The sequence below is a fragment of the Thiobacillus denitrificans DSM 12475 genome (assembly GCF_000376425.1).
In the GTDB taxonomy this organism is placed as follows: domain Bacteria; phylum Pseudomonadota; class Gammaproteobacteria; order Burkholderiales; family Thiobacillaceae; genus Thiobacillus; species Thiobacillus denitrificans.
Genome location: NZ_AQWL01000003.1, coordinates 336950 through 432554, shown reverse-complemented (window position 1 = coordinate 432554; position 95605 = coordinate 336950). Strand labels below are relative to the sequence as shown.

95 protein-coding genes, 4 tRNA genes and 3 rRNA genes (1 of these 102 only partly in view) are annotated in these 95605 nt (G+C 64.1%); 65 read left to right on the top strand and 37 right to left on the bottom strand.

The window, feature by feature from the left end; all coding sequences use genetic code 11:
- Positions 1 to 184 precede the first annotated feature (184 nt).
- The 6 genes from B059_RS0106815 to B059_RS0106790 all read left to right on the top strand — a co-directional run bounded on the left by B059_RS0106815 (position 185) and on the right by B059_RS0106790 (position 5993).
- Positions 185 to 1719: ribosomal RNA gene (locus tag B059_RS0106815) — 16S ribosomal RNA — on the top strand.
- Positions 1720 to 1796: 77 nt separating this feature from the next.
- Positions 1797 to 1873: transfer RNA gene (locus tag B059_RS0106810), tRNA-Ile, on the top strand.
- Between the two features lie 82 nt (positions 1874 to 1955).
- Positions 1956 to 2031 (top strand) — tRNA-Ala (locus B059_RS0106805).
- A 284-nt stretch (positions 2032 to 2315) separates the two neighbouring features.
- Positions 2316 to 5201: ribosomal RNA gene (locus tag B059_RS0106800) — 23S ribosomal RNA — on the top strand.
- Between the two features lie 196 nt (positions 5202 to 5397).
- Positions 5398 to 5510: ribosomal RNA gene (gene rrf, locus B059_RS0106795) — 5S ribosomal RNA — on the top strand.
- The 16S, 23S and 5S rRNA genes sit together here with 2 tRNA genes alongside, the layout of an rRNA operon.
- A gap of 210 nt (positions 5511 to 5720) precedes the next feature.
- On the top strand, positions 5721 to 5993 hold the full coding sequence (locus B059_RS0106790; protein ID WP_018077495.1) for a ComEA family DNA-binding protein: 273 nt from the start codon (positions 5721 to 5723) through the stop codon (positions 5991 to 5993).
- Positions 5994 to 6365: 372 nt separating this feature from the next.
- Here B059_RS0106790 and B059_RS0106785 read toward each other — a convergent pair whose 3' ends face one another.
- From B059_RS0106785 to trxB, 3 genes are read right to left on the bottom strand one after another with little or no spacing between them, the layout of a single operon-like run.
- Positions 6366 to 6821, bottom strand: coding sequence for a peroxiredoxin (locus B059_RS0106785; RefSeq protein WP_018077494.1), 456 nt, complete (start codon positions 6819 to 6821; stop codon positions 6366 to 6368).
- A 20-nt stretch (positions 6822 to 6841) separates the two neighbouring features.
- Positions 6842 to 7504, bottom strand: a complete 663-nt coding sequence (locus B059_RS0106780; RefSeq protein WP_018077493.1) for a Smr/MutS family protein — start codon at positions 7502 to 7504, stop codon at positions 6842 to 6844.
- Positions 7505 to 7512: 8 nt separating this feature from the next.
- Positions 7513 to 8472 (bottom strand): thioredoxin-disulfide reductase, encoded by a 960-nt coding sequence (gene trxB, locus B059_RS0106775; RefSeq protein ID WP_018077492.1) that lies wholly within the window; start codon positions 8470 to 8472, stop codon positions 7513 to 7515.
- A 124-nt stretch (positions 8473 to 8596) separates the two neighbouring features.
- On the opposite strand from trxB, the gene B059_RS0106770 reads away from it, so the two are divergent.
- From B059_RS0106770 to thpR, 4 genes are read left to right on the top strand one after another with little or no spacing between them, the layout of a single operon-like run.
- On the top strand, positions 8597 to 10873 hold the full coding sequence (locus B059_RS0106770) for a DNA translocase FtsK (RefSeq protein WP_018077491.1): 2277 nt from the start codon (positions 8597 to 8599) through the stop codon (positions 10871 to 10873).
- Positions 10870 to 11562 (top strand): 2-C-methyl-D-erythritol 4-phosphate cytidylyltransferase, encoded by a 693-nt coding sequence (gene ispD, locus B059_RS0106765; protein WP_018077490.1) that lies wholly within the window; start codon positions 10870 to 10872, stop codon positions 11560 to 11562. The genes B059_RS0106770 and ispD overlap by 4 nt, the downstream gene beginning before the upstream one ends.
- The gene (gene ispF, locus B059_RS0106760; RefSeq protein ID WP_018077489.1) at positions 11555 to 12037 is read left to right on the top strand and encodes a 2-C-methyl-D-erythritol 2,4-cyclodiphosphate synthase; all 483 of its coding nucleotides are present in this window, start codon (positions 11555 to 11557) and stop codon (positions 12035 to 12037) included. The genes ispD and ispF overlap by 8 nt, the downstream gene beginning before the upstream one ends.
- Positions 12030 to 12584, top strand: coding sequence for an RNA 2',3'-cyclic phosphodiesterase (thpR, locus tag B059_RS0106755; protein WP_018077488.1), 555 nt, complete (start codon positions 12030 to 12032; stop codon positions 12582 to 12584). The genes ispF and thpR overlap by 8 nt, the downstream gene beginning before the upstream one ends.
- Positions 12585 to 12824: 240 nt before the next feature.
- On the opposite strand, the gene B059_RS20770 is transcribed toward thpR, so the two are convergent.
- The 8 genes from B059_RS20770 to B059_RS0106710 form a co-directional block, all read right to left on the bottom strand.
- On the bottom strand, positions 12825 to 13073 hold the full coding sequence (locus B059_RS20770; RefSeq protein ID WP_157273630.1) for a hypothetical protein: 249 nt from the start codon (positions 13071 to 13073) through the stop codon (positions 12825 to 12827).
- Positions 13047 to 13123: transfer RNA gene (locus tag B059_RS0106740), tRNA-Val, on the bottom strand. The genes B059_RS20770 and B059_RS0106740 overlap by 27 nt, the downstream gene beginning before the upstream one ends.
- Positions 13124 to 13321: 198 nt before the next feature.
- Positions 13322 to 13633, bottom strand: a complete 312-nt coding sequence (gene mnhG / locus B059_RS0106735; protein ID WP_026177354.1) for a monovalent cation/H(+) antiporter subunit G — start codon at positions 13631 to 13633, stop codon at positions 13322 to 13324.
- Positions 13630 to 13911: a K+/H+ antiporter subunit F gene (locus B059_RS0106730; RefSeq protein WP_018077485.1), complete on the bottom strand. Its 282-nt coding sequence runs from the start codon at positions 13909 to 13911 to the stop codon at positions 13630 to 13632. Before B059_RS0106730 ends, mnhG begins: the two co-directional genes overlap by 4 nt.
- A complete protein-coding gene (locus tag B059_RS0106725) occupies positions 13908 to 14396 on the bottom strand; it encodes a Na+/H+ antiporter subunit E (RefSeq protein ID WP_018077484.1) in 489 nt (162 codons plus the stop codon). The genes B059_RS0106730 and B059_RS0106725 overlap by 4 nt, the downstream gene beginning before the upstream one ends.
- Positions 14393 to 16012, bottom strand: coding sequence for a monovalent cation/H+ antiporter subunit D (locus B059_RS0106720; RefSeq protein ID WP_018077483.1), 1620 nt, complete (start codon positions 16010 to 16012; stop codon positions 14393 to 14395). The genes B059_RS0106725 and B059_RS0106720 overlap by 4 nt, the downstream gene beginning before the upstream one ends.
- A 42-nt stretch (positions 16013 to 16054) precedes the next feature.
- The gene (locus tag B059_RS0106715) at positions 16055 to 16402 is read right to left on the bottom strand and encodes a Na+/H+ antiporter subunit C (RefSeq protein ID WP_018077482.1); all 348 of its coding nucleotides are present in this window, start codon (positions 16400 to 16402) and stop codon (positions 16055 to 16057) included.
- The gene (locus tag B059_RS0106710) at positions 16402 to 19296 is read right to left on the bottom strand and encodes a monovalent cation/H+ antiporter subunit A (RefSeq protein WP_018077481.1); all 2895 of its coding nucleotides are present in this window, start codon (positions 19294 to 19296) and stop codon (positions 16402 to 16404) included. The genes B059_RS0106715 and B059_RS0106710 overlap by 1 nt, the downstream gene beginning before the upstream one ends.
- Between B059_RS0106710 and B059_RS20765 the strand changes: the two genes are divergently transcribed.
- The 11 genes from B059_RS20765 (at position 19295) to B059_RS0106660 (ending at position 28134) form a co-directional block, all read left to right on the top strand.
- Positions 19295 to 19492, top strand: a complete 198-nt coding sequence (locus B059_RS20765) for a hypothetical protein (RefSeq protein WP_157273629.1) — start codon at positions 19295 to 19297, stop codon at positions 19490 to 19492. The two genes, B059_RS0106710 and B059_RS20765, sit on opposite strands and share 2 nt — an antisense overlap.
- 382 nt (positions 19493 to 19874) lie before the next feature.
- Positions 19875 to 21782: a threonine--tRNA ligase gene (thrS, locus tag B059_RS0106705; protein WP_018077480.1), complete on the top strand. Its 1908-nt coding sequence runs from the start codon at positions 19875 to 19877 to the stop codon at positions 21780 to 21782.
- 64 nt (positions 21783 to 21846) lie between these two features.
- Positions 21847 to 22428 (top strand): translation initiation factor IF-3, encoded by a 582-nt coding sequence (gene infC, locus B059_RS0106700; protein ID WP_473242991.1) that lies wholly within the window; start codon positions 21847 to 21849, stop codon positions 22426 to 22428.
- 136 nt (positions 22429 to 22564) lie between these two features.
- Positions 22565 to 22762, top strand: a complete 198-nt coding sequence (rpmI, locus tag B059_RS0106695) for a 50S ribosomal protein L35 (protein ID WP_011311521.1) — start codon at positions 22565 to 22567, stop codon at positions 22760 to 22762.
- Between the two features lie 12 nt (positions 22763 to 22774).
- Entirely contained in the window at positions 22775 to 23134 is a 360-nt protein-coding gene (rplT, locus tag B059_RS0106690) for a 50S ribosomal protein L20 (RefSeq protein WP_018077478.1), read from the top strand.
- A 92-nt stretch (positions 23135 to 23226) separates the two neighbouring features.
- Positions 23227 to 24246 carry a phenylalanine--tRNA ligase subunit alpha gene (locus tag B059_RS0106685; RefSeq protein WP_018077477.1) on the top strand — a complete coding sequence of 340 codons (1020 nt, stop codon included), beginning with the start codon at positions 23227 to 23229 and terminating at the stop codon, positions 24244 to 24246.
- Positions 24247 to 24262: 16 nt separating this feature from the next.
- The gene (gene pheT, locus B059_RS0106680) at positions 24263 to 26608 is read left to right on the top strand and encodes a phenylalanine--tRNA ligase subunit beta (RefSeq protein WP_018077476.1); all 2346 of its coding nucleotides are present in this window, start codon (positions 24263 to 24265) and stop codon (positions 26606 to 26608) included.
- 36 nt (positions 26609 to 26644) lie between these two features.
- Positions 26645 to 26956 (top strand): integration host factor subunit alpha, encoded by a 312-nt coding sequence (locus B059_RS0106675; protein WP_018077475.1) that lies wholly within the window; start codon positions 26645 to 26647, stop codon positions 26954 to 26956.
- Complete coding sequence (locus B059_RS0106670) at positions 26934 to 27287, top strand: MerR family transcriptional regulator (RefSeq protein WP_018077474.1); 354 nt, start codon at positions 26934 to 26936, stop codon at positions 27285 to 27287. Before B059_RS0106675 ends, B059_RS0106670 begins: the two co-directional genes overlap by 23 nt.
- A 47-nt stretch (positions 27288 to 27334) precedes the next feature.
- Positions 27335 to 27411: transfer RNA gene (locus tag B059_RS0106665), tRNA-Pro, on the top strand.
- A gap of 138 nt (positions 27412 to 27549) precedes the next feature.
- On the top strand, positions 27550 to 28134 hold the full coding sequence (locus B059_RS0106660) for a superoxide dismutase (RefSeq protein ID WP_018077473.1): 585 nt from the start codon (positions 27550 to 27552) through the stop codon (positions 28132 to 28134).
- Positions 28135 to 28184: 50 nt separating this feature from the next.
- Here the strand turns inward: B059_RS0106660 and B059_RS0106655 are convergent, their stop codons facing one another.
- The 5 genes from B059_RS0106655 to selD form a co-directional block, all read right to left on the bottom strand.
- Complete coding sequence (locus B059_RS0106655; RefSeq protein ID WP_018077472.1) at positions 28185 to 28868, bottom strand: transcriptional regulator domain-containing protein; 684 nt, start codon at positions 28866 to 28868, stop codon at positions 28185 to 28187.
- Between the two features lie 3 nt (positions 28869 to 28871).
- Positions 28872 to 29594 (bottom strand): hypothetical protein, encoded by a 723-nt coding sequence (locus tag B059_RS0106650; protein WP_018077471.1) that lies wholly within the window; start codon positions 29592 to 29594, stop codon positions 28872 to 28874.
- The gene (locus B059_RS0106645) at positions 29591 to 31057 is read right to left on the bottom strand and encodes a protein adenylyltransferase SelO (RefSeq protein WP_018077470.1); all 1467 of its coding nucleotides are present in this window, start codon (positions 31055 to 31057) and stop codon (positions 29591 to 29593) included. Before B059_RS0106645 ends, B059_RS0106650 begins: the two co-directional genes overlap by 4 nt.
- Positions 31058 to 31160: 103 nt before the next feature.
- Positions 31161 to 32102: an L-histidine N(alpha)-methyltransferase gene (egtD, locus tag B059_RS0106640; RefSeq protein WP_018077469.1), complete on the bottom strand. Its 942-nt coding sequence runs from the start codon at positions 32100 to 32102 to the stop codon at positions 31161 to 31163.
- Positions 32103 to 33173 carry a selenide, water dikinase SelD gene (gene selD, locus B059_RS0106635; RefSeq protein ID WP_018077468.1) on the bottom strand — a complete coding sequence of 357 codons (1071 nt, stop codon included), beginning with the start codon at positions 33171 to 33173 and terminating at the stop codon, positions 32103 to 32105.
- A 66-nt stretch (positions 33174 to 33239) separates the two neighbouring features.
- Here selD and senA point away from each other — a divergent pair, with 66 nt between their 5' ends.
- Entirely contained in the window at positions 33240 to 34397 is a 1158-nt protein-coding gene (senA, locus tag B059_RS0106630; RefSeq protein WP_018077467.1) for a selenoneine synthase SenA, read from the top strand.
- A 4-nt stretch (positions 34398 to 34401) separates the two neighbouring features.
- Here the strand turns inward: senA and moaA are convergent, their stop codons facing one another.
- The gene (moaA, locus tag B059_RS0106625; RefSeq protein WP_018077466.1) at positions 34402 to 35385 is read right to left on the bottom strand and encodes a GTP 3',8-cyclase MoaA; all 984 of its coding nucleotides are present in this window, start codon (positions 35383 to 35385) and stop codon (positions 34402 to 34404) included.
- A gap of 69 nt (positions 35386 to 35454) precedes the next feature.
- On the opposite strand from moaA, the gene mobB reads away from it, so the two are divergent.
- From mobB to B059_RS0106580, 9 genes are all read left to right on the top strand, one after another.
- On the top strand, positions 35455 to 35955 hold the full coding sequence (gene mobB / locus B059_RS0106620) for a molybdopterin-guanine dinucleotide biosynthesis protein B (protein WP_018077465.1): 501 nt from the start codon (positions 35455 to 35457) through the stop codon (positions 35953 to 35955).
- On the top strand, positions 35930 to 37123 hold the full coding sequence (locus B059_RS0106615) for a molybdopterin molybdotransferase MoeA (RefSeq protein WP_018077464.1): 1194 nt from the start codon (positions 35930 to 35932) through the stop codon (positions 37121 to 37123). The genes mobB and B059_RS0106615 overlap by 26 nt, the downstream gene beginning before the upstream one ends.
- Positions 37120 to 37371, top strand: a complete 252-nt coding sequence (gene moaD, locus B059_RS0106610) for a molybdopterin converting factor subunit 1 (RefSeq protein WP_018077463.1) — start codon at positions 37120 to 37122, stop codon at positions 37369 to 37371. Before B059_RS0106615 ends, moaD begins: the two co-directional genes overlap by 4 nt.
- Before the next feature lie 4 nt (positions 37372 to 37375).
- Positions 37376 to 37831, top strand: coding sequence for a molybdopterin synthase catalytic subunit MoaE (moaE, locus tag B059_RS0106605; protein WP_018077462.1), 456 nt, complete (start codon positions 37376 to 37378; stop codon positions 37829 to 37831).
- Positions 37832 to 38123: 292 nt separating this feature from the next.
- Entirely contained in the window at positions 38124 to 38564 is a 441-nt protein-coding gene (locus B059_RS0106600; RefSeq protein WP_018077461.1) for a MarR family winged helix-turn-helix transcriptional regulator, read from the top strand.
- Positions 38561 to 39109 carry a cytochrome b gene (locus B059_RS0106595; protein ID WP_018077460.1) on the top strand — a complete coding sequence of 183 codons (549 nt, stop codon included), beginning with the start codon at positions 38561 to 38563 and terminating at the stop codon, positions 39107 to 39109. Before B059_RS0106600 ends, B059_RS0106595 begins: the two co-directional genes overlap by 4 nt.
- Positions 39106 to 39675: a YceI family protein gene (locus B059_RS0106590; protein WP_018077459.1), complete on the top strand. Its 570-nt coding sequence runs from the start codon at positions 39106 to 39108 to the stop codon at positions 39673 to 39675. The genes B059_RS0106595 and B059_RS0106590 overlap by 4 nt, the downstream gene beginning before the upstream one ends.
- A gap of 31 nt (positions 39676 to 39706) precedes the next feature.
- Positions 39707 to 40288: a YceI family protein gene (locus B059_RS0106585; protein ID WP_018077458.1), complete on the top strand. Its 582-nt coding sequence runs from the start codon at positions 39707 to 39709 to the stop codon at positions 40286 to 40288.
- A gap of 56 nt (positions 40289 to 40344) precedes the next feature.
- Positions 40345 to 42309 carry a peptidase U32 family protein gene (locus B059_RS0106580; protein ID WP_018077457.1) on the top strand — a complete coding sequence of 655 codons (1965 nt, stop codon included), beginning with the start codon at positions 40345 to 40347 and terminating at the stop codon, positions 42307 to 42309.
- A gap of 34 nt (positions 42310 to 42343) precedes the next feature.
- Here B059_RS0106580 and B059_RS0106575 read toward each other — a convergent pair whose 3' ends face one another.
- Complete coding sequence (locus tag B059_RS0106575) at positions 42344 to 42679, bottom strand: winged helix-turn-helix domain-containing protein (RefSeq protein WP_018077456.1); 336 nt, start codon at positions 42677 to 42679, stop codon at positions 42344 to 42346.
- Positions 42680 to 42774: 95 nt separating this feature from the next.
- Here B059_RS0106575 and B059_RS0106570 point away from each other — a divergent pair, with 95 nt between their 5' ends.
- The 4 genes from B059_RS0106570 (at position 42775) to B059_RS0106555 (ending at position 44749) form a co-directional block, all read left to right on the top strand.
- Entirely contained in the window at positions 42775 to 43233 is a 459-nt protein-coding gene (locus tag B059_RS0106570) for a DUF302 domain-containing protein (protein WP_157273628.1), read from the top strand.
- A 63-nt stretch (positions 43234 to 43296) separates the two neighbouring features.
- Positions 43297 to 43671 (top strand): fluoride efflux transporter CrcB, encoded by a 375-nt coding sequence (gene crcB / locus B059_RS0106565; protein ID WP_018077454.1) that lies wholly within the window; start codon positions 43297 to 43299, stop codon positions 43669 to 43671.
- Positions 43668 to 43979: a DUF190 domain-containing protein gene (locus B059_RS0106560; RefSeq protein ID WP_018077453.1), complete on the top strand. Its 312-nt coding sequence runs from the start codon at positions 43668 to 43670 to the stop codon at positions 43977 to 43979. The genes crcB and B059_RS0106560 overlap by 4 nt, the downstream gene beginning before the upstream one ends.
- Before the next feature lie 20 nt (positions 43980 to 43999).
- Complete coding sequence (locus B059_RS0106555) at positions 44000 to 44749, top strand: sulfite exporter TauE/SafE family protein (RefSeq protein WP_018077452.1); 750 nt, start codon at positions 44000 to 44002, stop codon at positions 44747 to 44749.
- A gap of 9 nt (positions 44750 to 44758) precedes the next feature.
- Here the strand turns inward: B059_RS0106555 and B059_RS18780 are convergent, their stop codons facing one another.
- The 3 genes from B059_RS18780 to B059_RS0106540 all read right to left on the bottom strand — a co-directional run bounded on the left by B059_RS18780 (position 44759) and on the right by B059_RS0106540 (position 50555).
- Positions 44759 to 45511 (bottom strand): diguanylate cyclase response regulator, encoded by a 753-nt coding sequence (locus B059_RS18780; protein WP_018077451.1) that lies wholly within the window; start codon positions 45509 to 45511, stop codon positions 44759 to 44761.
- 178 nt (positions 45512 to 45689) lie between these two features.
- A complete protein-coding gene (locus B059_RS0106545; protein WP_018077450.1) occupies positions 45690 to 46652 on the bottom strand; it encodes an MBL fold metallo-hydrolase in 963 nt (320 codons plus the stop codon).
- 57 nt (positions 46653 to 46709) lie between these two features.
- Positions 46710 to 50555, bottom strand: a complete 3846-nt coding sequence (locus B059_RS0106540; RefSeq protein WP_018077449.1) for an EAL domain-containing protein — start codon at positions 50553 to 50555, stop codon at positions 46710 to 46712.
- Between the two features lie 242 nt (positions 50556 to 50797).
- On the opposite strand from B059_RS0106540, the gene B059_RS0106535 reads away from it, so the two are divergent.
- From B059_RS0106535 to B059_RS0106510, 6 genes are all read left to right on the top strand, one after another.
- On the top strand, positions 50798 to 51325 hold the full coding sequence (locus B059_RS0106535; protein ID WP_018077448.1) for a hypothetical protein: 528 nt from the start codon (positions 50798 to 50800) through the stop codon (positions 51323 to 51325).
- A complete protein-coding gene (locus B059_RS0106530) occupies positions 51325 to 52242 on the top strand; it encodes a CobD/CbiB family protein (RefSeq protein WP_018077447.1) in 918 nt (305 codons plus the stop codon). Before B059_RS0106535 ends, B059_RS0106530 begins: the two co-directional genes overlap by 1 nt.
- A 6-nt stretch (positions 52243 to 52248) precedes the next feature.
- Positions 52249 to 53487: a nucleoside recognition domain-containing protein gene (locus B059_RS0106525; RefSeq protein WP_018077446.1), complete on the top strand. Its 1239-nt coding sequence runs from the start codon at positions 52249 to 52251 to the stop codon at positions 53485 to 53487.
- Positions 53484 to 54959 (top strand): exopolyphosphatase, encoded by a 1476-nt coding sequence (gene ppx / locus B059_RS0106520; protein ID WP_018077445.1) that lies wholly within the window; start codon positions 53484 to 53486, stop codon positions 54957 to 54959. Before B059_RS0106525 ends, ppx begins: the two co-directional genes overlap by 4 nt.
- A 346-nt stretch (positions 54960 to 55305) precedes the next feature.
- Entirely contained in the window at positions 55306 to 56478 is a 1173-nt protein-coding gene (cfa, locus tag B059_RS0106515; RefSeq protein WP_018077444.1) for a cyclopropane fatty acyl phospholipid synthase, read from the top strand.
- A gap of 109 nt (positions 56479 to 56587) precedes the next feature.
- Positions 56588 to 56794, top strand: a complete 207-nt coding sequence (locus tag B059_RS0106510; protein ID WP_018077443.1) for a hypothetical protein — start codon at positions 56588 to 56590, stop codon at positions 56792 to 56794.
- A gap of 135 nt (positions 56795 to 56929) precedes the next feature.
- Here B059_RS0106510 and B059_RS0106505 read toward each other — a convergent pair whose 3' ends face one another.
- Positions 56930 to 57721, bottom strand: a complete 792-nt coding sequence (locus B059_RS0106505; protein ID WP_018077442.1) for a glutathione S-transferase family protein — start codon at positions 57719 to 57721, stop codon at positions 56930 to 56932.
- A gap of 110 nt (positions 57722 to 57831) precedes the next feature.
- Here B059_RS0106505 and B059_RS0106500 point away from each other — a divergent pair, with 110 nt between their 5' ends.
- The 3 genes from B059_RS0106500 to B059_RS0106490 are packed head-to-tail and all read left to right on the top strand — an operon-like array spanning position 57832 to position 58978.
- On the top strand, positions 57832 to 58296 hold the full coding sequence (locus B059_RS0106500; RefSeq protein ID WP_245538742.1) for a DUF2173 family protein: 465 nt from the start codon (positions 57832 to 57834) through the stop codon (positions 58294 to 58296).
- The gene (locus B059_RS0106495) at positions 58280 to 58612 is read left to right on the top strand and encodes a DUF2173 family protein (RefSeq protein ID WP_038058232.1); all 333 of its coding nucleotides are present in this window, start codon (positions 58280 to 58282) and stop codon (positions 58610 to 58612) included. Before B059_RS0106500 ends, B059_RS0106495 begins: the two co-directional genes overlap by 17 nt.
- 30 nt (positions 58613 to 58642) lie before the next feature.
- Positions 58643 to 58978 carry a DUF2173 family protein gene (locus B059_RS0106490; RefSeq protein WP_018077439.1) on the top strand — a complete coding sequence of 112 codons (336 nt, stop codon included), beginning with the start codon at positions 58643 to 58645 and terminating at the stop codon, positions 58976 to 58978.
- 104 nt (positions 58979 to 59082) lie between these two features.
- Here B059_RS0106490 and B059_RS0106485 read toward each other — a convergent pair whose 3' ends face one another.
- The 8 genes from B059_RS0106485 to B059_RS0106450 form a co-directional block, all read right to left on the bottom strand.
- The gene (locus B059_RS0106485) at positions 59083 to 60219 is read right to left on the bottom strand and encodes a GGDEF domain-containing protein (RefSeq protein WP_018077438.1); all 1137 of its coding nucleotides are present in this window, start codon (positions 60217 to 60219) and stop codon (positions 59083 to 59085) included.
- 259 nt (positions 60220 to 60478) lie between these two features.
- Positions 60479 to 61576 carry an FUSC family protein gene (locus tag B059_RS0106480; protein WP_018077437.1) on the bottom strand — a complete coding sequence of 366 codons (1098 nt, stop codon included), beginning with the start codon at positions 61574 to 61576 and terminating at the stop codon, positions 60479 to 60481.
- Between the two features lie 81 nt (positions 61577 to 61657).
- Entirely contained in the window at positions 61658 to 62074 is a 417-nt protein-coding gene (locus B059_RS0106475; protein WP_018077436.1) for a hypothetical protein, read from the bottom strand.
- Positions 62075 to 62167: 93 nt separating this feature from the next.
- Positions 62168 to 62818: a class I SAM-dependent methyltransferase gene (locus B059_RS0106470; RefSeq protein ID WP_018077435.1), complete on the bottom strand. Its 651-nt coding sequence runs from the start codon at positions 62816 to 62818 to the stop codon at positions 62168 to 62170.
- Positions 62819 to 62878: 60 nt separating this feature from the next.
- On the bottom strand, positions 62879 to 63436 hold the full coding sequence (locus tag B059_RS0106465) for a cytochrome b (RefSeq protein WP_026177351.1): 558 nt from the start codon (positions 63434 to 63436) through the stop codon (positions 62879 to 62881).
- 191 nt (positions 63437 to 63627) lie between these two features.
- On the bottom strand, positions 63628 to 64518 hold the full coding sequence (locus B059_RS0106460; RefSeq protein ID WP_018077433.1) for a TauD/TfdA family dioxygenase: 891 nt from the start codon (positions 64516 to 64518) through the stop codon (positions 63628 to 63630).
- An 89-nt stretch (positions 64519 to 64607) separates the two neighbouring features.
- Positions 64608 to 65456 (bottom strand): putative RNA methyltransferase, encoded by an 849-nt coding sequence (locus B059_RS0106455; protein WP_018077432.1) that lies wholly within the window; start codon positions 65454 to 65456, stop codon positions 64608 to 64610.
- Complete coding sequence (locus B059_RS0106450; RefSeq protein WP_018077431.1) at positions 65453 to 65824, bottom strand: hypothetical protein; 372 nt, start codon at positions 65822 to 65824, stop codon at positions 65453 to 65455. Before B059_RS0106450 ends, B059_RS0106455 begins: the two co-directional genes overlap by 4 nt.
- Before the next feature lie 220 nt (positions 65825 to 66044).
- Between B059_RS0106450 and B059_RS18775 the strand changes: the two genes are divergently transcribed.
- Complete coding sequence (locus B059_RS18775; protein ID WP_018077430.1) at positions 66045 to 68438, top strand: hypothetical protein; 2394 nt, start codon at positions 66045 to 66047, stop codon at positions 68436 to 68438.
- Between the two features lie 165 nt (positions 68439 to 68603).
- Here the strand turns inward: B059_RS18775 and B059_RS0106440 are convergent, their stop codons facing one another.
- From B059_RS0106440 to ppk1, 4 genes are all read right to left on the bottom strand, one after another.
- Positions 68604 to 69350: an SAM-dependent methyltransferase gene (locus B059_RS0106440; RefSeq protein WP_018077429.1), complete on the bottom strand. Its 747-nt coding sequence runs from the start codon at positions 69348 to 69350 to the stop codon at positions 68604 to 68606.
- Between the two features lie 177 nt (positions 69351 to 69527).
- On the bottom strand, positions 69528 to 70616 hold the full coding sequence (locus tag B059_RS0106435; protein WP_245538741.1) for an LLM class flavin-dependent oxidoreductase: 1089 nt from the start codon (positions 70614 to 70616) through the stop codon (positions 69528 to 69530).
- A gap of 158 nt (positions 70617 to 70774) precedes the next feature.
- Positions 70775 to 72670, bottom strand: coding sequence for a molecular chaperone HtpG (gene htpG / locus B059_RS0106430; RefSeq protein WP_018077427.1), 1896 nt, complete (start codon positions 72668 to 72670; stop codon positions 70775 to 70777).
- Between the two features lie 83 nt (positions 72671 to 72753).
- A complete protein-coding gene (gene ppk1 / locus B059_RS0106425; RefSeq protein ID WP_018077426.1) occupies positions 72754 to 74820 on the bottom strand; it encodes a polyphosphate kinase 1 in 2067 nt (688 codons plus the stop codon).
- A gap of 63 nt (positions 74821 to 74883) precedes the next feature.
- Here ppk1 and B059_RS0106420 point away from each other — a divergent pair, with 63 nt between their 5' ends.
- The 20 genes from B059_RS0106420 to B059_RS0106325 all read left to right on the top strand — a co-directional run bounded on the left by B059_RS0106420 (position 74884) and on the right by B059_RS0106325 (position 93454).
- Entirely contained in the window at positions 74884 to 76404 is a 1521-nt protein-coding gene (locus B059_RS0106420; protein WP_018077425.1) for a CYTH and CHAD domain-containing protein, read from the top strand.
- Between the two features lie 83 nt (positions 76405 to 76487).
- The gene (locus B059_RS0106415) at positions 76488 to 77180 is read left to right on the top strand and encodes a response regulator transcription factor (RefSeq protein ID WP_018077424.1); all 693 of its coding nucleotides are present in this window, start codon (positions 76488 to 76490) and stop codon (positions 77178 to 77180) included.
- A complete protein-coding gene (locus tag B059_RS18770; protein ID WP_018077423.1) occupies positions 77177 to 78853 on the top strand; it encodes a FecR family protein in 1677 nt (558 codons plus the stop codon). Before B059_RS0106415 ends, B059_RS18770 begins: the two co-directional genes overlap by 4 nt.
- A 6-nt stretch (positions 78854 to 78859) precedes the next feature.
- Positions 78860 to 80803 carry a CHASE2 domain-containing protein gene (locus B059_RS0106405; RefSeq protein ID WP_018077422.1) on the top strand — a complete coding sequence of 648 codons (1944 nt, stop codon included), beginning with the start codon at positions 78860 to 78862 and terminating at the stop codon, positions 80801 to 80803.
- Between the two features lie 171 nt (positions 80804 to 80974).
- Positions 80975 to 81427, top strand: coding sequence for a SixA phosphatase family protein (locus B059_RS0106400; protein ID WP_018077421.1), 453 nt, complete (start codon positions 80975 to 80977; stop codon positions 81425 to 81427).
- A 76-nt stretch (positions 81428 to 81503) separates the two neighbouring features.
- The gene (fliF, locus tag B059_RS0106395; RefSeq protein ID WP_038058310.1) at positions 81504 to 82850 is read left to right on the top strand and encodes a flagellar basal-body MS-ring/collar protein FliF; all 1347 of its coding nucleotides are present in this window, start codon (positions 81504 to 81506) and stop codon (positions 82848 to 82850) included.
- Positions 82847 to 83812: a FliG C-terminal domain-containing protein gene (locus B059_RS0106390; RefSeq protein ID WP_018077419.1), complete on the top strand. Its 966-nt coding sequence runs from the start codon at positions 82847 to 82849 to the stop codon at positions 83810 to 83812. The genes fliF and B059_RS0106390 overlap by 4 nt, the downstream gene beginning before the upstream one ends.
- Positions 83809 to 84408 carry a flagellar assembly protein FliH gene (locus tag B059_RS0106385; protein ID WP_018077418.1) on the top strand — a complete coding sequence of 200 codons (600 nt, stop codon included), beginning with the start codon at positions 83809 to 83811 and terminating at the stop codon, positions 84406 to 84408. The genes B059_RS0106390 and B059_RS0106385 overlap by 4 nt, the downstream gene beginning before the upstream one ends.
- Positions 84408 to 85802 carry a flagellar protein export ATPase FliI gene (fliI, locus tag B059_RS0106380; RefSeq protein ID WP_018077417.1) on the top strand — a complete coding sequence of 465 codons (1395 nt, stop codon included), beginning with the start codon at positions 84408 to 84410 and terminating at the stop codon, positions 85800 to 85802. Before B059_RS0106385 ends, fliI begins: the two co-directional genes overlap by 1 nt.
- Positions 85799 to 86251, top strand: coding sequence for a flagellar export protein FliJ (locus B059_RS0106375; protein WP_018077416.1), 453 nt, complete (start codon positions 85799 to 85801; stop codon positions 86249 to 86251). The genes fliI and B059_RS0106375 overlap by 4 nt, the downstream gene beginning before the upstream one ends.
- Positions 86251 to 86721, top strand: a complete 471-nt coding sequence (locus tag B059_RS0106370; RefSeq protein ID WP_018077415.1) for a hypothetical protein — start codon at positions 86251 to 86253, stop codon at positions 86719 to 86721. The genes B059_RS0106375 and B059_RS0106370 overlap by 1 nt, the downstream gene beginning before the upstream one ends.
- Positions 86714 to 87058, top strand: a complete 345-nt coding sequence (gene fliO / locus B059_RS0106365; protein WP_018077414.1) for a flagellar biosynthetic protein FliO — start codon at positions 86714 to 86716, stop codon at positions 87056 to 87058. Before B059_RS0106370 ends, fliO begins: the two co-directional genes overlap by 8 nt.
- A complete protein-coding gene (gene fliP / locus B059_RS0106360; protein WP_018077413.1) occupies positions 87055 to 87783 on the top strand; it encodes a flagellar type III secretion system pore protein FliP in 729 nt (242 codons plus the stop codon). The genes fliO and fliP overlap by 4 nt, the downstream gene beginning before the upstream one ends.
- Positions 87783 to 88037 carry a flagellar biosynthetic protein FliQ gene (locus B059_RS0106355; RefSeq protein WP_018077412.1) on the top strand — a complete coding sequence of 85 codons (255 nt, stop codon included), beginning with the start codon at positions 87783 to 87785 and terminating at the stop codon, positions 88035 to 88037. The genes fliP and B059_RS0106355 overlap by 1 nt, the downstream gene beginning before the upstream one ends.
- 7 nt (positions 88038 to 88044) lie before the next feature.
- A complete protein-coding gene (locus B059_RS0106350; RefSeq protein WP_018077411.1) occupies positions 88045 to 88794 on the top strand; it encodes a flagellar biosynthetic protein FliR in 750 nt (249 codons plus the stop codon).
- Between the two features lie 94 nt (positions 88795 to 88888).
- Positions 88889 to 89779 carry a 4-hydroxy-tetrahydrodipicolinate synthase gene (gene dapA, locus B059_RS0106345; protein WP_018077410.1) on the top strand — a complete coding sequence of 297 codons (891 nt, stop codon included), beginning with the start codon at positions 88889 to 88891 and terminating at the stop codon, positions 89777 to 89779.
- A 27-nt stretch (positions 89780 to 89806) separates the two neighbouring features.
- On the top strand, positions 89807 to 90907 hold the full coding sequence (gene bamC / locus B059_RS0106340) for an outer membrane protein assembly factor BamC (RefSeq protein ID WP_018077409.1): 1101 nt from the start codon (positions 89807 to 89809) through the stop codon (positions 90905 to 90907).
- Between the two features lie 16 nt (positions 90908 to 90923).
- On the top strand, positions 90924 to 91682 hold the full coding sequence (locus tag B059_RS0106335) for an MBL fold metallo-hydrolase (protein WP_018077408.1): 759 nt from the start codon (positions 90924 to 90926) through the stop codon (positions 91680 to 91682).
- 54 nt (positions 91683 to 91736) lie between these two features.
- Complete coding sequence (locus tag B059_RS0106330) at positions 91737 to 93116, top strand: DEAD/DEAH box helicase (protein WP_018077407.1); 1380 nt, start codon at positions 91737 to 91739, stop codon at positions 93114 to 93116.
- On the top strand, positions 93113 to 93454 hold the full coding sequence (locus tag B059_RS0106325; RefSeq protein ID WP_018077406.1) for a DUF3301 domain-containing protein: 342 nt from the start codon (positions 93113 to 93115) through the stop codon (positions 93452 to 93454). The genes B059_RS0106330 and B059_RS0106325 overlap by 4 nt, the downstream gene beginning before the upstream one ends.
- Positions 93455 to 93499: 45 nt before the next feature.
- On the opposite strand, the gene B059_RS0106320 is transcribed toward B059_RS0106325, so the two are convergent.
- The 3 genes from B059_RS0106320 to msrB form a co-directional block, all read right to left on the bottom strand.
- On the bottom strand, positions 93500 to 94438 hold the full coding sequence (locus B059_RS0106320; RefSeq protein ID WP_018077405.1) for an MBL fold metallo-hydrolase: 939 nt from the start codon (positions 94436 to 94438) through the stop codon (positions 93500 to 93502).
- Positions 94439 to 94522: 84 nt separating this feature from the next.
- On the bottom strand, positions 94523 to 95227 hold the full coding sequence (locus B059_RS0106315) for a ferredoxin--NADP reductase (RefSeq protein ID WP_018077404.1): 705 nt from the start codon (positions 95225 to 95227) through the stop codon (positions 94523 to 94525).
- Positions 95228 to 95230: 3 nt separating this feature from the next.
- Positions 95231 to 95605: the 3' portion of a peptide-methionine (R)-S-oxide reductase MsrB gene (gene msrB / locus B059_RS0106310; RefSeq protein WP_018077403.1), read on the bottom strand. 27 nt of this gene lie beyond the right edge of the window; 375 of the gene's 402 nt are visible here — the last part of the coding sequence; its start codon lies off the right edge, out of view; its stop codon occupies positions 95231 to 95233.

The window sequence follows — 95605 nt, the reverse complement described above, 5'->3', positions numbered from 1 at the left end:
TGCTAATCGATTGATCTTTAACAATTTACAGCCGATAGGTGTGGGTGTTGATGCGGTAGTTGGACTGGTTTTTTATGGTCTGGCAACTAGCATAGATGCTCACACTTGAATCAAGCTCTGTTATTTATTTAGCGGAGCGAGTTTGAGTTGAGCGACAGAAGTATTTGAAGTAATAGCAGGTATTGAACTGAAGAGTTTGATCCTGGCTCAGATTGAACGCTGGCGGAATGCTTTACACATGCAAGTCGAACGGCAGCACGGGTGCTTGCACCTGGTGGCGAGTGGCGAACGGGTGAGTAATGCGTCGGAACGTACCGAGTAATGGGGGATAACGCGGCGAAAGTCGCGCTAATACCGCATACGCCCTGAGGGGGAAAGTGGGGGATCGCAAGACCTCACGTTATTCGAGCGGCCGACGTCTGATTAGCTAGTTGGTGGGGTAATGGCTCACCAAGGCGACGATCAGTAGCGGGTCTGAGAGGATGATCCGTCACACTGGGACTGAGACACGGCCCAGACTCCTACGGGAGGCAGCAGTGGGGAATTTTGGACAATGGGCGAAAGCCTGATCCAGCCATTCCGCGTGAGTGAAGAAGGCCTTCGGGTTGTAAAGCTCTTTCAGCTGGAACGAAACGGTACGCGCTAACATCGTGTGCTAATGACGGTACCAGCAGAAGAAGCACCGGCTAACTACGTGCCAGCAGCCGCGGTAATACGTAGGGTGCGAGCGTTAATCGGAATTACTGGGCGTAAAGCGTGCGCAGGCGGATTATTAAGCAAGACGTGAAATCCCCGGGCTTAACCTGGGAATGGCGTTTTGAACTGGTAGTCTAGAGTGCGTCAGAGGGGGGTGGAATTCCACGTGTAGCAGTGAAATGCGTAGAGATGTGGAGGAACACCAATGGCGAAGGCAGCCCCCTGGGATGACACTGACGCTCATGTACGAAAGCGTGGGTAGCAAACAGGATTAGATACCCTGGTAGTCCACGCCCTAAACGATGTCAACTGGTTGTTGGGGGAGTGAAATCCCTTAGTAACGAAGCTAACGCGTGAAGTTGACCGCCTGGGGAGTACGGTCGCAAGATTAAAACTCAAAGGAATTGACGGGGACCCGCACAAGCGGTGGATGATGTGGATTAATTCGATGCAACGCGAAAAACCTTACCTACCCTTGACATGTCCAGAACCCTGCAGAGATGCGGGGGTGCCCGAAAGGGAATTGGAACACAGGTGCTGCATGGCTGTCGTCAGCTCGTGTCGTGAGATGTTGGGTTAAGTCCCGCAACGAGCGCAACCCTTATCATTAGTTGCTACGCAAGGGCACTCTAATGAGACTGCCGGTGACAAACCGGAGGAAGGTGGGGATGACGTCAAGTCCTCATGGCCCTTATGGGTAGGGCTTCACACGTCATACAATGGTCGGTACAGAGGGTTGCCAAGCCGCGAGGTGGAGCCAATCCCAGAAAGCCGATCGTAGTCCGGATTGTTCTCTGCAACTCGAGAGCATGAAGTCGGAATCGCTAGTAATCGCGGATCAGCATGTCGCGGTGAATACGTTCCCGGGTCTTGTACACACCGCCCGTCACACCATGGGAGTGGAATCTGGCAGAAGTAGGTAGCCTAACCGCAAGGGGGGCGCTTACCACGCTGGGTTTCATGACTGGGGTGAAGTCGTAACAAGGTAGCCGTAGGGGAACCTGCGGCTGGATCACCTCCTTTCTAGAGAAAGCCGCGTCAACACTCACACCTATCGGTTGTTGTTTAGAAATCGTTTCGATTGACGAAACGGTGAAGCCGGGCTTGTAGCTCAGTTGGTTAGAGCACACGCTTGATAAGCGTGGGGTCGGAAGTTCAAGTCTTCCCAGGCCCACCAGTTGAGGGAAGCAAGATGCAGGATACAAGATGCAAGAGAGTAGGTTCTTGATTCTTGGGCCTTGGGTCTTGAATCTGAAAACGGGGGATTAGCTCAGCTGGGAGAGCACCTGCTTTGCAAGCAGGGGGTCGTCGGTTCGATCCCGTCATCCTCCACCAGTCACTAGGAGTTAGGGTCTAGGGGCCAGGGCTGGGATTTGTGTAGTACCTATCAGTGTGAATCGTAAGCAGTGAAGTCGATGACTTTAGTGCTTACGCTTTATGCGTAACGGCTGATCTTTAAAAATTTGGAAGAAGGTGATGCATTTGTGATGAATGCATCAACATGGGTTGAAATTGTATCGACCATTCTGTTGGGCGCCGAGCCTGGTGGAGTGGAAAGCAAACACACCTGTAATGCGAGACTTGATGTGCGCAAGCGTATTGAGTTCTCAAAATTATAGGGTCAAGCGACTAAGTGCATGTGGTGGATGCCTTGGCGACTACAGGCGATGAAGGACGCGTAAGCCTGCGATAAGCTTCGGGGAGCTGGCAATAGAGCTTTGATCCGGAGATTTCCGAATGGGGGAACCCACCCGTAAGGGTACTCCTGGCTGAATACATAGGTCAGGTAGAGCGAACCGAGTGAACTGAAACATCTAAGTAGCTCGAGGAAAAGAAATCAACCGAGATTCCCATAGTAGTGGCGAGCGAATTGGGAAGAGCCTTCATGATTTAGCATTCTTGTTAGTGGAACAGTCTGGAAAGTCTGGCCATAGTGGGTGATAGCCCCGTACGCGAAAACAAGAGTGTGGAACTAGGCATGAGACAAGTAGGGCGGGACACGTGAAATCCTGTCTGAACATGGGGGGACCATCCTCCAAGGCTAAATACTCGTAGTCGACCGATAGTGAACCAGTACCGTGAGGGAAAGGCGAAAAGAACCCCGGGAGGGGAGTGAAATAGATCCTGAAACCGCATGCATACAAACAGTGGGAGCCTCGCAAGGGGTGACTGCGTACCTTTTGTATAATGGGTCAGCGACTTACGTTCCGTTGCGAGCTTAACCGAATAGGGGAGGCGAAGCGAAAGCGAGTCTTAATAGGGCGCATAGTAGCGGGGCGTAGACCCGAAACCGGATGATCTATCCATGGCCAGGATGAAGGTGCGGTAACACGCACTGGAGGTCCGAACCCACTAATGTTGAAAAATTAGGGGATGAGCTGTGGATAGGGGTGAAAGGCTAAACAAATCCGGAGATAGCTGGTTCTCCTCGAAAGCTATTTAGGTAGCGCCTCATGTATCACTCACGGGGGTAGAGCACTGTAATGTTAGTGGGGGCCATTGCGGCTTACTGCGGCATAGCAAACTCCGAATACCGTGAAGTGCGAGCATGGGAGACAGACATCGGGTGCTAACGTCCGGTGTCAAGAGGGAAACAACCCAGACCGACAGCTAAGGTCCCAAATGACGTGCTAAGTGGAAAACGATGTGGGAAGGCATAGACAGCTAGGAAGTTGGCTTAGAAGCAGCCATCCTTTAAAGAAAGCGTAATAGCTCACTAGTCGAGTCGTCCTGCGCGGAAGATGTAACGGGGCTAAGCACGTAACCGAAGCTTCGGATATGCACTTTGTGCATATGGTAGAGGAGCGTTCTGTAAGTCTGCGAAGGTGTCTGGTAATGGATGCTGGAGATATCAGAAGTGCGAATGCTGACATGAGTAGCGATAAAGGGGGTGAAAAGCCCCCTCGCCGAAAACCCAAGGTTTCCTGCGCAACGTTCATCGGCGCAGGGTGAGTCGGCCCCTAAGGTGAGGCAGAGATGCGTAGCTGATGGGAAACGGGTCAAAATTCCCGTACTTTCGTTTACTGCGATGTGGGGACGGAGAAGGTTAGGTGAGCCGGGTGTTGGATGTCCCGGTTTAAGTGAGTAGGCAGATCCCTTAGGCAAATCCGGGGGGTTAATGTCGAGACACGATGACGGTGCTCCATTGGAGCCGAAGTCACTGATACCAAGCTTCCAAGAAAAGCCACTAAGCTTCAGGTAAACGAGAACCGTACCGCAAACCGACACAGGTGGGTAGGATGAGAATTCTAAGGCGCTTGAGAGAACTCGGGTGAAGGAACTCGGCAAATTAGCACCGTAACTTCGGGATAAGGTGCGCCCCGGTAGGTTGTAGTGATTTACTCGCGAAGGCCGATGGGGTTGCAGTGAAATGGTGGCTGCGACTGTTTAATAAAAACACAGCACTCTGCAAACACGAAAGTGGACGTATAGGGTGTGACGCCTGCCCGGTGCCGGAAGGTTAATTGATGGGGTGCAAGCTCTTGATCGAAGCCCCGGTAAACGGCGGCCGTAACTATAACGGTCCTAAGGTAGCGAAATTCCTTGTCGGGTAAGTTCCGACCCGCACGAATGGCGTAACGATGGCCACACTGTCTCCACCCGAGACTCAGCGAAGTTGAAATGTTTGTGAAGATGCAATCTCCCCGCGGCTAGACGGAAAGACCCCATGAACCTTTACTGTAGCTTTGCATTGGACTGTGACGGGACTTGTGTAGGATAGCTGGGAGCCTGTGAAGCGAGGACGCTAGTTCTCGTGGAGGCGACGTTGAAATACCAGCCTGGTGTCGTTGCGGTTCTAACCTAGGTCCCTTATCGGGATCGGGGACCGTGCATGGTGGGCAGTTTGACTGGGGCGGTCTCCTCCCAAAGTGTAACGGAGGAGTACGAAGGTCTTCTAGGTACGGTCGGACATCGTACTGATAGTGCAATGGCATAAGAAGGCTTGACTGCGAGACTGACACGTCGAGCAGGTGCGAAAGCAGGTCATAGTGATCCGGTGGTTCTGTATGGAAGGGCCATCGCTCAACGGATAAAAGGTACTCTGGGGATAACAGGCTGATTCCTCCCAAGAGTTCATATCGACGGGGGAGTTTGGCACCTCGATGTCGGCTCATCACATCCTGGGGCTGTAGCCGGTCCCAAGGGTATGGCTGTTCGCCATTTAAAGTGGTACGTGAGCTGGGTTTAAAACGTCGTGAGACAGTTTGGTCCCTATCTGCCGTGGGCGCTGGATATTTGACGGGGGCTGCTCCTAGTACGAGAGGACCGGAGTGGACGTGCCTCTGGTGTACCGGTTATGACGCCAGTCGTATCGCCGGGTAGCTAAGCACGGAAGAGATAAACGCTGAAAGCATCTAAGCGTGAAACTTGCCTGAAGATAAGATATCCCTTGCACCTTGAGTGCACTGAAGGGTCGTTGAAGACCACAACGTTGATAGGCGGGGTGTGGAAGCGCAGTAATGCGTTAAGCTAACCCGTACTAATTGCCCGTGAGGCTTGATCCTATAATTTTGAGAAGCATGCAGCGTGTGTATGCGATGCGGTCTCAACCCAACAAAACCTTCTTCCAGACGCACCGCGTGATTTGATTCAAGTCAGCGCGGTGTGAACAAGACAGTCGGCTGAGCGGTCGAAAGATCGCAAGGCACCCCGGACAATTCGAATGCGGGATCCAGGAAAACCTCGATCCCCACCCCTTTGTCTGACGACCATAGCAGAGTGGAACCACCCCTTCCCATCCCGAACAGGACGGTGAAACGCTCCCGCGCCAATGATAGTAGGCATTCGCCTGCGAAAGTAGGTCATCGTCAGACTCCTTATCCGTACCAAAAAGGTACAATAAAACCCCCTCATTCAGAGGGGGTTTTTTATTGCCTGTTCGCTTGGGATGAAAATATTTTCATAATTAAATCATGCGGTTGTCGTTTATCTACAACTTTAGTTGTATATCCCATTTCTCCGTCTGGAGGTAAGTTAGCTGCGTGGGCATGCGCTCACGGTTAATAACCTTTAAAGGAGGAAGTATGAACAAGCTGCATAAGAGTCTGCTGGTGTTGCTGGGATTGATGGTGCTTCCGGCTTTCGCGGCAGTGAATATCAATACCGCTACGCTGTCGGAACTCGAAGTGGTCAAAGGTCTGGGACCTGCGAAAGCCAAGGCAATCATCATGTACCGCGAAGCCAATGGCAACTTCAAGCATCTGGATGAGTTGGATAATGTAAAAGGCTTTGGCAAGGCCAGTATCGACAAATTGAAAGAGGAATTGTCGGTTGGTACTGAGAAAGTCAAAAAATAATAACTACCATTTCTGCTAAAAACCGTTGCTAGAGCCTGTTAACACTCATTTCGCCGTACCCCCCCCGGGACGGGACCTGTTCAGGTGCATCCCTTGTCACTCGCCGCTTTCAGTGGCCAGCACTGCGGCGCGGCTCGCTTCGCGGCCTGCATTCGAACAGGCCCCGTCGCAGCTGTGAAATGAGTGTTAACAGGCTCTAGCTTGACCTCTGTTAGCCCTGAGCTTGTCGAAGGGTTGTCAACGGTCAACAGCAGTAAAGGATTTCGCGAACCACTGACCGTTGGCCTGGCTACCCAGGCCAACGCTTAATCGTCCTGTGAACCCCTCCATTACAACGGACAGGCCCTTCGACAAGCGCAAGGCACCGTTCGCTCAAAGCGTTTGCACAAATCCCAACACCTCCGCCGCATGTCCCGGCGCCCTCAGCCCACGCCAGCTTTTCACCAGCTTCCCGTTTACATCGAACACGAAGGTGCTGCGCTCTACTCCGCGCACCTGCTTGCCGTACATGTTCTTCAGCTTCATCACCTTGAATAGTTCGCAGGCTTTTTCTTCGGTGTCTGCCAGTAGTTCGAAAGGAAAGCCATGTGCGGCCTTGAAACCTTCATGCGATTTGAGGCTGTCGCGCGAGACGCCGACGACGATCGTGTTGGCCTTGCCGAAGCTAGTGTACAAGTCGCGGAATTCCTGTCCTTCAAGGGTGCAGCCGGGAGTATTGTCCTTGGGGTAGAAAAAAACGACGACGTTCCTGCCGCGATGCTCGGACAGCTTGAACGTGGTGTTGCCAGTGGACGGTAGCTCGAAGTCGGTGATGACGGGTTCGCTCATGGTGTGCCTTTCTGTTGCTGTTAACGGGACGAGGATTTGAGCAGCACGATGACGGCGCCGGCGCCGCCGTCGACGGTGCGGGCCTGGCAGAACGCGAGCACGTCTTCGCGTTGCATCAGCCAGTGGCGCACCTTGTTTTTCAGCACCGGCAGGCGGTTCTTCGAGCCGTGGCCCTTGCCGTGGATGATGCGCACACAGCGCCGGTCTTCGACCATGCAGCGGTTGAGGAAAGCGGCCAGCGCCGTCCGTGCCTCGTCGCCGGTGTGGCCGTGCAGGTCGAGTTCGCCCTTGATGACCCAGCCGCCGCGCCGCAGTTTTCTCACTGCGGCGGTAGGCACGCCGGGGCGTGAGAAGAACAGTTCCTCGCCGGTGGAGAGGACTGCATCCCAATCCCACGGGTCGGACAGGGCATCGACCAGAACCTGCTGTTCGTCGGCCCGTCGTTGATGGGCGACGGGCTTGGGGCGCGGACGTGGAATTTCAGCGCGATTGGGCGGGGGCAGCGGCACGACGTCGGCGACGGCGCGGCGAAACAGCATGGTGCCGTCTACCGGTGCCCTGGGCTTGTGCGGAGCCTGCTGCAGTGTGCCCGGGGTGGCGGCCTGCTCGCGCAAGGCGCGGCGCATGCGCGCCAGCGCCTCATGCGAGGCAGGTGGCAGCGCCGTGCCGCGACCACGCTTCATGGCTCAGCTCAAGCGGTCTTGCCGAGCGCGTCCAGATAGCGCTCGGCGTCGAGCGCGGCCATGCAGCCGGTGCCGGCGCTGGTGACGGCCTGCTTGTAAATGTGGTCCTGCACGTCGCCGGCGGCGAACACGCCATCGATACTGGTCGCGGTGGCGTTGCCGTTGCGGCCCGAGCGGGTGACGATGTAGCCGCCTTCCAGTTCGAGCTGGCCTTCGAAGATGCCAGTGTTCGGCTTGTGGCCGATGGCGATGAAGATGCCGGTCAGCGCGATGTCCCTGGTCGCGCCGTCCTTGGTGCTCTTGATGCGCATGCCGGTGACGCCGGTCTTGTCGCCCAGCACTTCATCGAGCGTGCTGTCGAGGGCGAGGGTGATCTTGCCTTCCTTGACCTTCTCCATCAGGTGGTCGATGAGAATTTTTTCCGATTTGAAGGTATCGCGGCGGTGCACCACGGTGACGTGGCGCGCGATGTTGGCCAGATACAGCGCTTCCTCGACCGCGGTGTTGCCGCCGCCGACGACGGCGACATCCTGGTTCTTATAGAAGAAGCCGTCGCAGGTGGCGCAGCCCGACACGCCCTTGCCCATGAAGGCCTGTTCGGACGGCAGGCCGAGGTACATGGCCGAGGCGCCGGTGGCGATGATCAGCGCATCGCAGGTATAGGTGCCGGAGTCGCCTACCAGGGTGAACGGTTTTTCGGTCAGCTTCGCGGTGTGGATCTGGTCGAAGATGATCTCGGTCTTGAAGCGCTCGGCGTGGCGCTGGAAGCGGTCCATCAGCTCGGGGCCCTGCACGCCGTCGACGTCGGCCGGCCAGTTGTCGACATCGGTGGTGGTCATCAGCTGGCCGCCCTGCTGCAGGCCGGTGATGACGACGGGGGAGAGGTTGGCGCGCGCGGCATACACGGCGGCGGAATAGCCGGCGGGGCCGGAGCCGAGGATGATGAGTTTGTGATGTGCGGTGCTCATGGGCTGTACTCGGGTGATGGGGAAAGCGAACTATTCTAACCAAATATGGCGACGACATTTCCATGCCGCCCGCCCGGTATAATCGGAAGCCTTTCCGCCCGATAAGTTCCTGCTGACCGTTTCCATGGCGCGTCCCGCTCCTCGTTCGTCTCCGCCCCTGCCGCCCCGAATGCAACGCCTGTTGCGTGAAGCGCGCGCGCTGCTGGTGGGGTTTGCCGCACTGTTGCTGGCTGCGATTCTGCTGACCCACGATGGTGCCGATCCAGGCTTCAGCACCACGGGCGACAGTGCGGCGGTGCATAACCTGGGCGGCAAAAGCGGCGCCTGGCTGTCCGACCTGCTGTTGATGCTGTTCGGTATGTCGGCTTGGTGGTGGGTGTTGCTGGCGCTGGCCTACGTCATTCACACCTTTCGCCATTTGAACGAAATCCCGCTGGCGGGCGGGCGGCAACGCTGGCTGAGACTGGGTGGATTTGTCTTGCTGCTGCTGGCCAGCACCGGCATCGAGTGGCTGCGCACCTGGCATTGGGCCGTGGCGCTGCCCGATACCCATGGCGGCGTGCTGGGTGCGGGCGTGGGCACTGCAGCGGGTGCGCTGCTGGGGTTCACCGGCGGCTCGTTGATTTTACTGCTGCTGATGGCCGTGGGATTCAGCCTCTTCACCGGTGTGTCCTGGCTCGGCATGGCCGAGCGTACCGGTGCGTGGGTGGAGCAGGCATACTGGAAGGCGATCCAGGCCTGGCAGGCGTATCGCGACCGCAAGCTGGGCGAAGTGGCGCAGCAAAAACGCGAAGCCAAGGTGTCGGTGGAAAAGAAGAAACGAGTAGAAGCGCCGCCGATTCGTATCGAGCCGGTGGTGAAGGAAGTGCCGCAATCCGAGCGTGCCGTCACCGAAAAACAGGCGCCGCTGTTCTCCGATCTGCCGGATTCGCCACTGCCGCCGCTGCATCTGCTCGATCCGGCGGAGGAGGCGGTGGAAACCGCGAGCCCCGAGGCGCTGGAATTCACCTCGCTGATGATCGAGCGCAAGCTCGCCGAATTCGGCGTCGAAGTCAAAGTGGTGTCGGCCTCGCCCGGCCCGGTCATCACGCGTTACGAGATCGAACCGGCGGTCGGCGTGAAAGGCAGTCAGATCGTCAACCTGGCGAAGGATCTGGCGCGCACGCTGTCGGTCATCAGCATCCGCGTGGTCGAGGCGATTCCCGGCAAGCACACCATGGGGCTGGAGATTCCCAATCCGAAGCGGCAGATCGTGCGGCTGTCGGAAATTCTCGGCTCCCGGGCCTATCACGACAGCACGAGTCCGCTCACCGTCACGCTGGGCAAGGACATCGCCGGCAACCCGGTGGTGGCGGATCTCGGCAAGATGCCGCACCTGCTGGTGGCGGGCACGACCGGATCAGGCAAGTCGGTCGGCGTCAACGCCATGATCCTGTCGCTGGTGTACAAGGCCGACCCCAGCGCGGTGCGCATGATCATGGTCGACCCGAAAATGCTGGAGCTGTCGATCTACGAAGGTATCCCGCATCTGTTGGCGCCGGTCGTCACCGACATGAAGCAGGCCGCCAGCGCGCTCAACTGGTGCGTGGGTGAAATGGAACGGCGTTACAAGCTGCTGTCGGCGGTCGGCGTGCGCAATCTCGCCGGCTACAACCAGAAGGTGCGCGACGCGAAGAAGGCGGGCACGCCGCTCACCCATCCGTACAGCCTGACGCCGGACAATCCCGAGCCGCTGGAGACCATGCCGATGATCGTGGTGATGATCGACGAACTCGCCGACCTGATGATGGTGGTCGGCAAGAAGGTCGAGGAGCTCATCGCGCGGCTCGCCCAAAAAGCACGTGCGGCCGGCATCCACCTGATCCTGGCAACACAGCGACCGAGCGTCGACGTCATCACCGGTCTCATCAAGGCCAACATCCCGACGCGGATCGCCTTCCAGGTTTCCAGCAAGATTGACTCGCGCACCATCCTCGACCAGATGGGCGCCGAAGCGCTGCTGGGGCAGGGCGACATGCTCTACCTGCCGCCCGGAACCGGCTTGCCGCAGCGCGTGCACGGCGCCTTCGTCTCCGACAACGAGGTACACCGCGTCGTCGATTATCTGAAGTCGCTGGGCGAACCCGAATACATCGAGGGCGTGCTCGAGTCACCGGAAGAGGCAGGCGAGGGCGGCGGCGAATTCGGCGAGGCGGGCGCGGAAGCCGATCCCTTGTACGACCAGGCGGTCGCCTACGTGCTGAAGTCGCGCCGTGCGTCGATCTCGTCGGTGCAGCGCCAGTTGCGCATCGGCTACAACCGCGCCGCGCGCATGATCGAGGACATGGAACGCGCCGGACTGGTGTCGGCGATGCAGTCGAACGGCAACCGCGACGTACTCGCGCCCGGCGGCGAGTCGTGAGCCGGTTTCACGCCCTGATTCCCGCCGCCGGCAGCGGCTCGCGCATGGGCGGCGAACGCCCCAAGCAATACCTCGAACTCAATGGCGTGCCGCTGATTGCCCATGCGCTGAGTGCGCTGGCGCGCGAGCCCCGCGTCGATCGACTGGTGGTAGTGCTGTCGCCCGATGACGCATGGTGGGACAACTATGACTGGTCAGCCTGGCAGGAACGCCTGCAGGTGCTGCGCTGCGGCGGCGCCGCACGCGCCGGGACGGTGTTGAACGGCCTGGAGGCGATGGCCGGATGGTGCGCGGCCGACGACTGGGTGCTGGTGCACGACGCCGCGCGCCCCTGTCTGCCGGCGGGCGCGCTCGGACGCCTGCTCGATATTGCCGCGCACGACCCGGTCGGCGGCCTGCTTGCGGTGCCGGTGGCCGATACCCTGAAGCGCGCCGACCCGGACTGCCGGGTAGAGGTGACCGTGCCGCGCGCCGGTCTGTGGCAGGCGCAGACGCCGCAGATGTTTCGTCATGGCATGCTGCGCGACGCGCTATGCGCGGCCGCCAGCGACATGACCGACGAGGCGTCGGCGATCGAGCAGCTGGGCCTGCGCCCGAAGCTCGTCGAGTCCGACAGCCGCAACCTGAAAGTGACCTATCCGCAGGACCTGCGCCTGGCGAGTCTCATCCTGGAGCATCTGCATGACTGACATCCGCATCGGCCACGGTTTCGACGTGCACGCCTTCGCCGCCAACCGCAAGCTCATCATCGGTGGTGTCGATATCCCCCACGATCAGGGACTGGCTGGCCATTCCGACGCCGACGTGCTGCTGCACGCGATCAGCGATGCGCTGCTGGGCGCGGCCGGGCTGGGTGATATCGGCCGCCATTTCCCGGATACCGACGCCGCGTTTGCAGGCATCGACAGCCGCATCCTGCTGCGCCGCGTGGCCGGGCAGTTACGCGAGCGCGGCTGGCGCGTCGGCAACATCGACGCCACCGTCATCGCGCAGGCGCCGAAAATGGCACCGCACATCGCACGCATGACGGCACACATCGCCGACGACCTCGGCATCGCCATCGAGCGTGTCAACGTCAAGGCCACCACCACCGAGAAGCTCGGCTTCACCGGGCGCGGCGAGGGCATCGCAGCCGAAGCGGTGTGCCTGATCGGGCGTGACTGAATCCGGTCCGGCCGAGACCGCCGGGCCCGCCACGCTGCGGCTGTTTTTCGCGCTGTGGCCGGATGATGCCACCCGCGCCGTACTCAACCGCACCGGAAAATGGCTGCACCAGCACTGGGGCGGCCGGCGCATGCGCGCCGATACCCTGCATCTCACCCTGGCGTTTCTCGGCCGTACGCCGGTCGAACAGCTGGACGACCTGGCCGCCTGCGCCGCGACCGTTCGGGCCGACGCCTTCGAGCTGATCCTCGACCGCCCCGGTTACTGGCGGCACAACCGCATCGGCTGGCTGGGCGCGAGCCGGACGCCGCCGCAATACGTCGAACTGATCGGCGCCCTGAATGCCGCCCTGCAGGCTGCCGGCTATCCCGTCGACACCCGCCCGCATGTGCCGCATGTCACCCTGCTACGCAACACGGCAGGTGGCGAACCGCAGGCGTGTGTGCCGGTAAGCTGGTCTGCCAGCGAGTTCGTACTGGTGGCCTCGCGCACCGAAGCCGAAGGGGCGCAGTACGAGGTGATTCGGCGATGGTTTTTGATGGCGTGAAGCCATTAAAAAAACAAATATAAAGTGCGGCCACCCTACGGAAAGTGCAAAGAACGCACGCCGCTGTCGCGGAGAAAATAAAGTAGCGAACAGCGCGGCTGATTGCAGCAGTACTGGCCCGACGTCGCAGGCCATGCCAACGAGGCATTGGGGTTTTCAGTTTTCGCGGCAGCGCGGGGGGGTATCACGCGCTTTGCCAGCATCATCACCGACAGCTCGCCCTGTCCTTTGTACATGCGCTCAATTGTTGATGATGCTGAGCCTCTTGGCCGCCTCGACGATCAGCCGTCCGGCCATCCGCGCAATATGCCCGATCAACAGCAAGGCTTGTAGACGCTGTTGCCCCCGGCTTCTCGACAGGGAAAGCCCGCCGCCCAGCGAGATATTCCCAGCGGATGCGCCGAAAACGCGCTCCGCAGAAACGACAAAACGGGCCGAAAGCCCGTTTTGTTTTATTACCGTTGGTAGGCGCGATTGGACTCGAACCAACGACCCCCACCATGTCAAGGTGGTGCTCTAACCAGCTGAGCTACGCGCCTAATGCGGGGCGAATCATAACCGAAACGCCACGCGCGTGTCGAGCCGGAGAGGCTTTTTTTGTGCCGTTGAAGACGCTCACTTCAACGCCTCAAGGAAGCGGCGCTTTGGTTTGGCAGCCAACATGCGCAGCAGGGCGGGGGAGATTTTTCGCTTTAATGACAAACCATATAACCAACGCCGGCACGGCGGCTTGCGCGTCAGTCGCGGTTGCGGAAGACGGCTGCGCGCATCAGCAGCATTGCGGTGACCGGCGATGTCAGGAGGATGAATACGGTAATGAGGACTTCGTGGATCACCGGCCGTTGGGCCAGTGCGGAAGACACCAGGATCGAGGCCAGCAATACGCAGCCGGTGCCCAGCGTGTTGCCCATGGTCGGTGCGTGGATCCGGGCGTAGAAGGTGTCGAGGCGGAGCAGGCCGAGGGAGCCGATCAGGGTCAGCAGGCCGCCGCAGATCAGGAGCAGTGCCGCCGGCAGCGCAAACCACGGCGAAATGTCGATGGCCATCATGGCTCGATCACCTCGCCGCGCAGCAGGAATTTGGCCATCGCGGTCGAGGCGACGAAGCCGAACAGGGCGATCAGCAGGGCGATGTCGAAATAGACGGCGGAGCCGATGCCTATTCCCAGCATCAATATCGTGAGCATGCCGTTGATGTACAGGGTATCGAGGGCCAGCACCCGGTCCTGCGCGGAGGGCCCCCGCAGCAGGCGCAGCAGGGCGCACAGCATGGCGACGGCAAAACAGATCAGTGCGAAGTAGATCGATCCGGAGAGAAAGGCGTTCATTCGAATATCTCCATCAGGGGGCGTTCATAGCGTTGCTTGATGGTGCGCACCCAGGCGGCCTCATCCTGCAAGTCGAGGACATGCAGCGTGAGGACGTTGCTGTCCGCATCGTGCCCGGCCCAGACCGTGCCAGGCGTGGCGGTGACGATGATGGTCAGCATCGCCAGTCCGTGGGGGTCGCGCATGTCGAGTGGAATCTTCATGAAGCCGACCCGGGGCTGACGCCGGGATGCCCCGAGAATGATGCTGCCGACCGCCAGGTTGGAACGGATGATGTCGTGCAGGACATGGAAGATCAGGCCGATGGCCAGATGCAGCCGATGGGGCCAGGCCGGGAGGGGACGCAGCGGGGCGATGGCAAAGGTGACGAGGAGGGCAAGCAGGATGCCGAGGACAATCTGCCCCGCCGCCAGGCTGTCGTTGAGCAACAGCCACACCACGATCAGGACGATCGGCAGCAGTGGCAGCAGGAGTTTGCGCTTCACTTGCCGGTTCCTCCGGCGTCGGCTGGCAACACCGCGTTGGGGTAGACGGCGGGATTGTGCAGGGATTCGGCGGTGACCATGAAGTACTCCATGGCGGGCCCAGCACCCAGCGCCAGGGCGGTGCAGAGGATGATCAGGCCGGCCACCGGCCCGGCCTCGACCCAGAGCAGGCGCGGCGTGCTGCGTTCGCCGCTCCAAAATACGCGGACACCCAGCCGCGACAGGCTGATCACCCCCGCCAGGCCCGACAGCAGCAGGGCCGCGACAAGCAGCCAGGAAGGTAGGGGGTTGCCGCCCGGTGCTTCCGCAATGGCTGCGGCGAGCAGGGAGAATTTGGCGACGAAGCCCGACAGAGGGGGAAGTCCGGTCAGCAGCAGCGCGCAGGAAACGAACGTCAATCCGAGAAACGCCATCGCTGCCGGTATCGGCAGACCGACCGTTTCGTCGGGGTGCTCCGTATCGCTGGCAGGATCCTGCAAACCGAACGCCTCGAAGCTGACGGCGAGCAGGTCGGCCGCATAGGCCCGGTTACGCTGCACCATCTCGATCACCATGAAAAATGCGCCGCTGCCCAGTACCGAGCTGACCAGGTAGAACAGGGCCGGGCCGGTCAGGGCGGTGCCGCGAAAACCGATGGCGGCGAGCAGGGTGCCGGACGAGACGATCACCAGAAATCCCGCCAGCCGCTCCAGCCGCTGGGCGGCGAGAATGCCGAGACTGCCGATGGCGATGGTTGCCAGGCCGCCATAGTAAAGCCACTCACCCCCGAAGGGCGCCGCGGATCCGGCCGCATGCAGCAGGGTTTCGGTGCGCAACAAGGCATAGATTCCCACCTTGGTCAGAATCGCGAACACCCCGGCCACCGGCGCCGAGGCCGCCGCATAGGTTGTTGGCAGCCAGAAGTTGAGCGGCCAGGCGCCGGCCTTGACCAGGAACACGATGCCGAGCAGTGCGGCGCCGATGTCGAACAGGGTACGGTCGTCGGGGCTGAGGGCCTGCACGCGCAGGGCCAGCTCGGCCATGTTGAGCGTGCCCGTCACGCCGTAAATGAGCGCCGCCGCCACCAGAAACAGCAGCGAGGCGACCAGGTTGACCGCGACGTAATGCAGTCCGGCCTTGACCCGCGCCACGCCCGAACCATGCAGCGCCAGACCGTAGGAAGCCGCCAGCAGAACCTCGAAGAACACGAACAGGTTGAACAGGTCGCCGGTGAGGAAGGCGCCGTTCAAGCCCATCAGCAGGAACTGGAACAAGGGCAGGTAATGCACCCCCGCCCGCTCCCAGCGCGCCAGCGAGTAGATCAGGGCGGCCGATCCGAGCGTTGCCGTCAGCGTCAGCATGATGGCCGCCAGACGATCCACTACCAGCACGATGCCGAAAGGCGCCGCCCAGTTGCCAAGCGAATAGACCGCGATTTCGCCGTTCCACGGAGCGGGCAGGTGCGCGCCGCTGATGGCCAGCAAGGTCAGCGCCAGCAATAGCTGGGCGAGCGTGGCGAGCAACGCGATCGTGGTGCGCAGACGGTGTCGGGTTTCGCTGATCAGCAGCAGCGCGGCCCCTGTCAGCAGGGGCAGCACGATCGGCAGGACCGGCAGATGCTGCAGCCAGCTACCCATGCGGCGCTCCGGGTGGCGATAAGGGCGATAGGCGGGGCGGCATCATTCTCTATCGGTTTCCTGGCCGTCGACGTGGTCGGTGCCATTCAAGCCGCGCGAAGCGAGCAGGACGACGAGGAACAGCGCAGTGGTGGCGAAGCTGATGACGATGGCGGTCAACACCAGGGCCTGCGGCACCGGATCGGTATACAGATCGGGGTTGCTGCCGGTAAGCGGGTCGATCACCGGAACGGCGCCGACGCGTAGTCGTCCCATGCCGAAGATGAACAGGTTGACGGCATAAGCGAGCAGCGACAGGCCGATGATGACCTGGAAGGTACGCGGACGCAGCACCAGCCATATGCCCGAGCCGGCCATGACGCCAATGGCGATGGCGAAAACGATTTCCATCAGGCGTTTCCTCCGAGGCTGAGCTTGCGGTGATGGCGGCGCAGCGACTGGTGGGCGATGACCACCAGCATTAGCACCGTCGCGCCCACCACCAGCATATAAACGCCCAGATCGAAGAGCAGCACGCTCGACAGGTGCAGTTCGCCGAGCAGCGGCAATTCACCGTGCCAGGCGAGGCTGGTGAGGAACGGATGGCCGTGCAGCCACGCGCTGGCGCCCGCCGTGGCCGCGCTGAGCAGGCCGAGCGCGATCCATACCATGGGATGGATGCGCAGGCGCGACTCCACCCAGACGATGCCGCCGACGAGGTATTGCAGGATGATGGCGGTGGCCAACACGAGTCCGCCGACGAAGCCGCCGCCCGGCGCGTTGTGGCCGCGCAGCAGGAAGAATAGCGAGACCAGCATCGCCAGCGGCAGCAGCAGGCGCACGAGCACTGCCGGCAACATCATGTAACCGCCTGGCAGCTTGGCGTCGGGGTCGGGCACGCGGGTTTCCTCGATGCCGTCCGCCGCATTCTGCTCACGCTGCTGGCGTGGCAGGGGGATGCTCTCCGGTGCGGGGCGGAAGCGCCGCAGCAGGGCGAACACGGTCAGCGCGACCACGGCGAGCACGGTGATTTCACCCAGGGTGTCGAAGCCGCGGAAATCGACCAGGATCACGTTGACCACGTTGAGGCCGCCGCCCCGGGGCAGGGACTGCTCGATGAAGAAAGGCGAAATGCCATCGATGTCGGGGCGGGTCAGGATGGCGTAGGCCAGCGCTGCAAGACCGACGCCGCCCGCGACCGCGATCGACATGTCGCGCAGGCGGCGCAGGCGCACCCGGGCCGTTTCGGGCCGGCCCTGGGCAAAGCGTGCTTCGCGCGGCGGCAGCCAGCGCAGGCCGAGCAGGATCAGCACGGCGGTGACCACTTCGACAGTGAGCTGGGTGAGCGCCAGGTCGGGCGCCGAGAACCAGACAAAGGTCAGGCTGGTCGCCAGTCCCGCGCCACCCGCCAGAATCAGCGCGGCAAAACGGTGATGCTTGGCCTGCCAGGCGGCGGCCAGCGCGCAGGTGCCGCCGACGATCCAGAGCAGCGCGAAGGCCGGGTGGAGGGGCATTGTTTCCCGTGTGCCCCAGGAACTGCCGGTATTGAGCATGGGCAGCAGCGCGCCGCCCAGGGCAACGAGAAAGAGGACCAGGAGCTGCATCTGCAGGCGTGGCGAAAACAGCCAGCGCATGGCCTGTTCGGCACCCGACATCAGCCTCGTCTGCGACCAGTCGAAGATGCGTTTGCCGTCGATACGCTCGAGCAGCGGCACCTCCGTGCCGGCACGCCAGAGAAAGGCGCGGTAGAGCACGACGCCGCCGATGAGCGCGGTGGCACTCATCAACAGCGGCAGATTGAGGCCATGCCAGACGGCCAGGCTGTAGGACGGCGCGTCGCTGCCGAGAATCGAGTCGGTTGCCGTTCGCAGATAGGGCCCGACGGTGATGCCGGGGAACATTCCGACCAGCACGCAGGCTAGCACCAGCAGCGCGCTCGGCAGCAGCATCCAGCGCGTCGGCTCATGCGGCGCGCGGGGCAGATCGTCGGTTGGCGGACCGAAGAAGACCTGATGGATGAAGCGCAGCGAATAGGCGACGCTGAACATGCTCGCCAGCGTCGCCACTAGCGGCAGGCTGATGTGTTGCCAGTCGGGGCGGTCGAGAAAGATGGTCTCGGCAAAGAACATCTCTTTCGACAGAAAGCCGTTGAGCAGCGGCACCCCCGCCATCGCCGCGGCCGCCACGATGGCCAGCGTCGCAGTGATCGGCATCGCCCGATACAGGCCCGAAAGTCGCTGCATGTTGCGCGTGCCGGTTTCATGGTCGACGATGCCCGCCGCCATGAATAGCGAAGCCTTGAAGGTGGCGTGATTCGCGATGTGGAAAACCGCCGCCACCAGCGCCAGCGGACTGTTCATGCCCAGCAGCAGCGTAATGAGGCCGAGATGGCTGATGGTGGAGTAGGCGAGCACGCCCTTCATGTCCTGCTGGAACAGAGCCAGGTAGGCGCCGATCAGCAGCGAGCACAGGCCGGCTCCGCCGACGAGCCAGAACCACAGGTCGGTGCCTGCCAGCACCGGCCAGAACCGGGCCAGCAGGAATACGCCGGCCTTCACCATGGTGGCGGAATGCAGGTAGGCTGAAACCGGCGTCGGTGCCGCCATGGCATGGGGCAGCCAGAAGTGGAAAGGAAACTGCGCGCTCTTGGTCAACGCGCCGAGCACAATCAGGATCAGTGTCACGGGATACCAGGGATGGCTCTGGATCGTGTCTGCAGCCGCCAGAACCGCATCCAGGTCATAGCTGCCGGCCATGTGCCCGAGCAGCAGCATGCCGCCCAGCAGCGCCAGTCCGCCCGTACCGGTGACGATAAGCGCCATGCGCGCACCGCGGCGCGCGTCCACGCGGTGATGCCAGTAGGCGATGAGCATGAACGAAGCGAGGCTGGTCAACTCCCAGAACATGGCAATCTGGAGCAGGTTGCCCGACAGCACCACCCCGAGCATCGCGCCCATGAATGCCAGAAAAAAGGCGAAGAAACGCGGCACCGGATCGTCCGGCGACATGTAGTAGCGTGCATAGACCACCACCAGCGCGCCGATCACCGTGATCAGCATGGCGAACAGCCAGGCGTAGCCATCCATGCGCAGGGAGAAATCCAGCCCCAGGCCGGGCGCCCAGGGAATGCTCATGCGGATGACCCCTTCGGCGACAATTTGCGGATACAGGTTTGCCACCAGGGCCGCCGCCGCAAGCGCGACGATGCCGGCCAGCCATGCCTCGGCATTGCGGGCATTGGCCGGCAGGAAGGCGGCACACAGGCTGCCAACGAACGGAAGAAGAAGAATCAGGAGCAAGGACATGCGCTATTTACATTTGTTCAGCACGTCTCCGGGCCTCTTGTCGAATCTCGATTTTACGGAAAAGTCTTCAACTGTTTCCGCCGCGAAACAAGGCCGTCCCTCAGGAAACTGGCTGGTTGCGGCACTGGAATGTTCGCTTGACGCGGTCGAAACGGTAATCGAAACCCGACGTAGTTTAGCATCAGGGGCTGCCTGACCCGGGCCCGTCGCTATCTCCGGGACGCGGCGATCTGACGGCGTGAACGGCAGCGCTGCGCACAAAGCGGCAGGAGCTGTATCTTGCGCGCAGCGTCCGATGGACGGGCGATCTGAGGGGGTGCTAGAATTATTCGCGTAGCTTATTACGCCTTGGGCCAGCCGCATGCCAGTGAGGCGGGGCGTTGGCGCAAAGTGCTGGCGGTGAGGGTCCAAGCTATTCATGGGGCCGGGATGGTCTCTGAAAGTTGCGATATGTCACCGCGAACCGGCCGCCGACACTAGGATAAACCCGGCGCATGGCACGCAGCGTGTCTGCAATCTTTAATCAGTCATATCCGAAAGCGCGGCCGGGCCGCGTTTTTTGTTTCCGGAGTTTGTATATGGTCAACGTCACGCTTCCCGACGGTTCCGTCAGACAGTTCGATGCGCCGGTCACGGTGGCGCAGGTTGCGTCCAGCATCGGGGCCGGCCTTGCCAAGGCAGCGCTTGCCGGGCGGGTCGATGGCCGGCTGGTCGATACCAGCCACCTTATCGATACGGACGCGCAGCTCTCCATCGTCACCGACAAGGATGCCGACGGCCTCGACATGATCCGCCATTCCACCGCGCATTTACTGGCGTACGCGGTGAAGTCGCTATTCCCCGACGCGCAGGTGACCATCGGCCCGGTGATCGAGGACGGCTTCTACTACGATTTCGCGTACAAGCGCCCGTTCACGCCGGAAGACCTGGCGGCGATCGAGAAGAAGATGGCCGAACTGGCGAAGCGGGACATCCCGGTCGAACGCAGCGTGATGCCGCGCGACGAAGCGGTGACCTTCTTCCGCGACATGGGCGAGCTGTACAAGGCCGAGATCATCGCGTCGATCCCCACCAATGAGGATATTTCGCTCTACCGCGAGGGTGATTTCATCGACCTCTGCCGCGGCCCGCATGTGCCGTCGACCGGTAAGCTCCGGCATTTCAAGCTGATGAAGCTAGCCGGCGCCTACTGGCGCGGCGACTCGAAGAACGAGATGCTGCAGCGCGTGTATGGCACGGCGTGGGCGAAGAAGGAAGATCTCGACGCCTATCTGCACCGCCTGGAAGAAGCCGAGAAGCGTGACCATCGCAGGCTCGCGAAGCAGCTCGACCTGCTGCACATGCAGGACGAGGCGCCGGGCATGGTGTTCTGGCATCCCAAGGGCTGGATCGTGTGGCAGCAGATCGAGCAGTACATGCGGCAGAAGTTCGTCGAATACGGCTACCAGGAAGTGCGCACGCCCGCGATGATGGATCGCGGCATGTGGGAGAAGTCTGGTCACTGGGAAAACTATCACGACAACATGTTCACCACCGCATCGGAAAACCGCGACTATGCGGTGAAACCGATGAACTGCCCCGGCCATGTGCAGATCTTCAACAGCGGCCTGCATTCCTACCGCGACCTGCCGCTGCGCCTGGCCGAGTTCGGCTCGTGTCACCGCAACGAGCCATCGGGCGCGCTGCACGGCATCATGCGGGTGCGCGGCTTTACCCAGGACGATGCCCACATCTTCTGTACCGAAGACCAGATCGAGCAGGAAGTGGCCGACTTCATCGTCATGCTGCAGAAGGTCTACGCCGACTTCGGTTTCAGCGATGTACTGGTGAAGCTGTCGACCCGGCCGGACAAGCGCGTCGGCTCGGACGAGTCGTGGGACAAGGCGGAAGCCGCGCTGGCGGCGGCGCTTGAAAAGAACCGGCTGGCGTTCGATCTGCAGCCCGGTGAGGGCGCGTTCTACGGCCCCAAGATCGAGTTCACGCTGAAGGATTCGCTCGCTCGCCTGTGGCAGTGCGGCACCATCCAGCTCGACTTCAACCTGCCGGTGCGCCTGGGGGCGGAGTTCGTCGACGAGGACAACAGCCGCAAGCCGCCGGTGATGCTGCATCGCGCGATCCTTGGCTCGATGGAGCGCTTCATCGGCATCCTGATCGAGCATCACGCCGGCAACTTCCCGTTATGGCTGGCGCCGGTGCAGGTGATGGTGATGAACATCAGCGAGCGCCAGGCCGACTACGCGCAGCAAGTCACCCAGGCACTGCGGCAATCCGGCATCCGCGCAGTGTCGGACTTGAGTAATAACAAGATTACTTATAAAATCCGCGAACATAGCTTGCAGAAGCTGCCTTATCAGGTGGTCGTTGGCGACAAGGAGATGGAGGCCGGAGTGGTCGCCGTCCGCGCACGCGGCAATCAGGACCTGGGACAGCTCGGTTTGGATGGCTTCATCGCGCGCCTGAAAGCAGAAACGCTGGCGCGCCAGTAGCAGCGGTCAAACAAGGCGTCGGGACTGCCCCGTTGGGGGGATTGGTCCCGCGCCTTCTTTATTTTTGTTTGACCTTTTTGCCTCGGCGCATTGCGTCAGGTTTTTATTTGGAGAACAGCTCATCGCGACAGAAAAGAAACAGACACGCATCAATGGGGAAATTACAACCCCGGAAGTGCGTTTGGTCGGTGTGGAGGGCGAGCAGCTTGGCATCGTAAAAATTTACGAAGCGCAGCGCCTGGCGGAAGAGGCGGACCTGGATCTGGTGGAGATTGCGCCGACGGCACAGCCGCCCGTATGCAAGATCATGGACTATGGCAAGTTCAAGTACCAGGAAAGCAAGAAACAGCACGAAGCCAAGCTGAAGCAGAAGCAGGTCCAGATCAAGGAAATCAAGTTCCGTCCGGGTACCGACGAGGGCGATTACCAGATCAAGCTGCGCAACCTGATCAAGTTTCTGGAAGAAGGCGACAAGACCAAGATTACGCTGCGTTTCCGGGGCCGCGAAATGGCCCATCAGGAAATCGGCATGGCTCAGTTGAGGCGGGTCTCGACCGATCTGGCCGAGTTGGCCGTGGTCGAGCAGTTCCCCAAGATGGAGGGCCGCCAGCTGGTCATGATGCTGGCGCCGAAAAAGAAGATTTGAGCAAGAAGATTCGAGTGTAATGAGACCGGTGTTTCTCGGGCCCTGCGGGTTGAAAACACCACAATACGTGCAGTCGGGTTGGTGAAGCATTCCGCGTCGCGGGATCACCTGACCGCATGAAATAAAAGGAAGCATCATGCCTAAGATGAAAAGCAAGAGCGGCGCCGCCAAGCGGTTCCGCGCGCTGGGCGGCGGCGGGTTCAAGCGCTCGCACGCGTTCATGCGCCACATTCTCACCAAGAAGAGCACCAAGCGTAAGCGCCAGTTGCGCGGCATGGAAACCGTCAATGCCAGCAACCACAAGGCGGTTGCACGCATGTTGCCCTACGCATAAAGGAGAGAAAGCATGCCACGCGTCAAACGGGGTGTAACCGCCCGCGCCAGTCACAAGAAAATCCTCGATGCCGCTAAAGGCTATCGCGGTCGTCGCAAGAACGTATTCCGCGTCGCCAACGAAGCGGTGATGAAGGCCGGTCAGTACCAGTACCGCGACCGTCGTCAGCGCAAGCGCCAGTTCCGCGCCCTGTGGATTGCCCGCATCAACGCCGCGTCGCGTCAGCACGGCCTGACCTACAGCGTGTTCATGAACGGTTTGAGCCGTGCCGAGATCGGTATCGACCGTAAGGTGTTGTCCGATATCGCGATCTTCGACAAGGATGCCTTCGCCAAGATTGTCGAGCAGGTCAAGGCCAAGCTGGCGGCGTAAGCCGTCAAACCGTCACAAAAAAAGGCCGCAAGGCCTTTTTTTGTTTGTGATTGATACGAGTTTTTGTGTGTGATTGAAACGAGACCATTGCCATGCGCAATCCCAACGAAATCGTTGCCGACGCCCTTGCCGCCATTCAGGCCAGCCCTGGTTTGCCGGCACTGGAACAGGTCAAGGCGGACTATCTGGGCAAAAGCGGCCAGCTCACCGAGCTGCTGAAAAGCCTGGGTGCAATGCCTGCCGACGAGCGCAAGACCGCCGGTGCCCGCATCAACGAAGCCAAGCAGGCAGTGGAAGTCGCGCTCAAAACCCGTCGCGACGCATTGCAGCAGGCCGAGCTGGACCGTCAGCTGGCAGCCGAAACGCTGGACGTGAGCCTGCCCGGACGGGGCTTGGCGCACGGCGGGCTGCATCCGGTGTCGCGCACGTTGACACGCATCCAGACGCTGTTCCGCTCGATCGGCTTCGAGGTGGCGACGGGGCCGGAGATCGAGACCGATTTCTACAATTTCACCGCGCTCAACATCCCGGAAGACCATCCGGCACGGGCGATGCACGATACCTTTTATCTGCAGAGCGGCGAGTTGCTGCGCACCCACACTTCGCCGGTGCAGGTGCGCTACATGCAGAGCCACCGGCCGCCGCTGCGCATCATCGCACCGGGGCGGGTGTACCGCTGCGATTCCGACGTCACGCACACGCCGATGTTCCATCAGGTCGAAGGCCTGTGGGTGGACGAATCGGTGTCGTTCGCCGACCTCAAGGGCGTGCTTGCCGATTTCATGCGCAACTTCTTCGAGCGCGACGATCTGCCGGTGCGCTTCCGGCCGTCCTTCTTTCCCTTCACCGAGCCGTCGGCCGAAATGGACATCGGCTGCGTGATATGCGGCGGCGCAGGCTGCCGCGTGTGTTCGCACACCGGCTGGCTGGAAGTGCTGGGCTGCGGCATGGTGCACCCCAACGTGTTCAGGCATGTCGACATCGATGCCGAGCGCTTCGTCGGCTTTGCCTTCGGCCTCGGGGTCGAGCGCCTTGCCATGCTGCGTTACGGCGTTGACGATTTGCGGTTGTTCTTCGAGAACGATTTGCGTTTCCTTAAACAATTCAATTAATTAGGGCGCATATATCATGCAATTTTCAGAAGCCTGGCTGCGTAATCTCGTCAACCCCGCACTCGATACCCCCCAACTGGCCCACGCATTGACCATGGCTGGACTGGAAGTCGAGGCCTTGGCGCCGGCCGCCCCGCCATTCAACGCCGTGGTGGTGGCCGAGATCCTGTCGGCGGAAAAGCACCCCGACGCCGACCGTCTGCGCGTGTGCCAGGTCGATGTCGGCGAGGTGGCGCCGGTCACCATCGTGTGCGGTGCGCCCAACGCGGCGGCCGGGCTCAAGGTGCCGTGCGCCCGCCCGGGCGCCACATTGCCCGGTATCGAAATCAAGGTCGCCAGGGTGCGTGGCGTCGAATCCTTCGGCATGTTGTGCTCGACCCGGGAGCTGGGCCTGGAAGGCGCGGCCGACGGCCTGATGGTGTTGCCTGCGGATGCGCCGGTGGGCGAGGATTTCCGTGCCTGGCTCAATCTGGACGACACCCTCATCACCCTGAAGCTCACGCCCAACCGCGCGGACTGCCTGTCGCTGCAGGGCGTGGCGCGCGAGGTCGGTGCGATCACCGGTGCCGAGGTGCGTCTGCCGCAGATACAGGAAACGCCAGCCCGCATTCACGACACGGTGCCGCTGCATGTGTCGGCTGCGGACGCCTGCCCGCTGTATCTGGGGCGCGTGGTGCGCGGCATCGACGCGCAGGCGCCCACCCCGCGCTGGATGGCGGAGCGGCTGGAGCGCAGCGGCATCCGCCCGCTGCTGGCGCCGGTCGATATCACCAATTACGTGCTGCTCGAACTCGGTCAGCCGATGCATGCCTTCGCCCTGTCGCGCCTCAACGGCGGCATCGAGGTGCGGCTGGCGCGTGCGGGCGAGACGCTCGAACTGCTGAATGGGCAGACTGCCGAACTGGCGCCCGACATGCTGGTCATCGCCGATGCCGGCGGGCCGGTGGCGCTGGCCGGGATCATGGGCGGGCAGCCGAGCAGCGTGGAACGCGCCACCGTCGACGTGTTTCTGGAAGCGGCGTTCTTTGCCCCCGCGGCGATCGCCGGACGCGCCCGACGGCTGGGCTTGTCCACCGATTCGTCGCACCGTTTCGAGCGCGGCGTCGACTACGGCGCGACGCGTCAGGCGATGGAGCGGGCGACGCAGTTGCTGCTCGACATCTGCGGCGGCCAGCCGGGGCCGGTTACCGAGGCGGCGGCCGCGTTGCCGCAGCGTGAATCGATCGTCCTGCGCCTGGCGCGGCTGAAGCGTGTGGCCGGTATCGAACTCGACGCGGATCAGGTGATGCGCGGCTTCGGCGCGCTCGGCATGCAGGTCGAACGCCAGGGCGATAGTCTTGTCGTCACCCCGCCGAGCTTCCGCTTCGACCTGGCGATCGAGGAGGACCTGATCGAAGAGGCGCTGCGCCTGTTCGGTTACGACAACATTCCGGCGCAGCCGCCGGCGGCACCGTCGCGCATGCTGCCGCAGGACGAAACCATGCTGGCCGACGACGTCCTGCGCCAGATGCTGGTGGGGCTGGATTATCAGGAAGTCATCACCTACAGCTTTGTCGATCCGGCGTGGGAAACGGCGTTGAATGCCGACGCCCGTCCGTTGCCGCTGGCCAATCCCATTGCCAGCCAGCTGTCGGCAATGCGCACCACGCTGTGGGGTGGGCTGATCGAGACGCTGCGCCATAATCTCAACCGCCAGCAGGAACGGGTGCGCATTTTCGAACTGGGGCGGGTATATGCGTCGCAGGTCGAGCAGCCGATGAAGCTGGGCGGCCTCGCTTATGGTGACGTGCAACCTGAGCAATGGGGCGCAACTGCGCGTCGTGTCGATTTCTTCGATCTCAAGGGCGACCTGGAGCGCCTGTTCGGCCACGCGCTCGACAGCCGACGTGGCGCCCATCCCGCACTGCATCCGGGACAGTGCGCCGAGCTTTGGGCCGGGGGCCGGGCGATCGGCTGGATCGGCGCGCTGCATCCGCGCCTGGTGCAGGCATTCGATCTGCCGGCCGTGCCGATGCTGTTCGAGCTCGACAGTCAGGCGCTCGCCCGGCGTGCCTTGCCGCGCCATGCAGCCTTGTCACGCTTCCCGCTGGTGCGGCGCGATCTGGCATTCGTGCTGGACATCCATACCCCGGCCGGCGAACTGCTGACCGCGCTACGCGAGGCCGCGTCGTCCCAGGTGCGGTCGATCGAGGTGTTCGACGACTATCGCGGGAAAGGCATGGGGGAAACCCAAAAAAGCCTTGCCATTCGGGTAGTTATGCAAGATACTGAACGCACATTGACGGATCGGGAAGCGGAGGATGCAGTGCAAAAACTGATCGACGCCGCGCTTCGCCAGTGTAATGCCAGTTTGCGTGCGTGACGCTTTTCTTCACGAGCCATCCCTGCCAACACGACCATGACCACCCTGACAAAAGCTGATCTGGCCGAACTGCTGTTCGAAAAAGTGGGTTTGAATAAACGCGAAGCCAAGGATGTCGTCGAGTCGTTTTTCGATGAAATCCGCTTGTCGCTCGAAAAGGGTGACATCGTCAAACTGTCCGGTTTCGGCAATTTCCAGTGCCGGGAAAAGCCGCAGCGTCCGGGCCGCAACCCCAAGACCGGCGAAGAAATGCCGATCTCCGCGCGCCGCGTGGTGACCTTCCACGCCAGCCAGAAACTCAAATCCCAGGTCGAAGGCGCCCAAATTGGAACGCCCAACCCGGAGTGAACTCCCGCCGATTCCGGCCAAACGCTATTTCACCATCGGTGAAGTCTCGGAGCTGTGCGCCGTCAAGGCGCACGTGCTGCGCTACTGGGAGCAGGAGTTCGCCCAGTTGCGCCCGGTCAAGCGGCGTGGTAACCGGCGCTATTACCAACACCACGAGGTGCTGCTGATCCGCCGCATCCGCGAACTGCTGTACGAAGAGGGCTTCACCATCAGCGGCGCGCGCCAGCGTCTGGAACACGATGCCGAAGCGGCACCCGAGCCGGTTGCGGCCGTGCTGGATGTCGGCGTCCTGCGCAACGAAATCACCGCCATCCTGAAAATATTGGGCTGACGGTCTTCCGCCAGGCGCCGCTCCTCTGTTAGAATCTCGGGCTTCGTCGGGGCGTAGCGCAGCCTGGTAGCGCACTTGCATGGGGTGCAAGGGGTCGGAAGTTCGAATCTTCTCGCCCCGACCAATAAATCAAAGAAACAGGGTCGGGTCAAACCGGCCCTTTTTCTATTGCGCGACCGAAACCCTATTGCCGTTGCGGTATCAGCAATTTCCGGTTTAGGTTCTATCATTTAACGTTGTCGTTCAATATCAGGAGAGAGTTATGGAACACACTTTGCCCGCACTGCCTTTCGCCATGGACGCGCTTGCGCCGCACATGTCCCAGGAGACCTTCGAATACCATTACGCCAAGCACCATCAGGCCTACGTGACCAACCTCAACAACCTGATCAAGGGCACCGACTTCGAGAACAAGTCGCTCGAGGACATCGTCAAGAGCGCGCCCGCCGGCGGCGTCTACAACAACGCCGCCCAGGTGTGGAACCACACCTTCTTCTGGAACTGCCTGTCGCCCAACGGCGGCGGCGCCCCTTCCGGCGCACTGGCCGATGCCATCAACAAGAAGTGGGGCTCGCTGGACGAGTTCAAGAAGGCCTTCCAGACCAGCGCCGTGGGCAACTTCGGTTCCGGCTGGACCTGGCTGGTGAAGAAGGCCGACGGTGGCGTTGACATCGTCAACATGGGCGCCGCCGGCACCCCGCTGACGACCGGCGACAAGGCGCTGCTGTGTGTCGACGTGTGGGAACACGCCTACTACATCGACTATCGCAACCTTCGTCCCAAGTTCGTCGAGACCTATCTCAACAACCTGGTGAACTGGAAGTTTGCCGAAGCGAATTTCGCCTGATCCGGCTTGTGAGCTGGGCGAAGTAAAAAACCGGGGCGCGCGTCCCGGTTTTATTTTGTGCCTGTGCCGGCATCCGCCAGCCGCAGGATGTCCAGATAGCCATGATCGGCCATTGCCTGCGCCTCGCGCAGCAGGCCCGAATTCTCCGCATCCGGCGACGCTGTGCCGTCCAGCAGACGCAGCATCCGCGTCCAGCGCGCGCGCTGGTTTGCCACCGTCTTCGGCGCAGCGAGGCCCTGTCGCCGCAGTTCGGCGGCGCGGCCGATCAGGCGGAATTTCGCGGCGTCCAGTTGCGGCGGCAGCGGCAGCGACAGATCGAAGCCGATCTCCAGCCGGTAGGTTTCATCAATGCAGGGCGCAGGCGGGGGCGGTCGCCAGGAGAGTTCATCCGGGCTGGGCAGCGCAATGCGGTCGGGATCGAGCGGAAATTTGTAGAACCCCCATTTCGCGCCCATCCAGCATTCGAGCAGCACATGGTCGTCGTCTCCCGCGCACAGTTCGCCGCTGGCCGCGGTGAGTTCCGTATCGCCGGGCAGCGGGCCGTAGGCGCGCGGGTCGCGCTTCCAGCGCTGGAAATCGCGATGGGGCGGCATGCCATAGTCGGCCTCGAGGGCATGCCAGAGGGCGATGAACTGGCGATAGTCGGCCTGGTAACCTGGGCTGCGGCGCAGGAATGCCCACGCCCACTGGTCGCGCGTCAGCGTCTCGCAGCAGGCATAGGCATCGGCTGTCATCGGTCAGATCGGCAGAAAGGCCATGGTGGCAACGTTGACGACGCCGAAGCGAATGGCCCGGTTGCTCTTGTCCTCGATGATTCTGGCCAGCGTGTCCTGGATGCCGATGAGCTTGCCGAATTCGCGCTCGAAGCTGAGGTTGGCTACGCCGTTCTCGTCGGCACCGTTGGATAGCAGCAGGAGATCGCCGCGCAGGTTTCTGGCGGTGGCGAGCTTCCAGACTACCGCTTCGGTATTGCGTGCGGCGTTGTAGAGCTTCTGGGCGTCCATTTCGGTCAACAGGTAAAACTCGGTCTGATGATTGAACGCCGCCATGTGCATGATCAGCAAGCCGCTCATCAGCGCCTTCACTCGGTCGGCCGTGTAATCTTCGCGCCAGGCCGCGCGCAGGGCAGTTTCCCAGCCAAGATCTTTTTGCGGCGACAAATGCCAGTGCGAGAGCGGCCTGAACAGGACCGCCGTCGCCTCGTCGGCACCGGTGAAGCCGGATTTGCGCCATTCGCCGGGGTTGCGGCGATAGAGCTTGAGCGTCAGCGTTTTGAGGGTGGCGATGACTTCCTGCTGGTGGATCTCGATCACATTGTCGACATCGCCTTTGGCCAGATCCTTGACGCTGAAACTGCGTACGCTGCGGCTGCCGTCCTTGCGCTGGATGGGCTGGCTGGCGCAGGCGGCGAGCAGCGCACAGGTCAGCAGGCAGGCGAACAGGACAGGGATGCGGTTCACGAAGAGCAGCTTACCTCGATCCGCTTCGCCCAGTCCGGCGGCTCGGCGGCGTAGGCCTCGCATTCCGGCTGCTCGTCATAAGGCCGCGACAGCAGCGCATGCAGGCGATGGATTTCGCTGTAATCGCGATGGTCCGCGGCGCGACGGATGGCTGCTTCGGCCAGGTGATTGCGCAGGATGTATTTCGGATTGAGCGCGCGCATCGCCTCGCGGCGTGTGGCGTCGGCCGAATCCTGCTGGCGCAGTGCGGCGGCATAGCGCGCCGCCCAGGCGTCGAAGGCGGGGCGGTCGGGGAATAGGTCGCGCAACGGTGCGTTGAGCGCCCCGGGCGTGGAATCGAAATCGCACAGGCGGCGCAGGAAAATCGTGTAATCGACGCGGTTCTGCGCCAGCAGTTGCAGCGTATCCATCAGCAGTGGGACTGTCTCGCCGCCCGGTGGCAGGCCGAATTTGGCGGCCATGCGCTCGATATAGGCGCGACCGAACTGCTGCGGGTAGTCGCCGATCGCGGCGGAGGCGGTTTCCACCGACAGCAGCGGCACCAGCGCCTGCGCCAGCTTGGTGACGTTCCACGCCGCCACGTCGGGCTGCTGGTCGAAGGCGTAGCGACCGCCGCTGTCGGAATGATTGCAGACGAAGCCGGGGTCGAACGCGTCGAGGAAGCCGAACGGGCCGTAATCCAGCGTCAGGCCGAGGATCGACATGTTGTCGGTGTTCATCACCCCGTGCGAGAAGCCGACCGCCTGCCACTGTGCCATCAGTTCGGCCGTGCGACGGGCGACTTCGCGCAGCAGCTCGGCATAGGGTTCGGCACGTGCCGCCAGTTCCGGGTAGTAGCGTGCGATGACGTAGTCGGCCAGCTGCCGGATCGGCTCGATCTGGTTGCGGTAGTAGAACACCTCGAAGGAACCGAAGCGCACGAAGCTCGGCGCCAGCCGTGTCACCAGCGCGGCGGTTTCGACGTCCTCGCGATAGACCGGATGATCGCTGCCGACGATGGCGAGCGCGCGCGTGGTGGGAATCCCGAGCGCGTGCATGGCTTCGGAGCAGAGGAATTCGCGGATGCTGGAACGCAATACCGCGCGGCCGTCGCCGCCGCGCGAATAGGGGGTGCGTCCTGCGCCCTTCAGCTGCACTTCCCAGCCTTCGCCGGCCGCATTTTTCACTTCGCCCAGCAGGATCGCGCGGCCGTCGCCCAGCTGCGGCACGTAGTGGCCGAACTGGTGCCCGGCATACAGCGCGGCGAGCGCGTCCATCCCGGGTAGCAGGCGGTTGCCCGCGAGCGTCTCGACGAGCTCGGGGCGCGCCATCTCGGCCGGATCGAGATCGATCAGCACGGCCGCTTGCGGGCTGTAGCAGACCAGGTAGGGATCGGGGACGGGCGTCGGGCAGACGCGCGAATAGTAGGCTTCGGGTAGGCGGGCGAAGCCGTTGTCGAAGACGAGCGATTCAAGTTTGAGCATGGAGAAATTCTAAAGCCTGGCCGGGTTTGTGCGACCCGCCCGACGACAGGGTTACCCGCCTGCCTGCAGTGCCATGAAGCGCATCGGGCGTGCACGCGCCTGCTTATCCATACAGCTGGACAGCGAATCCTTGCTGTTCCCATTCGTTCGCCAGTTCCCAGCCGGCGTTCCCCGCAATCGTGCTGAATTCGTCGCGCCGGAACTTGTAGGAATACTCGGTATGCAGCGTCTCGCCGAGGGCGAAATGGAAACGTTGGCCCGCTACGCTCACCGTCTGCGCGGCGAGGCTGAGCAGATGCATCTCGATGCGGCCGGCAACCGGATTGTAGAAGGCGTAGTGGCGGAATCGGGCGGGATCGAAATCGGCACCCAGCTCGCGGTTCAGGCGCTCGAGGAGATTAAGGTTGAAGGCGGCGGTGATGCCGGCAGCGTCGTTATAGGCGGCGTGCAGCAGCAGCGGATCTTTCTTGAGGTCGAAGCCGATGAGCAGGCGCCCATCGGCGCCGGCCAGCCGGCGGAAGCGCGTGAGCAGAGCGGTTGCCGTATCGGGCGGGAAGTTGCCGATGCTGGAGCCGGGATAATAGATCAGCCGCCGGCCGGGCGGCAGGCAGGGGGCCGCGGCTTCCAGGTCACGGATGAAATCCATGCCCAGCGCGGTGACGACAAGGCCCGGATAAGCCTGGGCGAGGGCTTGCGCGGCGGCGGCCAGCGGGGCGCCGGCGATGTCCAGGACGACGAGATGGGCGGGGTGCAGGGCGTCGAGCAGCAGACGCACCTTGCTGCACTCGCCGGCGCCCGGCTCGATGATGCAGTCGAGCGGGCCGGCGGCGGCCGCAATGTCGGGCAGGCGGGAGGCCATGAGCATCCGTTCGGTGCGGCAGAGGGCATATTCGGGTTGCGCACAAATGGCTTCGAACAGACGGCAGCCCGCCTCGTCATAGAAATATTTCGGCGGAATGGATTTGGGGCAGGCGGCGAGGCCGGCCAGCACGTCGCTGCGCAAATCGTCGGCGGCGACGGGAAAGTCCTGAAAGGTGAACGACACTCAGACGCTGATCGCAACATCGCGGCCGGCCTGCAGCCGGCCGATTTCCGCCGCCTGCGCGAAGCCGTGCCGCCGGAAGGTTTCCAGCACCGTGTCGCGCGCCGCGGTGGCGCAACTCACCAGCAGGCCGCCGCTGGTCTGCGGGTCGGTGAGCAGGGCCTGCTGCCAGTCGGCGATGCCGCCGGCCAGGCTCACTTCGCTGCCGTAGCTCGCCCAGTTGCGGCCGCTGGCGCCAGTGACATGGCCGCCCTGCGCCAGTTCGGCGACGCCGGGCAGCAGGGGCAGGCGGCCCAGCCCAACCTGGGCCGACAGGTTCGATGCACGGGTGATTTCGAGCAGGTGCCCGAGCAGGCCGAAGCCGGTGATGTCGGTCATCGCGTGCACGCCCGCGGTTGCGGCCAGATCGGCGCCCGCGGTGTTGAGCTGGGTGGTGGCGGCGATCATCGCCGCATATTGCTCGGCGCTGAGCAGGCCTTTCTTCAGCGCCGCGCTGTAGATGCCCACGCCCAGCGGTTTGCCGAGGATCAGGTGGTCGCCGGCCTGGCCGCCGTTGTTTTGCTTGACCTTGCGCGGATCCACCACGCCGATGCCGACCAGGCCGTAGATCGGTTCCGGGGCGTCGATCGAATGGCCGCCGGCGATGGGAATACCGGCCGCCTTGCAGACCGCTTCGCCACCGGCGAGGATCTGCCGGATGACCTCGTTGGGCAGCTTGCCGATCGGCATGCCGACAATGGCTAGGGCGAACAGCGGCCGCCCGCCCATGGCATAGACGTCGGACAGCGCATTGGTGGCGGCGATGCGGCCGAACTCGAAGGGATCGTCGACGATGGGCATGAAGAAATCGGTGGTCGCCACGATCGCCTGCTCGTCGTTGAGGCGGTAGACCGCGGCGTCGTCGCCGTGCTCGATGCCGACCAGCAGATCGGGATAGGCCGTCGCCATCTGCGTAGCGAAGGCCGTATCGGCCAGGATGTCGCGCAATACGGCGGGCGCGATCTTGCAGCCGCATCCCCCGCCATGGGAAAGCTGGGTCAATCGGATGGGCTGCTCGGGAATGGGGTTGCTCATTTTCAGAATTCGCCCATCGCGGGAGGGGCGCCTAGAATTCGGTTGGACATAGTGCATCTATATAGCATGAACCGAACCCGACCCGTCAGCGGCCATACTGCGAACCAGCTCATCGATCGGCTGGCGCAGGCGCGCGGCCGGCTGCGGGCATTGATCGACTGCCTGCCCGCGGGCGCCTGGCTGGGGCCGCGCGCCGGGCATCTGAATCCGCCGCTGTGGGAATACGGGCACATCGTCTGGTTTCAGGAGCGCTGGTGCCTGCGGGCACGGCCCGATGGCGGGTTTGCGGCCAGCCTGCTGGCGGCGGCCGACGCGCTGTACGATTCCTCCAGCGTTCCGCACGATCGCCGCTGGGATCTGGCCTTGCCCGAACCTGCCGCGGTCGACGAATACGCAGAACGGGTTGCCGCCGCCGTGGCCGTTCGCCTGCGCAGCGGACTCGACCCCGAGCTCGCGTATTTCGCCGAGTTGTGCCTGTATCACGAACTGATGCACGTCGAGGCCTGGTGGATGGCGTTCCAGAATCTGGGCTATGCGCCGCCCGCGCGGCCCGATGTTGCCGGCGCGTTGCCGGCGTCGCGGCTGGCGTTCGCCGCGGGCGAGGTGGAACTGGGCAGCGGAAGCGGCGAGGGCTTCATTTTCGACAACGAGAAGTGGCGTCATCCGGTGCCGGTCCCGGCATTCGATATCGATGCGAGCCCGCTGTCGGAGGTGGCTTTCGCCGAGTTTGTAGACGCTGGCGGTTACCGGCGCAGCGCGGGGTGGTCGGATGCAGGTCGGGCCTGGCGGGCCGCCAGCGGCGCCTGCCAGCCCGTTTACTGGCGACGGCAAAACGCGGCCTGGCAGGTTCGTCACTTCGACCGCTGGCGGCCGCTCAGCGCAGACCGGCCCATGCTGCACGTGAACCGTCACGAAGCCGAGGCCTGTGCTGCCTGGATGGGGCGGCGGCTGCCCGCCGCAGAGCAGTGGCTGCGGGCAACGCGGCAGCCGGAATTTCGCCGCGGCATGGCGTGGGAATGGCTGCGCGATGCGTTTGCGCCTTATCCGGGATTTTCCCCCGATCCCTACCAGGATTACGCCCAGCCCTGGTTTCATACGCATGGCGAATTGCGCGGCGGCGGACCCGTCACCGACCCGTCGCTCAAGCGCCCCGGCTTCCGCAATTTCTATTTGCCCGAGCGGCGCGATCCATTCGCGGGCTTTCGCACCGCCAGCCCCGGCTAGCGGCTCAGCCGCCAGTCATCGACATGAAGCGCAGAATCTTGTGCGGTGCTTCGCGGAACTCGTGGCGTTCCGGCTTGAGGTTGATCGCTTCGAGAATGGCGGCGTCGAGTGCAGCGTCGCTGCAGCCGCCGCGCAGCAAGGGACGGAATTCGAATTTCTCTTCCTGGCCTAGGCACATGTAGGCGGTGCCGTCGACGGCGACGCGGATGCGATTACAGGTCTGGCAGAAATGCTGTGAGATGGGCGTGATGAAACCGACGTTGAAACGGCCGTCCGGGGTGCCGAGGTAGCGCGCGGGCCCGGCGCCGGGCAGGGTGGTTTCGACCAGCCCGAACTGCGCGCGCAGGCGCTCCTTCACCGGCTGCAGGTCCAGGTATTCGGCATTGCGCCCGGTTTCGCCCATCGGCATCGCCTCGATCAGCCGCAACACGAAGCCGCGCTGCATGCAGAAGGCGACCATTTTGTCGATCTCGTCGTCGTTGGTGCCGCGCAAGGCCACCATGTTGAGCTTGATCGGCGTGAAGCCTGCGTCCTGCGCCGCCGCCAGCCCGTCCATCACCTTGGCGAGCACGTCGCGGCCATTGATTTTTTCCACCCGCGCCTGCTGCAGCGAGTCGAGGCTGACGTTGAGCCGCGTCACGCCGGCGGCCTTCAGCGCCTGCGCATGGCGGTCGAGCTGGGTGGCGTTGGTCGACAGCGACAGGTCATGAATGCCGGGCAGGGCAGCGATGCGTCCGGCCAGTTCGGTGATGTTGCGCCGCAGCAGCGGCTCGCCGCCGGTGAGGCGGATGCGGCTCACCCCCAGCCGGGCGAATGCGCCGATCAGGCGTTCGATCTCGTCGAAGCCGAGCCAGTGTTCGGGTTCTTCAAACCCCTTGAAGCCTTCCGGCATGCAGTAGCTGCAGCGCAGATCGCAGCGATCCGTCACCGACAACCGCACGTAGTCGATGTGGCGGCCAAACTGGTCGATGAGAACGGGTGCGTTCATGATGTTGGCTATGACTGGCAGGAATGGGTTATATATGAAAAAATATAACAAGCTTGGGGGGATCGTGCAATGAAAGTATTTGGCATCGCAGGTTACAGCGGCAGCGGCAAGACCACACTGATCGAGCGCGTGCTGCCGCAGTTGGCTGCGCGCGGCGTGCGTACGGCGGTGATCAAGCACACCCATCACGATTTCGACATCGATCATCCCGGCAAGGACAGCTGGCGCGCGCGCGAGGCGGGTGCGGCAGCGGTGCTGCTGGCCTCCGATCACCGCACGGCGGTACTGACCGAGCATCGCAACACGCCGCTCGTGCTGGACGATTTGCTGGCGGCACTGCCGCGGTGCGACCTGGTGCTGGTCGAAGGCTACAAGCGTGAGCCCATCCCGAAGCTGGAAGTGCATCGCGTCGAGACCGGGAAGCCCTGGCTGTTTCCCGAAGACCCGCATATTCTGGCGGTGGCGTCCGACGTCGAGCCGCCCGACGACTTTCCCCGCATCGACATCGATGCCATTCCATCCCTTACGGACTTTATTCTGAACCATGCTCTCAGCCGACCAACTGCTTGATGCCCTGCTCGAACGCGCGCACGGCCCGACCGCAATCGAGACCGTTGCCATCGCTGCGGCGCTCGGGCGCGTGCTCGCCACCCGCCAGACCTCCTCGATTACCGTGCCGCCTGCGGACAACAGCGCGATGGATGGCTACGCCGTACGCCTTGCCGACGTGACGCATCCGGGCGTCAGGCTACCCTTGTCGCAGCGCATCCTGGCCGGCACCGTCGGCCAGCCGCTGCAGCCTGGCACGGCGGCGCGCATCTTCACCGGCGCACCGGTGCCGCCGGGCGCCGACGCCGTGCTGATGCAGGAAGACTGCATCGCAGACGGCGCGGATATCATCATCAACACGCTGCCACAACCCGCTGAAAACATCCGCCGCGCGGGCGAGGATATCGCCGCCGGCGCGCAGATCCTCGCCGCCGGCAGCCGCATCGGCGCGGCCGAAATGGGGCTTGCCGCGTCGGTGGGGCTGGCCGAACTGCCTGTGTTCAGGCGGCTGAAAGTGGCATGTTTCTTCACCGGGGACGAACTGGTGACGCCGGGCCTCGCGCTGCAGCCGGGCCAGATATACAACTCCAACCGCTATACGCTGACCGGGCTGGTGAACGGCCTCGGCTGCGAACTGATTGATCTCGGCATCGTGCCGGATACGCTCGAAGCGACCGAGGTTGCGCTGGCCGGCGCCGCCAGCGTTGCCGACGTCGTCATCACCAGCGGCGGGGTATCGGTGGGCGAAGCCGATTTCGTGAAAGCCGCAGTCGAAAAACTCGGCCGGGTCGAGATGTGGAAAGTGGCGATGAAGCCCGGCAAGCCGATCGTCTACGGACGGGTGAACGACGCCGACTTCATCGGCCTGCCCGGCAATCCGGTATCGGTCTTCGCCACCTTCTGTCTGTTCGTGCGGCCGTTTCTGCTCAAGCGCATGGGCGCGACCGACGTGCTGTACCGCGCGTTCCCCGTGCCGGCGGATTTCACCTGGAGCAAGCCGGGCGCGCGACGCGAATTCCTGCGCGCGCAGATTCAGCCGAACGGCACGCTGGCGCTGTTCCCGAACCAGGGCTCGGGGGTGCTGACCTCGTGCTCCTGGGCCGATGGCCTGGTCGACCTTGCCATCGGCCAGACCGTGCAGCCGGGCGACTGGGTGCGCTTCATTCCCTTTTCGGAGCTGCTGACATGAAACTGCGCGTACTGTACTTCGCCCGCCTGCGCGAGCGCTTCGGCGTGGCCGAGGAAACCCTGGATTTCAGTGGTGCCACCGCGGCCGATCTGGTGGTGCACCTGCAGTCGCGCGGCGATGTGTGGGCAGAGGAACTGGCGGCGGGCAAGGCGTTCCGGGTGGCGATCAACCAGGATCTGGTCGCGCTCGATGCGCGCTTGCCGGAACACGCCGAAGTCGCGATTTTTCCGCCGGTGACCGGAGGCTAGTGGTGTGAAGATTGTTATCCAGTGCGAGGCCTTCGATCTCGGCGCCGAAGTCGACGCGATGCGCCGCGGCCGTACCGGCATCGGCGCCATCGCCAGTTTCATCGGCCTGGCGCGCGACTGCAACGAGGGTAGCGGCGTGCATGCGATGACGCTGGAGCACTACCCGGGCATGACTGAAAAGGCGCTGGCTGCTCTGGTCGACGAGGCGAATTCGCGCTGGACGCTGCTCGACGTGACCGTGATCCACCGCATCGGCCGCCTGCTTCCAGGCGATCCCATCGTGCTGGTGGCGGTGGCCAGCCAGCACCGTGGAGAAGCCTTCGCCGCCTGCGAATTCATCATGGATTATCTGAAAACGCAGGCGCCGTTCTGGAAGAAGGAAGCAACTCCCGAAGGCGAGCGCTGGGTGGATGCCCGCGCTAGCGACGATGCGGCTGCGGCGCGCTGGAACACGCCCTGATTCATTTTCTGCGCCGGGCCAGCCAGCGAGCAGGCCGGCGCATCTCCTCTGCGCCATGGACGGCGCCCTTTCAAGCCCCCGGTATCCATTCCTGCACGCGCTCGCAGTAGGCCGTGCGCCATTCGTCCGTCGCACATGCAGGCCGGGTCGCCACTGCAATACAGCATGAGCGGCGGGGCGGCCGCATTCATGGCGTCGATCCGGCAGCGTGGGATCGGATTCCATAAAAAAGCTTGACATTAGTTCTAACTAGAACTAAATTTGGTTCTAGTTAGAACTAAATGGGTGTCAGGTGAAGCCGCAAGCCGAATACATGCCGACCGTGCAAGCCCTGGTGCAGTGCTATCAGGCATTCGAAGCGTATTCCGCCGCGGACATCCGCGCGCAGGGCCTGACGCCACCGCAGTTCGACATCGTCGCCACGCTCGGCAATACCGCCGGGATGACCGCCACCGAGCTCGGCGAAAAAACCCTCATCACCAAGGGCACGCTTACCGGTGTGGTCGACCGCCTGGTCGATCATGGCTGGGTGGAGCGCGTTGCGCACGACAGCGACCGCCGCTGCCAGATCATCCGCCTGACCCCGGCGGGGGAAGCCTTGTTCGCCAGGATATTTCCAGCGCACATGGCGCATCTGGGGGCGTGTTTTGCCGGAATGAGCACGGCCGAACACAAGCGTGTACAAACCGCCTTGCGCGTACTGAAACAGGTTTTCAGCAAGGAGACGACATGACCGTCGGAATGCGTTATTCGACCCCGGCCATCGTGCTGCACTGGCTGGTGGCACTGCTGATTTTCGTGGCGTTTCCCCTTGGCGTGTACATGCACGAACTGCCGCTGTCGCCCGGCAAGCTCAAGCTCTACAGCTATCACAAATGGATCGGCATCACGCTGTTGATGCTGGTGGCGTTGCGCGTGACGTGGCGGCTGACGCATACGCCGCCGTCCTTGCCGAGCGACATGGCCGTCTGGCAGCGCCGTGCAAGTCAGGCCGTGCATGGCCTGCTGTACGTGCTGATGATCGCGATTCCGCTGTCGGGCTGGTTGATGAGTTCGGCCAAAGGTTTTCAGACCGTGTGGTTCGGCGTGCTGCCGCTACCCGATCTGGTCGAAAAGAATCGCGAGCTGGGCGACCTGCTCGCCGGGGTGCACCAAGCCCTGAACTTCACGTTGCTGGCCCTGGTCATCATGCACGTGGGCGCGACCCTGCAGCACCATTTCATCGAACGCCGGCCTTTCCTGCAGCGCATGGGCTGGAATAAACAGGAGTGCACATGAAACGCATCTGGACGAATCCAGCCTTGTTCACGCTGCTTGCAGCGCTCGTCGTGCCGGCGGCGCATGCGGTGGAATACCATACGATCTTGCCGAAGCAGAGCAGCATCGGCTTCGAATTCCGCCAGATGGGCGTGCCGGTGCAGGGCGGCTTCAAGCGCTTCGCGGTGCAAATGGCTTTCGATCCGGCCAGGCCCGAAGCCGCCAGCGCGAAGATCGAGATCGACCTGGCCAGTATCGATGCCGGTTCGTCCGAGGCCGACGACGAATCCGCCGGCAAGCTGTGGTTCAACCGCAGCGCGTATCCGAAGGCACAGTTCGTCTCCAGCCAGATCCGTCCGCTGGGCAACAACCGCTACGAGATGCGCGGCACCCTCACGCTCAAGGGCAGAAGCCGCGAGCTGGCCGTGCCAGTGACGTTCGTGCCAGGCAAGGCGGCCGCCACGTTCGACGGTACGTTCGTTCTCAAACGTCTGGACTTTGGCATCGGCGAAGGTATGTGGGCAGACGTCGCCACCGTCGCCAACGAAGTCAAGGTGAAATTCCGCATTGCCGCCACCGGCAACTAACCCGTTGTTCATTCTTCTCAAGGAGTCTTGCATGAAACGTCTTGCCACCCTCGCTGCACTTGTCGCCTTCGCTACGGCCGCCCAGGCCGCGCCCGAAACCTTCGTCATCGACAATAGCCACACCTACCCGCATTTCAGCTACAACCACCTTGGCTTCTCCAACCAGACCCACAAATTCGACAAGACCAGCGGCAAGGTGGTGCTCGATCGCGCCGCGAAAGCCGGCTCGGCCATCGTGACCATCGACGCCACCTCGGTCAACACCGGCTATAAGCTGTTCGACGAACACCTCCAGGACGCCGACTTTTTCGACACCGCCAAGTATCCGACGATCACGTTCAAGTCGGACAAGATGGCGTTCAGGGGTGACCAGCCGGTGAGCCTGGTGGGCGACCTGACGATCAAGGGGGTGACGAAACAGGTGACGCTCGACATCACCCACTTCAAGTGCCAGCCGCATCCGATGTTGAAAGTGGAAGCCTGCGGCGCCAACGCGACCACCCAGATCAAGCGCACCGACTTCAACATGGGCAAGAATGCGCCTTACGTGAGCGACGAAGTGACGCTGACCCTGGCGATCGAAGCGGTCAAAGAGCAACCGGCCGCGCAATAAGACGGGCGGGGCGGCCTCCGGTAAAATGCCGGTTTGGCCGTCCGGAACACCGCCTCGTGGAATCCCATCAACTCGAACTGCTAGCGCCCGCGCGCGATGCCGACATCGGCATCGCGGCCGTCGACCACGGCGCCGATGCGGTATACATCGGCGGCCCGTCGTTCGGCGCGCGCGCCGCGGCCTCCAACGAAATAGCCGATATCGCGCGACTGCTCGACCACGCGCACCGCTTCAACGCGCGCGTGTTCGTCACCCTCAACACCATCCTCGCCGACAACGAACTCGAACCGGCGCGCCGGCAGATCCGGCAACTCTACGACGCCGGCGTCGACGCGCTCATCATCCAGGACATGGGCCTGCTGGAACTCGACCTGCCGCCGATCCAGCTGCACGCCAGTACCCAGACCGACATCCGCACGCCGCAGAAGGCCTGCTTCCTGCAGGACGTCGGGCTTTCGCAAATCGTGTTGGCGCGCGAACTCGATCTGAAACAGATCGCCGCCATCCGCGCTGCCACGCGACCGGAAACCACCCTGGAGTTTTTCGTCCACGGCGCGCTGTGCGTCGCCTACAGCGGCCAGTGCTACATCAGCCACGCCCACACCGGGCGCAGCGCCAACCGCGGCGACTGTTCGCAGGCCTGCCGCCTGCCGTACCAGGTCACCGACCTGGACGGGCGCATCGTCGCGCACGACAAACACGTGCTGTCGATGAAGGACAACAACCAGAGCGGCAACCTGGAGGCACTGATCGACGCCGGCATCCGCAGCTTCAAGATCGAAGGGCGCTACAAGGACATGGGCTATGTGAAGAACATCACCGCCCATTACCGCACGCTGCTCGACCAGATCATCGAGCGCCGCCCGGAATTCGCGCGCGCATCGAGCGGCCGCACCACGTTCGCCTTCACTCCCGACCCCGAGCAGAACTTCAACCGCGAGTTCACCGACTACTTCGTCGGCGGCCGCCGCGACGACATCGGCGCGTTCGACACGCCGAAGAACCCCGGCCTGCCGATCGGGCATGTGAAGAAGGTCGGCGACAAATGGGTCGAGATCGACACCGATTCGCCCGCCACCGTGCTCAACAACGGCGACGGCCTGTGCTACTACACTTTGCAGAAGGATCTTGCCGGGCTGGCGATCAACCGCGCCGAAAAGGTGGGCGAGGGCGCATGGCGGGTGTTCCCGAAGGACCCGCTGACAAGCTTCAAGGATTTGCGCGCCGGCACGCCGGTCAACCGCAACCGCGACATGAACTGGATGCGCCTGCTCGACCGGCCTTCCAGCGAGCGCCGCATCGGGGTGTGGCTGCGGCTGGAGGAAACCGCAGCCGGCTTCGCGCTGACGCTGACCGACGAAGACGGCCACAGCGTCACGGAAGAAGCAGCGCATGCCAAGGAGCCCGCCAGGGACGCGGCCAAGGCCGAGTCCGGCTTGCGCGAGCATCTCGGCAAGCTTGGCGCTACACACTTTGCTCCGATGGGTATCGCGCTGGAACTGACGCAGCCCTGGTTCATCCCCGCGTCCTGCCTCAATGCCCTGCGCCGCGATGCCGTCGCCGCGCTGCAAGCCGCGCGTACCGCGGCATACCGGCGCCCCCCGCGCGCGCAGGCAGTCGAGCCGCCGGCGATCTACCCGGAGGACACGCTGAGCTATCTGGCCAACGTCTACAACCACAAGGCGCGCGATTTTTACGCGAAACACGGCGTCCAGGTCATCGCCGCCGCCTATGAGAGCCACGAGGAAACCGGCGACGTCTCGCTGATGATCACCAGGCACTGCGTGCGCTATTCGCTCTCCCTGTGCCCGAAGCAGGCCAAGGGCGTCACCGGCGTGCAGGGCACGCTGCGCGCCGCCCCGCTGACGCTGATCAACGGCAGCGAAAAACTCACCCTGCGCTTTGACTGCAAGGCGTGCGAAATGCACGTCGTCGGGAAACTGAAGCCGGCCATCGCCAAACGCAGCGTGCCGCTGGAATTTTATAAAACCGGCCCCAATCCGGCCCGAGCACAGGGATAAGCCGGCTGGCGGGCATATGAAGGATGCAATTTGCTCATGGCATATGCTGCGGCAGGCTCTCCACCAGTTTCGCCATGAATGCCGCATGCTGCGCTTCGGCCTCCTGAAACGCGGCAATCAGCCGTTCGGCATCCCCGGTCAGGCGGCTTCCCGCAGGCCCGCTTTCGACTATGGGACCGCCCCAGGCGGAGTTCATCGCATCGACGGCGTCCCACGCGGCCTTGTAACTCATTTTCATTGCCTTGGCAGCCTTGGAAATGGACCCGGTTTCGCGAATGCGCTGCAGCAGTTCGACGCGTCCGCGTCCGAGGAAGTTTCTGCCGTCCAAGGTCAGCCAGAAGCGGCCATCGGCCTTGAGTATGGAATTCATGGGTTCCAGTTTAACAAAGGGGCGGCGTAACAAACGACCATTGTTATCCCGCTGCGGGCGCCTAAAAATAAGGTTCTTAATCGAAGGAGATGATCATGAAAAGAATGCTTGCCGTGTGCGCGATGCTCTGCCTGCCGCTTTCCGCGCTGGCGGCGGAAAGCTACACCGTGCTGTTCAAGACCCAGGGGACGTTTCAGGATGTGCGCGATTCGCTGCAGATGGCGATCGAGGGCAAGGGCCTGAAAATCACCAACACCAACAAGATTGCCGCGATGCTGGAGCGTACCGGCAAGGATATCGGCGCGACCCGGCAGGTGTACGGGGACGCCGAGCAGTTCGAATTCTGCAGCGCCACGATTTCGCGCAGGATGATGGAAGCCGATCCGCACGCGATCATGATGTGCCCCTACAGCGTGGCGGTGTACACGATCCCCGGCGACAAGGCGGTCTATATGGCCTACCGCAAGCCGGCCGCAACGAAAAACCCCGCGCTGAAAAAGGCGCTCGGCGAAGTCGAGACGCTGCTCACCGAGATCATCAAGGACGCGATGTAAACGCTTGACTCCGGGGGCCGTCGGCTAGAATGCGCGCATGACTCCCCCCGCCGCGTTCCAGCCATGACCGCCTTCCTCGCCATCGGCCTGGGCGCGGCCATCGGCGCGTGGTTGCGCTGGGGGCTGGGGCTGTGGCTCAACCCCGTGTTTCCCGCGATGCCGCTCGGCACGCTGGCCGCCAACCTGATCGGCGGCTACTGCATCGGCCTGGTCATCGCCTGGTTTGCGGAGCACCCCGGCGTGCCGCCGGAAGCGCGGCTGTTCCTCATCACCGGCCTGCTCGGCGGGCTGACCACGTTTTCCACGTTTTCCGCCGAAGTCGTCACTGCGCTGATGCGTGGCCTGTGGCTCAGCGGCGGTTCGATCGCGCTGGCCCACATGGTGGGCTCCTTCCTCGCCACCGGGCTGGGGTTTTATTCGCTGAGGCTTTTCAAATGAACACGGTCTGTCTGCAGGTGTTTGTCTCCGAAGCCAGCCGCCACCGCGGCAAGCTGACTTACGAATGGCTGCTCGATACCGCGAAAGCACAGGGCATTGGCGGTGGCTCGGCATTTCGTGCGCTGGCCGGGTTCGGCCGCCATGGGCGCCGCGACGCGGGTTTTTTCGAGCTCGCGGGCGAGCTGCCGGTGGTGGTGGAATTCTTCGTCGAGGCGGCGCAGGCCGACCGGCTGCTGGAGGCCGTCGCCGCAGCGGAATTGAAACTGGTCTACGCCAGGTTGCCGGCCGAAATCGGCGTGACTTCCTAGACCGTGTCAACACACCTGGCGTGCTCGACCAGCTGATTCTGTTCGTCGCCTCGCTGGCGGCCAATTTCTTTTCGGCCTTGTCGGGCGGCGGAGCGGGGCTGATCCAGTTCCCCATGCTGATTTTCCTTGGGCTGCCGTTCGGTATTGCGCTTGCCACCCACAAGGTCGCCAGCGTGGCGCTCGGCCTGGGCGCCACGCTCAGGCATCTCAAGGAGTCGCATCTCGAGCGCCGCTTCTCGCTGATCATCCTTGGCGCCGGCCTGCCCGGCGTAGTGCTCGGCGCGGCGACGATCCTGCATGTCCCCGAGCGCATTGCCACGCTGTCGCTGGGTTTGCTGACGCTCGGACTGGGGCTGTATTCGGTATTCAAGCCCCGGCTCGGGCTGGAGCACACGCCCAGGCACCGGCAGGGCGCGGCGCTGGCCGGCGGCATGGTCGGACTCTTCGTCGTCGGCTTCCTCAATGGCTCGATCACCAGCGGCACCGGGCTGTTTCTCACGATCTGGCTGATTCGTTATTTCGGGCTCGACTACACCCGTGCGGTGGCCTACACGCTGATCCTCTGCGGCCTGATATGGAACGGAACCGGCGCGCTGGTGCTGGGCGCGATCGGCACCGTGGCGTGGGACTGGATGCCGGCGCTGCTGGCGGGCTCGCTCATCGGCGGCTATCTGGGCAGCCACCTGGCGATCAAGAAAGGCAATCTGTGGATCAAGCGGGCGTTTGAAATCGTGACGCTATTGATCGGCCTGAAATTGATCCTGGGCTGAACACCAGCCCTAGTTCTCGTCGGCGTGGATGCGGTTGCGGCCGTCGTGCTTGGCCTGGTAGAGCGCTTCGTCCGCCGCCTTGATCAGTGCGTCGCCGGTTTGATGCAACGGGTAGGTGGCGATGCCGCCGCTGGCGAGAAAATGGGTGTCGCGATACGGATGGCGGATTTGCGCGAAGTCCTGGCGAATGCGGTCCATGACGGCGAAAGCCTGTTCGGCATCGGTGTGCGGCAGACCGATCAGGAATTCCTCGCCGCCGTAACGGCAAAGGATGTCATGCTTGCGCAGGTGCTGCTTGAGCAGCCACGACAGGCTGCGGATGACCTGGTCGCCGACCGGATGGCCGTAGGTGTCGTTGACCTGCTTGAAATGGTCGATGTTCATCATCACCACCGACAGGAAGCCGCCTTCGTGCGCCACCCCCGACAGCAGCATGTCGAGCATGTGCTTGCCGCTGGAATGGTTGAGCAGGCCGGTCAGGCTGTCGTGGTACATGGTGCGGCGCAGCGCGCGGTAACGCTCGATCTTGCTTTTGACGATGGCGTTGAGAAACACCGGGTTGAACGGCTTGGTGAGGAAATGGTCGCCGCCCAGCCGCATGGCGTCGACCTGCAGCGCGACATTGGTCTCGCCGGACAGGTAGACGATGGGCGTGCTGAGGAATTCGTCGTGCTGGCGAATGATGCGTGCGACTTCGACGCCGGTGCAGTTCGGCATGTACATGTCCATCAGGATCAGATCCGGATTGAGCTGCTTGAGCATGCTCAGCGTCTGGCGCGGATCGTTGACGATCGTCGGAGACGATCCGGTTTTCCGCCAGCGTGCGCCGGATCAGGTGGCTGGCTGTCCTAGAGTCCTCCACGATCAGGACGCGGTACGCTCGCGTGCTTCTCCTGCAAGCGGCTTCCTGTGCAAGCCGGGCTTTTTCCGGCCGGGCCGCCTATTTTCCGGCGCCTTCCTGCTCCAGCCGCAAATACTGGTTGTAGGCATTGACGCGGTTGGCTTCGTCGAAAGCCGGCATGGAGCGGTATTTCGACCAGTCGGTTTGCTCGTAGGCTTCATCGAAAGGAACGAGGTCGCGTGCGGCCTGCCCCATCCGGGCGCGCAGAAACTGCAGATAGTCGCGGGTGAAAACGAGGTCGCTGCGCGGGTCGCGCGAGGGTGCGCCGTGACCGGGTATCAGGATGCGAGGTTTCAGGGCAATGAGTTTGTCCAGTGCGGCGATCCAGGCGCGGCTGTCGGCGTCGCCGACAAACGGCACGCGGCCGCGAAACACCAGGTCGCCGGCATAGAGCACGCGGTCTTCCCGGACCAGCATCGCCATGTCCTCGCTGGAGTGGGCCGGGCCGACATGGCGCAGGGCGAAGTGCAGCCCGCCCATCTCGAAATCGGTGTCGCCTTCCAGGAAACGATCGGCCTCCAGCAGCCGGGTATGCTCGTCCACCCACGGGAATAGGACTTCCCTGCGCTGGGCAAGGCGCGCCGCGGCGCCTTCGCTGCGGGTGGCGCCTTCAGCGGCGCGGTGCGCCCAGATTTCGGCGCCCAGCGCCTTGAATACTTGCAGGCCGTAGAAGTGGTCGGCGTGGTAGTGGCTGACGATCACCCGCTTGATCGGCTGCCGGGTGACCTTGCGGATCAGGCCGACGAGTTTCTCGGCCAGCGGCGGCGAAGCCAGCGCGTCGAACACGACCACGCCGGCGCGCGTGACGACGAATCCGGCGTTTGACATGAAGCCCTGGTTTTCGCTGGACGCCGCGCCGGGCAGGCCCTGCACGAAGTAGCTGTGAGCACCCAGACGCACCGCTTTCATCGGTACGGTCGCCTCCATCATGTCGACGGGCGGGGCCGCGTGAGCGGCAGGTAGCAGGATCAGCGACAGCAGGGCAAACAGGCGAAGGATCATGGCAGGCTCCCGACAGTGAGCTGCATTATAAGCATCCGGGTCGGCCCGGCAGCCGCGTCAGCAGCGCTGCTTCAGCACCCAGGCTTCGAAGATTCCTGCGGGCTGCGGCTTGCTGAACAGGTAGCCCTGATAGGTGTGGCAGTGGTGCTCGGCCAGGAAGGCATATTGCGCATCGGTTTCCACGCCCTCGGCCACCACGGCCAGATTCAGGCTTTGCCCCAGGGCGACGATGCTGCGCGCGATGGAGGCATCGTTGGGGTCGGTCAGCACGTCGCGTACAAACGACTGGTCGATCTTGATCTCGTCCAGCGGCAGCCGCTTCAGGTAGGCAAGCGAGGAATAGCCGGTGCCAAAGTCGTCGAGCGAGAAGCCGATGCCGCGCGCCTTCAACGCACTCATCTTGACGATGGTTTCGTCCATGTTGTCCACCAGCAGGCTTTCGGTCAGCTCGAGTTTGAGCCGGCGCGGATCGGCGCCGCTGCGGTCGAGCACCTGAAGGATCTGGGCGACGAAATCCGGCTGGCGGAACTGCCGCGCGCTGACATTCACCGCGATGCCGAGGTCCGCCATGTAGGGCAGGGCCGCCCAGGCCGTCAACTGCGCGCAGGCGGTTTCCAGTACCCAGAGTCCGAGCGGCAGGATCAGGCCGGTTTCTTCGGCCAGGGGAATGAACGATGCGGGGGGCATCCAGCCGCGCGCGGAATGCTGCCAGCGCAACAGGGCTTCGGCGCCGCAGATGCGCCCCAGGCTGTCGACCTGAGCCTGATAATGCAGTTCGAACGCCTGTCGTTGCAGGGCCTCGCGCAAATCGGCCTCCAGTTCGGCCCGGGCAGCGACCAGCGCCTGCATGGCCGGGTCGAAAAAACGCAGGGTGTTGCGGCCGTGGGCTTTGGCCTGATACATGGCGAGATCGGCGCGCTGCAGCAGTTCGTCGAGAGATACAGCATGATCGTTCAGCAGCGAGATGCCGATGCTCGAGGTGCAGTGATGCACGTAGCCGGCCAGCTGGAAGGGCGATTTGAAGCCGACCAGGATGTCTTCACCGATCTGGGTGGCAAGCGCCATCGCCTGGTGCGGCGTGGCGGCCAGATTTTCCAGCACGATCACGAACTCGTCGCCGCCCAGCCGCGCCAGGGTGTCGCCCTGGCGCAGGCAGTGCTGCAGGCGCTGGGCGATCTGCTGCAGCAGCAGATCGCCGATGGCGTGGCCCAGCGTGTCGTTCAGGGTCTTGAAGTTGTCGACGTCGATGAACAGCAGTGCCCCCACCATCTTGCAGTCCGACTCGACCGCCAGCGCATGCTGCAGGCGGTCGCGCAGCAGCTGGCGGTTGGGCAGGCCGGTCAGGTGGTCGTAAAACGCCAGATGCTGGATTTTGCGCTCGGCGACCTTGCGTTCGGTGATATTGGTATTGATTGCCAGGATGGCGTCGGGCAGCCGATGCTCGTCGCGCAGCAGGGTCCAATAGGCCTCGACGATGAGTGCATTGCCGTCTTTTTGCCGCTGGGCGATCTCCCCGCTCCATTCGCCCTGGTCCACCGCTTTGCGAGTGTTTTCGCGGGAAACCGCCGGATCGCCGTACAGAAGGGGTTCGATCGAGCGGCCGATGATTTCGTCGCGCGTCCAGCCATACAAGCGTTCGGCGCCCTTGTTCCAGTAGCGGACGAGGCCGTCGAGGCCACACACCATGATGGCGTCCTGTGCCTTGTCCAGTAGCGAGGCCTGCTGGCGGATATGGGCATCGGCGCTCTGGCGCGCGAGTTCCGAGGCTACCCGGGTGGCGAAAATCTGTAGCGTCGAGGTGATGAAGGCCGTGTCCTGCAAGGGATGGCTGAACAGCACGAACAGCTGCCCGATCGGCTGGCCGGCCGAATCGTCAAGGCGATGCCCGACATAGGCCTGCGCCGCCAGCAGGCCGATCGAGGGGGCGCCGGGGTAGTGCTCATGCAGCCCAGAGGGGATGACGTGATTGACAGCATCCGTCAACGCTTCGCAGGGCGTGCCGGCCAACGGGTATTCGAAATTGGGAATCAGCCGGCCATCGACGACCGCCGCCTTGGTACGTGCCGAATGCAGCGTGCCGGGCTGGAAACGGGCGATGAATCCAGCGGCGGCCCCCAGCGCATCGGCCATGTTGATCACCAGATCTTCGAAAAACGCCGTGCCGGTGCTGGCGGAGACGCCAGCGGCGATTTTGATCACGGCGGCCTGAATCCGGTCCTGTTCACGGCGGCTGCGCAGCATGTCGATGCCGAAAGCCAGATCGTCGGTCAATTCCTGCAGCAGGCGCATTTCGTCGGCGCCGATGTGGGCCACTTCGGGCGCGAACAAGGCGAAAATCCCGTAGGTACGCTGCGCATCGTGCAGCGGCAGCACCACCAGGCTGCGATAGCCATGGCGCAATGCGGCATCGAGCCACGGCTGGAAGTCGGAATCGTGTGTCAGGTCTTCGATGATCACGACCTTCCGGCTGCGCAAGGCCTGACCCGCCGGGCCGCGTCCGGTTGCCCTGTCTGCGGACCAGCTGATCTGGATGTCGTGCAGATAGCTTGCGCCATCGCCGGCATGCGCCATGGGGCGCACCGATTGCGCGGCATCGCCCTGCGCAAACCCCACCCAGGCCATGCGGTAGCCCCCCACGTCGACGGCAATGCGGCAGATATCGTGCAGCAGCTCGCTTTCGTCGGTGGCGCGAATCAGCGTTTCATTGCAGGCGCTGCGTACCTGCAGCGCGCGGTTGAGGCGAGCGAGCTCCAGTTCGGCTTCCTTGCGGGTGGTGAGATCGGCCATCCCACCGATCATGCGGATCGCCCGTCCGCTGTTGTCACGAATCACCGAGCCGCGATCCAGCACATAGGCATAGCGGCCGTCCCGATGCTGGAAACGGTATTCGGCGGACCAGCTTTCCCCGCCTGAATCGATCGCCCGATGGATGCTCTGCGCCACGCGTTCACGGTCATCCGGGTGGATGCGGCGCGCCCAGGCGAGACTGTCCGCCGGCAGGTCGGCGGGCGTGTAGCCAAACACGCTTTTCATGCCTTCGTTCCACCAGATGCGATCGGAAACCAGGTCCCAGTCCCAGATGGTGTCGGTGGTGGTGCGGGCGACGCTTTCGAAGCGCTGCTCGCTTTTATGCAGCGCCTGCTGGGCCTGCTTGCGCTCGGTGATATCGCGCCCCGCCGCCACCCAGTGGGTGTAGTGGCCGGCGGCGTCGGCCACCGGGGCGATGTCGAGTTCGAGCCAGATGGCTTCGCCACTTTGGGTGTGGATGACGAGTTCGCTGCGCAGCGGCTGCCATTTTTCCAGTGCCTGGCGGATGCGCTCCAGCTCGGCGCGGTCGGTGAGTGGGCCCTGCAGGAAACGGGGCGATCTCCCCAGCACATCCTCGCGCCGATAACCGGTGACGCGTTCAAACGCATCGTTGACAAACGCGGTGCGCAGGCCTGGATCGTCCATGGGTCCGGCCTTGGCAATGAGGATGATGTCGTTCAGATGCGCAATGCCGGCTTCCAGCAGGGCAGGCTGCCATTGGGCCTGATCGCGTTCGCCGGCGGGCCCGCCGGTGCTCTGCCCGCCGATCTTCAGCATGATTTCGCGGAAATCCGCGAGCATCGCGGTACGCCCCAGTGTGCCGGCGTCAAGCGCGAGCACCATCTCGGCGGCCCGGCCCTGAAACGTCAACGGCTGCGAAATGAGATGGCGCCGCGGCGTCAGCCCGTCCGGTTCAGGGTTCGCGTGGGAGGCTGCGGCCGGGCAGAGGTCGCGGGTTGTCAGGCCAAGCAGGTCGGCGCGTGAATGGCCGTAGTACGCCGCCGCTGCATCGTTCACCGCCAGAAACCGCAGGGTTTCCAGGTCGTAAATCCACATCGGCTGTGGATGGAGGTCAAAAGCTTCGGGAATGTACATAAGAGGCAGTCGGTGGATTTACCGGGGTGTGCAGTGGGGCGTCCGGCATGCCTGCCTGGGGCCGGCTGTGCGGCGCCGTGCCTTAGGGAAGCGGCAGGCCTGAACGCGGATCGATCATGTAAATACCGGTTTTACGGCCACTCTCCCCGCAAACTTGAAGTTCCCGGCTCGCCGCCGCATCGCGGCAGCGAAGCGCCGGCGTGGCTGTGGTATCTTCGTCCGCTGGAAGAAGGGGGTCGTGCGTGCTCAAAAAACAGTGGCCGGCGTTTGTGCTGGCGTTCGTATTGCCGTTGCTGGCGGTATTCTGGTGGTGGGGCGGGTTCAACGCCGTCAGCGTGACGGAAACCGACGCCGGGCCTTATCGCTACGCGTATCTGGACTACGAAGGCCCGATCAGCGACATGCGCAAGTCGCAGCGTACGGCGCTGGACAAATTCACCGTTGCCAAGGTGGCGGCGGGCGACACCATCAGCGTGATCCTCACCGATCCGCGCGCCGCCAACGGCAAGGTGCGCGCACAACTGGGCTATACCCTGGCTGACGCCGCACCGATCCCGGAAGGACTGCAGGAAGGCCGTATCGAACGTCGCCCGGTCTATGCGGCCCGGGTGCAGGCGGCGGTCCTGCTGGCGCCGTCCAAGGCCTACCAGGCGCTGTCCGACACGCTGGCGCCGCACGGACGGGCCATCGCCATGCCGACGGTCGAGCTGTATCGCCCGGCAGGGCAGGCAAACCGGATCGGCACCTTTACCCTGGAAATGAATCGCTGATGGTTTTCTTCTCCGTCCTCGCCGCCGTCATTCTCGAACACCTGCGTCCGTTGCGACAGCCGTTGCCGCACTATCGGCACTATTCCCGCTTCACCCAGTGGCTGGAGCGCCGCTTCAATGCAGGCGCGTACAGCCACGGCGCCATCGCCTGGATGCTGGCGGTGCTGCCGCTGCTGGTCGCGGTGTGGCTGGTTTTCATCGCGCTCAGCGGCATCAGCCCGTTCCTTGGCTGGGTATGGAATGTGGCCGTGCTGTATTTCACCCTCGGGTTCAAGTACTACAGCGACAATGCCGAGCAGATTGCGCGCCTGTTGCGCGCAGGCGATCTCGAGGGCGCGCGCGCGCGCCTCGACGTCTGGCGCGGCGGCGATGCCAGCCATTTCAGCGCCGACGAAGTGGCCCGGGTCACCATCGAGCAGATCACGGCGGAGAGCCACCGCCAGATGTTCGGCGTACTGTTCTGGTTCGTGCTGCTGGTGCCGCTGGGCCCGGCCGGCGCGGTGCTGTTCCGTGCCGCCTCGATTCTGGCGCGGCGCTGGATCGCGACCCAGGGACGCTTCGGCGCGTACGCGCAGCGTGCCTTTCATGTCATCAATTGGCTGCCCGCACGACTGACCGCGCTGACCTACGCCATCGCCGGCAATTTCGAGGACGCCACCTATTGCTGGCGCACCCAGGCGGCCGCCTGGCCGGAACCGGAAGAGGGCGTGGTGCTCGCCGCCGGCGCCGGTGCCATGGGCGTGCGGCTGGGGCAGAGCCTCAGCGTGGGGGACGACACCGTATGGCGGCCCGAACTCGGCACCGGCCAGGTGCCCGACGCCGACTACATCGACAGCGCGGTCAGCATGATCTGGCGCGGACTGGTGATCTGGCTGGCGGCGGGGCTGCTGATCGTGATTGCAGGCTGGATGGCGTAAGGCTCCATGCTCAATGCGTTATGGGTCGGCTTTTTTCTCGCCGCCTTTCTGATTGCGTCTTTCAAACTGGTTTTTCTCGGCGACGCCGAGATCTTCGCCGCGCTGGTGAAGGCACTGTTCGACAGCAGTAAGACCGCGTTTGAAATCGCACTCGGCCTCACCGGGGTGATGGCGCTGTGGCTGGGCGTGATGAAAATCGGCGAACGCGCTGGCATGCTCGAGTTACTGACGCGCGGCCTGGCACCGCTGTTCAGGCGGCTGTTTCCCGAGGTGCCGCCCAACCATCCCGCGCTCGGCGCGATGACCATGAACATGGGCGCCAACATGCTGGGGCTGGACAATGCGGCCACCCCTCTGGGCATCAAGGCGATGCAGGAGCTGCAGAAGCTCAACCCTTCCAGCGACACCGCGAGCGATGCGCAGATCCTGTTCCTGGTGATCAACACCGCGTCGGTCACCCTGTTGCCGGTGACGATCTTCACTTACCGCGCGCAACTCGGTGCCGCCGATCCCACCGACGTCTTCGTGCCGCTCCTCATCACCACCTATCTCGGCACCCTGATCGGCCTCTTCGTCACCGGCCTGTTCCAGAAGCTCCACCTGTGGAACCGCGTTACGCTCGCGTATCTCGGCGGCGCCACTGCGCTGGTCGGCGGCATGGTCACGTATTTCGGCAGCCTCGACGCCGCGGCAATGACGCGGCAGTCGTCGATACTGAGCAACGTGCTGCTGTTCGGCATCATCGCCACCTTTCTGCTGATGGCGGTGCGCCGCCGCGTCAACGCTTACGAGGCCTTCATCGAGGGCGCCAGGGAGGGCTTTCACACGGCGGTCACAATCATTCCGTATCTTGTCGCGATGCTGGTGGCCATTGCCGTGTTCCGTGCCAGCGGCGCGCTCGATCTGTTGATGGGCGGGATACGCGGCGCGGTGCTGGCGCTGGGATTCGATGCGCGCTGGGTCGACGCGCTGCCCACCGCGCTGATGAAGCCCTTCTCCGGCAGCGGCGCGCGTGCCATGATGATCGACACCATGCAGGTTCACGGTGCGGATTCGTTCGCCGGCCGGCTCGCCTCCATCGTGCAGGGCAGCACCGAGACCACCTTCTACGTGCTGGCAGTGTATTTCGGCGCGGTCGGTATCCGTCGCGTGCGCCACGCGGTCGCTTGCGGGCTGATCGCCGACGTCGCCGGCATCCTCGCCGCCATTGGCATGGCCTATCTCTTTTTTGGCGCAGTGGCATGAAAACCTACGACACGCTCGCCGCGGTCGATCTCGGCTCCAACTCGTTCCGCCTGGAAGTGGCGCGGGTGGTCGGCGACCAGCTGTATCCGCTCGATTCACTGAAGGAAACCGTGCGCCTGGCCGGCGGCCTCAGCAAGGACAAGCTGCTCGACGAAGCGACGCAGGCGCGCGCGCTGGCCTGCCTGCAGCGTTTCGGCGAGCGCCTGCGCGGACTGTCGCCCGGCGCGGTGCGCTGCGTCGGCACCTCGGCCCTGCGCGTCGCTAGGAATGCCGACGTGTTTCTTCCGCAGGCCGAAGCAGCGCTCGGCCATCCGATCGAGATCGTCGCCGGACGCGAGGAAGCGCGGCTGATCTATCTCGGCGTCGCGCATTCGCTGCCGGCCTCGCCCGATCGGCGGCTGGTGGTCGATATCGGCGGCGGCTCCACCGAAGTCATCATCGGCCATGGCCTGAAGCCGCACGAGCGCGAAAGCCTGCACATGGGCTGCGTCAATTTCTCACTGCGTTTTTTTGCTGGCGGTGTCATCGACAAGGCCGCGCTGAAAGCCGCCGAGATGAGCGCGCGCGTCGAGGTCGAGCGCATCGCCCGGCAGTTTTCCCGGGGCAACTGGCAGCAGGCGGTGGGCTCCAGCGGAAGCGCGCGTGCGCTGCGCGAAATCATCGAGCAGAGCGGCTGGTCGGCATGCGGCATCACCGCCGACGGCCTCGCCCGGCTGCGCAGCCAATTCATCAAGGCCGGGCATGTCGACGCGCTCGATCTGCCCGGACTGACGCGCGACCGCCGTCCGGTGATCGCCGGCGGCTTTGCCATCATGGCGGGCATTTTTGCGGAACTGGAAATCGAGCGGATGGACGTCGCCGACACCGCCATGCGCGAAGGCATTCTGTACGACCTGCTGGGCCGCTTCCACCAGCACGACATGCGCGGGGTGACGGTGGACGAATTCATGCGCCGCTACCACATCGACACCCGGCAGGCCGAGCGCGTCAAGCAGGTGGCGCTGAAACTGCTGGCAGCCAGCGGCAGCAGCGATGAAAACGACGTACGCTTTCTCGACTGGGCCGCGCGGCTGCACGAAATCGGACTCATGGTGTCGCACGGCAGCTACCATCGCCATTCCGGCTACATCCTGGAAAACGCCGACATGCCCGGCTTCTCGCGCACCGAGCAGGCGCGCCTGGCGCTGCTGGCGCGCGCCCAGCGCGGCGCGCTGGCCAAGCTGCCGGAATTCGCCGCCGCGGCGGTGTCAGACAACGACCGCCTGCTCGTGTGGCTGCTGCGCCAAGCCGTCATTCTTTGCCGCAGCCGCGCCGACCCGAATCTGTCCGCTGTGACCGTCGAAGCCGGCAACACACATATCCGTCTGGGCCTGCCCGCAGGCTGGCTGGAACGCCGGCCGCTTACCCGGCGCGCGCTGGAGGGGGAGGCGGTGCATTGGCATGCGGTGGGAACGAAATACGCGTTCGACTAAAAATTCGGTCAGCCGTCAGCGTGCGTTTGGCGGCACAGCAATAATCCGGGTCAATCCCAGGGCTTGCCGGTTTTCTGTCCGGCCCTGTTTCCCAGGTGCAGGCGCCGTTGCCATGCATGCTGCCTGCTGCGCGTGCACGCAATCCGTGACAGATTGTGCTGCGGACAGGGCCAGCCTGGTCTGAAATAGGGACCGATTGCGGTGTATCCACGGCCATCCATCGGCAATCCAAATATAAACATATCGATATATTCGATATGTATGATATAAAAATATCGTTTGTCGAATAATTCCCGACTATCTACTCTGGCGCCTTCACGCTTGTTAGAAAAAAGGGAGCCCATCGATGCAAAAAGAAGACACCCTGGCCCTTGAGCCGAAGGGAAACACCCTGGTTTCACAGGGCTCACCCGCGATTCTTCGCGAGCTCACGGCCGAGGCGGGAATTTCGATCAACGGCAATGCCCCATGGGATATCCAGGTATTCGATGACGATGTCTATCGGCTTGTCCTGACGAAAGGTTCGCTCGGTTTCGGCGAAGCCTATATGGACGGAATGTGGGAATGCGACCGTCTGGACCAGCTCTTTCACCGCCTGTTGAGCAGCAATGCCGAAGAAAAAATCGACAACTGGTCGCGGCTGCGCCTGCTGGGTGAAATCCTGCGCCACAGCCTGTTCAATCTCCAATCCAGCCAGCGCGCCTTCCAGGTGGGAGAGCAACACTACGACATCGGCAACGACGTGTTCGAGGCCATGCTCGACCCCAGCATGAGCTATTCCTGCGGCTATTGGCATAACGCAACAGGGCTGGCGGACGCACAGCAGAAAAAACTCGACATGATCTGCCGCAAGCTGGAATTGCAGCCCGGCGAACGCCTGCTCGAAATCGGCTGCGGATGGGGCGGACTGGCGCATTTCGCCGCGCAGCACTACGGCGTCGAGGTGGTCGGCATCACCGTCTCGAAAGAACAGCAGAAACTGGCTCGCAAGCGTTGCGCAGGCCTGCCGGTGTCAATCGAGCTGATGGACTACCGGGACCTCACCAAGAAATTCGACAAGGTCGTTTCGGTCGGCATGTTCGAACACGTCGGCCCGAAAAATTACGCCACCTATTTCGATATGGTCCATAGCACGCTCACGGATGACGGCCTGTTCCTGCTGCATACCATCGGCAACGCCGTCACCTCGCCCAAGACCGACGCGTGGATCGACAAATACATCTTCCCGAACGGCAAGCTGCCCTCGGCCAGGGAGATTACGTCGGTCCTGGAACAGCGCTTCCTGATCGAGGACTGGCATAACTTCGGCCCGGACTACGACCGCACCCTGATGGCCTGGTGGAACAACTTCGACCAGGCCTGGCCCGGCCTGCAGGAAAAATACGGCGAACGTTTTTACCGCATGTGGAAATACTACCTGATGAGCTGTGCGGGCTTCTTCCGTTCTCGCCAGGGGCAGCTCTGGCAGCTGGTCCTGAGCAAGACGGAAAGAGCACAGGTGTATCGCTCGGTGCGCTGAAGCGCACAAGAAACATTGCGCCGGCATGGCCTGGCGCAAGCGAAGCGGAACCGCGCCGCCTTCAGGCGGCGGCGCAATGGATTAATACCAATCAAGAAAGGCGAGGGGCATGAAGCTTCCCACTCACTACATCCGTCTCGTTGAGGGGCCGGTAGCCGATATTGGCGCGCCTTGGCTGGTGTATGGAAGTCTGGGCAGGGATGAGACGTTCACCGCCATCGACGGGCGCAAGTACCCGGCGGGCCTGGCTGTGCCGATCGATCAACCCAATGATTCCGCCCAGGATGCAGCCGTGAGGAATCCTCCTCGGAAATGACGGGTGAACGCAAATCTGTGATGAATTCGCCCGGGTCCGCGGCGTTTTGAGCACGCGTCGGCATACCGGCTTGCCGGGCAAGCGCAACAGGGGATGCGCCGTACTTGCGCGGACACACCGGATCGGGGTATCGGGTCACAAGCCCAATTCAAGGTCGCTTGCGCTGTGCCGGTACTTGTCCTTCGGTGGCCATGGACGGCCGCGCCAGTCAGGTTCGAACGCAAAGGACGACTGTTTGCGGCCAGGAAGCAGCGCGCCGTTGCCAGCGCCCTTGGCGTAGTCGTAGTAAAGCTTGACCACTTCTTCCCGGGCAACCTGTTGCGCGGCCGGATGCGCAACACAGGCATCAATCCACTTGCGCACGCGCGCGTACCGGTCATCGCCGGGCAGTTCAAAGTTTTCGTAGTACTCGAGAAGCCAGAAACGCTGGAAGAACGGCGTGAACACGGTTTCCGCCCAGCCGAACTCCCCGAACAGAAACGGGCCGACGGGTGCATGTTCCCGCAGAAAATCGTCCAGCTGCGCATACTGCTTCAGCATGCCTTCGCGGAGAACTTCGCGGCGCGCGGAATCCTGATTCATCAGCCAGCCGTAGCCGAGGGAGAAGAATTCGCCATCCATCCGCGTCAGCATGTTCTCCACCGCGCGCCGGTAAGGATCGCGCTGGGCAACCGGACGTTCCGGATAAATATCCTCAAGGTACTGAAGAATCACCAGACTTTCCTTGATGATGTGTCCGTCGGCGGTCTCCAGCACCGGTAGCGCCGTCGTGCCACGGGTCTTTTGCAGCAGCCAGTCAGGGCGCGGGCGGGTGATGTCGATCACCTGGAAGTCGATTTCGTCCCGACGGCCTTTCAGCGTCAGCAGGATGTCCAGCCGCTGGCAAAAAGGACAGGCGGGAATGTGATAGACGGTCGGATGGCTCATGGTTGCGGTGCGAGGAGAAGTTGGCTGATGGGCGCTGCTGTCGAAACGATTCTACCCGGCACCCGGAATTTCAGCGAAATGGACCATCGTTTCCGGCCTCCGAGAAGGTCATGGCCGCGAGTCGTAGGGGAAAAATATTTATCACTGCCTATACTCGTTTTCAGGTCTGGATATTTTGCGGAGGGGTCATGTCGAGAACATCCGAGCTGATGAAACTGCCCGGTACTGTGGCCGCCGGCCTCTTTTCCAGAAAGGGTTTCCTGGAAGAGTTCGAGGGGAAGTTGACCCAGGTCGAAGCCGAAGAAATGGCAGGCCTGTGTGCAGCCATTACGTTGACCATGGAAATGCAGGGCCGCCTGTTGGGGCGTCTGGCCGACCAATCGGGATGGGATGGCTGCTATGGCTGGGTGACGTGGGGGCCTGAAATGTCCATCGTCACGATTCACGACAGCCTGTGCGTCGTGCAGGGAAGGCAGGCCTCGTTCAATCAGCTGGTCAAGGCGATGACGGAATCGGCGGGTACTGAACCCGTCAAACCGGGTGGAAAAGGAGAGCCAAATGCCGACATTGGATGAGTTGATGTCTTTGCCGGGAGTGTACGGCGCGATCGAATTTTCCTGCACGGGCGAGCTGGGCCAAATGCGTGGCGATCTGGGGCGTGATTTGGCAGAGCTTGTTGCGCAGATGTGTGCCGCCAACATGGCGATTTACCGGATGCAGGCCACGGGATGGACGAAATTGACGGGCCAGCAGGGTTTTCTGCCCGAGCGCGGTTTCGCCTTCGTGACCCTGGATCACGTTGTGATGGGCATGAATGGCAATGCGGTTCTGGCGCACGGCAAGGATTTCGATTACGACGCGGCTTACCGGCGCTTCAATGCCGCCGTCTGAGCCCGGCGCCCGTAAAAGGAGAATGGCATCATGTCAGATTTGGAGAGCCTGTCAGCGCTCAGGGGTGTCGTTGCCGCGCTGCGTTTCTATGATGACGGGACGCTCGCAGAGGCCGCAGGCCAGCTGGAACAGGTCGACCTGCAACTGGCGGCCGAGTTGTGTTGCGCGAATGGCCGCATCATGCACCATGGCAGCGATATTCTCATGACCCTTTCCGGAACCGGAGGCTGGCCCCCGCGGGGCTGGATGATGATGGGCGAGGAATTATCCGTCTGCGCCGTTGCGGAAGTGGCCTGTTTTGTTCGCAATCGAGAGGCGTCTTTCAACGATGTATTTCGCGGCCTGACGGAAGCGTCCGGGACATAATCTGGCCGGGGGTGTCTGCGGCCAGCAGCGGCTGTCGGCGTGGCTTGCTTCAACTTGCCCGCTCCTGGGATTCGGTGCGCACCCGGCGCACAGACGGCCGGCACTTATGCGGCCTGCGTTCGATTGCGGCCCAGCGCCTTGGACTTGTAAAGAGCCTGGTCCGCCCTGTTCAACAGGGCATCCACGGAGTCGTCCCCGCCCAGCCATTCCGAAATGCCGATGCTGACCGACCAGGCAATGGGCTGGCTTTGCCTGTCCGCTTCATGGAAGCGGTTCGCAACAAGCAAGGCCTGTTCAAGATCGGTGTCGGGGAGTATGGCCATGAATTCATCCCCGCCAAAACGCGTGAGCTGATCCGATCCCCGCAGCGAGGCTTTGGTCTTCTTCGAGAAGTCGACCAGGATCCTGTCGCCTTCGAGATGGCCGTGTGTGTCGTTGATATCCTTGAAGTTGTCCAGATCAAACAGCATGACCGACAGCTTGCCGCCATGGCGCGTGGCTCGGGCGGTTTCCCGCTGGAGTTCTTCAATGGCAGCGTTCTTGTTGAGACACTGGGTCAAGCCATCGTGGCGGCTGATGAATTCCAGGTCCTGCCGCAGCTTTTCGGAAGCGAGCATGATGCAAGCGATCGTTCCGAGCGGAATCGTGATGGCAGGTATCGCGATATAGACAAGCTGCGCGGCCGAGGCGTCGAAAAGGCCGGCCGGCGGATCGAAGCCGAGGGCCAGGGCGCCCAGGCGCATGACTCTCGACCCGATCATGATGGTCAGCGAGAAGACCAGCACATGACGTCCCAAGGTTCCGGGCAATGCCTTCAGGACACGAATCAGCTGGTCAACAATGACGACCAGCGTGAACAAGGCCTGGGTCGCAATGCGCACCCGGATATCGGGCTGAACGTAGGTGAACCAGGCAAACAAGGCGGCGTACGCAAACACGAACAGGATCAGCAGTGCGCGGTCGAATCTCGGCGGCGTTCCCGAAAACTTCCGGGTGCCGATGTTCATCACCATGAGGGCAATCAAAAGCATCAGGTTGGGCAGCACGATGCTGAACAGATCCGGGATGCGGTCTCGGGCGATGAAGAGCGGAAAGCACAGCGCGATGACGAGCGCGGCCACGCTCCATTCGCGCAGGCCGCGAATGGTTTTGGGAAAAGTCCGCGCAATGATCAGCAGAATCCCGCTCATCGCCAGCGCCACGAAAAACGAAATGGATAAAACGATTGACGGCGGGTTCATGTGCGATGCTTGCTTGTGTTCTGTTGTCCGGTTGCGGGGCGCAGTCTAGCGCAACGCGAAATTTTTCCGCCTGTGAACGGCCAGGTTGCCGCTATTTCGGTCGGCGTCACGCCGGGTTCGGGCACGCGCGCAGCCGGCAGGGCGGGACGTCGACGAGACCCGCTTGCGGCAGTGCAGCTGCAAATAGGCAAAGAGAGCGAACGCATGGTGCCTGAGGGCGTGGGGGGGCGGGAAGCGAAGCCGGGTCAGTGCAGCCCGTTCATGGTCGCGCGATACGGGACGGCAGCAGGCGCCGCATCTGGCGGCCCGCCACGTTCCGAAAGCGTGGACTGTGCAGGCAGATGCCACCGGCCAGCCCCACCAGGCTTCCCAGAACCGTATCGAAAAACCTTGCCTGGATCAGGACGGTCGGCGACGTATGCCCCAGCGTGGCGGCCTCCGCCAGCAGGATCGTCAGCGGGGTGATGAATACGGCGGCAAAGGCATAGTGCCGCACCACCGTCATCTCGACCACGAAGGTCAGCGCCATCATGGTGAGGGCGAGCCCCCATTTGTCCAGCGGCAGCAGAAACAGGCCCCAGGACAGCAGCAGGCCGATGCCGGTGCCCAGGATGCGCTGAAACTGCTTGTTCCAGACCGCGCGCAGCGAAACGCCCTGGATGACCGCCAGGCAACTCACCGGCACCCAGTAGGCGTTCTCCAATTGCAGCACCTGCGCCAGCGCCAGCGAAATGCCGACGAACACGCCGATCACGACCGAGTCGAACACCACGAAATCGAAGCTGGCCGGCGGCAGGGGCGAGACGGGTTTTGAGGCCTGCAGGCGCAGGGCAAGCAGGCTGTAGAAAAATGCGATCAGGCAGGCCAGCAGGGAACCCATGCTGACCAGCCCCACCGCCTGTGGTATCTGCGATGTTTCCAGAGGCGAATACGCCCCGATGGCTGCCGCCATGATGAAGAACAGGCTGCCCGGCATGCCGAGGGCGTAAAACCGGCACACCATCGTGACCAGAATGCTGATGAAGACGAGCATCGGCATCAGCAGCAGCGGGGAAAACTGGCTGATCACCCCCAGCGTGTAGCATGCCGCCATGGCGAATGCGCATGCCATCATCGTCACCATGCGGTGATACAGCGGTGTTTGCGGCAAATACAGAAACACCAGGCCGCCGAGCGACGAGATCAGCCCGTAGTCCAGGTGGTCGAAATAGGCGCCGGCCAGCAACGGCAGGCCGGTCGCCAGCGCTGCGGCAAACGGCATCTGCCATAGCCGGTCGCTGGGATTGATGGCCGTCAGATGACGCAGTTCCGTGCGCATCAGATTCTTCAATTCGGCCCATTTGCGGGTGTGCGCCATGGCTGCTCATGCCTTCTGAAGGAGGAGACGCGACCAGCCCGGGTCCCTCCGTTTCATTCGTTTATGTCGGCACCGCTGGCGCTATTCGGGCAGCTTGCGGCAGAGCGGCCCGTCGACCGGGTTTTCGATGCCTTGCGCAATGGCGCTGGCGATCTCGTGGATTTCGCCAGGGGTGAAATGATCGAGAAGGCGGCGTGCCATCGGTGGCGGGATGCGAACGACGCGGGTCGTGCCGTCCGCCAGCGTCACCGTGATGCCGGCGGCGTGGTGGCTGACCCACTCCTCGTCCGCTTCGGCGAGCAGCATCTGTTCATCCATGATCGATTCGTATTCGGCCTCGACGGCTTCCAGCTGTTCGGCGGCAAGCCCGTCCGGCAGCTCGACGACACAGCCCGCGATCGGGTCCGGCCGTGTCGTGCCGGCGATGCCGCGCGCCGACGCAAAGTCGACGAAGCGGTCGCGCAGCGCTGCGTTGAAAAACAGGTATTCGAAACCCATCGGTAATCCCCGCGGCCTTGTTGCAAGGCAAGGCCACGAGAATAAACGCCCGTGTCACCGCGTGGCAAGCGGAAGGCCGTGTTGCGGTGCCTGCTATGCGCCGGCGCGCCGTGCTGTCATCAAGAACACCGGGTAGTCCCGCGTCCCGCCCGCGTTCTCCTTGGCGATGCTGAACACGGTCCGGAACTGCACGTCGGCGAAACCGGCCTGTGCGGCGCGCAGGCTCAGGTCGGCGCGGTCGAAACCATGGAGCACGTCGACCTCCGGGCCGTGAAACGAGCCGTCTTCCTGGTCCAGGTCGGCGATGCACAGATAGCCGCCGGGCTGCAGCAGGCCATGGAAGAGGTGCAGGATGTGGTCGGTGTCCGGCACGTGGTGCAGCGTCATCGAAGTGACGATGAGGTCGAATTTCTGCGCCGGGGCGGGGTCGGCAAGCAGGTCCAGCTTCAGCGGCGTCATGTTCGTCACCCCCTGCGCGGCGATCTTCTCCGCCACCACGTCGAGCATGCCGGCCGAGCTGTCCGCCAGCAGGATTGCGCCGAGCTCATCCTTGAGCGGAAACGACAGCAGGCCCGTGCCGCAACCGTAGTCGAGGACGCTCATGTGGCGATGCAGAGGCACGGTTTCCCTGATGGCCTGGGCGAGCTTTTGCCCACGTTCCCGGAATACCGGGTTGTCGTCCCATTGGCGGGCCTTGGCATCGAAATGTGTGGCGTCGAGCTTGGTCGGTTGATTGCTGGTCATGATGTGAATGATAAACGCGATCCTGATGTTTAAGTTCAGCGCGGCCTGCGACGAGCGGGCTCAATCCCGCCCGGGAAGCATGCGCACCAGCGTGCCGTCGCGCTTGATGTAGTGATGATACAGGGCGGCCATCGCATGGCCGCCGATGAGAACATAGCCTATGGTGCCGACTGTTTCATGCAGTTCCTTGATCTGCCTGGCGAGGGCCTTGTTTTCGCCGATCAGCGCCGGCAGTTCCAGACCGAAGAACGGAATCGGCTTGCCGGTGGCACTGAGCACCAGCCAGCCGGTCAGCGGCATGCCGATCATCAGCACATACAGCGCCAGATGCAGCAGTCTGGAAGACAGGTGTTGCAGTCCCGGCGGCTCCGGACGGATGGCGGGCGCAGGGCCGGACAGGCGCGCCGCCAGCCGCAGCCAGGCCAGCGCGAACGCCAGCATGCCGAGCATGAAGTGCCAGGTCTTCAGCGCCTCGCGGGGATCGCTGCCTTTTTCGAACAATTGCCGCAATTCGATGCTTCCGTACACGGCGACGAATAGCAGCAGCATCAGCCAGTGGAGGCCGATGGAAGGAGCGCGGTAGCGGTTGGCAGGGGACTTCCGGTTCGCGGGCATCATGTTCCCTTTGCGTAAGATCGACAGGCGCAGCATTGCGCACGATGCTTAGGGATTCCTTAAGAAGTGGAGGCGGGCGACGAAAACCGCGCTGCTGCCGTCGGCGAATTGCCCGTCGGTTCGCTGCGCGCCGGCGCGCAGCGCGTGTCGGCGAAACCCGTGGCCGGGGCTGATTGCCCTAAGATCCGCCCGGCTCAAACCGGGCAGTCGAAGTCGACCCGGTCATGGAAGCGGGCGCGGAAGAGCAGCCGCTTTTGCGCGGCATCGTCGCTGTCCACCAGCTTTTCCCGGGTATGCAGCACATTGTTCGAAATCAGGCCCATTCCGGATTCCAGCCGGCCTTCGATGACCTGCGCCGGCTCGTCCGAAATCAGCGACTCCAGCGCTTTCCTGGCGGCGGCGACGTCGGCGTCCCCGGACCAGGCCATGTCCGTTTTCCTGAAGGAAAAGCGGTGGCACAGATGGCCGTCGGCGTTGGTCCAGAAAACCTTTCCGCCCCGCTGCGGGTCGATCTCGCCGGTGGCGGGGTTGCGGTAATTGAAGCAGTCCCTGTTCATCAAGACATCGAGGGCGCCGGGATCCTTGTCCCTCAGGTGAATGTAGAGCACTTCGTGGTCCAGAACCTTGTTGCTGCCGCCTTCGACCGCGGGGCGCTTGCACAGCAGGAACAGCGCCTGGATGGGATTGCCCGATCCGTAATACGTGGCGTCGGTGTGCCAGTTGCAGTGCCGCGTGGAGAACGGCACGGCCCGGTTCAGGATGCCCGAATCGGTCAATTCGTCGGACTGCGCGTGGCGGGCCGACTTGTCGGTGCGGCTGACGCCGAGCTGCTGGCCCAGGGCGAGCAGGGAAGCCATTTCCAGCCCGGCGGCCCCGGCCGTGTAAACGCACATGTTGGCCCGTTCCACCGTTTCCATGATCCTGCGCTTCTCGGCAGGGGTCGGCGCGGTCATGTCGCCCAGTTCGACGACCAGCTCGCCGATATTCCGGGGATAGGCCGCCAGCTTCTCGTCGCGCCATCTCAGGTAGTCCTCGTCCGAGCCGAGGTCGAATCGGAGCGGGTATTTCAGGTTCCATCGTTTCATGAATCAGGCCTCGGTCAACAGGGGATATTAGGAGTCTCATATCTTATGATAAAAACAAGAAACGGGACCAGAGTGGTCCCCTGTGTCTGCTAGCCCAAGTCCCGTTCAAAACACGTCAGGCGTACATCCACGCTGAGCGACAGCGTCGCCAGTGCCGCTGCCGCCGCGCGGCCCTCGGCGCTGGCGCGGAAGAGATGCGGCGTCATCGCCAGCAGATCGGCAATCTGCTCGGTACTGGTCAGTTCGATCGGGAAGCGGAGCGCTTCCGACGGCCGGCGGATGAAGCCTGCCGGAGTCGACGGGTCGACCGGGCGCTCCGGCTTCAGGCTGGGGTAGATGATCTCGCGCAGTTCGCGCAGATGGCCGGGCCCGGCATCGAGCTGCAGCAGGCGGCCGCCCGGCTTGAGCACCCGTGCAAATTCCGCATACACAGGGAAGCCGAACAGACACAGCACGCGATCGAGCGTGCCCGGCAGTACCGGCAGCCTGGCGTTGGTTCCCACCACCCAGGTGGGGCGCCTGTCCTGTTTCGCGGCTGCCAGCACCGCCCATTTGGAAATATCCAGCCCCAGCAGCGCCAGGAGCTGCTCGTCCGGCACCGCCGCAGCCAGCTCGCGCAGGTAGTAGCCCTCGCCGCAGCCGGCATCGAGGCAGCTGCTCGCAAGGCCAGCAGGCAGATCGGCCAGCGCGGCGCGGCTCACCGCAGCGGCAAGCGGCCGATAAAAACCGGCCGCGAGAAAACGCCGCCGCGCCGCGACCATCTCCTTGCTGTCGCCGGGTTCGCGCGAACGCTTGTGCTGCACCGGCAGCAGGTGCGCGTAGCCCTGGCTGGCGATGTCGAAGCTGTGGCCGGATGCGCAGCGCCAAGCGGAGCCGCTGCGATGCAAAGGCTGGCCGTCCAGCGGACAGGCCAGCGCCTGGAACGGCGTGATGCTCATTGCAAGGCCGCCCGCAGCGCCTGCTCCGACACCGGGTAGCTCAGCACCGCATGGACGCGAAACAGCTCCAGCAGCTTGCCGATGTGGTCTGCTTCGCGCGGGTGCATGAACACGATCACCTTCGCCTGCGGCGCAAAGCGCTGCAGGGCGCGGATCGTGACGTCCAGGTTGGAGACGTTTGCGCCGGCGTAGTTGTTGCTCCAGCCGTAGACGAACTCGCCGACGAAGAAATCGGGCGGTTGCTTCTGCAGGGCGCGGTGAAGCGTGCGGGCGCTGGCGAAGCGCTCCGCTGCGATGCCGAGTTCCCGGTACAGGACGCTGAAATCGGGGTGGAAAGGGGATTCGATCAGGGAATAGAGGGTTTTCATGCTGGCGCGACAGTTTACACAACCGGATGGCGCACCGGCCCGGGCGGTTGCGACCCGAATCGCCATCGCGCGTCGGCCGCGCTGGTGCGACAGTCCGCCGTCAGCGTGGCGACCAGTGGAACCGCCTTCTGGCGAGACCCTCGTGCATCACGCCCCGGCGGCAGCTCCACGATTCCACCCTATACTCATGCTGGCACAATAAAAAACCAATTTCCGTATCATGAAAAAAAATCAGGCGATCCGATACCTCTCCCTGCTGCCTTTCGGATGGTTCGCCCTCGCGGCATCAGCATACGCCGAGGCGCTCCCTGCGAGCACGCAGGAATGGGGGGTCTACGCCAACCTGGCGGGAACGAGCTGGCGCGGCGGCAACCGCCAGGGCGACAACTTCGGGGCCAACTGGCGGATCACGGTCGAGTGGCGCGAAGTCGGCGTCGCGCTGATCGAGCGCTGGGAGTCGACCGACAACCAGTCCCGGCCGATGACGCATGTCATCACCCGCGGCGACCAGCCCGGCGAGCTGCGCCTTGCCGCGACCAACGGCGTGTGCGCCAGCCGCACCGGCACGGTGCGGCCCGACGGCAGCGTGCTGTTCGTCTGCAATGGCTTCTTCAAATGGCCCATGCACGTGGTGGCGCCGCGGGATGGCGTGTGGGAGCAGCACTACGTCAGCCTGAAGGGTTCGGAGGTGGCCGGCATCAAGGATGTCTGGCGCTTCCAGAGCCAGTCCGGCGCCAAGCTTGATGACCCACGTGTGGCGTCGGCGGCGGCAGGAATGAGCGGAAGCGGAGGCCCTGCGAAGAAAACCGAAGAGGCAAGCCAGGGGCAAGGGCCTGATCCAGCCGTCGCCGCGGCCGAGCCGGCTTCGCCCCTGGCGGCGGACTGGGGCGTCTACGCGAGCATCGTGGGCAAGGACTGGCGGGGCGCCAGCAACGTGTCGATCCGCTGGACCAAGCCGGGTGAAGAACTGGTCGAGACGTGGACCTACGGTGCGGAGCGAGGGGACTATGCAGGCAAGCAGCAGCTTGTTGCGACGATCCGGCGGGGAGAGAAACCCGGCAGCCTCGTCCTCAGCCTGGACAGAGAGGTCGCGGAGACGCGGACGCTCACGGGAAAAATCAGGGCGGATGGCTCAATCCAGTTGTTAAAGCCGGGGCTCATCCTGGACCAGCGGCTTTACACCATGTCTCTGCCGAGCCCGTCACGCCTGGAGCATTTTCTCGTTCCCCCGGGGAATACCATGAGGACGACACTGTATCTCGCCGGGAGCGATGACGCGCCTCGTGGCGATCGGCAGCGACCAAGCGAAACCTGGGGCGCCTACGCGGATCTTGCAGGAAAGCACTGGCGCCTGGTCGACGACAAATACAAGCGTCTCCTGAGCTTCGACTGGATCGTGCCGGGAGACGCGATGTACGTGCGTACGCACAGTCTTGCCGCTGACCACGTGGAAACGCATCACGTCGCACGATCCCCAGGGACAGGGAAGCTGAACGCAGAACCCAGCCTGTGGGGCTCATGGAAAGCCGACGTCACCCTTGACGGCGATCGCTCGATCACGCTGGAAACCAAAGGCCTATTTGGATGGCGCATGTCCTTTGCCAGGACGGCCGATGGTGGCTTCGAGTACTCGGACGGTGGATACACGGGCAGCATGGTCATGGTGAGCAACGACGAAGTCCCGCACCTGATCGCCGCGGCAAAGGAAGCGAAAGTGCAACGCGAGCGCGAGGAGCGGCAGAGAAAGCGGGAACGGCACGAGGCCTTCAACACTGCGTTGACGGTGGTGAACTCGGCGCTGGTCGCCACCAACGAAACCCTGAAGCAGCAGGCCGAGGCCGATCGCCAACGTCTGCAGCGGGAGCGCGAGCGTATGGCCGAAGTCTTGCGCCAGCAAGCCGCCGCAGAGGAGCGTCAGCGTGCCGAAGCATCGCGTCAGCGAGCCGCCGACATGGAGCGGGTACGCCAATTGCAGGCACAACAGGATTTCGAGCGGCAGCAGCGCGCCCAGCAACAGACACAGCAACCGCAGCAAGGGGCTCAGCGCAATGCCGGGGCACAGCAGATGGCACAGCAACAGCAACAGCGACGCGCGGAAGAAACCCGCCGCCGCGAAGCCGCCGAGGCCGAGCGCAAGCGGCAGCAGGATGCCGACACCGAGCGCCGCCGCCGGGAAGAAGCCGCCCAGCGGCAGCGGGCGGACGAGGCAATGCTCGCGCGCAGCAAGCAGCTGGAAGAGGCGCTGAGGCGGCAGGAGGAAGAAGCGCGCAACCGGCCAGTTGTCTACCGGGAGGGCATCACCCTATGCGCCCCGCCCCAGAATGGCGGCAAGGCATGGCTGTGCAAAGGTCCGCTGCAAAACGTGAGCGGCGTGCCCGACACCCAGTCCGGCAACGTGGCCGTGCGCCAGGCGTGCGGGGGCAACAACATCCGCGACCTCGGCATGGTGGCGGGCTACCGCGCTTACGGTTGCGGCTTCGGCATCCATCCCACCGACCGCGACGCTCCCAACCGCGATGTTCCCGCGAGCCTGGGTGTCAACCATGTTCCGGGACGGGGCACTTTCTACTGCAATCCGACCCAGGTCTTTGTCTACTGCAAAGGCGGGCGGTGAAGGCTGCGGCCCTCGCCGCGGTTACGGGGCAGAGCGCATCTGCGGCAAGGGCCAACTGAGAGATCCGCTACGAGAGCCTGGGAAAATGGAGTCTGACCTCGTTGCGCATCGGCCTCTTAAGCATAATCAACGTTCCGTCCCAGGGCGTCGCCGAGCCCTCCCTCGTCACCGCGCCATCAGCGCGAACACGCCCCAGCCCAGGTATTCGCTGGTGTAAGTCGCGTAGCGTTCGGGTTCCGAGGTCAGTTGCGCTCGAACCTCTTCGGCGAGCGCGTCCTCGGGATTGGCTTCGAGCCATCGGCGCATCGTGAGCCACTTGGCCGCCTCGTATCTGTCCCAGCTGTCCTGGTCAGCCAGAACCATTTCAACGACGTCGTAGCCAAGGGTGTGGAAAGACGCGAGAAATTCAGGAAGCAGCAGAAAGTCGGAGATCGCGTTGGCACGACACCCCTTGGCTACCTCTTCCGTCGGCGGCAACTGCCGCCAGAAGGGCTCGCCGATGAGAATGATCCCGCCCGGGCTGAGGCTTTGCGCCAGAAGCCCGATCGTGCCGGCGACGCCTCCGGCTATCCAACTGGCACCCACACAGGCTGCCACATCGACCTTCTCGTCCGTGACGTAGCCGGCGGCATCGCCATGGATGAAGTTCAGTTGGCCGGCAACGCCGAGTTCCTCGGCACGGCGTTTCGCCTGCTCGGTGAACAGCTGGCTCAGGTCGATGCCGGTGCCGACGATCGCGTGATCGCGTGCCCAGGTGCAAAGCATCTCCCCCGAACCGCTGCCGAGGTCGAGCACTCGCGCCCCCGCTTCCAGACGCAGCGCCGCGCCGAGTGTGGCGAGCTTTTCGGGGGTGAACGGGTTGTGGATGCGGTGAGCGCTTTCAGTGATGTTGAAGATTCGTGGGATGTCCACTGCGGATAGCCTCCTTGGCGTGATGGTTCACCCGGCCGCGCTGCTGTTGCAATGTGAGAGCCGCGAAAACCATGGTCTGAGCTAACCCGGGTTTCTCGGACAGGTTAATCAAGCACCCTGCCACTCGCGCTTCACTTGATCGGTGGCTTGCCCTCAGTCCCCTTAGTTAGAGCCGTATTAAAGTAGTGAAGGCTTCATCGCCTCGGCGATCAATTCAAGCGAGCGAAGACGCGCTTGATGCTCGTAGACGTCGGAGACGATCATGACTTCGTCTACACCGGTGTCCGCAATAAAAGATTGCAGCCCGGTTCGCACGGTGTCGACCGAGCCGAAGACCGAGTGCTTCAACATATGCATCGCCCGAGCCTTTTCGCCCGCTGACCAATAGGTGTCGATATCGTCGATGGGCGGCTTGCTCAGCCCACGCCGCCCGCCGACCAGATCCGCAAAAGACATCTGTTGCGTGGTTGCAAGCCGTTTGGCTTCGGCGTCTGTATCGGCAGCGATGATGTTGATGCCGGCAACCGCATAGGGCTGGGCAAGCTGTTTGGACGGTTTGAAGCGGCTGCGGTAAATTTCCAGAGCGGGCATTAGCATGTCCGGTGCAAAGTGCGAAGCGAAGGCATAAGGCAAGCCGAGCTCCGCCGCCAGCGTCGCCCCGAAATTACTGGATCCCAGTATCCACAGGGGTACGTTGGTGCCAGTGCCCGGCACCGCGAGGATGCGCTGGTCGGGCGTGGCCGGACCAAGAAACGCCTGAAGCTCCTGAACATCTTGCGGGAAATGGTCCGACGCGTTGGCGGCGCGGCGCATCGCCCGCACCGCGACCTGGTCGGTGCCCGGCGCGCGGCCGAGTCCCAGGTCGATGCGCCCGGGATAGAGCCACTCCAGCGTGCCGAATTGTTCGGCAATGATGTAGGGCGCGTGATTGGGCAACATGATGCCACCAGCCCCGACCCGGATCGTCTTGGTGCCGCCAGCGATGTGGGCGATAACAATGGAGGTCGCGGCGCTGGCAATGCCTTCCATGTTGTGATGCTCAGCCGCCCATACGCGCTTGTAGCCCCAGCGCTCCGCATGGGCCGCCATGTCGCGTGCATTGTTAAGTGCTGCACCCGCGTCCGTCTCTTCGGTAACGCGGACCAGCTCGAGAATGGAAAATGCTGTCATTTCGGATTGTTCCCGTTGCTGAATGTTCAATCGCGTCAAGCGTTTGGCCAAAGCTGTGCGCCGATCGTGTGCCCGAACGATATCCAGCGCGATCAAGGGATAAGCGCGGACGACATTGGGGCGGCTAGGATTGCAGCATTCAACTGCTAGCGCAACAGCGTGACAAGGTTGGCGGAACGTAAAAGCGCGACTGATCTCTCAGTCGCGCCGGATACACCATACAAGGTGGTTCGCGTTGAGGAGAGTTCGATTTCTCAGCCCGGCAACATCGCCAGCAACCCATTCAAGCGCCGCACAAAGCTCGCCGGGTCATCCAACTGGCCACCTTCTGCCAGCAGCGCCTGCTCGAACAGCAGGTTGGCCCAGTCCTTGAAGCGGTCTTCGTCGGATTCGCTGTCGAGGCGCGTGACCAAGGCGTGGCTCGGGTTGATCTCCAGCGTGGGCTTGACGCTGGGCGCGGCCTGGCCGGCGGCCTTCAAGAGGCGTTCGAGGTTGGCGCTCATGTCGCCTTCGCCGGTGACGAGGCAGGCGGGCGAGTCGGTCAGCCGATGCGTGACGCGGACGTCCTTCACGCGCTCGCCGAGCGTCGCTTTGATGCGCTCGACCAGCGGCTTCATCGACTCCTCGGCTTCCTTCTGCGCGGTCTTCTCGGCTTCGTCTTCGAGGCTGCCTAAGTCGAGGCCGCCCTTGGCGACGGACTTCAAGGGCTTGCCGTCGAATTCATTCAGGTTGCCGGTCAGCCATTCGTCGACGCGGTCGGACAGCAGCAGGACTTCGATGCCTTTCTTGCGGAAGATTTCGAGGTGCGGGCTGTGCTGGGCGGCGGCGAAGCTGTCGGCGGTGATGTAGTAGATCGCGGTCTGGCCTTCCTTCATGCGGCCGATGTAGTCCTTCAGCGAGACGATCTGGGCGTCGGTGTCGGCGTGGGTGGAGGCAAATCTGAGCAAGCCGGCGATCTTCTCGCGGTTGGCGAAGTCCTCGCCCGGGCCTTCCTTCATCACCTTGCCGAAGGCGTTCCAGAAGCCGGCGTATTTCTCCGGCTGGTTCTCGGCCATGTCTTCGAGCAGGCCCAGCACCTTCTTCACCGAGCCGTTCTTGATGGCGTCGATGTCGCGGCTCGACTGCAGGATTTCGCGCGAGACGTTGAGCGGAAGGTCAGCCGAGTCGATCACCCCGCGGACGAAGCGCAGGTATTGCGGCATCAGTTGTTCGGCATCGTCCATGATGAAGACGCGGCGCACGTACAGCTTGATCCCATGGCGCTTCTCGCGGTCCCACAGGTCGAACGGCGCGTGCGACGGCAGGTAGAGCAGCGAGATGTATTCCTGCTTGCCCTCGACGCGGTTGTGCGACCACGCCAGCGGCGGCTCGAAGTCGTGGGCGACGTGCTTGTAGAACTCGTTGTATTCGTCGTCGCTGACGTCCTTCTTGGCGCGCGCCCACAGGGCGGAGGCCTTGTTGACGGTCTCGTCCTCGTCGGTGGGGATTTCCACGCCGTCCTTCCATTCGGTCTTCTTCATCACGATGGGTAGCGTGATGTGGTCGGAATAGGTGCGGATGACCGACTTGATCTTGTAATCCGACAGGAACTCGTCCTCGCCTTCGCGCAGATGCAGCACGATCTCGGTGCCGCGCTCGGGTTTGTCGACGGTTTCCAGCGTGTAGTCGCCGGCGCCCTCGGATTCCCAGCGCACGCCGTGCTCGGACGTGAGGCCGGCGCGGCGGGTGGTGAGTGTCACGCGGTCGGCGACGATGAAGGCGGAGTAGAAGCCGACGCCGAACTGGCCGATCAACGCGGCGTCCTTCTGTTGGTCGCCGGAGAGCTGGCTGAAGAATTCGCGGGTGCCGGATTTCGCAATCGTGCCGATGTGCTCGATGACTTCCTGCCGGCTCATGCCGATGCCGTTGTCGCTGATGGTGAGTGTGCGTGCTTCGCGGTCGAAGGCGACGCGGATTTTCAGCTCGGGGTCGTTCTCGAACAGCGCGCCATCCGACAGCCCTTCGAAGCGCAGCTTGTCGGCGGCGTCGGAGGCGTTGGAAATCAGTTCGCGCAGGAAGATGTCCTTGTTGGAATACAAGGAATGGATCATCAGCTGCAGCAGCTGCTTGACTTCGGCCTGGAAGCCGAGGGTTTCTTTGGTGGCGGACATGCCTTGATCTCCCGTCAAATACACATAAGGTGGAACGGGAAATGAGGGCGGTGATGGCGGGTTTCAAGTCCCCGCCGCCGGGATCACTTCTTGTCGGACAGCAGCGCCAGCAGCTCGTTCTGTGCGTTGTAGGCCTTGGCGCGGCGCTTGGCGCGGCGGCGGTAGCTGCCGTCCGGCTGCATTTCCCAGGTTTGCACGTTGTCGCGCAGGTAGGGCTTGAGGCCCTCGGAGATGACGCGTTTTTTCAGCTTGGGGTTGAGGATGGGGAAGCCGGTTTCGATGCGGCGGAAGAAGTTACGGTCCATCCAGTCGGCGGAGGACAGATACACCTGCTCGTCGCCGCCGTTTCTGAAATAGAAGATGCGTGTGTGTTCGAGGAAGCGCCCGACGATGGAGCGCACGCGGATGTTCTCCGACAGGCCGGCGATGCCCGGTTTCAGCGCGCACACGCCACGGATGATGAGGTTGATCTTCACCCCGGCCTGCGAGGCGGCGTAGAGGGCGGCGATGACCTGCGGTTCGAGCAGCGCGTTCATCTTGGCGACGATGGCGGCGGGCTTGCCGGCGGCGGCCAGCTCGGCCTCGTGGTTGATCGCGGCGACGACCTCGCTGTGCAGGGTGAACGGCGACTGCCACAGACGCTTCAGCTTGCCGGCCTTGCCGAGCCCGGTGATCTGGGTGAACAGGCTGCCGACGTCGGCGGTCATCGCATCGTCGGCGGTCAGCAAGCCGAAGTCGGTGTACAGGCGCGCAGTGCGGGCGTGGTAGTTGCCGGTGCCCAGATGCGCGTAGCGGCGCAGGCCACCGTCCTCGCGGCGGACGACGAGCGCGAGCTTGGCGTGGGTCTTGTGGCCGACCACGCCGTATACGACATGGGCGCCGGCCTCTTCCAGCTGGGCGGCCCAGTTGATGTTGGCTTCCTCGTCGAAGCGCGCCATCAGCTCGACCACCACGGTGACCTCCTTGCCCGATTGCGCGGCGCGGATCAGCGCCTGCATCAGCTGCGAATCGGTGCCGGTGCGGTAGACCGTCTGGCGGATGGCGACGACGTGGGGGTCGGCGGCGGCCTGCTCGATGAAGTCGATCACCGGCTGGAAGGATTCGAACGGGTGGTGCAGCAGGATGTCGCCCTTGCGGATCTGCGCGAAGATGTCTGTGTCCTTGGCAAGCTGCGCCGGCAGGGCAGGGACGAAAGGGGAGAACTTGAGGTCGGGGCGATCGACCCAGTCGGGCACCTGCATCAGTCGCACCAGGTTGACCGGGCCACGCTCCTGGTAGAGGGCATCGGCGTCGAGTTCGAATTGCTCGAGCAGGAACGCCGCCATCGAGGCCGAGCAGTTGTCGGCCACTTCCAGCCGCACTGCCGCGCCGAAATGCCGCTGCGGCAGTTCGCCCTGCAGCGCCTTGCGCAGGTTCTTGGTTTCCTCCTCGTCGACGAACAGGTCGGAGTTGCGGGTGACGCGAAACTGGTAGCAGCCTTCCACCGTCATGCCGGTGAAAAGTTCGCCGACGTGGGCATGCAGGACCGATGACAGAAAGACGAAGCCGTATTCGCAGCCGGCGACGTCCTCCGGCAGCCGGATCACGCGTGGCAGTGCGCGCGGCGCCTGCACCACTGCGGCGCCGGAATTGCGGCCGAAGGCATCGCGGCCCGACAGCTCGACGGCGAAGTTGAGGCTCTTGTTGAGCACGCGCGGGAAGGGGTGCGAAGGGTCGAGCCCGACCGGGGTGAGCACCGGCATCAGTTCGCGGAAAAAGTAGTCGCGGATCCACGCCGCCTGCGTTTCGCTCCAGTGCGTACGGCGGAAGAAGTGGATGTCCTGTTCCGCCAGCAGGGGAATGATCTCCTCGTTGAACAGTTCGTACTGCCGGGCGACCAGCGCGCGTGCGGTCTCGGATACCGCCCGGTACTGCTGACGCGGCGTCATGCCGTCCGGCGAGCGCTGGGTCAGGTTGGCGCGGATCTGCTCCTTGAGCCCGGCCACCCGCACCTCGAAGAATTCGTCCATGTTGCTGGAAAAGATGCAGAGAAACTTCAGCCGCTCCAGTAAGGGCATGTCAGGGTCGTCGGCCTGGGCCAGCACGCGGCGCTGAAACTCGAGGATGCCGAGTTCGCGGTTGATGAGAGTGTCGGGGCTGGGAGAGTTCATGATTTAGTATCGAGGATGAGCTTCAATGATAAGCGCCCGTTTCAATCATGACATGACAGTTATATGACAACATCACAGCCGGTCGAAATCGAGCTCAAGCTGGCGCTGCTACCGCAGCGGGTGGCGGCATTCACGAAGCTGATGGCGCGGCAGCGCAACGCACCGGTGCAGGAGGAACTCATCACGCGTTATTTCGATACGCCGGATTTTTCCCTGAGCGCACTCGGCGTGGCGGTCAGGGTGCGGCGGGCCGGGCGGCACTGGTTGCAAACGCTGAAAACCGAGGGCGAACGGCACGGCGGCCTGTCGCGGCGCCCCGAATACGAAATGCCGATATCCCGCAGCAAGCCGGACTGGGAAAAGTTTCCGCCCGAAGCGCGGGCGCTGGTGCCGGAGGCACTGCGTGCACAGCTGGTGGTGGTGTTCGAAACGCGCTTCAACCGCACGGCCTGGCTGATCGACAACCATGGCGGCGCGGAAATCGAAGTGGCGCTGGACGTGGGCGAGGTGCGCGCCGGCCGGCGCAGCCAGCCGATTTGCGAGATCGAGCTCGAACTCAGGGCCGGCCAGCCGGATGCCTTGTTTGTACTGGCGCAGGGCTGGGCGCGGCGGCTCGACTGCGTGCCGCTGGATGACAGCAAGGCCGATCGGGGCGTGCGCCTGGCGCGCGGCGAGGAGACAACGCCGGCCAAATCGGCGCCGCTGGCGCTGGACGGTGGAATGCGCGTGGAAGACGGCTTTGCCGCGATCTGCCAGGCCTGCGTGACGCAATTCCTGGCCAACCTGCCCGGGGTGCTGGCATCCGACGATATCGAATACGTGCACCAGGCACGGGTGGCGCTGCGGCGCCTGCGCGCGGCGCTGCGGCTGTACCGGGACGTGTGCGCGGTGCCGGATGCGTTGCTGGCAGACCTGCGCGCGCTGGCCGCCGCCCTCGGTTCTGCGCGCGACTGGGATGTGCTGTGCGGCGAGACGCTGCCGGCCATTGCGCCGCATTACGCCGACGCTGCCGCCTGGCAGCGCGGCTGGCAGGCACTGGAGGCGCATAGAGCCGGGGTGCGGGCGGCCATGCGGGTGGCGCTTGCGCAGGCGCATCCGGGCGCGTGGCTGCTGGCATTCCAGCGCTGGCTGCTGCAACGCGGCTGGCGCGCCGCCGCCGAAACGCAGCGCTTCGTCCAGTTGTCGCCATTGAAAAAGTGGGCGCGCCGGGCATTGCAGAAGGGGCATCGCCCCATCGTCCGCGGCGCACGCAAGTTCGGGCAGCTGCAGCCGGAACAGCGCCATGCCCTGCGCATTGCCATCAAGCGCCAGCGCTACGCGGCCGAGTTTTTCCAGGAATTGTTCGCCCGCAGTGGGCAGGTACGGTATCAGGCTGTGCTGCGGGATGCGCAGGACAGCCTGGGCCGCGCCAACGATGCGCGGGTGGCCTCGGGCTTGCTGGCCGAAGCCCGGCTGGACGCGGAGCCGATGGGGCAATTCGTGCTCGGCTGGCTGGCGGCGCAACAGGTGGCCGAGATGACCGACGCGGCCGGCGCAAATGCAAAGCATTTGCAAAATTTCATGGAAACGGCGCCTTACTGGTAGATTGCCACTAGTCCTGTTCTGGCTTTTCCGCCCACAATCCGCGCTCCATGAATACCGACATCCGGCTGTCATCGTATCCGACAATGAAAATCGCATTCCTGGAAGACGACGCGGCATTTGCCGCCGACATCATCGAATGGCTGGAGCAGGCCGGGCATAGCGTGAGCTGGTTCCGTTCCGGCCGCGAGTGCGTGCGCGCGCTCTCCGACGAACGCTACGACCTGTGCCTGTTCGACTGGATATTGCCCGACATCAGCGGCCCCGACGTCATGGCCAGCCTCAAGCTGAAAGGCACGCTGCCGCCGGTGCTGTTCCTGACCGGGCGCGACGCGGAGGAGGACGTGGTGCAGGTGATCCAGGCCGGCGCCGACGATTACATGGTCAAGCCGCCCGCGCGCAGCGTGCTGATCGCGCGCATCCACGCGGTGGCGCGGCGCTGCTCGGCGCAGTTGCGTCCGGAGCCGGTGCAGGACTTCGGTTCGGTCAAGGTGGATTTCGGCAACCGCAGGTTCGAACTGGACGGGCGGGCAGTGAAGCTGACCGAAAAGGAAACCGAGCTTGCGCTGTATTTCTTTGGCCGCGTTGGCATGCTGTTGCCGCGCGGGCACCTGATCCAGGTGGTGTGGGGGTCCAGCCCCGACATCGATACCCGCACTGTGGATGTCCACGTCAGCCACCTGCGCGGCAAGCTGAAGCTGATGCCGGAAAACGGCTGGCGGCTGACCTCGGTGTACCGTCAGGGCTATCGGCTGGAGCGTGTCGAAGAAGACGCATGACCGTGCGCGCCTGGCTTTGTTCGCTCGCCATTTTTCTGCTGGTCGCGCCGGTTGCGGCGGAATCCGCCGACCCCGGCCCGGAATGGCGTTATACGCTGCGGCCGGGCGACACCCTGATCGGCGTGTCGGCGCGTTATCTGGCACGTCCGGCCGACTGGCCGCGGGTGCAGCGCCACAACCGCATTGCCAATCCCTATCGCCTGGTTCCCGGCAGCGCCTTGCGCATCCCGCTTGCCTGGCTGCGGCATGCGCCGGCGCCGGCGGCCGTGGTCGCAGTGACGGGGCAGGTGCGGCTGCGCCTGCCCGATAACACCGAGCGCGCCTTGCAGGCGGGCGACCGGCTGGCCGCCGGGGCCAGCCTGAGCAGTGCCGCCAACAGCAGCGCAACGCTGCGTTTTGCCGATGATTCGGTGGTGGTGTTGCAGCCCGGTGCGCACATGACGCTCGACACCGTGAGCGTCTACGCCGGCGGCGGCATGGTCGATACCCGGCTGCGGCTGCAGCAGGGGCGCCTCGACGTCGGCGCCAATCCGCGCCGCAAGCCGGGCGGCCGCTTGCAGGTGATCACGCCGTCTGCGGTGGCGGCAGTGCGCGGCACCCGCTTCCGCGTCGCCGCGGAGCCGCGCGTGACCCGCGAAGAAACGCTGGAAGGGGAAGTGGGCCTGACAGCGGTCGGGCAACGTGTGGCCGTGATGGCGGGACAGGGCAGCCTGGCGGAAGCCGGCAAACCGCCGCATCCGCCGGTGGCGCTGCTGCCCGCGCCGGACGTGTCCGCACTGCCGCTGCGGGTCGAGACCCTGCCGCTGCGCTTTACGCTGCCGGCCATGGCGGGCGCGGTGTCGTGGCTGGGCCAGATCGCCTCCCGGGCAGACCATACTCCCGGCACCGGCGAGGCAGGGGACTTTGCGGCGGCGGATGCGCAGTTCGGGCCGCTGCTGCTGGAACAGGCCAGCGCGGCGCCACGGCTGAGCTTTGCCGACCTGCCCGATGGCCGCTACGTGCTGCGGGTGCGCGCGGCCGATACCCTGGGCCTACAGGGACGCGATGCCGTGCACGCATTCGAGCTCGACGCGCGTCCGTTTGCGCCGTTGCCGAGCGCGCCCGGCGCGCGCGTGCGCAGCGCGCAACCCTTGCTGCAATGGAGCGCGGTGGTGGGCGCGAGCGGTTACCGGGTCGAGCTGGCGCGCGATGCGGCGTTCGGCGAGATGCTGCTGGCCGGACGGACCACGGAAACGCGCCTGACTCCGCCCGGGGAATTGGCGCCCGGCGCCTACCACTGGCGGGTGGCGAGCATCGAAGCCGGTGAGCAGGGGCCGTTTTCGCTGCCGCAGCGCTTCATCTACGATCCGTTGCCGGGCGCACCCGAGCTCGGCCAGGCCGCCCCGGCGTTCGCGCAAGGCAGTCTCAAGCTCGCCTTGCCGCGGCCGCCCGCCGGTTTGCGCTATGAACTGGTGCTGGCGCGCGATGCCGAACGCACCCAGATCGTCTGGCAGGGCGACAGCGCCGATGGCCAGCTGCAGGCCTCGCCGCTCGATCCGGCGACGTATTACCTGGCGGCGCGGCTGGTCGAAGCCGACGGCACCGCGGGGCCTTACGCCACCCGGGTGATCGAGGCGCCGTCGCGCTTCCGCTGGGAAGCGCTGTTGCTGCTGCTGCCCTTGCTGGCCATGTAACCGCCCGTGCGTCGTGAACCGCTCCGGCTGCGTTTCCTGCGCAACGACCGCTTCTCCACGGCACTGATCCTGCTGACGATCGCGCTGCTGGTGACCGGCAGCGGCGTACTGAACCGGGTCGACAATCTGCTGTACGACCTCGGGCAGCGCCTGCACAGCCGGCCGCCGCCAGCGGATCTCGTCATCGTCGCCATCGACGAAGACAGTCTCTCCAAGCTTGGCCGCTGGCCGTGGTCGCGGCGCCTGCATGCCGCGCTGGTCGACCGCCTGCATGCCGACGGCGCGCGCGTGATCGGCCTCGATCTGGTATTCGCCGAGCCCGACACCGCCGATCAGCCCGCCGACGCGGCGCTGGCGGAAGCGGTGGCGCGGGCGGGCAATGTGGTGCTGCCGGTGTTGCTGGAAAGCAGCCGCGTCAACGGCCAGCTGCTGGAGACCCTGCCGCTGCCGCAGTTGCTGGAACAGGCGGCGGCACTGGGGCGGGTGCACGCCGAGCTGGACCAGGACGGCATTGCGCGCAGCATTTTTCTGTGGGAAGGCGTGGGCTCGCCGGTGTGGCCGCATTTTGCGCAGGCGGTGCTGGCCACCGCCGGCCAGCTGCCGGCATCGTTCAGCCGGATTCCGCCCGCCGCTGCCGATGCGATGCCGTTTGCCCTGGTGCGAGCGTCGCCGCGCCGCATCACGTTTCTGGGGCCGCCCGGGCATGTGCGGACATTGTCGTATGTGCAGGCGCTGACCGGCGAATTCGCCCCCGGCACTTTCCGCAACAAGATCGTACTGGTGGGCGCCACCGCGGCGGGCATGGGCGACCTGCTGCCGACACCGGTGTCGGGGCTGCGCCAGCCGATGCCGGGGGTGGAGGTGCACGCCAATGCGCTGGAGTCGATGCGGAGCGGTCATCTGGTGCGCGACGTGCCGCCCGCCGCCGCGCTGCTGGCCGCCGCGCTGCTGGCGCTGGCGCCGCTGCTGTGGCTGCCGCGCCTGAACCCCCTGGGCGGATTGCTGGCGAGCGCGCTATGGTTCGTGGCCGTGGCCGCGGCCGCCATCGCGCTGCCGTTCCGCGGCCAGGCCTGGATGCCGGTTGCCGGTGCGCTGCTGGCAATCCTGCTGGCTTATCCGGTATGGAGCTGGCGGCGCCTGGAGGGCGCCGGCCGCTTTCTCGACCACGAACTGAAACGGTTGCGCCAGGAGCTGGGGCCGGTGGTCGATGCCCAGCCGAGGATGCTGTCGCACGACCCGTTCGAGGCGCGTATCCAGCAGGTGCAGGCGGCGGCGCAGCGGTTGCGCCATCTGCAGGACGAGCAGCGCGAAACGCTGGCATTTATTTCGCACGACATCCGTGCGCCGCTGGCCTCCGCCCTGATGCAGCTCGACGCGCTGCCCGCCGCCGTACAAGCCCGCCTGCGCGACCCGCTGACCCGCGGCTTGACGCTGGCGGAAGAATTCCTGCGCACTTCGCGTGCCGAAATGCTGGACGCCGCCCGCTTCGAGGAACTCGACTTCGCCGCGCTGGTGCACCAGGCGATCGACGATGCGTTCGCGGCGGCGCGCGCCAAGGAGGTGCAGCTGGTGCGCCAGCTGCCCGACGATCCGCTGTGGGTACAGGGCGAGTTCGGCCTGCTGCATCGCGCCATACTCAATCTGGTGTTGAACGCGGTGCATTACGCGCCGGCGCATTCCAGCGTGACAGTGTGCTTGCGTTGCGCGGGGGTATGGGCCGAGGCCAGCGTGACCGACCATGGCCCCGGCATCGCCGCTGCCGATCGGGCGCGTCTGTTCCGCCGCTTCAGCCGCGTCGCAGAACAGACGACGGGCACCGGACTGGGGCTGTATTTCGTGCGCATCGTGGCGGAAAAACACGGCGGTACGGTCGAGCTCGCAAGCGAAGCGGGGAAATTCAGCTGCTTCACCCTGCGGCTGCCACTATCGAGGCGGCCAGGTAATGTTTGAGCCCGGCCGTGCTTTTCACGCCGTTCCATGCAGCCCGGCAAGCTGACCTTCAATGCCGTTTCAAACTTCACCAGGCCGGATCGGCAACGGGATTGTCATCTCGGGTGAGCCTGGCTGCGGCACAATAGGTGTGGCCCACGATTCGGGGCCGGGCATTGTGAGGGAACTAAAATGGACCTGATTTTGTGGCGGCACACCGAGGCGGAAGACTCCCTCCCTGATGCCGCCCGCGAACTTACCGGCAGGGGCCGCAAGCAGGCGGCGCGCATAGCCGACTGGCTCAATCCGCGATTGCCGCCGGATATCCGCATCCTGACCAGTCCCGCCACCCGCGCCCGGCAAACTGCGCAGGCACTGGGGCGTGAATACGAGGAAGTGCCGGCATTGGCGCCCGGTGCCGACGCTGCGGACGTGCTGGCCGCAGCGGGTTGGCCGGATGCGGCCTATCCGGTACTGGTCGTCGGCCATCAACCCACGCTGGGGCAGGTGGCGATGCAGTTGCTGGCCGGGCAGGCGGGTGATCTGGCGGTGAAAAAGGGCGGCATCTGGTGGTTCCAGAGCCGTGAGCGAGCGGGGCAGGTGCAGGTGGTGTTGCGCGCTGTGGCGGCGCCTGACTGGTTATAATTCCGCGGGTGACCACCCAACCCATCAAGCGTGAGGCAAACCCGGTGACCCCGACAACGCAGACGAGGTGCGTGCAGTGCCGGGTTGGCTGAGCAGTCTGCGCGACCTGATCGCCGACGCGAGCCCATTGCGCCGCTTCATGCTTGCCCTGCTGGTGCTGCTGCCGCTGGCCGCGCTGGCTGCCGCCTATCTGTGGTTCAACCCGCCCGCCTACCGCGTGCTGTACACGCAGCTGTCCGATCGCGCGGGCGGCGAGGTCATCGGCGCGCTCGAACGACTCGACATCCCCTATCGTCTGTCCGCCGCCGACGGCACCATCGAAGTGCCGTCCGGAGAGCTGCATGCAGCACGCTATCGTCTGGCTGCATTGGGTCTGCCCAGAACCGATGTCGATGCGCAGGATGAGATCGACCGTTCTCCCCGCTTCGGCGCCTCGTCGCTGCAGGAACAGCAGCGCTACCAGCGCGCGCTCGAGATCGACCTGGCGCGCTCGATCCAGAAGCTGGAAACGGTCGAACTGGCACGGGTCCACCTCGCCCTGCCCAAGGTCTCGCCGTTCCTGCGCGATGCGCCGCCCGCCACCGCTGCGGTGCTGGTGCGGCTGCGTCCGGGCGCCCGGCTGGATGCCGGGCAGGTCTCGACGATCCAGACGCTGGTGGCCGCCAGCGTGCCGCGCCTGAAGCGCGCCGAAGTGCAGGTGTTCGATCCGCGCGGCGTCTTGCTGGGCGGCGTGGTTCCCGAAGCCGCACAGTCGCAGCGTCTGGTGCTGGAGCAGGATCTGGCGCGACGCGCGCTGGCCGTGTTGACGCCCTGGCTGGGCGCAGACCGTGTCAGCGTGCAGGTGACCGCGACGCTGGCGGACAGCGAAACCCGGCAGACGGTCGAGCGCGTGCGCAATGTCGTGGTGGCCGGCCAGGCGCGCCCGCTGGAGAAGACCGTGCGCACCACGCGCGTTCCTGAAGGCCGCGTCCAGCGGATCAATGCCATCGTGATTCTGGCGTTCGACGCCAGCGCCGGCGAACTCAGGCGTGCCGGGCAGCTGGCGCGCCAGGCGCTGGGCCTGCTGCCGGCGCGCGGCGACAGCCTGAGCGTGTATGCGCTGCCTGCAGCGGCGCCCAAGGCGCAGGCCGGCGTTGCCGATTCGCTTCCTCCCGCGCCGGCACCCGGCCCGATCCCGCGGGTGCAGCCGGCCAGCCTGCCGCCGGGTACGCAGAGCTCATTCCGTTTTTCGCAATGGCCGCTGGCCGCTGCCGCGGCGACCCTGGCCGTGCTCGGCGTGGCGGGCTGGCGGCGTATCCGCCGGGCACCCGCCAGTGAAATGCAGACGGATGATTTCGACGCCGAACTGGATGCGATCCGCAGCCAGGTGCTGGCCGATCCGCGCGTGGCGGCGGATGTCATCAGGCTGTGGATGCGCGCATGAGCCAGGCCGGGATCGCAAAATCCGCCGCGCTGCTGCTCGCCCTGGGCGAGGAGGCCACGGCGGCCGTGCTGCGTTACCTGAGTCCGCTGGAAGTGAGCCGCCTGGGCAGTGCCATGCGTGAACTGGAAATGCTGCCGCGCGAACGCGTGCGTGCCATTTTGCGCGATTACGCGGCCGAAGCGGCCGAACAGACCGGGTTCGCCGCGGACACCGGGCGTTTTCTCGACGAAACGCTGAAGCTGGCGCTGAGTCCAGAACGCGCGCGGTCGATGTTGCAGCGGCTGGGCACCGCGGGCGCGCAGTCGCTGGAAAAACTGGCCTGGCGCGAACCGGCGGAAATCGCCGGTCTGCTGGAGGCGCAGCCGCCGCAATTGATCGCGGTGGTCGTCGCGCGCCTGCCGCGCGACGTCGCTGCCGCCGTGCTCGATCTGCTGCCCGCCAGTAGCCGCGCCGATACCTTGTTGAGCCTGGCGCACAGCGAGGCGCCCAGCCCCGACATGCTGCGCGAGCTGGACGACTGGCTGGCCGGCCTGGAAGTCGCCGTGCCGCCGCCGGGCGAAGCCGCGGTCGCCAGCCTGCTGAGGCAGATGAGCGAGGGCAGCGCCGCCGCCGCCCTGAACCAGCTCGACCGGAACGACGCGGGCCTGGCCGCACGCCTGCGCGTGCGCAATCTCGCGTTCGAGGACCTGGCGCGGCTGCCCGAGGCGGGCCGCAAGACCTTTTTGCGCAATATCGGCGCGCGCACCCTGCTGCATGCACTGAAGGGCAGCGACGGGCGCGTGCTCGACGCGCTCACCGCGGTGATGAGCCCGACCGCGGCGCAGCGCATGCGGGATGATCTCGACACCCTGGGCGCCTTGGCGGTGACCGCGATCCAGGCCGCGCAGGACGATGCCGGCGCCACCCTGCGGCGGCTGGCGGCAGAGGGAGCGATCCCGTTCCCGGAAGAGGAGGCGGCATGAGCACACGCGAAGACACCACCGCATTCGAACAATGGGAGGTGGTGGAACTGGCCACGCCGGCAGGCGAGGCGCCGCCACCGGTCGCGGATGCCGCGGCCGAGCTGGCCGCTCTGCGCGAGGCTGCGCGCGCCGAGGGCTACGCCGAAGGACTGGCCGCCGGACGGGTGGAAGGGGAGCAGGCCTGCGGGCGCATGAAGCTGCTGGCCGAAAGCTTTGCCTCGACCCTCGACAACCTCGATTTTCGCCTCGCCGACATGGTGCTCGAACTCGCGCTCGACGTGGCGCGCCAGGTGGTGGCGGGCGAACTCGCGGCACACCCCGAGCGCATCCTCGACGTGGTCAATCTGGCGCTGAAGCAGATGGCGGAAACCAGCCGCGAGGCGCGCCTGCTGCTGAATCCGGACGACGCCGCGCTGGTGCGCCCGCATCTCGACCAGGTGCTCGACAAGAACCGCCTGCGCATCGTGGAAGACGCGCGCATCGTGCGCGGCGGCTGCCTGATCGAAACCTCGCAAGGCGACCTCGACGCCACGTTGCCGGCACGCTGGCGCCAGGTGGTGCAGGTGCTCGGCTCCAACCTGAACTGGATCGAGTGATGGAGCGTATCGTCCGCCTGCGCGAATACCTGGCCGACTGCCGCCGTGCGGTGGGCTGGGCGACGCCGATCGCCACCAGCGGGCGGCTGACCCGGGTGTCCGGCCTGGTGATGGAAGCGGTGGGCCTGCGCCTGCCGGTAGGCAGCCAGTGCCACATCCAGATTCCCGGCGGGCAGAGCATCGAGGCCGAGGTCGCCGGATTCTCCGGCGACCGCCTGTTCATCATGCCGGCCACCGACATCTACGGCGTGATGCCGGGGGCGCGGGTGATCCCCGACGACCCGCTGGCGGCGCAGCCGCCGCGCCTGGGCATGCGCTATGTGCCGCGGCGCCGCGCGCAGGACCGGGTGCGCCAGGTGCCGGTCGGCGACGGCCTCCTCGGCCGCGTGCTCGACGGCGCCGGCCGCCCGCTCGATGGACTCGGGACACTGTCGCTGGAGCGCCGGGTGCCGCTGTACAGCCGTCCGATCAACCCGCTCGAGCGCGCGCCGATCCGGCAGACGCTCGACGTCGGCGTACGCGCGATCAATGGCCTGCTGACGGTGGGGCGCGGGCAGCGGCTCGGCCTGTTTGCCGGCAGTGGCGTCGGCAAGAGCATTTTGCTCGGCATGATGGCGCGCATGACCGAGGCTGACGTCGTGGTCGTCGGCCTGATCGGCGAACGCGGGCGCGAGGTCAAGGAATTCATCGACCGCATCCTCGGCGCCGAGGGCATGGCGCGCGCGGTAGTGGTGGCGGCGCCGGCGGACCATCCGCCGCTGATGCGGCTGAACGGCGCGGCGTATGCGATGTCGATCGCCGAATATTTCCGTGACCAGGGCAAGCACGTGCTGCTGATCATGGATTCGCTGACCCGCTACGCGATGGCGCAACGCGAGGTGGCGCTGGCGATCGGCGAGCCGCCCGCCACCAAGGGTTATCCGCCGTCGGTGTTCGCCAAGCTGCCGCAACTGGCCGAGCGCGCCGGCAACGGCCGCAGCGGCAGCGGTTCGATCACCGCGTTCTTCACCGTGCTGATGGAAGGCGACGACCAGCAGGATCCGATCGCCGACGCCGCGCGCGCGATTCTCGACGGCCACATCGTGCTGTCGCGCGACCTTGCCGATGCCGGCCATTACCCGGCGATCGACATCGAAGCCTCGATCAGCCGGGCGCAGCCCGACCTGCTCTCCGAGGAGGCGCTGGAACGCGTGCGCCGCTTCAAGTATCTCTATTCGCGCTACATGCGCAGCCGCGACCTGCTCGCCGTCGGCGCCTACGTGCCGGGCGCCGATCTGGTGCTCGACGAAGGGGTGCGGCTCTACCCCGGAATGCAGGGCTACCTGATGCAGGGCGTGCGCGAGCGCGCGCCGCTGGAGGCCGCGCGCGCGGGCCTCGATGAGGTGCTCGGGTGAAGCCGTTTGCCCTGGAGCGGGTGCTGCAGCTGGCGGAGCGGCGCGGCGAAACGCTGGCGCGCGCGGTCAAGCTCGCGCATGGCGTCTGGCTGCGCGCGCGCGGCCGGCAGGTGCAGCTTGCCGTGCTGCGCGACGCTCACATCGCGCAGCTGGCCAGCGAATTGCGCGGCGGCGTGGCGGCGGCGCAATTGCAGGAAATGAATCGTTTGCAGCACGCGCAGGCCGCTGAAATGCAGGCGGCCCAGGACGCCATCGCCGCTGCGTACCGTGACTGGCAGGCGCGGCTGGCCGAATGGATGCAGGCCGAGCAGCAGGTGAAAGCCTTGCGGCTGCTAGAGCAGCGTCATCGGGCCCAGGCCGCCGTCCAGCAGAGACGCATCGAGCAGCGCGCTCACGACGAGCTGGTCGAACTGACACATCGGCGCGATGCCGGCCGCCGGGTGCGCTGATGCGGCTGCTTGAGCTGACGTCCGCCGAAATCGCTTTTCTGACGGCGCATCCCGCGGCGCCCGACCCTTTGCAGGCGCGGCTGACCCGCAAGCTTGCCGCGACGCTGGGCGCGCGTCTGCGTCTGCCGGTTCAGGCGGCAGCGCGGGTACCGGTGGCTGCCGCCGCCGGCGGCGCGCCGGCGGCACCCGACTGGCAACCCGATGCTGCGCTGGCCACCTTATGGTTGACGTGCCGCCTTGGCGGGCGGCGCCCGGGGGCTGCCGCGCCCTTCGTGCCACGCAGCCTGCTGCGCACTCTCGATACCCTACTGGCAGAATGCTGGCTGGATACGGCGGTGGCGCCCACGCTGCCCCCCGCGCTGGCGTGGCACATCACGACCGATCCTGTGCCGGCGACGCTCGCCGTGCAGTTGCCGGCTCACACAACCGATATGACGCGCTGGGCGCGGGAGGTCATCCGGCATGGCTAGATTTGTCGCCGCAGGCGCGTCGCTGCTGATTCCGTTCCCGGCGTTCGCCGCATCCGGCACCGCCAGCAGCATGTTGACGGTGCTGCTGAGCCTGGCACTGATCCTCGGCGGATTCGTCGCGGTGGCGTGGTTCGCCCGCCGCTATCTGCCGGGCATGGGCGCACAAGGCGCGGTCAAGGTGGTGGGAACGACCGCGGTCGGCGCACGCGAACGCGTGGTGGTGGTCGAAGTCGACGACACCTGGCTGCTGTTGGGCGTGGGCGGCGGCAACGTGCGGCTGCTGCATACCCTGCCGAAGCCCGGGCAGGCGCAATTGCCGGCGGAGCACGCGCGATGAAAACGATACTGCTGTTGATCGCGCTGGGCCTGAGCGCGCCGGCCGTGGGTGCGGAAACCAGCGTGCCGTTGCTGAGTGTGACGCCCGGTGCGGGCGGGCAGGTGATCGGAGTGCCGGGCACAAGCCTGCCCTGGCTGCTGCTGTTCCCGTTCCTGCCGGCCTTGCTGCTGGCGTTCACGGCCTTCACCCGTATCGCCGTGGTGCTGTTCCTGCTGCGGCAGGGGCTGGGCAGCCACACTGCGCCGCCGAATCTGGTGCTGATGGGGCTGGCGGTGCTGCTGACGATTTTCGTGATGTCGCCGGCGCTGAAGACCATCAACAGCGAGGCCTATCAGCCTTATCTCTCCGGCGTGCTGACATTCAACGCCGCGGCCGAACAGGCCGCGGCGCCGCTGAAAAGCTTCATGCTGCGGCAGACGCGCGCCGAGGATCTCGATCTCTTCATCGGCGACGACAAGAGCATTAACCCGAAGCAGGCGGATAGCGTGCCGCTGGCCGCGCTGGCGCCGGCCTTTCTCACCAGCGAACTCAAGACTGCGTTCCAGATCGGTTTCATGGTGGTGCTGCCGTTCCTGGTGATCGACCTGGTGGTCGCCGCCGTGCTGACTGCGCTGGGCATGATCATGCTGCCGCCGCAACTGGTATCGCTGCCCTTGAAACTGTTGCTGTTCGTTACGGTCGACGGCTGGCATCTGCTGGTCGGCTCCCTGCTCGGTAGCTTCTGATGGAAGACCTCGCCCGCGACGCGCTCTGGCTGGTGATGCTGCTGGCCGCGCCGGTGTTGCTGGCAGGCCTGCTGACTGCATTCGCCATCAGCCTGTTCCAGGCCGCCACGCAGATTCTCGAACCCACGCTGTCCTTCGTGCCCAAGCTCATCGTCATGCTGATCGTGCTGGCGGTGCTGGGCAGCTGGATGGGCGGCCAGCTGGTGGAGTTTGCGCGCACGCTGCTGACCGATTTTTCTGTTCTCGTCGAATGAGCGGGACATGCCCCTGAGTGAAGCGAGTCTGGCGGCCTGGCTGTTCGCCTTCGCCCGCCTTGCCGGATGGGCGGTATTCGACCCGCTGACCGGTCGCCTGCCGTTGCTGTTGCGCCTGTTCATGGCTGCGGTGCTGGCCGCCGTGCTGACGCCGGGCCTGGCGGTCGATGCGGTCGCGCCCTTCAGCGTGGCCGGCATGCTGGCATTGGGGATGGAGGTCGTCTGGGGCGCGGCGCTGGCGCTTTGCGTGTGGCTGGTGTTTGCCGCGGTGGCCGCCGTGCTGCTATGGACCGGCCACACCGCGAGCGGCGGCCTGCTGACGCTGACCGCCGAGCAGGCCGCCCCGGCGGATGCCGCCTGGCGCGCGCTCGCGGGGTGGCTGGCGGCACTGGCGTTTCTGGGCGCCAGCGGCCATCTGCTGGTCGTCGATGCGCTGCGCGACAGTTTCGCCGCCATGCCGGTCGCCGTCCTGCCCGCTGCGGCCGATCTGCGCCAGCTGGCCGAATCCGCCGGCTGGCTGTTTGCCACCGGCGCGCAGCTGGCCTTGCCGCTGCTGGCGCTGGCGCTGCTGATCCAGCTGGCGTTCGGCATCGTCGCGCGCACCACGCCGGGACTCGACATGTTCTCGGCCGGGCTGGGGATAGCTGCGCTGGGGCTGATGGCGGCCTGGGTATGGGCGGTGCCGCTGGTCGCGCACGGCGTCGGGCTGGGTATCGAACAACTGACCGGCTGGCTTGGCAGGCTCGTTCCGAGATAAAGCCAGGCGTGGCCAGATGGATTAGAATGTTGCGATTTATCGTTACCCCGCCCGGACGACGGCGCGGGCCTGAAATTTAAGCGGCGGAAACAACATGGCAGAAATGAATAGGATCGGAGGAAGCCTGGTTGCGATTGTCACCCCCATGACAGACGATGGCGCGCTCGACCTCGATGCGCTGCGCAGGCTGATCGATTGGCACATCGCAGCGGGAACGGATGGCATTGTCATCGTCGGCACCACCGGCGAATCGCCGACGGTCAGCTATGACGAGCACTGCCTGCTGATCCGCACCACCGTCGAGCAGGCCGCCGGGCGGGTGCCGGTCATTGCCGGGACCGGCGCGAACTCGACCAGCGAAGCGATCGAACTCACCGAATGTGCCAAACGCGCCGGTGCGCAGGCCGGCCTGTCGGTGGTGCCGTACTACAACAAGCCGACGCAGGAAGGCCTCTACCAGCATTACCGGAAGATTGCCGAAGCGGTCGACCTGCCGCTGATTCTGTACAACGTCCCGGGGCGGACGGTGGCCGATCTGGCCAACGACACCACGCTGCGGCTGGCCGAAGTGCCGGGCATCGTCGGCGTCAAGGACGCCAGCGGCAACATCGAGCGCGCGTCGGATCTGCTGCGCCGCGCGCCCGCGGATTTCGCGCTGTACAGCGGCGACGACGCCACGGCGCTGCCATTCATGCTGCTGGGCGGGCATGGGGTGATTTCGGTTACCGCCAATGTGGCGCCGCAACTGATGCACGAGATGTGCGTGGCGGCGTTCGAAGGCAATTTGCCGCGCGCGCGCGAACTCAACAATAGACTGCTGCCGCTGCACAGCAAACTGTTCGTCGAGGCCAACCCGATTCCGGTCAAGTGGGCCTGCGCCGAGCTGGGATTGATCCGGCCCGCACTGCGCCTGCCGCTGACCCCGCTGTCTACCGGTCTGCACGACACCCTGCGTGACGCGATGCGCCACGCCGGTTTGATGTAAGCCCTTTGATTCAGGATCCTTGCCGATATGCGTTTATTCCCCCTGTTTTTGATGCTTGCCCTGACGGCCTCGGGTTGCGGCATCGTGGAATCCAAAAAGATCGATTACAAGTCGGCCAACAAGCTGCCGACGCTGGAAGTGCCGCCCGACCTCACCGCGCCGACGGGGGACAACCGCTACGCGATTCCCGATACCCAGGGCAGCGGCACGGCCACCCTGTCGACCTACAGCCAGGAGCGCAAAGCCACCCCAAGCGGCGCACAAACCCTGCTGCCCGCGCAGGACAAGGCACGCATCGAGCGCGCCGGCAGCCAGCGCTGGCTGGTAGTGCAGGCGACGCCCCAGCAGGTGTGGCCGGTGATCAAGGATTTCTGGCAGGAGACCGGTTTTCTCGTCAATCTGGAATCGCCTGAAACCGGCGTGATCGAAACCGACTGGGCGGAGAACCGTGCCAATATCCCGCAGGATGCGATTCGCCGTACGCTGGGCAAGGTGCTCGACGGCCTGTATTCCACGCCCGAGCGCGACAAATTTCGCACACGCATCGAAGCCGGCAAGGACGGCACCGAGATCTACATCAGCCACCGCGGCATGATGGAAGTCTATGCCACCGAGGGCAAGGACAAGACCGTATGGCAGCCGCGCCCGGCCGATCCCGAACTCGAGGCCGAGATGCTGCGCCGCCTGATGCTGCGTTTCGGGGTGGAGGAAAATCGTGCCCAGACCCTGCTGGCCAAGCAGCAGACACCGGAACAGGCGCGTATCGTCCGCGAAGCCGGAGCCCCGGTGCTGGAAATGGACGAGAATTTCGACCGCGCCTGGCGCCGCGTCGGCCTGGCACTGGATCGCGTCGGCTTTGCGGTGGAAGACCGTGACCGCTCCAAGGGCGTATATTTTGTACGCTACATCGATCCCGACGTCGACAACGCCAGCAAGCGCGACGATGGCATACTGGCCAAATTCGCGTTCTGGCGCAGCAAGAAGGAGCAGACTTCGCCGCAACTGCAGATCGTGGTGAACGAGGCGGGCGACAAGAGCCGGGTCAACGTCAGCGGGGTCGACGGCAAGCCGGTCGATACCAATACGCAGAATCGCATCGTCAATCTGCTGCATAAAGAATTGAAGTGACGCGGGAAGGCGCGTAATGCGGTTTGCCTGCCTAGGCAGCGGCAGCGAAGGCAACGGCCTGGTGGTCGAGGCCGGCTCCACCCGGGTGCTGCTGGACTGCGGTTTCGGCCTGGCCGACAGCATTGCACGGCTGGCGCGGCTCGATCTGCAGGCGTCTGACCTGGCCGGGATCGTCGTCACGCACGAACACAGCGACCATATCGGCGGGGTGGGGCGGCTGGCCCGCAAGCACAGGCTGCCGGTGTGGCTGACCGCCGGCACCCTGGCGATGGCGCAGGATCTCGACGGCGTGGCGGTGCAGGTGATCGACAGCCACGCGGCGTTTGCGGTGGACGGCCTGGAAATCCAGCCCTTTCCGGTGCCGCACGATGCGCGCGAGCCGGTGCAGTACGTGTTCGGCGACGGCGATCGCCGGCTTGGCGTGCTGACCGATGCGGGGTGCAGCACGCCGCATATCGAGGCCATGCTTTACGGCGTCGACGCGCTGGTGCTGGAATGCAACCACGATGCGGAGATGCTGGAGAGCGGGCCCTACCCGGCGAGTCTCAAGCGTCGGGTGGGCGGGCGCTTCGGCCATCTGGAGAACGGCCAGTCGGCGGCCCTGCTGGATAGGCTGAAGCACGAAAAACTTCAATGCGTGATGGCGGCGCACGTATCGAAAAAGAACAACACGTCCGCCCTGGCGCAGCGCGCCCTGGCCCGGGTGCTGGACTGTGCGGACGAAGACGTGCGCGTGGCCTGCCAGACGACAGGCTTCGGCTGGATCCGGATCTAGCCGGCCGGGCGCCTGATCGAACCTAACCGGACCAGAAATTTCACTGGACAGACTTTGACGAATTTTGCTGAACTCGGGCTGGCGCCCGACATCCTGCGTGCCCTCGATGAAATGGGCTATGTCTCGCCGACGCCGATTCAGGAACAGGTGATCCCCCTGGCCCTGCGAGGCGGCGACATCCTCGGCGCGGCGCAGACAGGCACCGGCAAGACCGCCGCATTCGCGCTGCCGCTGATCCAGCGCCTGCTGCCGTTCGCCAACACCGGCACCTCGCCGGCCAAGCATCCGATCCGTGCGCTGATCCTCACCCCCACGCGCGAACTGGCGATCCAGGTCGAGGAAAGCATCAAGACCTATTGCAAGCATGTGCCGCTGCGCTCGCTGGTGGTGTACGGCGGCGTCAACATCAACACTCAGATCCCGATCCTGAAGGCCGGCGTCGAAATCCTGGTGGCGACACCCGGTCGCCTGCTCGACCACGTACAGAACAAGACGCTGATGCTGACCCAGGTCAACACCCTGGTGCTCGACGAGGCCGACCGTATGCTCGACATGGGCTTCATGCCCGACTTGAAGCGCATTGTCGCCCTGCTGCCGGCGCAGCGGGTGAACATGATGTTCTCGGCCACCTTCCCGGAAGAAATCCGCAAGCTCGCCGACAGCATCCTCAATAACCCCGCCTTCATCGAAGTGGCGCGCAACGCTACGGCCGTCACCATCACCCAGGTGATGCACCCGGTGCATCACGAGCGCAAGCGGCAGCTGCTGGCGCATCTGATCAAGAGCCGCGACCTGCGGCAGGTGCTGGTGTTCACCGGCACCAAGCTCGGCTGCAACCGACTTGCCAACGAACTCAACAAACTGGGACTGCATGCCGACGCCATCCACGGCGACAAGACCCAGCAGGAGCGCATCAAGGCACTGGACGCCTTCAAGACCGGCACCCTGCGCGTGCTGGTCGCCACCGACGTCGCGGCGCGCGGCATCGACATCGAGGCGCTGCCCTTCGTCGTCAACTACGACCTGCCGCACAACGCCGAGGACTACGTGCACCGCATCGGCCGCACCGGCCGCGCGGGCGCCCAGGGCGAGGCGATTTCGCTGGTGAGCGAATCCGAAACGCGCTATCTCAGGGACATCGAGAAACTCATCGGCAGTACGCTCGATCCGGTGATCGTTCCTGGCTTCGAGCCGGGTGCGGCGGACGTTCCCGCGTATCAGTCGCGTGCGCCGCGCCAGCCGGAGCGTCACGGCGAGCGCGGCGCCCCGCGCGGCAGGCCCGCCGTTGCGCGCGATGCATTGTTCGATGCCCCCTATGTGCCGAGCGATGCGCCGCTGCTCGACACCGCGCCGGTTCCGCTGCGCCAGCCTCCCAAGAAGCAGGTGGCGGCACTGTTCCGCAGCCCGGTCAAGCCCGACACGGCAGGGCAGTGAGCTGGGAAATCATCCTGCTGGGATTGTTCGGCGCGGCCGGCTGGTACTGGTATGCCGGCATGCAGGCGCGCGAACAGGCTGTCGCCGTCGGTCGACGCGCCTGTGCCGACGCCGGGCTGCAGTTTCTGGACGAGAGCGTGGCCTTGAGCAAAACCCGCTTTGCCCGTAACGGCAGCGGCCAGCTGCAGTTTCAGCGCGATTACCGTTTCGAGTTTTCCGATACCGGCGACAACCGTCGCCCGGGCATGATCCGCATGCTCGGTGAGCGGGTCGAATGGGTGAGCCTCGACGGGGAGTGGCAGCCCGGTCGTGTCGCCAGCGTGACCCGCCTGCACTGATTCTTCGCGGGCACCGCAGCCCGAGGGATGCAGTACCCGCAGGTTTTATTCCTGTTCGATTTCGAGGATCGCCAGACTGATCTGCTGCCCCAGGTTGGTGTCCCACTCCGCCCAGCCCTGGTAGGCCTTGAGTTTCTCGGCGATGACCGGCTTCATCTCGTAGTCGCTCTTGCCTTCGTCGTACATGCGCCGCACTTCCGTCATCAGGATGTCGAAATAGGCCTTCTGTTCCGTGACGAACTCGCGGTCCCCGGTCTTGCCGTGACCCGGCACGTAGAGCGCCATGTTGAGGGCAAGCGCCCGGTCGGTCGCCTTCATTACCCCCTTGAAGGTGCCGTCGCGCAGGTTCATCACCTGGCGGTTCAATACGTTGTCCGCGGTGAACAGGATACGGTCTTCCACCATCTCGATCATCAGGTCGGTCTTGCTGTGCGCGTCGGTCGACGAGTGAATGCGGAAGGTCTTGCCGCCGATCCTGAATTCCTGGCCGTCGGCCGCCTCGATGGTGGGAATCACGGCGCGGGTGCCATCGGTGTAGCCGCCGGTCATGTCCGACATCAGCTGGATCCAGAACGCATCGGCACCATTATGGGCCTGCTTGATCATGTCGGGATGGGCGACGAGCGTGGCTTTGGGCCAGGCTTCCAGGATCGCCTGGTTGCCAAGCCAGTGGTCGCCGTGGACGTGGGTATCGAATACATGGGTGACCGGCTTGTCGGTCGTCTTGCGGATCTGGGCTACCACCATGCGGCCGACCTGTACGCTGGAACCTGGGTCGATCACCACCACCCCATCGGCGGTGACGATCCAGGCCGGATTGTTCATGAAGCTCTGGTTGGCTGCCGACGGCAGGCCTTGCGGGCCATGGATGACATAGGTTCCCGCCGCGACCTCTTGAGGCGGGTAGGAGCGGACGACGTCATTGGGGCCGGCCATTGCCGACGTGCAGAAAGCCATGGCGGCGAGCAGGGAAAAGATACGCATGAGGGGTCTCCGTTCAGGTTGAGAGGTTAAACATACACAGGCCGGGTGGTTTCCTTAATAGTCGAATCGGGCCATCTCCGGTGGCTACCACCACTTCTCGAAAATGATGCGGTTCATCGGCACGCCCAGATTGTGCAGCATGACGCTCATGTCCTCGACCATGCCCTTGGGGCCGCACAGGTAATACAGCGTGTCGTCCGGCACGTCGAGCGCGTGCAGCTTGACCGGATCGATGCGGCCGGTGAGGCCGTGCCAGCGGGGGTCGGACTGGGTGACGGTGATGCTCGCATGCAGGTTGGAATGTGCCTGAATCGCGGCATCGAGTTCGTCGCGGAACAGGATTTCGCGGCTGTCCGATACGCTGTAGACCAGGTGCACGCGGGTCGAAAGGCGGACATCGCGCACATGGCGGAAGATGGACAGCAGTGGCGTGACGCCCACGCCGCCGCCGATCAGCACCACGTTGTCGCTCATTTCGGGAAGGTAGACAAACGGCCCCTGGCCCTGCGATACGCGAACGGTGTCGCCTGTTCGCGCATGCTCGTGCACCCAGCGTGCCACCGGATGCCGTGCGCTGGCCTTGATCGCCAGTTCGATTCCGCCCCGATGGATGGGCGAGGTGATGATGGAATAGCCCGCAGTGTGGGTCATCCCGTCGGCCTCGATGCTGAGGTCCACCCATTGGCCCGGCAAAAAACGGAAGGCGGCATCGGGGATGGCAAGGTGCAGGACGCGGATGCTGGGCGTGGCGGACGTGATCGCCGTGATCTGCGCATCGAAGATATGCAAGGTTCAGTCCTGTTTTTTCTGGAAGTTCAGCGAGGCCGAATTGATGCAATAGCGCAGGCCGGTAGGCGCGGGGCCGTCCGTGAAGATGTGCCCGAGATGCGAACCGCAGCGGCGGCAGAGTGCCTCGACGCGCGTCATGCCGTGGCTGGTGTCGGTCTTTTCCGCCACCGCGTCGGCGTTCAGCGGCTGGAAAAAGCTTGGCCAGCCGCTGCCTGAATCGTACTTGGTGGCAGAGGAAAACAGGGGTTCGCCACAGGCGGCGCAGCGGTATTCACCGGTTTCGTGATGATCCCAGTATTGCCCGGTGAACGCCCGCTCGGTACCGTGTTCACGCAGGATGCGGTATTGCTCGGGTGGCAGTTCGGCACGCCATTCGGC

Bases quoted from the DNA above. Each gene is read 5' to 3' on its own strand.
- B059_RS0106790 (WP_018077495.1), top strand. From the start codon at position 5,721: ATGAACAAGCTGCATAAGAGTCTGCTGGTGTTGCTGGGATTGATGGTG.
- B059_RS0106785 (WP_018077494.1), bottom strand. From the start codon at position 6,821: ATGAGCGAACCCGTCATCACCGACTTCGAGCTACCGTCCACTGGCAAC.
- B059_RS0106780 (WP_018077493.1), bottom strand. From the start codon at position 7,504: ATGAAGCGTGGTCGCGGCACGGCGCTGCCACCTGCCTCGCATGAGGCG.
- trxB (WP_018077492.1), bottom strand. From the start codon at position 8,472: ATGAGCACCGCACATCACAAACTCATCATCCTCGGCTCCGGCCCCGCC.
- B059_RS0106770 (WP_018077491.1), top strand. From the start codon at position 8,597: ATGGCGCGTCCCGCTCCTCGTTCGTCTCCGCCCCTGCCGCCCCGAATG.
- ispF (WP_018077489.1), top strand. From the start codon at position 11,555: ATGACTGACATCCGCATCGGCCACGGTTTCGACGTGCACGCCTTCGCC.
- mnhG (WP_026177354.1), bottom strand. From the start codon at position 13,633: ATGATGGCCATCGACATTTCGCCGTGGTTTGCGCTGCCGGCGGCACTG.
- B059_RS0106730 (WP_018077485.1), bottom strand. From the start codon at position 13,911: ATGAACGCCTTTCTCTCCGGATCGATCTACTTCGCACTGATCTGTTTT.
- B059_RS0106720 (WP_018077483.1), bottom strand. From the start codon at position 16,012: ATGGGTAGCTGGCTGCAGCATCTGCCGGTCCTGCCGATCGTGCTGCCC.
- B059_RS0106715 (WP_018077482.1), bottom strand. From the start codon at position 16,402: ATGGAAATCGTTTTCGCCATCGCCATTGGCGTCATGGCCGGCTCGGGC.
- B059_RS20765 (WP_157273629.1), top strand. From the start codon at position 19,295: ATGCGCTATTTACATTTGTTCAGCACGTCTCCGGGCCTCTTGTCGAAT.
- B059_RS0106710 (WP_018077481.1), bottom strand. From the start codon at position 19,296: ATGTCCTTGCTCCTGATTCTTCTTCTTCCGTTCGTTGGCAGCCTGTGT.
- thrS (WP_018077480.1), top strand. From the start codon at position 19,875: ATGGTCAACGTCACGCTTCCCGACGGTTCCGTCAGACAGTTCGATGCG.
- rpmI (WP_011311521.1), top strand. From the start codon at position 22,565: ATGCCTAAGATGAAAAGCAAGAGCGGCGCCGCCAAGCGGTTCCGCGCG.
- rplT (WP_018077478.1), top strand. From the start codon at position 22,775: ATGCCACGCGTCAAACGGGGTGTAACCGCCCGCGCCAGTCACAAGAAA.
- B059_RS0106685 (WP_018077477.1), top strand. From the start codon at position 23,227: ATGCGCAATCCCAACGAAATCGTTGCCGACGCCCTTGCCGCCATTCAG.
- pheT (WP_018077476.1), top strand. From the start codon at position 24,263: ATGCAATTTTCAGAAGCCTGGCTGCGTAATCTCGTCAACCCCGCACTC.
- B059_RS0106675 (WP_018077475.1), top strand. From the start codon at position 26,645: ATGACCACCCTGACAAAAGCTGATCTGGCCGAACTGCTGTTCGAAAAA.
- B059_RS0106660 (WP_018077473.1), top strand. From the start codon at position 27,550: ATGGAACACACTTTGCCCGCACTGCCTTTCGCCATGGACGCGCTTGCG.
- B059_RS0106655 (WP_018077472.1), bottom strand. From the start codon at position 28,868: ATGACAGCCGATGCCTATGCCTGCTGCGAGACGCTGACGCGCGACCAG.
- B059_RS0106645 (WP_018077470.1), bottom strand. From the start codon at position 31,057: ATGCTCAAACTTGAATCGCTCGTCTTCGACAACGGCTTCGCCCGCCTA.
- selD (WP_018077468.1), bottom strand. From the start codon at position 33,173: ATGAGCAACCCCATTCCCGAGCAGCCCATCCGATTGACCCAGCTTTCC.
- senA (WP_018077467.1), top strand. From the start codon at position 33,240: ATGAACCGAACCCGACCCGTCAGCGGCCATACTGCGAACCAGCTCATC.
- moaA (WP_018077466.1), bottom strand. From the start codon at position 35,385: ATGAACGCACCCGTTCTCATCGACCAGTTTGGCCGCCACATCGACTAC.
- mobB (WP_018077465.1), top strand. From the start codon at position 35,455: ATGAAAGTATTTGGCATCGCAGGTTACAGCGGCAGCGGCAAGACCACA.
- B059_RS0106615 (WP_018077464.1), top strand. From the start codon at position 35,930: ATGCTCTCAGCCGACCAACTGCTTGATGCCCTGCTCGAACGCGCGCAC.
- moaD (WP_018077463.1), top strand. From the start codon at position 37,120: ATGAAACTGCGCGTACTGTACTTCGCCCGCCTGCGCGAGCGCTTCGGC.
- B059_RS0106595 (WP_018077460.1), top strand. From the start codon at position 38,561: ATGACCGTCGGAATGCGTTATTCGACCCCGGCCATCGTGCTGCACTGG.
- B059_RS0106590 (WP_018077459.1), top strand. From the start codon at position 39,106: ATGAAACGCATCTGGACGAATCCAGCCTTGTTCACGCTGCTTGCAGCG.
- B059_RS0106585 (WP_018077458.1), top strand. From the start codon at position 39,707: ATGAAACGTCTTGCCACCCTCGCTGCACTTGTCGCCTTCGCTACGGCC.
- B059_RS0106575 (WP_018077456.1), bottom strand. From the start codon at position 42,679: ATGAATTCCATACTCAAGGCCGATGGCCGCTTCTGGCTGACCTTGGAC.
- B059_RS0106570 (WP_157273628.1), top strand. From the start codon at position 42,775: ATGAAAAGAATGCTTGCCGTGTGCGCGATGCTCTGCCTGCCGCTTTCC.
- crcB (WP_018077454.1), top strand. From the start codon at position 43,297: ATGACCGCCTTCCTCGCCATCGGCCTGGGCGCGGCCATCGGCGCGTGG.
- B059_RS0106560 (WP_018077453.1), top strand. From the start codon at position 43,668: ATGAACACGGTCTGTCTGCAGGTGTTTGTCTCCGAAGCCAGCCGCCAC.
- B059_RS18780 (WP_018077451.1), bottom strand. From the start codon at position 45,511: ATGCTCAAGCAGCTCAATCCGGATCTGATCCTGATGGACATGTACATG.
- B059_RS0106545 (WP_018077450.1), bottom strand. From the start codon at position 46,652: ATGATCCTTCGCCTGTTTGCCCTGCTGTCGCTGATCCTGCTACCTGCC.
- B059_RS0106540 (WP_018077449.1), bottom strand. From the start codon at position 50,555: ATGTACATTCCCGAAGCTTTTGACCTCCATCCACAGCCGATGTGGATT.
- B059_RS0106530 (WP_018077447.1), top strand. From the start codon at position 51,325: ATGGTTTTCTTCTCCGTCCTCGCCGCCGTCATTCTCGAACACCTGCGT.
- B059_RS0106525 (WP_018077446.1), top strand. From the start codon at position 52,249: ATGCTCAATGCGTTATGGGTCGGCTTTTTTCTCGCCGCCTTTCTGATT.
- ppx (WP_018077445.1), top strand. From the start codon at position 53,484: ATGAAAACCTACGACACGCTCGCCGCGGTCGATCTCGGCTCCAACTCG.
- cfa (WP_018077444.1), top strand. From the start codon at position 55,306: ATGCAAAAAGAAGACACCCTGGCCCTTGAGCCGAAGGGAAACACCCTG.
- B059_RS0106510 (WP_018077443.1), top strand. From the start codon at position 56,588: ATGAAGCTTCCCACTCACTACATCCGTCTCGTTGAGGGGCCGGTAGCC.
- B059_RS0106505 (WP_018077442.1), bottom strand. From the start codon at position 57,721: ATGAGCCATCCGACCGTCTATCACATTCCCGCCTGTCCTTTTTGCCAG.
- B059_RS0106500 (WP_245538742.1), top strand. From the start codon at position 57,832: ATGGCCGCGAGTCGTAGGGGAAAAATATTTATCACTGCCTATACTCGT.
- B059_RS0106495 (WP_038058232.1), top strand. From the start codon at position 58,280: ATGCCGACATTGGATGAGTTGATGTCTTTGCCGGGAGTGTACGGCGCG.
- B059_RS0106490 (WP_018077439.1), top strand. From the start codon at position 58,643: ATGTCAGATTTGGAGAGCCTGTCAGCGCTCAGGGGTGTCGTTGCCGCG.
- B059_RS0106485 (WP_018077438.1), bottom strand. From the start codon at position 60,219: ATGAACCCGCCGTCAATCGTTTTATCCATTTCGTTTTTCGTGGCGCTG.
- B059_RS0106480 (WP_018077437.1), bottom strand. From the start codon at position 61,576: ATGGCGCACACCCGCAAATGGGCCGAATTGAAGAATCTGATGCGCACG.
- B059_RS0106475 (WP_018077436.1), bottom strand. From the start codon at position 62,074: ATGGGTTTCGAATACCTGTTTTTCAACGCAGCGCTGCGCGACCGCTTC.
- B059_RS0106470 (WP_018077435.1), bottom strand. From the start codon at position 62,818: ATGACCAGCAATCAACCGACCAAGCTCGACGCCACACATTTCGATGCC.
- B059_RS0106465 (WP_026177351.1), bottom strand. From the start codon at position 63,436: ATGATGCCCGCGAACCGGAAGTCCCCTGCCAACCGCTACCGCGCTCCT.
- B059_RS0106460 (WP_018077433.1), bottom strand. From the start codon at position 64,518: ATGAAACGATGGAACCTGAAATACCCGCTCCGATTCGACCTCGGCTCG.
- B059_RS0106455 (WP_018077432.1), bottom strand. From the start codon at position 65,456: ATGAGCATCACGCCGTTCCAGGCGCTGGCCTGTCCGCTGGACGGCCAG.
- B059_RS0106450 (WP_018077431.1), bottom strand. From the start codon at position 65,824: ATGAAAACCCTCTATTCCCTGATCGAATCCCCTTTCCACCCCGATTTC.
- B059_RS18775 (WP_018077430.1), top strand. From the start codon at position 66,045: ATGAAAAAAAATCAGGCGATCCGATACCTCTCCCTGCTGCCTTTCGGA.
- htpG (WP_018077427.1), bottom strand. From the start codon at position 72,670: ATGTCCGCCACCAAAGAAACCCTCGGCTTCCAGGCCGAAGTCAAGCAG.
- ppk1 (WP_018077426.1), bottom strand. From the start codon at position 74,820: ATGAACTCTCCCAGCCCCGACACTCTCATCAACCGCGAACTCGGCATC.
- B059_RS0106420 (WP_018077425.1), top strand. From the start codon at position 74,884: ATGACAACATCACAGCCGGTCGAAATCGAGCTCAAGCTGGCGCTGCTA.
- B059_RS0106415 (WP_018077424.1), top strand. From the start codon at position 76,488: ATGAAAATCGCATTCCTGGAAGACGACGCGGCATTTGCCGCCGACATC.
- B059_RS18770 (WP_018077423.1), top strand. From the start codon at position 77,177: ATGACCGTGCGCGCCTGGCTTTGTTCGCTCGCCATTTTTCTGCTGGTC.
- B059_RS0106400 (WP_018077421.1), top strand. From the start codon at position 80,975: ATGGACCTGATTTTGTGGCGGCACACCGAGGCGGAAGACTCCCTCCCT.
- B059_RS0106390 (WP_018077419.1), top strand. From the start codon at position 82,847: ATGAGCCAGGCCGGGATCGCAAAATCCGCCGCGCTGCTGCTCGCCCTG.
- B059_RS0106385 (WP_018077418.1), top strand. From the start codon at position 83,809: ATGAGCACACGCGAAGACACCACCGCATTCGAACAATGGGAGGTGGTG.
- fliI (WP_018077417.1), top strand. From the start codon at position 84,408: ATGGAGCGTATCGTCCGCCTGCGCGAATACCTGGCCGACTGCCGCCGT.
- B059_RS0106370 (WP_018077415.1), top strand. From the start codon at position 86,251: ATGCGGCTGCTTGAGCTGACGTCCGCCGAAATCGCTTTTCTGACGGCG.
- fliO (WP_018077414.1), top strand. From the start codon at position 86,714: ATGGCTAGATTTGTCGCCGCAGGCGCGTCGCTGCTGATTCCGTTCCCG.
- fliP (WP_018077413.1), top strand. From the start codon at position 87,055: ATGAAAACGATACTGCTGTTGATCGCGCTGGGCCTGAGCGCGCCGGCC.
- B059_RS0106355 (WP_018077412.1), top strand. From the start codon at position 87,783: ATGGAAGACCTCGCCCGCGACGCGCTCTGGCTGGTGATGCTGCTGGCC.
- B059_RS0106350 (WP_018077411.1), top strand. From the start codon at position 88,045: ATGCCCCTGAGTGAAGCGAGTCTGGCGGCCTGGCTGTTCGCCTTCGCC.
- dapA (WP_018077410.1), top strand. From the start codon at position 88,889: ATGGCAGAAATGAATAGGATCGGAGGAAGCCTGGTTGCGATTGTCACC.
- bamC (WP_018077409.1), top strand. From the start codon at position 89,807: ATGCGTTTATTCCCCCTGTTTTTGATGCTTGCCCTGACGGCCTCGGGT.
- B059_RS0106335 (WP_018077408.1), top strand. From the start codon at position 90,924: ATGCGGTTTGCCTGCCTAGGCAGCGGCAGCGAAGGCAACGGCCTGGTG.
- B059_RS0106320 (WP_018077405.1), bottom strand. From the start codon at position 94,438: ATGCGTATCTTTTCCCTGCTCGCCGCCATGGCTTTCTGCACGTCGGCA.